Here is a 115,343-nt window from a genome sequence, read left to right as displayed (position 1 = left end):
GTTGCCGATTCTATATGATAGGCACATTGGATTTTTTATTTTAATCATTTTTATAAGGATTATATTATGTCAGACCGTTACGGTGATTTTGTTCAGTCTTCTCTTGGCAAAAAAGTGGCTAAAAATTTGGGTTTGCCATTACCAGTGACTCTTGATCGTTTCGAGAGTGGTGAGAATTTAGTACGCGGTAGTGTGTTGGTTGGTCGTGCTAAGGGCGATGATAAAAGTGTTAGCGCGTCAATCTCACGTATTTTGTCAGATGTACATGCTGATGTTTATGTAAATAGCAGCGATGACATCAAAGATGAATTGGCTGATGCGAGCATCGAAGCAAAAGCCAATACTGGTGGTGATGACAAATTCAAAGTTCTATTGTTTGATGCCAGTAATATCATCAATGCTGAGCAGCTCAAAGAAGTGTATGAATTCTTCCATGCTGTTGCGCGCCGTGTCGATAAGTCTGGTCGAGTCATTATTGTTGGTCGTACGCCAGAGAGTATCACTGATAATATCGAAGCAGCAATGGCTCAGCGTTCACTTGAAGGCTTTGTAAAGTCTGTTGGTAAAGAATTTAAGCGCGGTGTTACGGCGCAGCTTATTTATGTTGAAGAAGGCTCAGAGCAAAATCTAGATTCGACGTTACGCTTTTTCACCTCAGCTCGTTCAGCGTATGTCTCAGGGCAAGTTGTCCGCGTTAGCAAAGGTGAGTCAGTTGAAGTAGATTGGACGCAGCCTCTAGGTGGCAAAACCATGCTAGTGACTGGTGCAAGTCGCGGTATCGGCGAAGCAATCGCTCGTGTGTTGGCTCGTGAAGGCGCTCACGTTATTTGTCTTGATGTACCGCAGCAGCAAGCTGATCTGCAAAAAGTCGCCAGTGAAATCAGTGGTTCTGTCGTGACCGTTGACATCACTAGTGATGACGCAGGCAAAGAAATTGCAGAAGCAGCGCAAAAGCGTGGTGGTCTAGATTCTATTATCCATAATGCTGGTGTCACACGTGATAAGACATTGGCAAACATGGATGAGAAAAAATGGGACATGGTGATCGATATCAACCTAGGCAGCATTGCTAGACTGAATCGTTACTTACTAGACAATGACGTGCTAAAAGAAAATGCACGTATCGTCTGTGTATCATCTATCTCAGGTATTGCAGGCAATATGGGTCAAACCAACTATGCCACGTCGAAAGCAGGTGTTATCGGTCTGGTTGATGCGACTGCTAAGCAACTAGAAGACAATGCTAAAGGCATGACCATCAATGCAGTGGCACCAGGATTTATCGAAACTCAAATGACGGAAGCGATTCCATTTGCTATTCGTGAAGCAGGTCGTCGCATGAACTCAATGAGCCAAGGCGGCTTGCCAGTAGATGTTGCTGAAACCATCGCATGGTTTGCATCACCTGCTTCTGGTGGCTTGAACGGTAACGTGGTTCGTGTCTGTGGTCAGAGCTTACTAGGGGCATAACACCCATTTCTAAGTAGACATAAGTAATGATTAAGCCTATAGTAAATATATAATATAGCGCATCGTTTATTACTTGCATCACATATGCTTACGAAAAAATTGCTGATAAATCGTAATAAAGCTGCCCAAGGGTGGCTTTTTTATGATAAAAACACAGAAACCATCAGCCAAATTATTTTTCGTTATAATAAGTGCTTGTAACCTGTATTAAAAATCACGTAGATTATTTATACTTTGGATTGAGTATAGCGCTTAAGATACAGTTTACTGGTAAGCCTTAACGAACGACTTTATAGCATCTCTGTATGCACCAAGAAAATTTGCTCAAGCCCCACTTAGGATTTATTATGTCAGACAAGCATTATGATGCGCTGCCAAAAGCGCATACGACCTACGCCAATATCGTCAAAAGTTTATTACCTATCGTCAATAATGGTAAAGTTAGTAGAGATCAATTGCCGCAATCGACCTACTATGTGGACGATCTGCACATCGATCAGGGTAACTTAAACGATTATCGTAAAATTTGTGGCTTTGCTGATAACGGCAATATCCCGATTACGTACTTTTCGGTGCTGTCTCAAACGCTGCAAATGAACATGATGGTTAAAGAGCCGTTCCCATTTGCTATGCTAGGGCTGGTACACGTTGATAACAGTGTGACCCAGTATCGTCCAATTGGTGAGCGCGAAACGGTCGCTATGTCTGTCACCTTTGATAATTTGCGTGACCATGCTCAAGGTCAGCAATTTGACTTTGTGACAACGGTTAAATCAGAGGACAAGGTTATTTGGGAAGGGACATCGACTTATCTGTCACGTAGCAAACAACCAAGCCGTAGCAAAGACAAAAAAAGCACGCCGCGTCCAGTCGTGGTCAAGCCGTCAGTTAATCCAGAAGGCGTGCACAGTATCTTTGAAGTACCAGAAGATATCGGTCGTCGCTATGCCTTTGTATCTGGCGACTTTAATCTTATCCACTTACATCCATTATCTGCGCGTGCTTTTGGCTTCCCTAAAGCCATCGCTCATGGTATGTGGTCAAAGGCTAAGTGTCTTGCCATGATGGATGAGTTGCCAGACGCTTGTACCGTTGATGTGTCATTCAAATTGCCTATCTTTTTGCCAGCAGAAGTTGAGCTCATTGCTGATCCAGTGGCACAGCTTGAAAGCGCAGATGGTACTTGTGAATTTGGCTTGTATAGCTCTAAAAATGACAAGCCGCATTTGGCAGGTACGGTTAAATTACAGAGTGATAGTTAACAAAAGCTAGCATAACAGTCAGTAACATGACTGCCGTTTAACTAACAACTATTTCCATAGCAAACTTAACGAACAACTTTATACTTATGACTGCACATACGGAAGCAACAAGCCCAGAACAACTTGATAATTCAGCTGCCAATGACGATGTCGCGAATAATAACGTTGTTAACAATGGGGCTGAGACTGCCAGCGCTACGACTGACCAAGACACTCCTGATAATGGTGTCAATCTAGCTGCTATTTTTGAGCATTATTTTCGTCCTGATGATAACACCATTGTATGCGGTGCACTCGATGACGAAAAGGTGCTAGCTTTAGCGAAAGCGGGTGTCGAGCTAGTGATTAATTTGCAGCCTGATAACGAATTAAGCTTTGATGAATCATCAGCGGTTGAGCAGGCAGGTATGCACTATGAGCATCTGCCTATTAGCGGCGCGGCGGATTTAAAACAGCTGAAAATATTAGCGTTTGACAACATATTACGCCAAAATCATGGCAAAAAAATAGCCGTACATTGCGGAACTGGTAACAGAGTTGGCGCGGCAATTGCCTTGCGTGCAGGTTGGTTGCGTGGGCGTAAGATGGATACTGCTATGGAACGTGGGCGCAGTCATGGTTTGACTAAGCTTGCCGAAGAAGTTCATAATCGTCTATTGGTACCGCGTTAAAATATAAGCACGTTTGGCGAGTAAAAAGGCGACCGATAGGTGGCCTTTTTTTTGAGTAAATAAAAACAAGTCTGACACCGCTAATCGTATTTTTTGGGATTGGTATAATACTAAGCGCTAAGGTTTTTCATACTTAGCTATTTTATAAAACAGAGCAGGGCAACTATGACCGATAATAATAAAACCAATCATAATAATCAGATCAATACACAGCTTCAGCAGCACTTACAGCAACTGCTCACCGATTTACAGCTGGATGATGCGCCAGCAGGTGGTGCGGTGGCTGTCTATCAGGCTGGCAAGTGTATTGCTCAGGCAAGTACGGGGTTGGCACGTTTGGATATGTCATGGCAGCCTGACACTTTAGCGATAAACTTTTCGACAGGTAAAGGCATATTGGCGACGCTGGTACATGTACTGGTTTCGCAGCAGATGCTTGATTATGACACGCCTATTGCGCACTATTGGCCAGTATTTTCGGCACAGGATAAAGGTGAGATTACGCTACGCAATGTGATGTCACACCAAGCCAATTTATTTTCCATTCAAAGTATCGAGGTAGACAGTGAGGCGTTGCTTGATTGGGAATACATGCTCAAGACGGTTGCTGCCATGCCGATCACTGCACCAGACCATGCCGAGCTATATGACAGTGCTTATAGTGCTTTAGTCTATGGTTGGGTATTGGGCGGTGTGATAGAAGCCGTTACTGAACTGTCTTTGGCTGAGGCGCTGCACCATTATCTCACTGAGCCTTTAGGTATTGCTGATAGCTGTTACTTTGGCGTACCAGCAAGCAAAGTCAACCAAGTGGCAAAGCTGGCTAAAGATTTTGAGTCTTCAAATGAAGACAACTCACAACTGCGTAGTAAGCGTCAAAAACCAACCTTAAAGGTAGATTCACAAAGTGTGTTACGTGCTTACGAAAACCTGCCTAGTTATGCATGTTGGCAGCAGCAAGCCTTAGCGAATATGAAATCAGCAGATATTGGTCAAGCTGATGAGCGAACCAGCTTACCTGTGTTGGACACGGCTTATATTAATCGTTTGTACTTTGACACGAGCAAGCTCAATCTAAAAAACTATAAGGCAGCGCTCATACCAGTTGGAAAACAAGCGATCGATTATCATAGTCGTGAAACGCTACAGGCCGTGATTCCAGCCGCCAATGGTGTCGCCTCAGCTCAGGCATTGGCAACCATTTATGCTATGCTTGCCAGTGGCGGCGAGTGGCAAGGACAAACGCTTATTGATAGCAGAACCTTTGAACAGCTATCCACACCACAAGTCTCAGGACTAGATGCTGTCATGCCAGCAGCGATGCATTGGCGCTTGGGTTATCATCGCCGGTTTGATATTTGTCAAAACGAAGCTAGTGAAGGGGTGGATGTAAGCAAGCAAGGATTTGGACACATGGGCTACAACGGCTCAGTGGCTTGGTGTGACCCTGAGCGCCAGTTGTCATTTGCCTTTGTCCATAATTTTGATTCAACGATGCTCAATGATATTCGTCAGTTTGCGCTAACGGAATCTGTGTTGAGTATGATTGATGCAGCACTTTAAAAACCTTATTGATAATTTCAATGAGGCTTATTCGGTGTCATTTTAAGTAGCCTAGTTGCACTCAAGCCATGAATGAAGATTGAGGCTAGAATCACAATTGAGCAGACAATCCATAACTTGAGTGCATCTTCATCACCGAAGAACCCTTGGTTTAGCGCATAAGATAAATAATACAACGTACCAATACCACGGATGCCCAATGCTGAGATGGCGTATTTTTCAGTGCTAGGAAGATTCAACCCTGATAAAGCGATAAACCCACCAATGGGACGTATCAATAATAAGAAGGTGAAGCTGACGATGTAAACACGCCACGTCAGCTCAACACCTGACTGTAATCCTTGACCTAGAAAAATGCCAAACATAACCAGTACGAGCGACATAAGCAAGCCCTCTGATTGTTCTGCAAAATCATGGAGCTTATGATGGTAGCTGTGTTCATGCTCTGAACGCCGGAAGGCAAATGCCGCAATAAAGACAGCAATGAAACCATAACTATGTACAAACTCTGCTAATCCATATGCCACAAGTGTCAGGGCGATGACCACATAGCCTTGTGAGATAGTGGTATCTTGGGTATATTTTGAAAATACGAGCCTTGCCATAAGTTTGCCAACGATGATACCCACCACCAAACCTGCGCCAATCTTCCACAGTACATCATGGGTGAACCACGACCAAAGCATCTCACTGGTAAAGCGATTGCCCTCACTAAATGCTTCCGCTATTTTTATGGCCAAATAAACGAAGGGAAACGCCAGTCCGTCGTTAAGTCCTGCCTCTGAGGTGAGAGTAAAGCGCGGTGTGTCTTCGCCGCCTGTATTAGGCGGCCCTACCTGAATGCTAGATGCCAATACTGGATCAGTTGGAGCAAGTACAGCTCCTAGCAAAATAGCTGCTCCAAGGCTCAAACCAAATGCATAATATCCCAGCACGGCCATCGCAAAGATACCAATCGGCATGGTAATCAGTAATAGGCGTACTGTCGGCTTCCACAATCGCCAAGACAGCTTGGTATCAATCTTGATACCAGCGCCCACCAATGATACGAGTACCACAATTTCGGTTAGTTTTTCAATAATTAAACCGTTATCCATCGGGTCTAAAAACGATAAGGTCGTCCACCAGTAGCCCATGATTAGACCAAAGCTGACCTGTAGCATCGGTAGGGAGATGGGTGTGCGTTTAAACATAATAGGAAATAACGCTCCTAGTAAAAAAGCGACACCGCAAATTAATAAGAATAAATTATAGTTTTCGATCATAAGGGTTACGCACGCCGCGATGTTGTTAAAAGTCAGTCTGTGGGATTAAGGAGTAATATGTTTCATCATTATTTTTATTAAATTTATATTTATTGAATTCATATTAAGGATAACTCCAATAAGTGGCGCAGAGAATTACCATGCCAGCAACAGTTCTATCATGACGTTTAAAAATATTTTTTACCGCAAAAAATCGTTATTAAAACGTCTGCTGCGTTGTTTTTTGGTGAAAAAAAAGCCTGCATCGCGCAGGCTTCATTGATTGTGTAACTATAGCTGTGTTTTAAACATTAATAACAGATGCTTTCGGTTTAGCGTTCAACCTGACTGACATCACGTATCGCACCTGTATCGGCACTGGTCGTCATGGCAGCATAAGCACGTAGCGCAGGGGTCACGTAACGATCACGGCTCACAGGCTTCCATGCATCACGTCCGCGTGCTTCCATCGCTTCACGACGCGCGGCCAAGTCGGTATCGCTCACTTGCATGTTGATGGTACGATTTGGGATGTCGATATGGATGGTATCGCCTTCTTCAACCAGACCAATGGCGCCACCTTCAGCTGCTTCAGGGCTGGCATGACCGATTGATAGACCTGACGTACCACCAGAGAAACGACCATCGGTGAGTAGAGCACATTCTTTACCCAAGCCTTTTGATTTTAGGTAAGTCGTTGGGTAAAGCATTTCTTGCATACCAGGGCCACCTTTAGGGCCTTCGTAGCGGATGATGACAACATCACCAGCAACGATATCATCAGCCAATACTGCTGCGACAGCATCATCTTGCGACTCAAATAGGCGCGCGCGACCAGTAAAGACTAAGATGCTTTCGTCGACGCCTGCGGTTTTGACCACACAGCCACGCTCGGCGATGTTGCCATACAATACGGCCAAGCCGCCATCTGTAGAGTAGGCATGTTGGGCACTGCGAATACAACCTGACTCACGGTTGACGTCGAGGTTTGACCATTCTTTTGATTGTGAAAATGCCTCAGTGGTACGTACGCCACCAGGCGCTGCAAGGAAGCGTGCGCGTGCCTCAAGGTTATCAGCGTTCATGATATCCCACTTATCAATCGCAGCTTTCATCGTTGGACTATGGATGGTTGGTACGTCAGTGCTCAAGAGACCAGCACGATCAAGCTCAGCCAGTAAGGCAAAGACACCACCCGCACGATGCACATCTTCCATATGATATTTTTGTGAAGCAGGGGCAACTTTTGCAAGACAAGGCACACCGCGGCTTAGACGGTCGATATCTGACATTTTAAAGTCAACTTCGGCTTCGTTCGCTGCGGCTAACAGATGCAAAATAGTGTTGGTCGAGCCGCCCATGGCGATATCTAATGTCATTGCATTTTCAAACGCAGCTTTGCTAGCAATTGAGCGCGGTAATACTGAATCGTCATCTTGCTCATAGCGACGTTTGGCAAGCGAGACAATGGTGCGACCCGCTTCTAAGAATAGCTCACGGCGTAGTGAGTGAGTGGCCAATAGCGAGCCATTACCCGGTAGTGCCAAGCCTAAGGCTTCAGTTAAGCAGTTCATCGAGTTGGCCGTAAACATACCAGAGCATGAACCACAAGTCGGGCAGGCTGAGGCTTCGATAGCGGCCACATCTTCATCACTAATGCTGTCATCAGCGGCATCCATCATCGCATCAACAAGATCCAGCTTACGAACTGCGCTGCTGTCACTGCTATCAGTATTGTGGCTCTTACCAACCGTACTGGCTAAGATTTTGCCCGCTTCCATTGGGCCACCTGAAATAAATACCACTGGGATATTAAGGCGCATAGCGGCCATCAACATACCTGGTGTGATTTTATCGCAGTTAGAAATACACACTAGCGCATCCGCGCAGTGGGCATTGACCATATATTCCACAGAGTCAGCAATGAGGTCGCGGCTAGGTAGCGAGTACAACATACCGCTATGACCCATGGCAATACCGTCATCGACCGCAATAGTATTGAACTCTTTTGCAACACCGCCGGCTTGCTCAATCTCACGTGCGACCAGTTGTCCAAGATCTTTTAGATGCACGTGACCGGGTACAAACTGGGTAAATGAGTTGGCAATGGCAATAATTGGCTTGCCAAAGTCGCCATCAGTCATGCCAGTTGCACGCCATAATGCGCGAGCGCCTGCCATATTACGACCACCAGTAGAGGTTTTTGAGCGATAATCCATGTGATATTCCTTACAAATAGGCGAGGTTTATGAAAATGTTCAGCCTCAGCTGTGATATTGATAGTGTGCTTTTTATGATGCGTGAGGACTAGTGAATAATTCTAGGTTGTTACCATACCATTAGATATGAATACCTAAAAACAATTCGTTGCTTATGATAAATGATGGATCAAAAAAGCGCTATTCAAGACGCTCCAATATTGCTGTCTCAAACCACGGCAGCTCGACTTTATCTGCATCTAGTTTGGCGAGAGTCACTAACGCATGAGGCGATGGCAAAAGCTGATAGTCGCTACTCACCTCAATGTTTATGATCTGAGCGTTAGCGGGTGCTTGTTCGTCGATACTGACCAACGGCTGCTGAGTGTTCTTATAGAGCACATCCACTCGGCCAAAAAACTGCCAGTCTTTAAAAGCTGCGGTAATCGCGTCTGCGGCTTCCTTGGTATATATCTGCTGTGTTTCTTTGCCTGAGTTGGTCCAATGTAGACGTACTGCTAGTTGCAGGCTCTCACTAAAGACGACCAATGAGCCGATGACTTTGACATGCCACGGGCTAGTCAATAGCTCTTCACTAATACCAATGAGTTGAGCAGCTTCATGAGCTGTCATGGGTATATTGAATTTAGCCAGTAACGCAGGTGTGAGTGGATGTGTCTGTTTAATGGTATCGTCTAAACTGTCGTAATGATATAGAAAGGGCAGCGGAAGGTCTTGAGTGACTGTCTTTTTGCTGATTTTACAGTTATGAATCCGCCAAGCAATTGTTTTATCAGTTAATGCATCTGCCAAAATAATGGTGTTCGGCGCAAGGGTTTGCGCACTATTACTAGTGTTTGCTTGCTCCGCATCGTTCACAGACACTGTGTCATCAGATACAGAGATTGATGGCGTGTCATTGATTGTAGAATGAGCGTGATTGTCATCTGATTGAGTCGTCAAAGTAGGCGAGTCCATAAACATCATGTTATTAAAATAGAGGGTTAATATAACATTTTAAGGGTGTGGCCCGCTAATAAATTGGTGAGTGAGTATTGTTGAAATATGGCTTGATATTTTTCAAATACGATTGTGATAGCGACTTGTACTTAACTGGTATTTCGTCCACTATATGACAGACGCTTTTATCTATTTTAGATAACTATGAAGTAAGTAATTGACTAATAATAAAACTCTCAAAGGAAAAATAATGACTGAATTGAATCAACAAACTATTTATGATGACAACAACATTTTCGCCAAAATGCTAAACGGTGATATTCCATATCATAAAGTGTATGAAGATGACAAAACTCTTGCCTTTATGGATATCATGCCACAAGCTGAAGGCCATGTATTGGTCATACCAAAACAGAAGGCCGTTGATTTGGCCGATCTTGAGCCAGAGTATGCTGCGGCTGTTTTGATGACGTCTAAGAAAGTCATGCAAGCCCAGCGCCAAGTGTTCGAACGTGAAGGTATTATTCAAATGCAGTTAAACGGCGCACAAGCTGGTCAGACCGTTTTTCATTACCATGTACATTTGATTCCATCGAGCATTCATGAGCTGGGTCGTCACGCTGCTGCGATGGCTGATCAGGAGAAACTAGCAGCAATTGCCAGTCAACTTGCTACTGTGATTGATGCTGAATAAGTAAAACATAGTCAATTATCATCAGAGATTAGAAACATTGATCTAGAATCGAGTCATACTAATAAAAAGGCAGCTAACAAGCTGCCTTTTTTGTTTGCTTGGTAATAGTCATGTAACAATCTTTGAAGTAATGTTACGAATTCAGTGCTTACCTATGGTTTCTGCAAGGAGTGTGATAAAAATCATATCTATGTAAGTTCATTTGATTCACTTTTTGAGTATATTATTTTTTATGAGTAAATTACCTCGTTCGACTATTTTATTGCCAGTGTTTGTGCCAGCAGCCATTATTATGCTGTTATTAGTGGTTGGTACGGCTATCAACCCTGATGCTGCGGGCGCATTATTCAGTGACGTGCTGAATTTTACCACCGAAACGTTTGGTTGGTTTTATATGCTGGCAGTGGCATTGTTTTTATTGTTTATTATCGCATTGGCCTTTTCGCCTTATGGCGGGATTAAGCTTGGCCCCGATCATGCAGAGGCTGAATATAAGTTTCTTGAATGGTTTGCCATGCTGTTTTCGGCAGGCTACGGGATTGCGCTGCTCTTCTTTGGTGTGGCAGAGCCCGTCATGCATTTTGCCAGTCCGCCTATGTCTGCGCCAGAGACCATTGCCGCTGCAAAAGAAGCGATGCAAATTGCTTACTTTCATTGGGGTTTTCACATTTGGGCGATTTATGCCGTAGTTGGGCTATCGCTGGCATACTTCTCCTTTCGCCATGGCTTGCCGCTGTCGATGCGCTCCACGCTATATCCTTTGATTGGCGATAAGATACATGGCCCTATCGGTCATGCGGTCGATGTGTTTGCGATTGTCGGTACCATGTTTGGTATCGCAACCAGTTTGGGTCTATCGGTATCGCAAATCAACGCGGGTCTGAATTATCTCATGCCAGATTTGGTGCCTGTCAGTACGGGCGTTCAGGTCATTGCTATTGCAGTGATTACCGCTGCTGCACTGGTATCAGTGCTGGCAGGTATGGATAAAGGCGTAAAGCGACTGTCTATCTTAAATATGCTATTGGCAACCGCCTTAATGCTTTTTGTATTTATCGTGGGACCAACAATATTCATCCTCAATGCCTTTATGGAAAATACAGGTAGCTACTTGGGTAATATCGTTGAGCGTACCTTTAGTCTGCAAGCTTATGAGCATAATGACTGGATTGGTAACTGGACGCTATTTATCTTTGCATGGACGATTGCATGGGCACCATTTGTTGGCTTGTTTATCGCCAAGATTAGCCGTGGTCGTACGATTCGTGAGTTCGTGTTAGGGGTGATGTTAGTACCGACTTTCTTTACCTTTTTCTGGTTTGCTGTATTCGGTGATACCGCGCTGAACATGATTATGATTGATGGCTATACCTCATTAATCGGTGACGTGCAAAACAATCAAGCAATTGCTTTGTTTAAGCTATTAGAGAACCTGCCATTTACTCAGTTTGTCTCTTCACTAACGGTTCTATTGATTATTACCTTTTTTGTGACCTCATCGGATTCTGGCTCATTGGTCATTGATGCGCTAGCAGCTGGTGGCCGTAGTGATACACCATGGTGGCAGCGGACATTTTGGGTCGTGACAGAAGGTGCGGTCGCGTCAGCACTGCTACTGGCTGGTGGACTAGAAGCCTTGCAAACAGCCGCTATTGTGAGTGCGTTGCCGTTTGCCATTATTATGTTGATTGCGATGTTTGGGATGTGGCGTGCGTTACGTATCGAAGGCCATCGTAACCAAAGCTTGGACAACAACAGCAAGCTACCACCGCATCTGCTCAATTCATCCGCATGGCGCGATCGTATTGATTATATAACTGATCAGCCCACACGAGACAAAGTCTTAAGCTATATCAAAAATGTGGTCATGCCATCGATGACTGAGGTTTCAGAGAAATTCGCTGAAACAGGTTGGAAGCCCTCTGTGAATTATGATGCCGTTAATAATCGTGCGGTACTTGAGCTACAGCGCGGTGACGATGTCGAGTTCTGGTATGAGGTGCGCTTGTCAGAGCATGATGCCCCTGATTACTACACTGAAAAGATGGTTAGTGATTTGCCACAAGAGCATCATCACCGTGCAGAAGTATATCTGCGTCGCGGTGGTCAAACTTATGATTTGTACGGTTATAAATCAGACTCTGTCATCAACGATATCATCGATCAGTTCGAAAAATATCTGCACTTCTTAAACGTGTCTCCAGATAGCCTACCATGGCGTATGCAAGAGCACGATGAAGACATCACACTAGAGCAGGGTAGTGTGTTTGATAAATAATCGGCTTCATGATGAATGAGTGTTTATTGATGCAAGTTATTCACGTTAATAGCTTGCAATAAGTGTAGGATTCCTTAGAATAACGGCTTGTTTTCTCTGCAGATCAAGCCGTTTTTTTATGTCTATAGATTCTCCTGTTTTACCCTCGTCTTTGCCAGTGTCTGAGCATCCATTATTGCAGCCGTTAACTATCGGTGGTCTGACGATTGAAAATCGTCTGATGGTGGCTCCTATGGCGGGTGTGACAGACAATCCTTTTCGCCGCCTGTGTAAGTCATTTGGCGCAGGTCACGCAGTCAGCGAGATGATTATCGCTGATACTGCGCTTTATGCACGCAAAAAATCCTTATATCGTGCCAATTTCGATAATGAAATCGCGCCTATTTCTGCGCAGATAGCAGGGGCTGAACCGGATAAGCTGGCTGAAGCTGCTCGTTATCAAATTGATAATGGTGCGCAGATTATCGATATCAATATGGGCTGCCCTGCCAAAAAAGTCTGCCGTAAGCTGGCAGGGTCTGCGTTGCTGCAGGATGAAGATTTGGTTGCGCGCTTGCTAGATGCTGCTGTCAACGCGGTCGATGCCCCTGTGACATTAAAAACGCGACTGGGTTATGAAAATGGCCGTGAAAATATCTTGCGAGTGGCCAAGCGGGCAGAGCAAGCAGGCATTGCCGCGATTGCCATACACGGGCGTACGCGTGAGGATATGTATACGGGTGAGGCGCGTTACGAGCTGATACGTGAAGTCAAAGAAAGCATCAGTATTCCAGTCATCGCCAACGGTGATATCGATAGCGCACAAAAAGCCCAACGCGTGTATGAGCTGACAGGTTGTGATGCCGTGATGATAGGGCGTGCCGCCCAAGGTCAACCATGGATATTTCGTGATATTGGGCATTTCTTACGGACTGGTGAGACTTTAGAGGCACCTAGTGTCAGTGAAATCAAAGAGATCGTACTGGCGCACTTGCAAGAGTTATATGGCTTTTATGGTGAGTATTCTGGCTGCCGTATCGCGCGCAAGCATATCGCTTGGTATACAACGGGTATTCCAAACTCTAATGCTTTCAGGCAAGCGATGTATGGTGAAGAGAGTACTGCTGGACAGTTTCGCGTTGTAGAGAGTTTTTTAAAAGCCCATGAGTGATAAGTAGCGCAGGTGTTTACCGCTACAACCACATTAGGCTATTAAAGAAGCCTCAAGGCTGATCATGTGGTTCTGTCTTTGGTGTTTGTTTAGTCGCTGACGGTTCTTTTTGCCAAGGAAATCGGCCTTCTAATTCGACTTGTAGTGACAAACTCAGAAAGGTTCGAATAAGCACGATAAACCCCAATACTAAAACGCTGCGTAGCGTAGGCTCTGTGACGACAGTGGCCATAATATCGGCCGCAATCAGAACCTCTAGCCCTAACAGAATAGATTTGCCAACGGTCTGCCTGATTTCGACATAAGTATCATGATTGAAGCCGCCTGTTCGGCGAACGCCTCGATAAAAAGCAAAAAACAATCCGAAAAACATAATAAGTACGCCAATGATTTCTACTATCTTGGCAATCACATCAATGTAATGTGCTAGAGTTGCAATCAAAATATATTCCTCATGAATGTTCAGTGAAATCGCAAATGCGGTAATCACGCTATTATAAGTTTTTGAACTCCCAAAGTCGTCAAATTATCTGGATGCGATGGCTGTTTTATTCACTTTAGTCCATGCTTTCTTGCTATTCTATAATTGAGATGATCGTAGGCATAGGACAAACAAAAAGGACTTTTTATGGCCAATCCCTCGAAACAAGCGATAACCAAAGCAGTAACAGGTAAGAATATTATTATTACAGGGGCTTCAAGTGGTATTGGCGAACGTACTGCTTTTTTGCTTAGCGAATGCGGTGCTCATGTTATCCTATTAGCACGTACTGAAGACAAACTGAGAGCCGTGAAAGAAAGTATCGAAGAGCTGGGCGGCAAGGCCAATTATTACCCTTGTGATTTGACTGATATGGATGCTATTGAAAAAGTTAGTGAGCAAATTTTGATAGATTTTGGCCATGTTGATGTCTTGGTCAATAACGCTGGGCGCTCAATTCGTCGTTCAGTTCATGAATCGGTCGATCGTTTCCATGATTTTGAGCGTACGATGGATATTAATTACTTTGGCGCTGTCAAAATAGTTCTTGGATTTTTGCCGACGATGATTGAACGTCAGACGGGTCAAATTGTTAACATATCCTCGATTGGTGTACTGGCAAACAGTCCGCGCTTTGCCGCTTATGTCGCATCCAAGTCGGCATTAGATGCTTTTAGTCGCTGCTTAGCTGCTGAAGTAAAAGGGGACAATGTGACGATTACCAATATCTTTATGCCATTGGTTCGTACACCTATGATAGCCCCAACCAAGCTATACCGCTACATGCCTGCGTTGATGCCTGATGAAGCCGCGTTGATGGTCGCAAGAGCTATCGTCGATAAGCCAAATAGTATTGCCAGTAATATGGGCAAATTCGCGTCAGCTACTTACTCATTGGCACCAGCGATCAACGTCGGTATTCAATCGATAGGCTATCGTATTTTCCCAAGTACCCGCGCTGGACTGACTACCGATAAGAAGCTAAACCTTGCTCAGCGTGCTTTCGCCAGAATCCTTCCTGGTGAGTATCACTAAAATAGTAGATTTATTGGCTCTGATATAAGATTAAAGAGGATACTGCGGTATCCTTTTTTAGTACCTTAAGAGATATTAATACTTATATGAATGGGTAGAGTAGCGGTGCTTTTTAGCTATCTAGTGACTAGAACCACGAGACTATTAGATGCTTTAAGATTTTGTTTTTAGCACCTCAGCATAGATGCCTCGTTTACGATGCTAACCAAGGCGGTTGAGAGTATAGTAGAATAGATTTGCCATGATTTAATCATATCGACTTCTATGCTCAATGAGATTATTAATTAAGCTTTGTACATCCAAAAAATCCTAACAGCTACATAGATACACACTAAGCACTCATTCTCTGAGTGTTAAAAAATCCACATAAGATAATTTGAAGAGGTAAGAATGTTAGTTAAGTTGCTACGAGAAGGTCTAGGACGAATTATTGCTGGTATAAGTGTTATGACTCAAGGTAATGCTATGAAACGCACTGAAGAAGAACAAGCTCTCGTTAATAAGGCTGGTGCAGATCTATCGTTGTATCAATTTCAATCTTGTCCTTTTTGCGTAAAAGTACGTCGCCAAATTCATAAATTGAATGTGCCTATTGAGCTTCGAGATGCAAAAAACAATGAGCAATTTCGCAATGAGCTTGCTGAAAATGGTGGACGGATAAAAGTGCCTTGTTTACGTATTCAAGAAAACGATGATGTTCAATGGATGTATGAATCTAATGATATCAACGCTTACTTGCAACAGCGTTTTGGCTAGGGCGTATCCTCAATTCGAACAACAACTGTTAAACAGGCTAAAAACGGCTAAAGTATGGGCATTGAAAACATGGATATCGAAAGCGGAACCGAAACAGAAACCGCTAACCAAGCTAACCAAATAGAAATCATCTATGAAGATGAGCATTTAGTGGCGATTAACAAAGAAGCTGGTCTACTGGTGCATCGTAGCTGGCTGGATAAAGGCGAGACGCGCTTTGCCATGCAACTGACTCGTGATGCGGTCGGTTGCCATGTGTTTCCGGTGCACCGGTTAGACAAGCCTACATCAGGCGTATTGTTGTTTGCTAAGAGCCCAGCCGTGGCCCGTAGCCTGACCGAGGCGTTTACTGCACACAAGGTGACCAAGCAATATTTAGCTGTAGTGCGCGGCTTTATGTCAGAGCAGGGCAGCGTTGATTATGCGTTGAGCTTTAAGCCCGATGCGATTGCCGATAAGTTTGCCAATTTGGACAAACCTGCTCAAGAAGCAGTGACGCACTGGCAGAGTTTGGCACAAATTGAACTACCATTTGCGGTGTCAAAAAAGCACGCTACTAGCCGCTATAGTCTCATGCGCTTAACACCAGAGACTGGGCGCAAACATCAGCTGCGTCGACATATGAGACATTTATTCCATCACATCGTGGGTGATACGAGCCATGGTGATGGACGACATAATCGGTTTTTTCGTACTCAATATGATTGCGCACGTATGCTACTGCACGCCCAGACTTTAGCGCTTAGCCATCCGGTTACTGGTGAGCCGTTATTGCTAAAAGCGGGATTGGATGATCAATGGATGCGTATTATGGAAGAATTTGGTTGGATAAATAGTACTGAAGATTGAGCAGCGTAAAGTTGAGAGTTTATCACCAGTATGTTTAGTCTAATAATAGTCTTTTAGACTGAATCGGCTTATATCTGGATGTACTTCATGATTGGAGTAATTCACCGCTAACTATTTGAAATATGTTTCAGTGCTGGCAACCCAATAAAGGCTCATATCTTCTTTTTTCAATGGTACAGTCGCGAGTGTACGACCTTCATTGTCAGTGAATTCAATTTCATATACAGGAGGAGTCACATCAAAAATATGTACTACAGTACCCAAATGACCTGCTCTGATATTGTCTTGAATATCTTTTGATACCTTAATAACATCGTTTATATTCAACATATTGCTAATCCTTATTTGTCATAAAGTCTGTTGTAGGAATATGTTCGTTGCGCTATACAGAATCTACAGCTAAAAATTTTTGTACTTAGATTTTTCTTGCTTTCACTTATCTAAATTTTGCAGGTTATAGTTCAATATTTTCTCTGCTATCTGTCTAGTTCTTTGTTCATAAACTTTATTATTTACGATTTTGTTAAGATAAGTCGAAAAGTATACATTCAAATCATCGTTATTTTCATTATCAAGCCATTCAACAGCTAATTTGACCCAGTAAGGTATATCGTGTAAAAATCCTTCCTCAATAATTTCTTTTACTGGAAAACTATTAATTGCTTCAATATCGTTAGAATCTATCATTCCAATATAAAAGCTCTTTTTTTGTTCAAGAAAAGGAAAAAGAGACATTAATACTTCGAATATACCAACATCTAAGTCAAGATATTCATCTTGATATTTCAATTGCCAATTTTCCATATAAACTAACATTACGTCATTAAATATGGGTGAGGTTATTTTAGTCATGTAATATTCCTGAGTTCAAATCTATTCATTATTTAGGATTTTGAAGCCATATACTTGCATAGTCTCAACGAATATTTTTCTAATTTTTAGATTTTGGTTTTTATAAAAAGGCCTTTATTGCTCATTAGTTACAAAAGTCTCATCACTTGTTCTCTAGACTATACCTATGGCGAACCAATCAAGTGCTTGCATCGGTTTGGTTCCCTAGTGAGGACTTGAACAATAGGCTGTAGGTTAATGATATCAGCTGTCTCTCAGAATGTTGAGTTTCCGACAATTCTGGGGTGGTTACATTAAAACTAATATCACTTATTCAGAGATAACAGGCTGCCACCTAGATTTATCAATAGACATATTAATAGTCGTCCATTGCTTACCATCAACCATTATATGTTGATTTATCAGCGGGTTTTTGACAAAGCCAACTTGCTCATAGCATTTAATAGCCCCCACATTCCAATCATATACATTCAAATGCACGTATTCACACGCCATATCATTGAAAGCCTTGTTTAATAATAGCCGTATGATTTCTTTACCTAAACCTTTACCTCGCATATCAGGATGACCAATCAGCACTCTACATAGCTTAGAAGTCTTATTATCTTCACGGTAAATCTCTGCCATCCCTATAATTTGGGTGTTTAGTAACCCATTATCATGACTTTCTGTGAAAGTAACTTTAAATGAATACCTTCGGCTATCGTTTAAATATTCTTTTATTTGCTCTTTATCAATAGGGTGTTGAAAAATACCACCGCTAAATTGAATCAATTCATGTTCGTTACTAATCCAGCTATTTAAAAAATCATAGTCATCAGGTATAAATGGTTCCAAATATATCATCACTAATCCTTATTTTAATTAACGGCTCATCATATTAGCAGAACGCTAAAGTAAGGGTATACAACTAATAGTTTATTAAGATTTTTGACCAGACAGGGTGATAAAGATGTAATAGTAGAATTAGTAAAAGGGCTTGGGGTAAGATTGAGGCTAAAACGGATTCTGAAATTTTTTAATAATTGAGGAGCTTTACTTAAATGAATGACATAGGTATTGAAAGTTTTTTAAATGAACTATATATGAAAGGTCAGATTAACGATTTAAAATCTATCAATAAAATTGATAAGTACCTCAATATAACGCCAGATACAGGTAAGTTCTTAGGTTTGCTGGCTCAAATTACGTCAGCAGAAAGAATATTAGAAATAGATACTTCAAATGGTTATTCTTCTGCTTGGTTAGCATTATGCACTGATGAAGCCGTTCAGATCACCACAATAGAAAAAGATCCTAAGAAGGTTAGCGCTGCAAGGGAGAATTTTTTAAGTACAGGTTTAGTGGATAGGATTAAGATTATTGAGGGTGACGCCCCCATGATCTTATCAGAAATGACTGAAAGCTTTGACTTGGTTTTTGTTGATATGGATCGAAAATTGTATTTAGATATCTTGGAGGATGTAATACGGTTAACTAGGACAAAAGGCGTCATTGTGTTTGATAATGCAGTCTCTCATAAAGAGGAAATGACAGAAGTTTTTAATTATTTCAATGGTAATTCACAGTTTCACACCTACTTAGCTCCCATTGGTAAGGGTGAGTTCGTAGCGCTAAAAAAATGGTAGGTCGCTGCCAATTGGACTAAATTAAAATTTAAATATTTGGGATGTCGATAGCAAAAAATGCTCGCGGAACTACCAAAGTCGACATGCAAATTACACAACAATTCGTATTTAAGGATAAGTATAATGAAAATTGAAATACGTCATGCCGAGCCAGAAGATGCAGAAGCGTTGCAAGCCATTCATGCAGATGAGGCCTTATATGCAAATACTTTACAGTTGCCTATGCCATCCAAGACTCTATGGCGCAAACGACTGGCGGATATATCTGAAAATACGTATGTACTGGTGGCTGAAGTTGAGGGTGAAGTAATAGGGTGTCTAGGGCTTGAGACCATGATATCAAAACGTCGACGCCATGTAGCAAGTTTTGGGGTCAGCGTAAAATCCGCGTCACAAGGAAAGGGTGCGGGGCGAGCGCTTATAAACGCCGCGCTAGATTTGGCCGATAATTGGTTGGATATAAGACGTATTGAGATTACTGCTTACACTGATAATACCGGAGGCATTGGTTTATATAAAAGCTTAGGCTTTGTGATAGAAGGTGAGATGGTGGATTATGCTTATCGCAACGGCGAGTATATCAATGCCTATCAGATGGCAAGAATTCGAAAAGCTAAAAATGATAGTATCAACGGCTTTACTCATTGAAACAGTCGCAGTGTACTTAGTAGTGTACCTGCCATACACAGTCTATTTGTGATCGGTGCGCTATACAGGCATCGAGCTGCTAGTGTTAAATATGAGAACCTCTTTATATACCTATGAATATTAGTCGATTTTACTCGGGTTTCATTTAAAGAATGCACTTAACTCTGTATAATCCGAAGAGATGAGGCAAAAACTTACATATCGAGTATGAAGAGAAAGATTATTATGGAGTATAGGGTTTGATTAAATTAATAAGAGATAGAAAAGAAGCTTTGATTTTCTGTCTTGTATCTGCATTATCCTTTATATTAATGTCTGAAGCAGTAGAAAGTGTCGATCCTATTACTTCAACATTTATTACTTTTAGTATTTCTCTACTATTTTTCGCTTTATTGAATTTAAGGAAAATAGGTGAAATAGCTAATATTTTCATGTTGAGAAAAAAAGACTTTGCTGTAATAAATATCTCTACATTAGTCAATACATTAGCAGCATTTGTTGTGATGCAATATGTACCACCAATAACATACGTTATTGTATTTTTCTCTAGTATTCCTTTATTCACTAATATATTGAGTCTTAAACTCGATGAAATACTTATTAAGCAAACAGCTGTGGTTATTATATCATTGGGAATAGCAGCAATAGTGTCTCATAGTAATACAAATGCATTGTTGTTAGGTCTTTCATTAACATTGTTATCTTCAGCATTTGCAGCTATATATATGAAAAAAACCTCTGAGCTTCATCAAAAAACGGAAATCCAAACGTCTCAAGTGTTAGCTGCACGATTTATTCTAGTAGTGATAGTATGTGGCTGCTACAGTATATATAAGGGGACTTATACCCAGGTTTCATCAGATAATATGCTATTGTTCTTATACATAGCATTAACGAGTAGTATCATTCCATTGTTTTTATTACAGTCTTCGATTAAAAAAATTGGCTCAAGTAAAACCTCTAATTTTATGCCGTTAATACCAGTACTGTGTTTTGTGTTAATGGCATTATCTGATAGCTATATTGTGACTATTAAAGAACTTACACTTATTGTTATATTATCAATACTTTTATTACTCAGTAATGTAAGAGGTAAAATTTATAGATTTAAAAGAAGTAATATTGATTAATATGTTTAGGGCGTATTGAACGCTTACAAATAGTCGCTGCTGATAGCTATAATATTAAGCTGTCAGTTGAGGTATACCCCATAGAGTCCATCAAAACAGACCTCTTAATCAATTAATAGACCACTCAAAACAGACTATTACGATCAGCAGAGCTCTTTAGAACTTTAGCGTCATCTATGCAGATAATTAGGTTCACTAGCTGCCGCTAGTCATTATAAATGTTTATAAGAAAAATGACACAGTATGGTACTTTTACTTACCCAAACACTTGCCATAATATCCAAAACAGCCCTGCCATAACGACGGCAATAACTAGTAACCGTTTCATCCAATAAGGCAGTAGTGGTTTCTTATATCCTAAGTCATCAAGCTGACTCTCTACACCATCCTGCAGGTTCTTAAACGATTTACCTGTCTTATTGGCTTTAAGACGATTTTTGACCAATGTATCAGACTTATCCTCAGTCTCTTGCTCTCTATCGAAGCTAATAGCCTGATTGGGTATGCCTTGCTTGTTTGCGATAGTATTGAGCTTCTGCTGCTGTTTTACCTTTAGCTGTGTCTCATAAGCATCAATCCGTACCTTGGCTTCATCCATGCTGATATTTTCGTCAGCTGCCAATGTTTTGATGGCCATCACCAGATTGTTTTTTTCAATCATGATGATGATCGCTTTTGGCAGTTTTGTATTGACTGGTTTTGAGCTAGGGTCGGCGTTAAACATGGTTGTCCTTATTGCGACGTAAAAATATAAATATGGTGTTGCGTTTATTATAGCTGCTTTACAGACGTAATATTCAAGCAAAAAAATACCGCAATCATAATTATGACTGCGGTATTTTAATATCTATCTTTATCAGCATTTCTGCCAATCTTTGATAAATTATAAATCTTTCCAACGTTGGATAGATTTTTTGATCACTTCTTTGGCTTCTGCAACATCATCCCAAGACTCGACCACTGTGCTACCTGGTTTCTTCAGGTCTTTGTAATGGCTGAAGTGGTACTCTAACTGGTTGATTAGCTGCTTTGGTAAATCAGCTAGGGTGTTGTAAGCATTGCCTGTGTCACGGTCATCAGCAGGTACGACAACGATTTTGTCATCTACTTCGCCATCATCAACGAACTTCATGACACCGATTACTTTGGCTTTTAAGAAAATGCCTGTCGGTAATGGTTGCTCAGTAAGCAATAACACATCTAACTCATCGCCATCTTCGTCAAGCGTTTGAGGGATAAAGCCATAGTTACAAGGCTTGGCAAAAATCTGTGGATCAATACGATCAAGCTCAAATACTGCTAGCTCACGATTCCATTCGATTTTGTGACTGCTACCAGCTGGAATTTCTACTACTACGTTGATGATGCCGCCATCTACGTCGCCTGCGTCTAGAATTTTATTAAAATCAGCCATAAAATGCTCCAGTTCTATTTTGTTTTAAGTGCTTGAATAATTGCGTAATTCTCAAGGATTGAGCAGCGTTATTGTCATACAATCGCTACGCCCAGTTTGTATCGATTGCGATTATAGCAAGTTTGCTACAAATTTTCTCATATTGCTTAAGTCTAAGGGTGCAAGAGATTATGCAAAAAAAGATTATGCAAAAATGGACGCAAAACTCACTTGGGCGCGATTGCTCGTAACTCAATCAGTCCAGCATGACGCTTGGCAATATTATCAATCAGCTTCTGAGTTACTTGCTCATAGCTTAAAGCGTTGCTTATCTGTTGAGTATCTTGTGCACTTGGCGCTTTTTGCATGGTCACAAAATCAGACAGTCGCAGCATTTGCATGCCCGCATAACCGCAAGGATTAATAGCGTTAAATGCTGACAAATCACAATTTAAATTAACGGCAATACCATGATAGCTAAAGCCATGCTTAATCTTGAAGCCTAGAGAGGCCATCTTTCCAAGCATGATTTTATCATCATCAGGTGTGTCGTTGGTTTGCATATCGGTATTGCTATCTGGTTCAGGCATATCTGCATATAAGTAAACACCGGGTGCATCACGGCGTGCGTGGGCGCTGATATTATTACTAGAGGCCTCTGAATCCTGTAAGCATTCATTAATCACATCTTCGATAGCTTGTTCTGCATGTGATACCAAGTTGCGCACACTCCAGCCTAAGCTGTGCAAGTCGAATAGCCAATAAACAACCAGTTGTCCATGGCCGTGCCATGTGACTTGACCACCGCGATCAGTCTTGATAATTGGGGTGTCAGTGCGCTGTAATATGTGCTCTTCTTTGCCTGCTTGTCCAAGTGTGTAAACGTCATTGTGATCGACAATCCATAATTCATCAGGTGTGCGTATATCTTGCTCTTTTTTTAAGGCAATACGCTCAAGCGTACGCTCAAGCATTGCATCATGGGTTGGATTATAGTCGGCTGCTGATAGATATTTAGTGATCAGCGTTTCATTGAGCGGTTGCGTGATATTTTCCATGAGGGTAACAGTCTTATTGTTTCTGGTTTAAAAGTTTGAATTATTAATATTTTGGAGGTGTAGGTTCTTGATATGAAGTGTAGCAGTTTTTCAGATTGTCACCCAAAGTTATATTTTGCGCCTGTGTAAAAAGTGCTTGTGTAAACTGTATCTCTATAAATTGAGACTTTGTAAATTCTGCCTCTGTAAAACTCATGAAGATCAGCTGTGTACAGACGCAGTAGTCAACTGAATCTGCTGTTCATTGGCTATTGACTACGCTACATTAGAATGTAATGAATGGAAGCTCACGATTATTTGTCGTTTAGAGGTTGCCATTGCAGCAATCCCTTGACTAGAAATATAGAGTCTTTAACCCAATATAAAAGCTATAACCCAACATAGTATAGTGACGCTAATACATACAACAAGGAAGCTAAATGACAGATAATAACCAAAATACCAGTGAGCAGACTTCAATGGATGCCAGTCTAGTAGCGCAAGGAGCGCCTAAAATGCTTAGTACCGCCAATACTATCGATGAGATGTACGCACAGTTTACACATCTGCAAGCACTCAGCCGGACGAAGCCAATTAATGATTGGGCAACGCGTGAGACGCAACTCGACAACTTAGAGATCATGCTCAGCGATAATCAAGTCAGTTTTGCTAAGGCAATCAATGCAGATTTTGGTTATCGCAGTGAGTCAGAGACGCAGTTTGCCGAGCTGTTTCCGAGCTTTACGGGTATCAGCCATGCCAAAAAACACGGCAAAAAATGGATGAAAACTCAGCGAGCTTCTATTTCAGCCTTGTATATGCCTGCTCACAACGAAATCCAGCCGCAGCCATTAGGTGTCGTCGGTATCATGGTGCCTTGGAACTACCCGTTGTTTTTGGCAGTAGGGCCGTTGATTGATGCGTTGACGGCGGGCAATCGGGTGATGATTAAGATGAGTGAAGCAGCACCGCAATTTGCCCAAGCGTTTGCGGATGCGGTTGCGCGGTATTTTTCTCCAGACATGGTTTGTGTGGTACTAGGCGAGGTCGATATCGCTGCTGCATTTAGCTCGTTACCATTTGATCATCTGCTGTATACAGGGTCAACGGCAGTGGGCAAAAAAGTCATGGCAGCGGCGGCGCCTAATTTGACACCAGTCACGCTTGAGCTTGGTGGCAAGTCTCCCGTGGTTGTACTGGATGATGCCAATCTAGAGTCTGTGGTCAATCGTGTGATGATGGGCAAGACGTTAAATGCTGGTCAAACCTGTATTGCACCTGACTATGTGTTGATTCAGCGTCAACACCATGAGCAGTTCATCAGTTTGGCAAAAGCATGGATGGAAAAACACTATCCTAATATTGAAAACAATCCAGATTATTCTCGCATCATCAATGGTGACCAGTTTAAACGAGTCAAAGGCTATCTAGATTCGTTGTCAGGTAACGAGATATATCCGCTTACTGCTATTGAAGCCAATATCGAAACGCGTCTAATGCCGCCAGTGATTGTGAGTGAGCCTGCGGCTGATAGTGCGGTCATGCAAAATGAAATTTTTGCACCGATACTGCCATTGATGCATTATGAGACGCTTGATGATGCAATTGCGTTTGTAAATGCACGTCCACGACCATTAGCCTTATACATTTTTGGTGATAACTATGGTGGTATCGAAAAAGTGCGTAACAACACGGTCTCTGGTGGTCTATGTATTAATGAAGTTCTGATACATGTGGCTCAGCATGATTTGCCGTTTGGCGGTGTCGGTGAATCAGGTACTGGTGTTTACCATGGCAAGGCTGGATTTGAGCGTTTAAGCCATATGAAACCAGTGTTTGTACAATCTAAACTAAACGGTCTGAATCTATTACTACCACCTTATGGAGGCTTGTTCAAAAAAGCCATGGCACTGTTTTTGAAATAGTGTTTTTAAAGCAACAGTCTTGCAAGGGCTATTGGCTATCTATTAATGATAGTAAAAAAGCATCTACTTAAGTAGGTGCTATTTTTTTGTCAAAAATATAAGTCATTTGATAAGATTTAATTGCTATTCTTCGTACTATTAGCAGAGTGACAATGGAGCTGAATAACCAAAAAATAAGCATTTGTCATCAGTCTGATAAGTCGCTACACTTTGTTATAAGTCTAGACAGAAGTATCGTGTCATCTTAGTGCCGTATCAATTATTAATAGGACACCCCATGCGCCAATGGATTGCGTTAAGCTTACTCTGTATGAGCGTGCTGTTAGTGCCAGTGTCGGCGTCAGCAGCTTGCGAGTCGCCGATTAAATTTGGCGCGCTGACATGGGAGAGTGGTCAGTTTACCTCAGGGGTGCTCAAGTACATCGCTGAAGAGGGTTACGGTTGTAAAGTCGAAGAAGTACCAGGCGCGGGTCCTGCGCTTGATACTGCGCTGTCACAGAACGATATTCAAGTCATCGGGGAGCAGTGGGTTGGCCGCTCACCAATCATGGAGCAGGCCGTTGAGCAGAATAAGGTAGCAATCATTGGCGATACGCTTAAGGGCGGTGCAACCCAAGGTTGGTATGTTCCTAAATATGTATTAGAAGAAAACCCAGATTTACGCAGTTATCAGGATCTGCCTAAATATACTGAGCTGTTTAAAGATCCTGAAGATCCTAGTCAATCACGCTTTATGAACTGTCCAACTGGTTGGACGTGCGAGATATTCAATACACGATTGCTCAAAAATACAGGTTTAGACGGTGTTTTTAATAACGTTCACCCTGGCACAGGTGCTGCGCTTGATGCCGAGATTTCATCGGCTTTTGAGCAGCATAAGCCACTCTTATTTTACTACTGGCAGCCTACGGGCCTGATGGCAAAGTATGATTTTGCGCCATTAGGTTTTCCTGCCCATAACGATGCCTGTTGGCAGGATTTGTTACTAGCAGATGGCACTATGGATTGTGTCTCTGGATTCCCTGTATCGCCTTTAGGTATTGCAGTCTCTATGCCATTTATTGAGTCTAATCCAGAGCTGGCGGATGTCTTCAAAAAAATACAGTTTAGTTCTGATGAGCTCAACGGCGCTATATTAGAGATGAGTGAAAGCAAACGTAGCGGAGAGGAGCAAGCATTGCTGTTTTTGCGTGAAAACCCAAACGTTTGGCAAAAATGGTTATCTGACGAGGCTGCTACCAATCTTGCGGCGAAGTTAGGTATCAGCTTAACAGGCGATGCTATCGACAATACGGCTGTTAATAATAACTCTGCCAATGATAACTTTGCCAGTGAGAACCAGCTCGGCCTCGCATCAAGCTTCCCCTCATGGTCACTTGAGACACCGCTCAATAACACATTGGCAAGCGTTGTTCAAAATTACGGTGACGTATTTCGTAGCATCAGTACGATGGCATTAACCTATTTATTGCTACCCATTGAGCGCCTATTAACGGTCATTCCACCATGGCTGATTATTGCGCTTGTCACAGTGTTGGGCTGGTTTGGTGTGCGTAAGGTTTGGTTTGCGCTGGCATGTGGTGCAGGGTTGTTTTTGATTGGTGCATTTGGACTATGGGGTGCATTGATTGATACTTTTGCACTGCTCATCGTATCAGTACTGGTCACCGTGGTAATTGGTATTCCTATTGGCATTGCGATGGCAGGCAGTCAGCTGCTCCGCAAGGTTGTCACACCGATACTGGATGTCATGCAGACCATGCCCAGCTTTGTCTATCTTATACCAGTACTCATGTTGTTTGGTATTGGTAAAGTGCCTGCATTGTTTGCCACCATTATTTATGCACTGCCGCCATTGATTCGTTTGACGACATTAGGGATTACGCAAGTCAATCATGAGATGGTAGAGGCGGGGCGCTCATTTGGTAGCACACATTTGCAGCTACTCATCTGGATTAAGTTACCACAAGCATTGCCTAGTATCATGGCGGGCGTCAATCAAGCAGTGATGATGTCGCTATCTATGGTGGTGCTTGCTTCTATGATTGGCGCACCTGGTCTTGGCGAAGATGTTTTGCAATCTATTCAAACCCTTAATATCGGTCAAGGCTTACAAGCTGGTACGGCGATTGTCATCGTGGCTATTATTATTGATCGTATTACGCAGGCATTTGGTCAAGGTAAGCGTGCCCGTCAAAAAACGATTGACGCGAGCAGACAATCCATTGGTTAGTAGTCTGTCCAATCATATAGGTAATGACGATCAATATTTAAAGAGAAAATAATAAAAAATACCAATAGCGAGAACCACAATGAATCATATCCGGCTAGAAAATATCAGTAAGATTTATAATGCCAGCAGTACGCAAGCGACGTCTGTGATGGCATTATTGGCTGAAGGCATGGATAGTGCTGCGGTAAAGCAGCAAACGGGCTATTCGGTTGGGCTATATGATATTAATCTAAACGTTAAAGCGGGCGAGCTACATTGTATTATGGGGCTGTCAGGCTCTGGTAAATCAACATTGATACGACATATCAATCGCTTAATCGATCCAACCAGTGGCAAGATATGGGTCGATACGAGTATCGATGCGCAGACCACTATCACAGATGACGATGCACTTGCTGCTACTCAAAAACCATCTGCTGCTATCAATGTATTAGAGCTGAATGATAAGGAGCTGCAACATTATCGCCAGCAAACCGTCAGTATGGTCTTTCAGCACTTTGGCCTTGTGCCGCATATGACGGTTATGCAAAACGTCGCTTACGGTTTACGTGTGCGAAAAATGAGTACCAAAGAGCGCCACGAGGTTGCACGGTATTGGCTAAATGAGGTGGGATTACCTAACCTAGAGCATAGCTATCCGGATGAGCTGTCAGGCGGCATGCAGCAGCGTGTGGGTCTGGCGCGTGCTTTGGCAACTGATAATCCAATCTTACTGATGGATGAGGCGTTCTCTGCACTTGACCCACTTATTCGTGCTCAATTGCAAGACCAACTACTTGAGCTACAAGAGCGGCTACACAAGACTATTGTCTTTATCACTCATGACATAGATGAAGCGGTTAAAGTCGGTCAGCGTATCAGTATCTTAAATGGTGGACGCTTAGTGCAAACGGGCACGCCCGATGACTTACGCCACAACCCAGCGGATGACTATGTCGCACAGTTCATGCGTGCTAAAGCGTAAAGCATATTCAATATTTATTGATAGGTTTGTGCGATATTTAAATGAAAGATGTGAGTAATCGTAGTAATTCTGCTGCAATTAATCGCGAACTCTGAAATAAACGGCAAACTTCGTTATACTTGACGGCTTGTTAATGACTCTTCATCTATTATTATTCGCATATGATGTCGCTTTGAGTATTAGGTGGCGTTTATTTCTTATTTTTGTGTTTTTTAAGGCCATAGCATGACTGCTACCTATGCACCTATTATTACCTCGTTACTTGATAACGACTTGTATAAATTTACTATGTTACAAGCCATGCTGCATCAGTTTCCACAAACGCATGGTGTTTACCGCTTTCGCTGCCGTAATAATGAAGATACTGTCTATCCACTGGCTGATATTAAAGAACAACTAGAGAAACAGCTAGATAGTCTGTGTGAGCTGCGATTTTTAGAAGACGAGTTGGACTACTTGCGCAGTTTACGTTTTATGCGTTCAGATTTCGTTGATTATCTAGAGCTGTTTAAACTCAAACGTCGTTTTATCACTGTCAGTACCGATGCAGAAGGTCGCTTGTTTATCGATATTGAAGGGCCGATGATTCAAGCGATGTTTTTTGAAGTATTCGTCTTAGCCATTGTCAATGAACTATATTTTGATGCGTTATCAAGTGATACTGTCATTAAAGAAGGTCAGCGTAGACTAGATGAAAAAGTCGCACTGTTGCATCAATATGCAGTAGAGCAGACGAAAGAAAACGGTGATACGCCACCGTTTATTGTCGCAGATTTCGGTACTCGTAGACGTTTTAGCAAGGCGTGGCAAGCGCATGTGGTGCAGACGTTATATCACGCTGAACCAAAAATAGTCAGTGGCACATCCAACGTTTATCTGGCAAAGAAATTAGGTATGACGCCAATCGGTACCATGGCGCACGAGTTTATGCAGGCATTTCAGGCACTAGATGTGCGTTTACGTGATTCACAGAAAGCCGCGCTTGAAGCATGGGTGCATGAGTATCGTGGTGATTTGGGTATTGCATTGACCGATGTCGTTGGGATGGATGCATTCCTACGAGATTTTGATTTGTATTTTGCCAAGCTATTCGACGGCTTACGTCATGATAGCGGTGACCCCTATATCTGGGGTGATAAAGCGATTGCTCATTATGAGAAGTTAAAGATAGATCCAAAAACTAAAATACTCACCTTTAGTGATGGTTTGAATCTTGACAAGGCTTGGGAGCTGCATCAATACTTTAAGGATCGCATTAGAACCAGCTTTGGTATTGGCACCAATCTCACCAATGATATGGGTATCACACCGATTAATATTGTGCTCAAATTGGTTGAGTGTAACGGGCAACCAGTGGCTAAACTCTCTGATAGCCCAGGCAAGACCATGATCAATAATGACACGTATCTTGCCTATCTTCGCCAAGTCTTTGAGGTGGATGAACCGGAGTAAGTGTAACTTAGCTGTCTACTTCATCAGATTTAACGTCTTCAGCAAAGGCGGCATCTAGTGCTTGTTGTACCGCATTAATACGGGTTTCGCACACGCGATAAGCCGCAATCGACTCTTCAACTGTTGTCATCAAATTATCAATGTCAGGCTCGTCTTGCTGCTGTAATTCAGCTGCATTGGTTTTTAAAATATCATAAGCCGCCTTAAAGGTTTTTGGGGCGGCTTTTTTACGTCGACGAGTAGGGGTAGTCATAAAGTTTCCTAATTTTAAAGGTAAGATAAATAGATGGGTAATCGTTAGATATTATTATGTCGTTAAGTTGGAATGTCTGAGGTTTCCGACGCTTTTTGATTCGTATTGACATCAATAATCTGCGCTTTTGCTTTGCCGTCTTTTAGGATGATATGCACAGTTTGCTCAGGAGATAACTGGGTGCTACTGGTCAGTATCTGCTTTTCTTTTGTGTCAGTCAGCATGGTATAACCTTGCTTAAGCACACGAGATGGTCTATGCAGTAGCACAATGTCACGTAGAAGCTCACTGTCACGCTGTGCTTGTACGACTTGTTGCTGAGCACTCTGCATAACAGATTTCTGATGATTCTGACTATAAGTAGCAGCGGTTACTAACTGCTGATCGGCAGAGGTTTGTGTTTGTACATGCAGCTCGCTTGTCAGTCTGATGGCTTGCTTTACTTGGCGCTGTGCGCTTTGCTGAATATTGCGCCATGCATAATCACTGTCTTTTCTCAAGGACGTTAGCTGTCCAATCGTTTGTGACTGTATTTGGCTCAACTGTCGTGATGTTTGCTGCTCGGCAGTATTCAGTTGACGCTGAGCGGCTTGTTTGATTTGCGCTTGATACTGTAGTGTCTGAGAGACGAGTTGCGCCAAATGACTGCTAATCGCAGCGATGACTTTCGAGGGCGTGTCAAAGCTTGTGTGCGCGACTTCATCTAAGATGACTTTGTCACGTTCATGCCCAATACCCACCCATACAGGCATCGACTGCTCAGCGACTAAAGCGGCCAGTTCATAATCATTGAGATAGGCCAAATCACCAACGGCACCGCCGCCGCGAATAATGACTAATAAATCTGGTAGTCGCTGATATGTGTCATAGAATTGCTGTTGAGCACTAACGATGGCTTGACGAATCTCCGCAGGCGCATGATTGCCTTGAAAAGTGGCGTTATGGTAATGGAAGTGACAAGCACCCGTACTTGCTAAGCGATCAGCATCTGCTTGAAAATCTCCTAGCCCAGCGGCTTTTTCAGGCGCAATGACAAGGACATGCTCTATATCAAACGGGACAGGCAGTTGCTGATTGAGATGCAATAAGCCTTCGCCTGTTAGACGGTCGACCATCTCCGCATATTGTCGTGCCAGATCACCTAGAGTATAGCTAGGGTCGATGTCTTCAATAGTGAGTGAGAAGCCATATTGCGCATGGAAACCTGCTGATACTTTTAATAAAACCGTCAAATCACGATCGAGTGGCATACCCGTTGCGCGCTCAAACTTTGCTAAGACACGTGCCGCTTTAAATCGCCAAAGATTGCCACGGCAGCTGGCAATAACTTTACCGTCATCGTCTTTCTCTGCCAGTTCAAAGTAATAATGTCCGCCTTTGCTAGACAGGTTACGAATCTCTGCTTTTACCCATACGCGGTGATTAAAGGTCTGTTTGATCACCATATCAACCGCTGATAAGTAGTCGCTCAGACGCAATACGGTATCTTCTAAGTTGACCTCAAGGTTGTTTTCTTGCTCAGCCAGTTCGGCCTCTAAAGTCGCCAAATCTTTAGCAGGCGTTATCACTTTCGCTTGTTTGATACTTGAAAGATTGGGTTTGCGCATAAATAGTAGACCGAAGATGATGAAAGCTTAAAAGCAAGTTGTTTATTGATTTTTTATAGACAGATTGTTTATTAGATTGACTAGAAGCTGTTGTGTGTTAGTTAGGGTAGTTTACCCCAAAAGCGTACACACAAAAAGAGAAGCCAGTAATTCTGCGATAAGAATAATATATTAATCTTATCGCAGAATTACTGGCCAAATACTAAATAGTAATTATTTTTTGATGATGCTGACTTTATTGGCAGCGGAAATTAATCATATATTCGTAGTCGTCATCACGTGACAACTCTGGTGAGCCTGTGCCAAAAATTGACCCGACGACCGCACCCACTTGTCCAACCATACGGCCAGTACGTTCATCTAAAATGCCGTTATAAGTCACTGTATCATCGACAATAATGACTTGCTTGCTTTGGCAGGTTTTTTGCGCGCTGTCTATCGCATTTTGCTGTGCTTTTACTTTGGTCTCTGCGATGCCAGTGGTCTCATAAATAGAGTTGGCGCGCTGTATGACGGGTGACGAAGGTATACTTTGGCAAGCACTCAAGGCGAGTGCCGCAGCCATAGTCGCGGTCAAGGTAGCAGTTTTATTAGAAGTATTCATAAGTGGTTTTCAATCCCTGTCAGTCGAACATAAATATCAATGTTAAGCAGATATTGTGTGAGCAATATATCAACTAATGTTTTGCTCTATAACTCTTATGAATCTAACCTATTCGACTCTTGGCTGTCTAGGCGGTTCTTGTGTTCTATATTGCGGGGACATTTCATAACTACTTTCTCTATTTGGCTATAATCTATCTCGTTTTTATCACCACTTTTAAAATGAGCATACACCCTGATATTATGGATACAGCCAATGCTAGCCATGCATCATTCGTCAAAAATTTAAAAAAGCCGTCCTTGGTCACAGCAAATCACTTGAAATAAAAACCATATCTAGGATAATTGAGCCATTCACTCTTAATTAATAAGTAATTGTATGCAATTGATTCCTGCTCCTGCTGGCGTGCTAGAAGTTGACGCACTATGGCAACAAGATAACCCTAACGATCCAAACACCGATACCGTGGCATTACTTTGCCATCCAAATCCGCTATTTGACGGTACGATGAACAACAAAGTAGTCACGACCATGTATCGTTTTGCCCGTGACAATGGGATGCATGTCGTGCGTTTTAACTTTCGCGGCGTAGGGCAGTCAACTGGTGAGCATGATTATGCTGAAGGGGAAGTGGTGGATGCAATGACCGTGCTACAATGGATTGCTGAGCAGACCAATGCACGCAAGTTATGGCTTGGTGGTTTTTCTTTTGGTGGTTATGTGACAGCGCGTGTGGCTGAGCAAGTAATCGAGGCATCCCATATATGGGGGCTAAGTGACTTTGAAGTGTCAAACGTTGCGTTAATCGCACCGTCGGTTGAAAAAAACGACAGCAGTGACATTAGCTTGCCTGCTGATAAAACCTTTGAGATTTATGGCAATGCGGATGAAGTCATTGACCCTGATAATATGCAGGAATTTGCTGATCGACTGGGTATTCCTGTGAGCATTGTGGACGGGGCAGGTCACTTTTTTCACGGACGCTTGTCAGAATTAAAGGGCCTATTAGAAAAGCATACTTCTGATAGCAATACATAGCCATTATCAATTGATATGAAATCCGCTATTAATTCATGAGCTTTGGTCGCCCCATTTTGATGAGTTCACGCAGAACTAATTATTACCTTACTATTTATTTCCTCTAATGATGAGTCGTATTATGAGTTTATCTCCATTGCAACGTTACGAGCAAGCCGTCAGTACAGATGAGTTTACTCAAGATGAGCAACAATTCAAGGCCATGAGCTATCTTGATGAGATATATCATCAGCTCATCAATAGTGCGCCACAAAAGAAAAGCTTTTTTAGCTTTTTAAAAGCTAAGCCTGTAGCACCCACAGGCCTGTATATGTGGGGCGGCGTAGGTCGTGGTAAAACATGGATGATGGACATGTTTTACGATTCATTGACCATTGACCGCAAGATGCGCCTGCATTTTCATCACTTTATGCAACGTGTGCATCAAGAGCTACACAAGCTACAAGGCGAGAGTGACCCATTAGAGAAAGTGGCTGATATTATCTATGAAGAGGCAGTCATTATTTGTTTTGATGAATTCTTTGTATCCAACGTCTCTGATGCCATGATTTTGGGCGATTTGTTCACTATGCTATTCAACCGTGGTATCACGTTGGTCGCTACCTCGAATATTGAGCCGTCGGGACTGTATAAAGATGGTTTGCATCGTGACCGTTTTATGCCAGCTATTGCTGAAGTTGAACGCCATACCACAGTGATGAACATCGACTCTGGTATTGACTATCGTTTGCGCGTTTTACAACAGGCAGAGCTATATGAGTCGCCTATGACCAAAGCCAACCATCATTGGTTAGCCAACCGTTTTGCTAGCTTGTCTAATAATCAGAAAATCAGTAATGAGCCGATTACCATCAACGGACGCGAAATCAGAATCAATGCTCGCACCGAAGATATTCTATTTTGCGATTTCCGTCATTTGTGTATGGAGCCACGTTCGGCATCTGATTTTATTGAAATCGCTAAGCAGTTCAATACGGTATTGGTCAATGCCGTGCCAGCATTAGATGATGACTTACGTGATCCGACGCGCCGTTTTATCTACTTGGTCGATGAATTTTATGATCGCCGTGTAAAACTGTTGGTGCGAGCAGAACAGTCTATCTTGGATTTGTACCAAGGAGAAAAGCTAGCGTTCGAGATTGAGCGCACACGCTCGCGCTTGCTTGAGATGCAATCGGAAGATTACTTGCGCATGGAACATCGTGTAGAAGTTGCTGCCTAGCTGTACAGTTGAGGCCTTCTTATAGTCGTATCATCTAAGCAATAACATTTAAGCACTAGTATCTAAGCCATGACATTTAATATTTCCCAATCACACCACTCAATACTGGCTGACATGGATTCATTCGGTATTGAGCACTGCCTGACAGTATTAAGTACAAATAAAAGTATGAGTTTTCTGAACGAAAAATAATAATAAATAAGGAACGATAATGACGACATCTGACAACAATGATAAAAAACTGTCTATCAAAGACGTAACCACTGATAATATGCCAATTACTAGTGAAGAAATGATTGGTTGGATCAACTCACGACGTAGCATGGGGAATCTGGATGCACCAGCACCCACGCATGCGCAGGTCGAAACAGCGATTGAATGTGCGGCAACAGCACCAGATCATAAGAAGCTCCAACCATGGCGTTTCATCGTCACTGAAGGCGATGCTCGTCATGAGCTAGGTAACGCTTTAGCAGAAGCTACCCAAGCGAAAGCGGTGCAAGAAGGAGAAGAGCTGTCTAAAAAAGACCTTGAAAAAGCTCATAATATGCCTTTACGTGCGCCTATGATTATTACTGTCGTTACCAAAATACAAGCGCACAAAAAAGTTCCTCCTTTTGAGCAAATGCTAAGTGCTGGTGCGGCTGTTCAAAATCTTATTTTGGCGTTAAAAGCACAAGGGTTTAGTACGGTATGGCGTACTGGATTGTTGTGTAACGAACCAGCTGTCAAAGCCTACTTTGATGTCGGTCCAGATGATTATGTCACGGCTTTTGTTTATACTGGTACCAGTCCTAAAGACGAGGCACCACGTAAAGCCATTGATATTGAGTCGCTGGTTCGGTTTGAGTCATAGTGACTCTGAGCCTCATCCATATTAGCCAAAAAAACAAGATAGCCTCAGCACCCAAAATGCCTAAGTCATGATACGTTCTATTAATAATAAGTCAGTCAACATGGATAAAAGAATATGACCAGCCCCAATAATAGCCATAAAAAAACCAGTCACGAAAATAGCGAAACAGATAAGAATACGCCAGAAAAGCAAAACAGTCTGCTGGCAGGTATCATCGAGCGTGCAACCAAATCAGGTATTGGCCGTAAAAAGCTGAATCCTAGTGCGGTAGAGTCCGCAGTGGCAAAAAACATGGCGGATATTCACAGTAATCCTACCAAGCTGCGTTTGGCATTTTTAGGTGGGGGCAGTTTTGGTACGGCAATGGCAAATTTGGCGGCACGCAATGGCTGTGATACCACACTATGGGTACGTAATAAACGCACTGTAAAAGCGATGGCAAAGACCCAAACCAATAAAAAATACTTGCCAGGTTATAAGCTTGATGATCGTCTCAAATACAGCCATGATTTGGCGGCATCAGTCAAAGACAAAGATATTATTTTTATTGCTGTGCCAGGTTTGGCATTTCGTGAAACCTTAAAAAATATTGCGCCATTTATCAGTGGACAGTCTATTGTGTCATTGACCAAAGGGATGGAAAAAGACACCTTTGCAATGATGAGTGATATTATTAAAGAGGTTTTGCCAGAAGTGAATTTTGGCGTCATGTCAGGGCCAAACCTTGCAATAGAAATCATGAAGAATATGCCGTCTGCTACGGTGATTGCTAGTGAGTCTGAGCCATTACGCCATGCAGTACAAGCCGCGCTACACAGTGCATTCTTTCGGGTGTTTGCCAGTGATGATGTCAAAGGTGTTGAGCTAGGCGGTGCGCTCAAAAACATCTATGCGATTGCAATGGGTATGGCAGCGGCCTACGATGTCGGTGAAAACACCAAAGCGATGATATTGACTCGTGCCTTAGCAGAGATGAGTCGTTTTGGCGTGGAAGCGGGTGCGAATCCATTGACGTTTTTAGGATTGTCTGGCGTTGGTGATTTATACGCCACTTGTAGCTCAGAGTTGAGTCGCAATTACCGTATCGGCAATATGCTTGGCCGTGGTATGAGCATCGATGCAGCAGTGAAAAAACTTGGTCAGACGGCTGAAGGGGTCAACACCATTCAGCAAGTGCATGAGAAAGCCACCAAAGATGGTATTTACATGCCTATTACGCATGCGCTTTATGCAGTTATTTATGAAGATAAAGCAGCATTGGGTGTGGCATTGCATCTCATGGAAGCAGGGTTCCGCAGTGATGTCGAATTTGTTATGGCGCATGACCACAGCAATGCAGCGCTTACCGCGCAAATGAAGACATCAAGCGACAGCACTGATGATAAAAGTGGCGATACTGACAGTAAATAAAAACCCCAATGTTAAATGATGACGTTGTTTCAAGAGTGGTTATTCTAAAAACAACGTCATCATGACAATGCATAAAGGAAGGTTATGAAAATTATACTCGTTCGTCATGGTCAAGCAGAAGATGAATCGCGCCCAGACAGCGCGCGCCAGTTAACGAATTTTGGTCAACAGCAAGCCATACAAACGGCAGAGTATGTGACGACTCATTACAATCCCGATTACTTTGTCGTCAGCCCTTACGACAGAGCGCAGCAGACACTAGCTGAGTTTCAGTCGAGAGCACCTACAGTACCATCGGTCGTATTAAAAAACATTACTCCTTCTGATGATGCGCGTCAGGCTCTCATAGATTTGGCTAATATTGAAGCCGAGTGTTTGGTCGTTGTGTGTCATATGTCTATCGTTGCTTATATCGCTAGTCTACTCACAGGTGATTATCCTGAGTCGTTTTCTTTGGCAGAAGCCAGAGTGTTTGAGATGGAGTTTGTGATGATGGGGATGGCAACTGAGATCAATCGCTTTGTACCTGAGCAGCCTTACTAAGGCTCTTTATTCATTGGCTTTTTCAGGCTATTAATAAATCATTGGTGCCATGTTTCCCATTAGGCCGTATCATACGAAAGTTCAAAAAAACTCTGTTTATGCCAGTAGTTCATGATGAACATAAAACCGATACGCAAAGCAATATCCATCACAAACTCTTAAAAGAATTCAGAGCAAATAAGCCCACTCAAAGACAAACGTTCACTATTTTATACCAATATGTTCTATGAGCATGCGTTATATTCCAACAAGGTATTATGAATACATCGCTCTCAAATCACTGTTTATCATGAGACTCATTGAAAAGCAGCTCGTTTGCTACCATCAAATAGTGATTAGTTACTGTTAATTATGGAACTTTACTATGAATTATTCTCCTAATCACAATTCTGATGATCCTTTGCAAAAACAGACGAAAACAGCTGATAACAGTCATCATGAATCAGGTGGGGCTAGTTTTAATAATGAGCGGTCTAATTATAGTGTGTCTCAGCAACGACAAGATAATACGATGAGCGACAGTATGAATAACGACAAGCGCCGTTCTCTCACCACTTATAACCACATTACTTATTTTTTATACGTGATTAGCTATTTCACTGCTGGGTTATTGTGGATTGTGCCGATTGTGATGAACTATGCCAAGCGTCACGATGCAGATGGAACATGGCTGGCCACACATTTTGATTGGCAGATTAAGACTTTTTGGTACAGCATTGTTTTATTTGTCATTGGTATTATGATTATAACTTTTGCTTTGGGTGGCTTTGGTGTCAGCATGTTGGCTGATAGTGATCATATCGCTATTGGCTCGTTACTGTTAGCCGCATTTGGTTTTTTAATTATGATATTTACCTTTGTCTGGCATCTATACCGTATCGTACGTGGTTGGATAGCACTAACGGATGGTCGTCCTGTGCCTTGATAGTCCGTTAGTCGTTACTTATCTATTAGGCTGTGGTTTTAATATAGAAATTTACCGTATGAAACTTTGCTCTTATTTCTGTTAAGCTGATATAATCGCAGCGCCTGATTTCATTCGCACTTTTCATTCACTATTTCTTTTTAGCAGGGTCTGTCATTACTATGTCTTATGCCTTACTTCGTCCTTTTTTCTTTAAGATGGATCCCGAGCACGCCCACGAGATGACCTTGTCCTTATTGGATAAAGCTCATAAAGCGCGTGTGTTAGGTTTGGTGTACGGTCAGTCGATGCAGCCTACAGACTGTATGGGTTTACAGTTTTCTAATCCAGTAGGCTTAGCCGCAGGATTGGATAAAAACGGTGATTATATTGATGCCTTGGCTGAGTTAGGATTTGGTTTTATAGAAGTAGGAACGGTCACACCGAGGCCACAGATAGGTAATGATAAGCCAAGATTGTTTAGAATAAAGCAAGCAGATGCCATTATTAACCGTATGGGCTTTAATAACCAAGGCGTCGATTATCTAATCGAAAATGTCAAACGTTGCAAATACAAAGGCAATATTGGCATTAATATTGGTAAAAATGCCGATACGCCAGTAGAGCAGGCAGCAGATGATTACGTCTATTGTTTAGAGCGTGCTTACCCGCATGCCTCTTATATCACTGTTAATATCTCTTCGCCAAACACCAAAAACTTACGTGATTTGCAAAGTGGTGAAGCATTGACTCAGCTTTTAGATACCATCAAAAACCGTCATAGCCAATTGGCGACCGAATATGGTTTTTATGTGCCATTGGTACTGAAAGTTGCCCCTGATTTAGAGCCTCTACAAGTAGACTATATCTCACAGCAGCTGATAGATTTTGAGATTGATGGTTTGATTGCGACCAATACGACTCTTAGCCGTGTCGGCGTAGAAGACTTACGTGATGGTGATCAAATGGGTGGTCTATCTGGTCGTCCAGTGAGCCATATTAGTACTCAGATTTTACAACAGTTTTCTGATCAGTTGGATGGTAAGGTCGCGCTGATCGGTGTCGGTGGTATCGATAGCGGTGCTAAAGCCGTCAAGAAGATTCAGGCCGGCGCAGACATGGTACAGCTTTATACAGGGCTTATCTATCGTGGACCTGGATTGGTACAGTCTTGTATTCAGGCAATCGGTGGTTATTATGATGCCATGGAAAGCTAGACTGTCCATCAACCTATTATAAATTGAATGCTCAAAGATTAACCTTGTCATAAACACTTAAGTAAATACTTGATAAAAAACTATAGAGTATGAGGCACAGAAAATGAGTGGTCTGGATATTGTGATTGCTATCGTTGTCTTGGTTGGTTTATGGCGAGGCTTTCAAGTAGGACTGATTAAGACAGCCATTGGCTTAGTCGGTTGGTTGATTGCGCTGGTCGCTGCTACGCGTCTGGCAGGTGTTGTGTCGCCTCAATTAGCAGGTATCGTAGAAAATCCTGTCTTACAGATGGCAATGGCATTTCTATTAGTGGTGATTGTGATATTAGCCATCATGCATACAGTTGCGTTTGTATTTTCAGGGGTGCTCAAGACTTTACGTCTGGATATCGTTGATAAGATGGCAGGCGGCGTCCTTGGTGCGGCTAAAAATGTATTGATGGTCTTAGTCGTTCTGAGTGTCAGTGCGCCGCTATTAGTCCAGATGCCGCAATGGCAAACCTCAGTGCTCGCACCAGAGCTAATGCCTTATGCACCGATGGGTAAAGCATTGGTATCAGACGTGCTTGGCATGGCTTGGGATCAAGTCAATCAGTCATAATATAGTCGATTATATTTCTAAGACTTAACGTTATGATTTCTATCATGTCTTTTTTACCATTCAAGCTTTTATAGCATCAATAGCATCAATAGCATCAATAGCATCAATAGCATCAATAGCATCAATAGCATCGTATTCGACATTCATTCTTGAAAAAATAATTTTTGATAGCAGTTAAGGTTCATAAATCAGCATCAGTGAATTATGGATGCTTATTTTTGAAAACTGAAAAGATAAATGCTTGTTTAATGTTTCGTAAATATCATCAGGTCGACGGTGAGTGGCAGCACGCATTTTAGATAGCGTGCCGTCTAATTTTTTGCCGTTATTGTAGTACTAATGTATGGGTCAAAATAGGATATAGCTATTATGTGTGGAGTCATTGGAGTTGCAGCTCACGAACCAGTCAATCAGATACTTTATGACGGTTTGACGATGCTACAGCATCGCGGGCAAGATGCAGCAGGTATTGTCACTTTGCAAGATGGACGACTCTATCTACGTAAAGAAAATGGCATGGTACGTGACGTGTTTATGAATCGTCATATGATGAAATTGGTTGGTAAATTCGGTATCGGTCACGTTCGTTACCCAACAGCAGGCACGTCAAGCAGTGCCGAAGCTCAACCATTTTATGTCAACTCACCTTATGGTATTACCCTTGCGCACAATGGTAATTTGACCAATGCTGAGAGCTTGGCCAAGTCTTTGTACATCGAAGATCGCCGCCATCTTAATACCGATTCAGATTCTGAAGTACTCTTGAACGTACTGGCCCATGAAATGCAGAATTTGGGTAAAACCAAAGCAACGCCTGCTGATATCTTTGAAGCAGTCACGGCTGTATATGGCCGTGTCGAAGGCGCTTATGGTGTTGTCGCCCTTATTACTGGTCATGGCTTACTTGCCTTTCGTGACCCGAACGGTATCCGTCCGCTTATCTATGGTAAGCGTATGGCTCCAAATGGCGGCACCGAGTATATGGTCGCTTCAGAATCGGTCGCATTGACAGGATCTGGATTTACGATCATTCGTGATGTCAAACCAGGCGAAGCTATCTTTATTGACCTCGATCATAAAATACATACCCATCAGTGCGTAGAGCAAAAAGAATATACACCATGTATCTTTGAGTATGTTTATTTTGCCCGTCCAGATTCAATCATGGACAATATCTCAGTTTATAAAGCCCGCTTACGTATGGGTGAAAAACTGGCAGATAAGATCATGAATGAATGGGGCGAAGATCACGATATCGATGTGGTTATTCCTATTCCAGATACCTCGCGTACTTCAGCGATGGAGTTGGCGCTTAAGATGAATGTTAAGTACCGTGAAGGGTTTATGAAAAACCGCTATATCGGTCGTACCTTCATCATGCCAGGTCAGCAACAACGCAAAAAATCTGTTCGCCAGAAACTCAGCGCTGTGCCGTTAGAATTCAAAGGTAAAAACGTACTGTTGGTCGATGACTCGATTGTTCGTGGTACGACGTGTCATGAAATCATTCAAATGGCTCGAGACGCTGGTGCCAATAAAGTATTTTTTGCGAGTGCTGCGCCACCGGTTAAGTATCCAAACGTGTATGGTATCGATATGCCAGTACGTAGCGAGCTAATTGCTTCAGGTCATACGGTTGAAGAAGTGCGTGAAATCATCGGTGCTGATCGCTTGATTTTCCAAGACTTGGATGACTTGATTGATGCAGTAAAAGATACCAAGCATAGCAAAGTTGAAGGCTTTGATTGTGCCGTATTTAATGGTTGCTATATCACTGGTCAAATCAATGAAGCCTATCTTGATCATCTACAAGAGCAGCGTAATGACACGGCTAAGACAGGTAAAAAAGGCGTGCAAATAGTGGCTGATACCCCCGTCGATATGATGGGTGTTGAAGAGCTTTAAGAAGCAACCCTTCTTAGCTAGCTCTATACAGCACACTTAAAAAAAGGCTGGATTCTATTAAGAATCCAGCCTTTTTTATATTTAAAACATGACTTAACGCTGTTTTTTAGCGCTGAGTTTTTAGCCTAAAAAGTTAGTAAATACCCATAATAAGCCATTAATAGCGGCAATACCGACAATCATACTGACTAATAATTGACGGCTGATATGGTAGATAAGTAAGACTAAAAGTAGGGCACCAATTTGTGCCATCAATAGATGCAATTCGGCACTATCTAGAGCCGTGGTCGCAGACAGGTCTTGATAAGAGAGGCTGGTTACAATGAGCAATACCATAACGGATAGCGGTAAGCTCTCATTCAATCGATGCAACCAAGGTGTGTCTAACAGTTTTCTGGGTATTAAGGAAGGCAGAGCGCGCGTGATAAAGGTAACAGCGGCCATCGCAAAAGTCGCGAAAATAAGATAACTACTGGTCATCAGTTTCTCCTGCCATACCACTTTTTTCTTCCATGCCTCGCTGTACCCAAAATCCACGTGCTAAAATCAACAACATACAAATGGTAATCGCGACCAATAGTAACCAGTTACTCGTAAATAAAGAGGCTGCTGCTAGAGAGACTACAGCAATGCCAATTGGGAAGTAGCGTTTGATACTTTGAAACTGCTCATAAGCCAAAATCGCAAACAAGCAAACCAAGGCGAAATCCAAGTGAGGTACTAAATCACTGAGCGTACTACCAATCATGATGCCAATCGTACTGGCCAGTACCCACCAACTTTGGTTAAAGAGACTGACTGGTAGTATCAAGGACTGTCGCGACTCATTGGGCAAGCTGGTCATGACTGAAAACGTTTCGTCAGTCAGCGCAAACAGACAATAGGTTTTGGCAAGTTTGTTTTTTGGTAAATATTGCAATAATGGCATACCATAAAAGACATGGCGTAAATTGATAGCCGCAATATTCGTCGCGATATTACCAATCGGCAAACCAGCACTCAACATGGGTAAGCACGCATATTGTGCAGCGCCAGCATATAATACGATACTGAGCATGATGATAGCCCACACAGGGATACCAGCGACTTGCGCCAGTACACCAAAGGCAATCCCTGCAGGTAAGTAGCCCATTGCTACGGGCAAACTTCTTTTGAAGCCTTCAGCCCAGTCATAGCTCATTTTATATGGCTGATGCAATTCTTTTGAACGAGTAGTCACGGAATATCCTAATTGTCTTTGTGTTCAAATTATATTGAACCGACTATATTACAAACACTTCATAAAAATACGTTATTCAATAGCATATAGTTGAGAGTAGCATTAAGGTTCAGGCTGTAGCTTTTCGTAGCTGCCTGTTTGATGCGCGTGGTACAGAAAGCCACCTAAAATAATTAGCCTAAGCAATAATAAGCACCATACACTTAACCAAATACCAGTCATGCCCCACTGCTGATAGAGAAGCCAGCTGAGCGGAAAAAATATAACGGCAAGTATCAGAGCGGCATTACGGATCACATGACCAGCCGTTAAGCCAAAAAATATACCATCTAACCAATAGGCACCGACCCCGACAAGGGGCAGTAGTACGGCATAAAGATGGTAGTGATATGCCAGCGTGAAGACGGTCTCGATATTGGTCATAAATTCCAAATATGTCGGCATTGCAAGCCACCATATTGCACTTAAGGCAATGGCAAGTCCGTAGCTAACAATACCTGTGCGCTTGATAATAATACGAAAACGTGGCCAATCTCTGCGCCCAGCCGCTTGACCACTTAACGTCTCAGCAGATACCGCAACACCATCAAGGGCAAAGGCTGAGATACTCAGGACTTGGAGTAAGATAGCATTGGCCGCCAGTATGACATCACCGCTTTGAGCAGAGAGACGAGTAATCCAAGCAAAACTCAAAGTTAAAATAAGCGTACGAATGAAGATGTCTTTATTTAATGAAAATAGCCTAAGTATTCGCTCTTTAGTAAAGTATTGCTTATCAGCGGTAAACAAAGCCTGCCAAGATATTTGTAGATGATGACGACTTAACCACAATGCCAGTAATACACCAAACCAAAAGGCAATGGTCGTACCTAACGCCACACCGACCAACCCCATTTTCATCGTAAAAACAAAAAGCAAAGTCAGGACAATATTGAGTATGGCAATAAAACCTTGTTGATACAGCATATAGCGAGTTTTACCTTGCCCTGCAAACCAACCAATAAATGCAAAGTTCATCAGCTCAGCAATCACGCCCCAAAACCTAACATCTAAGTAAGTCTGTGCAGCACGTCCACTATCTGGATTGGCTGATAGCGCCTGTAAACCAAAATCTATCAACCAGGGTTTTGCCAATAGCAAGATAGCACCGATACCAAAAGCCAGAAGCAAAGCACGTTGCAAGATAGACAGTAGGGGTGAAGGTGCTGTATTAACTGACGTTACCGTACCGTTTGTAGCATTGTTGGTATGATTGGCCAGTTGTCCCATTGCTTGTGCTGACAGTCCGGACGATGCGTATTGTAAGAAGTTAAAACTGACGAGCAACAACGACAACAACTGTATCGCGAGTCCCATACCAGCAAGTTTAGCCGTATCATTCATATTACCGACGATCGCTGTATCGATAACGCTTTGCAGCGGCATGGCAAGATTGGCCAATAATACAGGTAAAGCTATGGCGATAATACGTGCGTAACGGGTATCGATGGGTGGCATTGGACTAGATATGGGGGTAGTCATTTTTGGCTCGTTTATACTTAAAACCCAACAAGGATTGAGCGTAGCATATTTGCTGTTTATGACAAACATAGCTACAAAGACAAAAGCACCTAGACTCATTATTCATGAGTCAGGTGCTTTGATTTAAACGTTACTACTGTTATTTATGACAATTTTTATAGCTAATATTATATAAATTAAATAAGGTGTCAGGCTTGCTCAGTCTACTATTAGTACTTTACGCGCCTGTCTGTATCTAATTTATGTTGGACTGACTATAACATTCTAGCTAGCGACCTACCATTGTGTTTGAATACCATTCAACATTTATTCAAACATTTTTGGATCGTTAAAAGTAACGATTTCTTCTTCAAACTCTGGTTTTACTTTTACGACAAAGTCATCACGAGATAGACCCATACGTAACGGAATCGAACTTGCGATATAAGTTGATGAGTAAGTACCAGCAATTAGACCAATGAAGAGTGCAACTGAGAACCAGTATAGACCATCACCACCTAAGAATAGCATGGCTAATACTACTAACAATACCGTTGAGATGGTCATAATCGTACGGCGCAGCGTCTCTGTCAAAGACAAGTCGATAGTCTGACGCGGCGTGATACCGCGGACGCGACGGAAATTCTCACGGATACGGTCATAAACAACAATGGTATCGTTCAACGAGTAACCAATCAATGCCAAAATAGCTGCCAACACAGTTAAGTCGAATGGAAAGCCAAATAGGGCAAACACACCAATAGTGACAACCGCATCATGAAATAGCGACATGACTGCACCAAGGGATAATTTGAATTGGAAACGTAAGGCAACATAACCAAGCATACAAGCTAGCGCTAGTGCTAACGACATCACTGAGTTTAAATAGACTTCGCTACCGACCTGACTACCGATAATATTGACGTTACTGATTTCAACGCTATTATCAGCCAAGGTCAATGCTTTGGTCAGACTGGTATTTAGCCCATCAACATTATCAGACTGAGGTGGTAGGCGAATCAGAAGCTCTTGTGATGTTCCTAAATACTGTACAACAGCATCATCGAAACCGTTATCGGCTAGGGCATTGACAACATCAACTTGTTCAACAGACTGCTCATAACGCACATCTGCTGAGACGCCGCCCGTAAAATCAAGCCCTAAGTTCAGACCGTTTACGGCGATAGCAATGATACTACCAATGACCATCAATAAAGATAAAATTGCCATCGGCTTTTCTATCTTCATAAAAGGAATGATACGCTGGTTGCCAATGGCTTTGATACCACCTTCAGCCTGTGCTGCCGCATCATCTGCCGCATCCCCTGTTGTTAGGTTAGGATCAGTTGCTTGAGTGGCCAGTGCTTGACTGTCTTTGCCAGCCCCTTTGCCACCGCGACGAGTTTTACTGTTACTCGGTTGCGCGGTGGTAGGGTTGTTGGTCTTAGTATTGCTACCTTTACCATCACGGCGTGGTTTGTTACGGCGGCGCGTGCTTGCTTTGTTTCCATCGCCATTTGAGCCGCCTGAACCATTTCGATCTGGACTATTCTGCTGTTCTAGAGGATTTTTATTCTCGATAGCCATAATGTTCTCCTAACCGATGCTCAGACGTTTGATGGATTTACGCTTGCCATAAGCAACTTGTACCAGCGCACGTGTGACCAGAATAGCCGTAAACAGCGAGCTGATAATACCAATAGCTAGCGTGATCGCAAAGCCTTTAATCGGACCAGTACCAATCGCAAATAAGATAAATGCGACCAATAAAGTTGTAATGTTGGCATCGAAAATACTACTAAAAGCTCGGTCAAAACCTGCCACGATAGCGGACTTCGGCCGTACTCCGTTTGCAATCTCTTCACGTATTCGCTCAAAGATCAGCACGTTTGCATCAACTGCCATACCAATGGTCAAGACAATACCAGCAATACCGGGTAGGGTAAGTGATGAGCCTAGGATTGACATGATAGAGATGATAATAATCACGTTGACTGCCAGTGCGACGTTAGCGATGACACCAAACAGACGATAGAAGATAATCATAAACGCAAAGACTAGTAGATAGCCGACTTGCGTAGAGAATAAACCTTTTTCAATGTTCTCTTGACCCAGTGATGGACCAATGGTGCGTTCTTCTACAAAGTACATCGGTGCCGCCAGTGCTCCTGAACGCAGTAACAGTGCAAGCTCAGCGGCTTCAGCACTACTATCTAGCCCAGTGATGCGGAAAGAGGAGCCTAGTACTGCTTGAATGTTGGCACGGTTAATGACCTTGGTTTCAGCGTAAGGCGTACGTATCTCTTCAGTCTCGCCAGTGACTGGGTCTTCTTCATAAGTGATTCTTTGCTTGTTTTCAATGAACAATACAGCCATCTGTTTACCAACAGCCGTACGAGTGGCATTCTGCATGAGCTTGCCGCCCGCAGTGTCCAACGTAATACTTACTTCAGGTAGACCGCTTTCATCCAAGCCAGTTTGAGCATTGGTTACTTTATCACCGCTGACAATCGCTTGACGTTCGAGCAATACAGGCGGGCCATCTAGTGTCTCAAACGGGAACGCTTCAGTACCCGCTGGAGGAATGCCACCTGTATAGTTGTCGGCATCTTCTGCCACCATACGGAATTCAAGGTTTGCAGTACGTCCAAGAACACGTTTTGCTTCTGCAGTATCCTGTACACCTGGCAACTCTACGACGATACGATTGGCACCCTGTGACTGAACTAAGGCTTCAGTAACACCAAGTTCAGCAATACGGTTACGTAGTGTCGTTAAGTTTTGGTTGACGGCATAGCTATTGATTTCGTCGAGTGTCGCATCGTTATATGCTAAGAGTAATGCAGGACCTTGATCATCAATAGAAGATTGCAAGCTAAACGTGGTGCCCATCGATCCTTGTAGGATGTTCTGTGCACGGTTACGAGTATCTGTATCAGCGAAATGTAGTACCACGCTTTGATCTTCGGTCTTGATACCTTTGACTGCAATGCTTTCAGCACGCAGCTCGCGACGCATGTCACTACTAGCACCTGTCAAACGCTGCTCAAGTGCCTTGTCCATATCGACTTCGAGCACAAAGCGCACACCACCACGTAAATCGAGACCAAGCTTCATCGGTTTTGCGCCGATGTCACGTAACCACTGCGGTGTTGTCTGTGCTAAGTTGAGAGCGACCACATAGTTTTCGCCCAAATTTTGACGTAGCACTTCTTGCGCCTTTAGCTGATCGACTGAATTGTCAAGACGAACCAGCGCACTATTGCCCTCAAATGTGCCATCATGGTTATTCAGACCGGCTTCTTCGAGTAAGCTTTGAGACTGCGTTAATATCTCTTCAGACAGCTGTGTACCTGCGGCAGCACTCGTAATCTGCACAGCGGGCTCGTCAGGATAGAGGTTAGGGGCAGCATATAGACCGGCAATGAGTATCACGACGGTAATAAGTAAGTATTTCCAAGCGGGATATTGCATAATCACTTCTTTAAGTTGATAAACAACTGGCGACGTAGGCCACAAGTTAGCAGATGGGAAGTTAGCGATAGCAATGGTTTAATGCGGCGTATAAAGCCATCATCATGTGCCATTGCGATCATCCGCGGTGATAGTAAAACAAAAAATAAAAACAACCTACTCAATAGAGTAAATGTAGACTATCTAGCAATCTACAATACTGCTTTGTCTCATTTCTTTATAGCGAAAAATGACCGTAAATAATGTACGGTCATTTTTAGTCATAACATCTACTGATGATACGACCATCATACAATCATTCATAAAAACGATTGATGATTAAATGCTTTCGATAGTGCCAGCAGGCAATACTGAGATAACAGAAGCACGTTGTACTTTGATATCAGTATTATTATTTAAGCTAACCACTGCGTAGTCGCCTTCTAGGTTTTTGATGCGACCCATTAAGCCACCAGCAAAAATGATTTCGCTACCAACGCTCAAAGCATTGACCATCGCACGATGCTCTTTGGTGCGCTTAGACTGTGGGCGAATAACTAAGAAGTAAAAAATCGCAAAAAAAGCAACAGGCAGTAGAATCTGACCAAATAGTGACGCAGCACCAGCAGTTTCGGCAGCATGGGCAGCTTGAATGAATAAGAACATAATTTCTCTCAGTAAGTCATGGATAATAATAAAATTAAACGCATAGTAACAAAAAATCCCAGACTTGGTAACTGTTAATCATAGCCTGAACACGTTTTTCTTAAGGTAATTGTCAAGCTAACAGTCATAACTTCTAGTGGCCGTATTGTTGATAACAGTATTTCTGATGATAGTATTTCTAATACAACACGTAAGTTATTTATACTGCAATGCGGTAAGTAATGAAAAAGTGCTGCGATTATAGCAAATTTCAGATATTTAGTGGATATTAGGCAATAGTAGCGTAATACAAGGTATCAAAAAGCAAAGACTTAAAAAAAGCGACTTATTGTGAAATATCAGCATCAGTGCTACTATCAAATGGCAATAATTGGCTGTATTTAGCCCACTATTTATTGGAATGTCATTAAGCCTACTATGCAGTATGAAGTTAGCTTTAAGTAGCTATCTAGAAAGTGTTAGCAGATACCACTATGTACTTTTAATTTGGTACTACTATCTGCTTTCTATATCTGCTGCTGTTTGCTTAAAATTCCTTTTTCTCTTTTCTGTTTAGGTTACCCAACTTGTTCACCACTTTTATGTTTGTACCTCGTTTATGTCGTCCGCGCGCTTATAAAGAAGCGTCAGCTAAACCTCCTCCGACGCTGCACTGTTTTGCACGTCTTAGAAGTGTGAAGCCTGTTTTTGGGCTATTAGCGTTACTCGCAATGCTACTACCTTACCCAGCATTTGCTGCTGATGCTTCAGCAGATCCTACAGCTATCAATATTTTATTATTGATATTCTTTGTGGTTGTTGCCATTGGTATCTCGTTTGTTTGTTCCTTGGCAGAATCCGCATTACTCAGCATGACACCCTCCTATATCGCTGACGTCCAAGAAACCAATCCAAAAAAAGCAAATATGCTTAGACGGTTAAAGGTTGATAATATCGACCAGTCGTTGGCAGCTATTTTGACATTGAATACAGTCGCTCATACATTGGGTTCTATCGGTGCTGGTGCTCAAGCGACGATTGTTTTTGGCAGCGCATGGTTTGGTCTGTTCTCTGCCATCATGACATTGGCTATTTTATTCTTATCTGAGATTATTCCAAAGACGTTAGGTACGGTATATTGGCGTCAGTTGAGTGGTATCGTCGCTTATTTTGTCCGCGGTATTATCTTGCTGTTATACCCACTCATTTGGGTCTCAGAGCGTTTGACAAAATTACTGGTGCGTGGCAAAGAACCTCAAGCGTTTAGCCGTCGTGAGTTTGCGGCACTTGCGAGTATTGGTGAAGAGTCAGGGCAAATTGATCCTTTAGAATCACGTATTATTCGTAACTTACTGGCATTTGGTGCCATTAAAGTTGAAGATATTATGACGCCGCGTTCGGTAATGCTCGCGTTTGAGGAAAATAAAACAGTCGCCGAATTATTGGTTGATCGCCCAAAGCTGACGTTCTCACGATTACCAATTTATGATGGTGACTTAGATAATGTCACTGGCTTTGTATTAAAAACAGATATGTTGTTAGCAAAAGTGAATCACGCTGTAGATAAGCCACTGACTCAGTTCAAACGTGAAATTACTTTTGTATTCTCTAAAATGAAACTGTTTGATTTATTAGAGCTCATGCTAAAGAACCGTATTCATATCGCGATTACTGTCGGTGAATATGGTGAAGTTAAAGGTCTGGTCACTTTAGAAGACGTGTTTGAGACCTTATTGGGTCTAGAGATTGTGGATGAGATAGATCGCGTTGAAGACATGCAGGCACTGGCTCGACAAATGATGGACAGAAGAGTAGAGCGTTTGGGTATGAAACTCAGTGATGATGAGCGTTATGATAATAATAGTACAGACACTAGGCTCTAAGTTAACGTTGTCAGATTAGTATCGATTGACAGGTAGCAGGTTAAAGCTGAAATGAAGACTGAAGCGTAGTTTGAAGAGTATGACTCAGTCTTCACTTCTGCCTACTTGCACACTTATTACAAAAGTGTAGAGTATGATGCTACCGGTATGCTAACGATGATCACTTTGCCTGTATTTATATTCGCAATAATTACACAGCGTGTCACATAGCTGTGAGAATTGAATGATAGTCTCACTCTATGATACAACAACGCTATCGCGACTATTAGAAATATCGTGATGATAAAAACAGTTATTGAAAGGTATTACTATCTAGCTAAAGATTATTACGATGTAAAAGTCTCGTTAGCTAAGAAGTATCATTATTTAAAAAATATCATTATCTAAAAAGTATCACTATCAAATCAAAGCATGAGAGCCAACAGCATTTGCTTAGTTTACTATTGCGTAGCTGAGCGATATGTTGAATCAAATGATAGAAACACGTTAGTCATCAATATATGACGACAACGGAAACTGTATTGCTAAGGATTATCATGAAACGATTATGGGGAAAAGGGCTTTTGGCGCTATTAATCAAAGGCGCAGGCGTGGCTACTGTGGTAGCTATTGCAAGTACCGTAAGTATCAGTGCGCAAGCAGCGACCATGACCGAAGCGTTGGTGCAAAATTACGCCTCAGCAATGAAGTCATCAGCAAATAGCCGAAATGTCAGTCAGGTTGCTCGTCTCGTCTCTGATGATGCGCTGATTTCGTTGTCTAGAAAGGGCAAGTCTACTAGCTTGGACAAAGATGCTTATTTGAAACTGCTACAAAACAGTTGGAATGACACCTCTAACTATCGTTATGACATCTCCGTAGACAACATTGTCATTACGGGTGAGCAAGCCAAAGCCAATGTTACTACCAGTGAAAGCTGGGTAAAAGATGGTCAAATGGTCTCATTCGTCACTACATCGAGAGTGACTTTGACGCTATCAACTGGCAATGCAGTACTGCTACGTGCGGTATCACAAATAACGATTAACTAGCCGGCTTATTAGGGTGTGTCCTCAATTCAATTGATGGTAATCTAAATGGGTTAAAAATGGTTAAATTTTGCCAAACGGTGTCAAATAGCTGAATAATATCTCGATATTATCTGCGCTGTTTTACTTGTTTGACTGCAATTTATCTCATTTTTATCACCGTTTCTAAAATGAGGACACGCCCTAGAGCGCATTCTAAAATTAAGAACATGCTCTAGCAATTGAGCATTGATTGCACGCTATATGAACCGTTTAGTCATTAACTTGATATTGAATCGGCTTATTCAAAAACTGACTTTATTCAAAAAGACAGTCATTATCTATTAAACAGTCACTATCTATTAAAAAGACAGTCATTGTCTATTGAGTCCTGCTAATATCTTATGATGTTAAATGTTTGCATGAACGAATAATTCATCGCCTTAGTAGAACAATGTAGATGTCGACTCAACTTATGACTATTATCTTTTTATATTAACTGGTCTTTGCTTTATATTGCATATTATACTATCAAGCAATTCTATCTCATCACTTCTTGTCGTTAGGAAACTCTCAATATCATGTCTACTGTGCTATCAACCTCTCGCTCATTTATCGCGTTGCCATTAACGCTTGCAGTCTCGACTTTGCTTATCAGTGCGTGTAGCAATACGTCGACGGTAAAAAACAATGGTGCGACTAATAGCTCATCGGTTATTACTAAGCCTGCTGCCAATCAAACTGCCGCCACGAGTACTGATTACTCAACTGCGTATCTAGATGCGGATAGTCTGGACGAGTTGGCAGATTTATTAGAAGCCTCTGACATGACAATGGTAGAGGGCAATCAGCTTGCTATTCAGCAATATGGTGATTTGTGGAATCGTCTGCGTGCTGGTTATCGTATGAATGGTGGCCAACCGACTTACAATCAGCGTATTGAAGGCCAAAAGAGCTGGTTTACCAGTAGACAGGATTATTTAAACCGTCTAACTGCGCGTGCCAGTCGTTATATTTATCATACGGTAAGAGAAGCTGAGCGCCGCAATATTCCAACTGAGCTTGCATTATTACCAGTAATTGAGAGCTCCTACGATCCAAGTGGTACCAGTAGTGCCGCCGCCGCAGGTTTGTGGCAGTTCATTCCAAGTACTGGTCGTATTTATGGTCTGAACCAAAGCAGTACATATGATGGTCGCCGTGATGTTATCGAATCGACTCGTGCTGCTTATGATTTCTTGACCGCGCTACATAACCAGTTTGGCAGTTGGGAATTGGCATTGGCCGCTTACAATGCTGGGCCTGGCCGTATTCAAAAAGCCATTGATGCCAATAGAGCTCAAGGTCTACCTACGGACTACTGGTCACTCAGACTGCCTACTGAAACAATGAACTATGTGCCACGATTCTTAGCAGTGGCCGAAATCGTCGCTAAGCCTGAACAGTATGGCGTATACCTACCAGCCATTGCTAACCGTCAGCATTTTCGTAGTGTGCCAGTGAATTATGGTGTCAGCTTATCTGAAGTAGCACAATTGACAGGTGTGACTTACGACGAGCTAGAAAAGTTGAATACAGCACTTACCTCTGGACGAGTTGATTCTTCAGGTCCGCAGCGCGTTATTATTCCTAATGATGTCAGCCTAACGACTGATGCCAAATTGAGCACATTAAGAGGTAACGGTACTGGTAATGTACTGGCAGCAGCAAACACGCCAATTACGACGACTACGCCAAGCTATAACAATAAGCCGTATAGTGGTTCTTCATTGCCATCTACAGGCAGTGCGTTGGCTGATTATGCGGCTAGCGCGAGTGTGCCACAGCAGACGACCAGTTATATCTCGCCGTCAGTCACACCAACCAGCAGTTCTTCATATGGTAATACGCCATCACGTACTGAGCCACCATTAAGCGCCGCAGAGACCAATAAAATCAATGCTGAGCTCAAGAGCAGTAATAGTCTACCAACGACCTCTGCGCAGATCACACAGAACAATACGATTGTCCAAGAGCCACCGCTAAGCAATGCAGAGCGTGATTTCATTGCCAATCAAATCCGTAGTAGTACATCGGAAACCAACGTCATCAATGCTGATGGTAATATCAATCTATCAGCAGTTCAAACGCAGCAATCGATTCTAGAAGCCAGTGGTACAGAGAAAAAGCTGAGTTTTGCACAGACGTCGGCAAGTAAACCAAAACCACAAGGCACACGTACCACTTATACCGTCAAACGTGGTGATACGTTATCTAACATTGCCAGTCGTGCAGGTGTAAGCTGGCGTGATATTGCAGAATGGAACCAAATAGATGCTAGTGCTAGTTTGCTATCGGGTAGCACTTTGTATCTATACAATGCAAAAAGTATCGAGCCAATAAGCAGTGCGAGTAGTACAGCAGACAGTCAACCAGAAAGTTATACCGTACAAAGTGGTGATACGCTGATTGGTACGGCCAATCGCTTTGGTTTATCAGTCACTCAGCTCGCAACCTATAATAATCTGAGCAGCCGTTCTGATCTACGTAGAGGTCAAAAACTATGGCTGATACCAGGTAAAGTGACTGCACCTGCAACCACATCTGCAGCGCCTTCTACCAAACCGTCCAAATCAAGCACTGCGACCAAAAACTACAAAGTAAAAGCAGGTGATGGCTTGATTGCATTGTCGCGTCAATTCAACGTGCCGACTGATACTTTGGCCAGTCTTAACGGTATGAGTACCACAAGCTCATTGTATGTTGGTCAAACGCTCAAAGTGCCAGCGAGCGTTGATTTTAGCTCAGCCTCTACTAGCACTAGCAGCAGCTCTAATAGCCAAAGTAGCTCAAGCTCAGTGGCGACTACTAACTATAAAGTTAAATCTGGTGAAACCTTAATCGGGATTGCTAATGACCTTGGCGTTAGTGCCGCAGATCTTGCTGCGGTAAACAGTAACTTCGATGCAAAAGCTCGCTTACAACGCGGCCAAACTATCAAAGTACCCGCTTCTAAAGAGTTGGTTGATCGTCAGCTAAATGATAAAGCTGTTAGCTATAAAGTAAAGTCAGGTGATACCTTGACAGGTGTAGCCAAGCGTTACAATATTGGTTTAAGTGATTTGGCCTCAGCGAATAATTTGAATACTAACTCTAATCTCATACTCGGTCGCACTATTACTATTCCTGCCAGTGGTAGTGTCGCCAGTGCGTCTAGTAGTCAAAGCAGTAGCACTACGAGTAGTAGCACTAGCACCGCGAGCAGCAGTGGCAAGACACTGAGTAATACAGAAAGCTATAAAGTAAAATCAGGTGATGGTCTGATTGCCTTGGCTCGTCAATTTGGTGTTTCGGTAGAGGACTTGGCTGCGACAAACAATATAGCGACCAATGCACAGTTACAGCGTGGACAGACACTCAAAGTACCAAAAGCTACAGTAAGCTACACGGTCGGGTCGGGAGACAGTTTGATTGGCCTAGCACGTAAATACGGCGTATCTACACAAGAGCTGGCAGATATGAATGATATCGCAGCAGATACTATGCTACAGCGTGGTCAGCGTTTGACAGTTCCTAATCGCTAAGCAATGGCTTATGGTTAAAAATAAGCACAAGCATCTTGAAAGTGTGTCGCTTGAAAGTAAGTTGTTTGAAAGTAGATTTTAAGCCACAAAAAAGCTGCTCTTATTATAAGAGCAGCTTTTTTATTGCAAGGTTTGTATGGTTGTCTAAGCGAGCAGAGATAACTAGACCGTTTGCGTCTTGATAGTCTCAAGGTAGCTTCTGATATTACTCACATAATGCATTGCTTGACCGTAGCGACTATTAGACGCTCTGTTTTCAGCAAGGTATGCATAGACATTGGCCCAACTTTTATCATTGATACCTTGCGCTTGTAAGGTGCGCTGAATGCTTTTTACCGCATTAGGTCCCATATTATAACCCGCCAGCGCGAACCAAATGCGATCAGATTTTGGTACATCGGCGAAGTCATCTTTCATTTGCTCTAGATAACGTGCACCGCCACCGATACTTTGGTATGGATCAACACGATCTGATACGCCCATTGCTTTAGCTGTGTTATTGGTCAGCATCATTAGACCACGTACACCAGTTGGCGACACTGCATCCGCATCCAGATGTGACTCTTGATAGCCCATGGCTACCAACAGTTCCCAATCGTGATTATAGTTGCGTGCCTGCTCTTCAAACGAAGACTGATAGTCTGGTAACTTTTCAGTTAGCGTCTTTTGGAAATGATCCTGACTATAGGCATCTTTTAGCAAGTTTTGATTATAGAACGCCGCGAGCTTTTGCGTATTCTGCAGCTTGATACTGTCACATAAAAAGTAACTGGCTTTTTCTGATAGCGGGTCATTAGACGAGTTAAACGTCCAACTGACCTTTGGATGTAAGCCATTTTTAGTCAAGCTGGCATCATAGCCACAGCTCACGTTAATCGATGACAGATTAAAGCTGCTCTTTAGCTTAGTACTGGCCGTTGTCAGCGCCATATCTGCTTCGCCTGATCTTAGCGCTTTTAGTGCCGCTTCTTCGTTGGCATAAGCTTTTAGATTGACATCGACGCCTAGCTCGTCAGCATAAGTACGTACCAAGTCAAAGCCGAAGCCATGTTGAAAGCCATCAGTTGCAAAATAAGTGCTGTCGCCTGGGACAGCAGCAATGGTTAAAGTGTTCTGTAGCATGACATTGTCATAGGCTGGCACTGGCGAACCCATGATAGTCAAACTCTCAGCAGGTAAAGAGAGAAGGGCAATACTAGACAGCTGCACCAATTTTTTTGTTTTGGCAAAACGCGCGGATGTCATTGGGGTAACGGATGAAACGATGTTACTTTTAGTGTTCAGTAGGCGTTTAGATGGACGCAGTAAATAAGAAATACGGCGTTTGGCCCCTTGCGCAGATACTTTTACACGATAAGTAATACGCTGCATGGATGTCTCCTGATTTTAGCCATCCTGCTTACCGTAAGATGTTCATGGGTGTATACCAATAATAGAGGCATACATCGATGTCACATTCAGATAATCTCACACTTCTTAATAGTATAAGCGTGAGGTTACCGGTTTAATAACAGTGCCTTTAGTAACAATACTGCCAATAGCTGCTTTATTAGCAGGAGCGGTATCGTCTTTTACTAGCTAATTATCTGTTAGCATATACGTTCGGAACTAAAATATTACTATTAACGCATCAATCTAAATCACAAAAACGCACAACACCGAGAAGGGTATAAATCAAATGATTCCTTCAACGGTGAACAGATAAGGCTAATACCAAAACAACTATATATTAAACATAGGTAAGGTCATGAAATAAGTTATTGAAACAAAAACGCAAAAATAGAAGGAGTACCAATAAATCTTAGTATCCAACTTTTTTACGTTAAATCAGTCGCTATCTACTCTTTAAATGGTTTGTAGTAGAGTAAATAACAGCTCAAATATTTTGTTCAGCAGTAAAGGTCAGCGGATAATTCTGTTTGATAGTGAATAGAATATCTATCAACATAAGCTATCAATCAGGTATCGCTAAAGCATTATTGCAACACTAAAATTCAGGAGTAGTCAGCCATAAAAATGTATTTTGGCTGAGCCATATCTGCTCATTTATGATATAGAACAATGAGGTTTTAGATATTTACCATCATTTAAGCGCCATAACCGGAAGCTGTAATAAATGGGAAGTCTCATGACAAGACGTTCTTTCTTCAAGTAAGAATATGCGGATATTTATCCAATTATTCAAGTATGGTTAAGAAATTAGCGATAAAACTTAACAATAGGGCTACAGACGGTCAGAAAAGGCATCCTTTTTGGTGCATTAATTAAGGTAAAAACATTGATTGTGAGAATTGAAATAATCGCTTCACCTTTCAATTCCTACAAATAACTATGAATTTATAGATAATAACTTATGTTTCAATAGGTTTCAAACTGAGGTTTTAAGCAGGGTTGTCGATATCGATAAAGGTCACAGGCACGCCAAACTCTTGAAATACTATCTTACCCAATGCTTGAATGCCGCCACGTTCTGTTGCGTGATGTCCGCAGGCAAAGTAATCAATTCCAAGCTCACGTGCGATGTGGGTAGTGCGCTCAGAGATTTCACCAGATATAAAGGCATCACAGCCCATCAACGCGGCCTGTTCGATCATATCTTGTGCGCCACCTGTGCAGATACCGACACGTTCTATCAGCCTATTACTTGTTTTAGAAGATGAGTCTTTATGATACTCAGCTGCGATATGTAGTGGCGTGCGTCCTAACGCTTGAGTAATCTTTGTGATGAGATCATCGGCGCTTTGCGGTATACAAGTGGTAATATTGCCAACTGGGTGAGATTCAGCAGGATAGAGTGGCCCAGTGATGGTCAGATCTAGTATCTCAGCGAGCATGGTATTATTGCCAACGACAGGATGGGCATCTAGCGGTAAGTGATAGCCAATCATAGAGATGCTATGTTGCATCAATTTGCGAATACGTCGACCTTTCATACCTGTGATGGTGGCAGGTTCGCCTTTCCAGAAGTAACCATGATGTACCATAATGGCATTGGCATTATCAGCGATAGCAGCATCAATCAACGCTTCACAAGCAGTCACACCCGTGACGATGCGCTGGATAGGTCGTCCACCATCTACTTGTAAGCCATTGGGTGCATAGTCTTTAAATGCGTTGGCTGACAAATAGTCGTCACAAAACTGCGTTAGTGCCTCTACGGTTATGGGAGTGTTGGTTGATTCTGTCGAAGTGTCGATAGCCGTCATGGTATGCCCTTATCGTTGTCACAATCTGTCAAGTGATTGCAAATAATCCATAGTTTTTTATAATGACCATTTTAACATGGCGTTGTAAAAGAGTAGACAAAGCTACTAACTGAAATGGTACACGATACGTTACCATTTGGTATGGTTGGCGGTTATAATTTGTAGGCGTGAGCTGTACTGATTGATAGCGTCTCATTAGAGCGTGGCATCAAGACTGGTTTTAGTATTAAATAAGAAGAATCAAACCAGCGGCAGCGGTCATTCATTATTTATCATCATTTTTTGTATTAAATTTATAGAGGTTGTATATGTCGTCATCCCGGAACACCAATAACAAGACTTCTTTATTAAAATGGTTACCTTGGGTCTTATTACTGCTAGTGCTGGCAGCGTTTATCTGGTTGTTTACGAGTATGAAATCGACGTCAGAGGCTAAGTGGGAGCCGCCGAGAACCACCCCTGCCGAGCAGCAAGCGTCAGAACCTGTTGCAGATACGCCAGCACCTATCTCCTCTTACCATAATGCGGTCGCTCGTGCCTCACAGTCGGTCGTCAATATCTATACCACACAGACCGTAGCAGAGCATCCTTATATGGATGACCCTGTGCTGCGCCGGTTTTTTGAGTATCATGGTGGCCAATCAGCAGAGCAAGGCAATACCAACTTAGGCTCTGGTGTGATTGTGTCAGAAGATGGCTATATCGTGACCAATGCCCATGTCGTCGAAAAAGCCGATGAGATTACGGTTGCCTTTAATGATGGTCGTAAGAGCCGCGCTAGAGTGGTGGGTACCGATCCAGACAGTGATTTGGCCGTGATTAAAGTCGATATGACAGGATTGACGCCGTTAGGATTCCGCGAAGATCCTATTCGTGTGGGTGATTTAGCCTTAGCGATTGGTAATCCGTTCGGTGTGGGTCAGACTGTGACCCAAGGTATCATCTCAGCGACAGGTCGTACCGGATTGGGTGTGAATAAGTTTGAAGACTTTATTCAGACGGATGCTGCGATCAATCCTGGTAACTCAGGTGGTGCGCTGGTAGATGCTCGCGGTGAGTTGGTCGGTATCAATACTGTGATTTTTTCACAATCTGGTGGCTCTCTCGGTATCGGCTTTGCTATTCCTACCTCTATCGTAGAGCAGGTTATGAATGCCTTGATTAAAGATGGTAAGGTCAGTCGAGGTTGGTTGGGTATCGAGATACAATCACAGTTACGTGATCCAACGCAGTTAGAAACGTCGACTGGCGTAGAAGTGCTAAACGTCATTGACAACAGCCCAGCTGCAAAGAGTGGTCTACGCGTGGGTGATATTATCTTGACCATTGATGGTATTGAGATGACGGATGCCAACACGTTGATTCAATATGTCGCTCGCAAGTCTCCTGATACACAGCTTGATGCACAGATATTGCGTAATGGTAGTAATAAGCAAGTCACCATCTCGCTAGAAGTACGTCCAGAGCAAGAGGCTGTTGCGCTTCCTGCTTCTGTGCAAGCTGAGAGCTTTGCTCAACCTGATCTCCAAAGCGAACAGCAAAACGTTCCAATGATGTCAGAAGCAGAGCGCGACCGTATGCGTGAAGAGCTGCTAAAACTGTTTGAAAATGATGGGGCTCCTCAGTAGTTGCCTTTCACATCTCTCGTCACCTCGCATAGCAATGAGGTATTAGTATAAAAAAAGCGCGCTATCTACGTAAGATAGCGCGCTTTTTATTTGTTTTTCTTTACTTTACGATAGGCTCATGATTGATATGGATAACGCCTTGCACACGGCAACAGCAGGGCAATATCTCATCCTCGTCAATCATGGCGAGTGGCGCAAATGGATAGTCGACCGTATGTGAGCTGGCGATACGTTTGACTCGGCAACTCCCACAATAGCCCTCGCGGCATTGATAATTAACCTCATGTCCGGTGCGCAGCAGTCCATCGAGCAGACTCTCATCGTCATGCAAGTAGAACTGCTGCTTACTGGTCATTACCCACGTCATAATTCATCCTATTTGGATTTGAATATCTTGCTGCTATATCCTACCGCCATCGAAATGTAAAACACTGTTAACGCCTAAAGTAATGTTGACGCCTAAAGTACTATTAAAGCGTAAAACTATTACAGTTCAAAGTCATCAAAGTCGCTGTCTGATAAGTCTGAGTCAATCTGACCAACCAAGTAAGAGCTGATCTCTGTCTCTTGCGGGGCCACTTGCACATTGTCAGACGACAACCAAGTATTGATCCATGGAATCGGGTTTGATTTCGAGTTCGGGAACACGGCTGGCAAGCCAACCGCTTCCATACGCAAGTTGGTGATGAATTCGATATATTGGCACAGAATGTCTTTATTCAGACCAATCATCGAGCCATCTTTGAACAGGTAACCTGCCCATTCTTTTTCTTGCTCGGCAGCCTTGCGGAAGATTTCGATGCTTTCTTCATAACACTCTGCAGCAATCTCGACCATTTCAGGATCGTCACGACCATTGCGCATGAGATTAAGCATATGCTGCGTACCAGTCAAATGCAGTGCTTCATCACGAGCGATGAGCTTGATGATTTTGGCATTACCTTCCATCAGCTTACGCTCGGCAAAGGCAAACGAGCAGGCAAATGATACATAGAAGCGAATGGCTTCTAAGACGTTGACTGCGACGATACACAGATACATCTGCTTTTTCAGTGATCGCAAATCGACAGTCACTTCCTCGCCGTTGACGTTGTGCGTACCAGCGCCGTACAAGCTATATAGCTGCGAGTTGCGGTACAGGTCATCGTAATACTGAGCAATGTCAGAGGCGCGCTCTAAGATGTGCTCGTTTTGCATGATGTCATCAAAGATAATATTTGGATCATTGACGATATTACGAATGATATGAGTATAACTGCGTGAGTGAATGGTCTCAGAGAATGACCATGTCTCAATCCACGTCTCAAGCTCAGGAATCGAAACCAATGGCAATAGCACCACGTTTGGGCTACGACCTTGGATAGAATCGAGTAGGGTCTGGTATTTGAGGTTACTCAAAAATATATGCTGCTCATGCGAAGACAGGTTGCCAAAGTCCATACGGTCTTTTGACACATCGACTTCTTCTGGACGCCAAAAGAACGACAGTTGCTTTTCGATTAATTGCTCAAAGATGGGATGCTTTTGTTGGTCATAGCGTGCTACGTTGACTGGATTACCAAAGAACATCGGCTCTTTTAGCGCATTGTTTGGTGTCTGTGAAAAAATCGAGTAGGTCATGAGACTGCCTTTATAATTGATACGGTTATTGATTTATATAGTTGTGACTGGCTTTCATTTGATTGTATTACAAGTTTTCTAACGATATCTGTGACGACTCTTGTCCATCGTTCATATAGGCTTTGAATATTTCGCTCAGCTCACTATCATCGAGTGCTTCTAATTCATCAAGTGCGCTTTTGCGTAGGGTGCTCACATCATCTTCCGCTGCTGTTTTCAAGTCTTTTTTAGCCGGTCTTGATGCTGGTTTTTTGGCTGCTTTTGCCAAGGTTTTTTTGGTGACGGCTGCCTTTTGTGCGACGTTTACACCTAACTGCTGACGCACCTCTGCAATATCAACCTCGACTTGTACGATATGCGAGCCACCATCGTTTAGGTCTGAAAATACGTTTGGGATAAACAAACCACCGTCTTTGATGATTGCGGTATATTGCACATGACCTCCGTTGTTTTTATTGTTTGTGTGTTTCAATGATATGCCCTAAATTAAATGGACCATTTGATGCCTATTAGGGGATTTTCTTCAGCTTTTTGTTGCCAATACATCATCTTCTCGTTATTTACTTCCATGCCTTCAGAGCTCAAATTTTTATAATGCTTTGCTAGCCTATGAATGGCCAAGCGACTGCCTTGGTTAGCCAGCGCTTCAATCTTAGGTAGCATGTTTTTGACACAATCAGCATCTGAGCTGTCAAAGTCCTCATCAATCATCATAGCTTCTGTGTCGATTGACCCTGCTTTTATGAGTAAATTAAATACCTGAGTCGGATCGTCATTTCCCCAAAGCGGATTGGCTTTGCTGATCCCGCCATTCAAGGACATAGCCACACCTAGTATCAGCTCGTCAACATACTCTGGGCGGTCTTGTTTATAATACTCAACTAGCTTTTCTAAGTAAGCGATGGCCTGATAGTCATCCTTTGGCACGTATTCGCCTAAGTAATAATAGCCAAATAAGCTTATTAATTCTTTTACAGCAGTGCTTTGCGATATAATGTCACCCATTGATAAAGCTTGTAGCATTTGGTTATTATCTTCAAAACTATAGTCACCACCCGTCGGTCTGAAGTCACCGATATCAGCATTCATAATATATTCATCAGCGAACCGATGTTTGAGTTGAATGTAGTCAGCAGCTTCTTTATCTATAGTCACGGCAGCATCACGTTTAATAACAGGATGGCTCAGTGCCTCTCTGTAATAGTAGCCACATTGGTCACGTGTATTTACTTCTACATCTTCCTTACTTGTAGTTTCAGCATAACTGCTAGTCGCTAACAATAGCGCTGATAGCAGTACTGAGATATTAAAAATTTTCATGGAATTTATCCTTGATAATGTGCTCAGCATTTCTAAAATGAGGATACGCACTAGGAGAACCTATTATATTTACTTGCTATGCTTTTTTCTCTATGTCTCGTTTTAATAAATACGTATAACCCTTGGTGGTTACCCAAATTCCCAAAAAGGCCACCAGTGAAACGATGCCTATACTGACAAAAGCGGTGGGTAAGACTTTTGGGTGAAAGAGAGATATGAATAGCGCTTGTTTGTCCTCATCCAGATAAAAGAAGTAAATGAGGACTAACGGTACCCAAGAAAAAGTAATAATGTTACATATGCTTTTTCGAGCAAATACAAGCTGTTCATGTGCTGTCATCAATCGGTTTTGTTGCATGTAAAATAAGTGAGAGATCAATAGCGCTATACCGATAGAAATAATGCCTACCAGCCCTCCTGATATACCAAATACATATAACACAGTGATGGTTGTCCAGAATAGGGCGCAAAGCATCAGTGAGTATTGTTCTAAAGAAGGCTTCATTCTAGGCATAATATATTCTTGTATAAATTTCAGTATTGGTTTGCTATTGGCGTTATGGCTGGCGCGTTACGATCTCCAACCCACCTTAACCTAGGCTTGATTAGCATTGCTATTTTCAATCTCTAGGAACAGCAAATGTGTTCGCTATTTTAAATTTACTCTGTTGTACTGTGATATCTTCTAATGATTTATATTCATAGAAAATATCAGTATTGTCATAATCATCTGCTGCGGGACAGTCTTCATGACACTTAATATTGGCAACGTAGGCTTTCAGGTTGTCGTCAAAAGTATAATTGTATTGTTTGATATCTCTACTATCAAATGATCTACCCGCTAAGTTGTAGTACAGTGTCTTTGGAAATGGCTTGATATCTGATATCTCTTTATAAAATTCTGCATTTTCACTCGTAGCTCTTGGTAAGGGTCGCTTTGTTGTAGTTCCTTGATCAAAAGTCAATTCATCGTCACCAATAATCGCTTTCATGACTTCTCTACGTGCCAATTTATTGAATTCTAAGACATAGAGATCATTAAGTTCTTCATCATTATCAAAAGTGTAAATATCTATGGCTTCATCATCATTATTCTCATAATCAGAGTTATAAGCTAGTGATAGTGCTCTAGGTATGTGAGGAATTTTTGCATCATAAGGATATTGGTTATCTATGTGCAAAATAGGCATTAAAATAGGCGTATCTTGAGATATTTCGCCATACCGAATGAGTGTTGACTCACTAAATCCACTACCTTTAAATCTTATCTTAGTTTTATCTTTCAATTCGGTGTTATGACGACCAAAGACGTAAAATGGGTACTCAGTACGATGAGGTATCAGGTGTAAATACTTGCCTTTTACTATTCTCCAATCACCGACCAATACGACGCCGAATCCAACTATGACATATCTTTGATTATCGAGCAGCGCCAAACTCGCTCCTCCTTCTGGAGAATAGTTTCCAAAAGACATTGAATACTGTCCGACGATACTTTTAGCTATTTCTTTATACTGTTTTTGATTGTTGTAGATAGGGTCAGACAGTTTCGGCTCTGGATGTTGTAAAAAATCATCTACTGTTTTAGCAAAGTTGCCACAAGACTCTACGCGTTCATACATCAAGTCATTATATGTTTGATAAGCCTCTTCTTGTTTTAAAAGACTGTTATTTTCTGATTGAATGCATTGATCAAACTTCATATTAAAATCTATGAAGTTATCAATATAGTCAATATTCTTAACGCAGTCGCACGCTTCAACGACGTTCTTTTCGACTAATTTTTTAATACTATCTTCAGTTTGAGCGTTCACTGGTGTTGATAGCACAGAGGTGATGAGTAGACAAGAGAATAGCGACATATTACTTATTTTCATAGTTGTATTCTCTCGTCATTAGCGTAAATATTAGATTGTTATCTTATTGGTGCGCTGGGCGCACTCTACAACTAAGATAATCGTTAATCACACCACCTTCATAAACATTAGCCATCATAAATCTATATTTAATTTTGAAAAGGTGAAGAGGCGCATAATACGTTTCATAGACATCATTTCGTACAAGGTAAAGCTCGTTGCCTATCAAATAGTAAGAATCGCCTTGAATATCACAAATTTTATGTTTCTCATTCTTCTTTAAAAATGCTTTTGGACTAAATATTTTGATATTGCGACGAATTCTATCAAAAACTGTCTCTAAGTAATTAGACTTCATAAAGCAAGTGAACAGTAAGCTTTCTAAGCGATCGTAGTAAAGAAGGTCTTTTTTTTGATCGTAGTAAACGTATATTTTTCCAGTCTTGTTATCTATGCATAGAAGTTCATCGGCAAAGTCTGTTCCAATATATACAGTACTTAAAGGTATTCTATCCGTATAAAAGAGTTCATCATCTAAATAATAGTCTTTAAACTGCTTAAAAGTAAAATCACTAAATCCGTTGATTAGAAGTGTCTTACAGTTACCATATTTAATTAAAAATTGTCGATGATTTTCTCTTAGAGGGATATTTCTTGAATTAACAAGTTCATCTAATTCATTAGCATCTACTGGTTCATTGTCCGAGATGAGTTTTGACATCTCTTGAATGAGAAAAGGAATAAGCATCTGCATTTTTATCCAACCTATCTAACAGGCGTAGGGTGTGCCTCGCACACTTTTAAACACAATTTGCATATCATCGATGCGTTGGGCGCACCCTACAACTATTTATTATCCTTATAGATGATTAAATCCATGAAAGAAACATTTCTATTAACTGTATTTACTCTATTTTCGTTATTCGCATTCGTAGTACCAGTTCTAGGATAAGAATTAGTTGTAGGCATGCTATTTTTATCAGTCTTAGCGGGTTTACTAACATTACTAGTAGGAGGGTTAGGGTTTTTCTTTGTCATACTATATTCCTATTATTTTTAATGTAATTAGACATATTAATGAAGAAGATAAGAATACAATAAAAAATTTAATATTTTTTGATATTACTTTGATGTGCTCTTGTTTAGCGCTAACAGTTTTGTCCATGGCATTAATAGATTGCTGATAACAGCTAATCAAAAGGTGTTTGTACTGTGCTGAATTGTCAGATCCAGCATCATTAAGAAGCTCTAAAATATCAGGCATTTTCTGTAGCTCAACTAAGTTGAAGCAATTCAGTATTGCTCTCAATATTAAGTTTCCGTACCATATTCCAATTATAAAAGTTATCATAAATGCTATAGTTAATTGAAAAGCGACTAATGAATTTAAATAATTGAACTCTAAGCTTTCTATTGCTGAACTAGATAGGATAACGAATAGTCCAGTGGTTATAATAGAGATAACTAGCAAGTACTTGTTAGCTTTTTCATCAACATTTCTAATTCTAGATATGCATTGTAAGTACTCTTCTTTTAATACAGAGATACTTACATCATACTTAGATTCCCAGTCATCGCTATCGTCTAGGCTTTCGTCGTTTTTGAGTGTGCTTTCATTAGATGAACAGTTTTTTTTGCAATTACTTAATCGATTAAAACTGTTATTAAACATAATTTATGATGCCTATCTTTTTTGCATAAGAATACCAAGCAGAAAATAGCAGGCTCAACTCACAAGCCAAGCCTGCTATTCATCAATCTAGATTTTGCATGCACCGCCAGCACAATCATCTTCCATATCCGCTTGGGCATCGTTCGCACCATCACGAGTGTTATGGTAGTACAACGTCTTCACGCCCATTTTATAAGCGTTGAGCAAGTCTTTTAGCAGTATCTTCATTGGTACACGGCCACCTGCATAACGGACTGGATCGTAGTTGGTGTTGGCAGAGATGCTTTGATCGACGAACTTCTGCATGACAGCGACCAGCTTTAGGTAACCGTCATTGTTTGGCATTTGCCATAGTAGCTCGTACTGATCTTTTAGCGTCGTAATCTCAGGCACGACTTGCTTTAAGATACCGTCTTTTGACGCTTTGATAGAGACCAGACCACGTGGTGGCTCGATACCGTTGGTCGCGTTGGCGATCTGACTAGAGGTCTCAGACGGCATCAATGCGGTTAGGGTAGAGTTGCGTAGACCGTACTCTGTGATCTCGCCACGTAGCGTTTCCCAATCGAGATGTAGCGGCTCTTGGCAGATTTTATCCAAGTCGGCTTTGTACGTATCAATCGGCAAGATACCTTGTGAGTACGTCGTCTCATTGAACGCAGGGCATGCGCCTTGCTCTTTTGCCAATTTGTTTGACGCTTTCAAGAGATAGAATTGCAATGCTTCAAACGTTTGATGCGTGAGACCAAGCGCGCTGTCGTCTGAATAGCGTACGCCATTCTTGGCAAGGTAATAAGCATAGTTAATCACGCCTACACCGAGCGTACGGCGACGCATACTGCCGTTTTGAGCCGCTTTTACTGGGTAGTCTTGATAATCGAGCAGGGCATCAAGCGCACGGACGATTAGCTCGGCAGGCTCTTCGATGTCGCTGACGTTTTCGACTTTACCCAAGTTGACTGCTGATAACGTACAAAGGGCGATTTCGCCTTCTTCGTCATTGATGTTATCAAGTGGCTTGGTCGGTAGCGCGATTTCCATACATAGGTTTGACTGGCGAATCGGCGCAACCGTCGCGTCAAATGGGCTATGCGTGTTGCAATGATCGACGTTTTGGATATAGATACGACCCGTACTGGCGCGCTCTTGCATCATTAGGCTGAACAAGTCTGCGGCTGGGATTTGACGGCTACGAATAGCAGGGTCGTTCTCGTACTTGGTGTATAACTCTTCGAACTTGTCTTGATCTTCAAAGAACGCATCATACAAGCCTGGCGTATCACCTGGTGAGAATAGAGAGATGTCTTGTCCTTTGATGAGGCGCGTGTACATTGTTTTGTTTAACTGTACGCCGTAGTCCATATGACGGACACGGTTGTCTTCGACGCCGCGGTTGTTTTTGAGTACCAGTAATGACTCAACTTCTAAATGCCACAATGGGTAAAATAGAGTCGCTGCACCGCCACGGACGCCACCTTGTGAGCAGCATTTAACAGCCGTTTGGAACAATTTATAGAATGGGATACAGCCAGTGTGCTGTGCTTCGCCGCCACGGATAGGGCTACCAAGGGCGCGGATACGACCAGCGTTGATGCCGATACCAGCACGCTGTGACACATAGCGTACGATGGCGCTAGTGGTCGCGTTGATAGAGTCTAGGCTATCACCACATTCGATCAATACGCACGAGCTAAACTGACGCGATGGGGTACGCACACCAGACATGATAGGCGTCGGTAGTGAGATTTTGAATTGTGAGGTCGCATCATAGAAGCGCTTCACATAGTTCATACGCTCTGACTTCTCATAACGGCTGAACAAGCACATACCAACCAGCATGTACAAGAACTGAGGGCTTTCAAATACAGTCTTGCTCACGCGATCTTGAACAAGGTATTTGCCTGCCATTTGCTCAACAGCGGCATAGGCAAGATTCATATCGCGCCAGTGATCAAGGTATTCTTCTAACTCATCAAACTCTGCACGGCTGTAGTCAGCTAAGATATGCTCATCATATTTGCCAGCATCAGTCAGGGTTTTGACATGGTCATACAGATGCGGAGGCGTGAACTTGTTATAAGCAATCTTACGTAGATGGAAAATAGCCAAACGCGCCGCTAGATACTGATAATCAGGCGTGGTTTCAGAGATAAGATCAGCAGCAGACTTGATGATCGTCTCATGGATGTCACGAGTTTTGATGCCTTCATAAAACTGGATGTGCGATTTTAGCTCAACTTGTGATACCGACACATTATCCAAATTGTGAGCTGCCCACTCGATTACCTTATGAATTTTATCTAAATCAATAAGTTCTAATCGTCCGTCACGTTTGGTCACTTTGATTTTGTCGATATGTGTCATGCTGGCCTCTATTTTGGTTGCTTATATTATTCGTCAAACGGTAAAACCCGCTCAACGTTTTTTATCGTACTACTTATTTAAAAACGCTATCTAAACACGGTAACTGCTGGCGTTGGCTGCTCTTTTTTTAAGGCAAAAAATACCCGATACTCGTAGTGACGGTTAAAATCACTGAGTACTACATATAGCGTGTTTATTAATTGGTAGGCACAATATAGCGGGAAAATTTTGAAAATACTATATTGATTTTAGAATAAAACTATGTTGCTACGAGGTTGTAGACAGTCCAAATTTTGGCAAAGGACGATGGGATAAGGGTTAGACGCAAATGCGCTCATTATAAATTTTTTGTAAAAATATCGTGACGGTTTGATTTTTATTTAATCGGTTATTGTCGACTGATAATAGTGATCGTACTGGCAATAATGCGGGCGCAGATTGTACACCAAACCACAAAAAATCGCCACCCATATGAGTGACGATTTGGACGGAAAAGGGGTTGTTTTTTTCTAAACACCCATTACCGGTTTATACAACCATGCGAACTGTTTTGGCATTGTCCAATGACGCGTAAAGTGTATTCACTTGATCGGCGTCTGTGAGGTATAAATTGACGCGCGCTGAATGGAAGCGCCCCGTTTTAGATGGTTTGACTTCTATAGAGGCCAAATCAAAATCAGGGAACTGGCTACCGAGGATCAGCTTCACTTCATTAAGCAAGCCTTCATGCTCGCCTTCATGACCAATGATGCTCAATGGGTAGTTCATGGGAAAATCCCAAAGATCTGGATTTTGGATGTCGGTTCTTTTACCTTTTAAGACGCCTTCATTGGGTGTCATGTCCGTCATGGTGACGTCTTTGGCGTTTTGATTAGTGTTTTGATTATCAGTGTCTTTTGAATCATCACTCATGATGTGTGCCTCGCTTTTATTAAAATGTGAGCTATAGTCAATCTTTTATTAAACTGAATCAACTATATTAAGTTAAGAGCTTTATTGCCCATTTATAGTGGCACTCAGCCTATTATTCAAGTCTGTACTGGCGATGAGCATATAGCCATATATTTAACGCGTTATAAATGTGCTGTCAGATCATTAGTCTAGGGCGTGTCTTCGTTTCAAAAATGGTGATAAAAATGAGATAAATTGACGTCAAACAAGAAAAGTAGCGCAGATAATATCGGGATATTTACCAGCTATTTGACGATGTTTGGCAAGATTTAGTCATTTTTAGCCCATTTAGATGAGTATCTAGATGATTATCGAGTGAATTGAAGACATGCCCTAATAACTTTTGGGGAGTAAGCCAAATGCTTATGGCAAGTAGCTTTTGATAGGCGCGATATCAGGCGGCAGATCAGTCTCGCCCAGTGCATCCAACAAATTTATTTCGATCGTGCGTGATAGCGCAGTCAGGGGTAACTGATTCGCCGCTAAGCCAAAAGGCTCTTCCAATTCTTCACTGAGGGTATCTAGACCAAAAAAGGTATAAGCGATTACCGCACAGAGTAAAGGGGTCACCCAGCCTAGTGAGGCTACCAAACCAAACGGCAGCATGATGCAATATAGATAAGTCGTGCGATGTACTAGCAACATATAGGCGAAAGGTAGTGGCGTGTTATGGATACGCTCGCAGGCGGCCAAAACAATGGTCATCGAGGTCAGACGTTCATCCATGTTCTGTATCATTTGCTCCGATGTTAAGCGCTGACGTCGGCAGTCTCCGAGTGTCTTACCCATTAGGCGCATCAGATAGTCAGGCAGATTGTGTGCTTGGCGCATCGCTACATGGTGCGCCGAGTCTACAAACGGCTCGACGTCTTGCCAAGGAGACGTGCCACGTAATCTATGACGTATCGCGTGAGTAAAGGCAATGTTTAAGTGAATCAGGGTGCGTTGAATATCACGCCCAGTCTCGCTGTCGTCATCTATAAATGAGAGCACTTGGCGGGTAAAGCTACGAGAGTCATAGACCAATTGACCCCATAGTCCGCGCGCTTCCCACCAGCGTTGATAGCTGGCATTGTTACGAAATCCTAGAAACAAGGATAAGGCAACCCCGAGCAGGGTAAAAGGAGCTGTACCGTAGGAAGGAAAAGCATTGGGTGCGCCATGTTGAATCACTGTAACGACAATACTAAGTAGAGTAACCAGCAGAATTTGCGGAAAGATTTTCGGAACGATGGAGCCACGGAGGGTAAAAAATATCTTAAAAGTATTTAGTTTCTGCCGGACAATCATCTTGGCTCCCTAGCGACGAGGTATAGTCGGTTCAATATAATGTCGATACAAGGAAACCGAGTGCAAGTTATACATTAGTATGCTTAGCGAGGATGACGATGTAGCGAATTTATATGGACTTGACTATATGCTGTTAAGTATTGAAGCCGTGCATTATACAATAGCGTTATAAAAATTTAAGGCTTTTTGCTATTGATTACCTATCGGATATCATTTGAAAAAGTGATACACATCGCTAAATGCTATGAAATACAAGGTTGCTCATATGATTAGGGCGTGTTGAGTATTCAACACGCCCTAATTGATTTTTTATTGTGGCTAGATTCTTTAGGATCTATTAAATATTCAAATATTTAGCTTTTTAAAAAGGCTTCAATTTTGGGTTTGATGGTCATGGACATAATGACCATTAGTGTCAATCCTACTGGTAAGGCGACTAAAAACCCTTGTAGCCAACCATTCAAAAAGGCAGCTTGATCGGCAAAACCAATCGTTTTCGCCGCAGTGCTAAAAGCCAACATGGACTCCATGATACAAGCCATCAATACGCCCGTGATGAGATTGCGTTTGTATGCTTTGGTATTAGGCAGCATCTGATTAATGGTTGTTGTGATTAGACCCATTAATAAGAAACCAATAGGCATTATCGCAAACGCGGCTAGTAACGCTCTAGACCAATCGTGAAAAAACGTATTGGAATATCCGACATTCATGTAGGTCATTACACCTGTGAGTAGACCACCTATGACCGTCATCATGGTCAGTATTAATAGTAATTTATAGAACAACGGTGTCTTTTTGACGCTCTCAATAAGCCGATTCTCAGTATTTGTAGCCATAGTATTTGCAACCATAGTTATTTTCCTATCATCATAAAGAGCAGTTGGTTAGTCTGCGTTTTTCTCTGCTTGTCGATCGCTCACAGATTGGTCTTCAGCTATGCCTGCTTTCCAGTAGGAAAAAGCATATAGCTCATCCTTTGACCACTGTTGCTCGACTTTTAAATAATGACGAAGGGCTTTAACCGATGAAAACTCGCTAGCGATATAAGCGAAACGGCTCTGGTCCGCATTTGGTAACGTAAGAGATTTAACCGTGTCGACTAACTGACTGCCTTGCATAGGATGCGGGTTGTGTAGCCATGTCATGGTGATGTTGGCTAGAGTAGGCAGCTCTTGCTGGTCTTCTGCACCATGCACTTCGATGATGCATTGACCGGTCGCACTGGCAGGCAAGCTTTCTAATATCGAGCCAAGTACGGGTATGGCAGTGGCATCGCCAATCAGTAGAAAATTATCTGCCTCGGGGCAAAGCGCTTTATTTTTTGGTTTCATTAAGATACCAATTTCGTCGCCAACTTCAGCATGAGTTGCCCAACCTGAGGCAGGGGCTTCGTCACCGTGAGCGACAAAATCAATCCATATCTGTTGTTTTTCGATATCGGCACCGCGATGCGTGTAAGTACGGATAATGAAAGTAGATTTGTCCTCTAAGTCGATAGGCTGCGTCTTGTCTCTAGGGATGAATACTTTATTGTTGGCACCGACTGTCATGGTGGCAATATTGGCAATCGTCTCTGTCTGACCTGTTAGGTATATACGAATATAGTGCGGTGTAATCATTTGCTTATGGGCAACGGTCATGATTTCTCGTACGGGTTTTTGATTTATTATATTGCTCATATCATTTCACCTTTGCTTATTTATCAGTAATCTTATTATTGTTGACGTTGTCTATCATGGTGCGACTAACGCGAAAGAACAGGGCAAGATCGACAGGGCTCAAATCTTGAGTCAGTTGCCCTTTGGCCCATTCCTCTGCCACATCAAGCTTTGCCATAATTGCCTCGCCTTTGGGCGTCAGCTGTAGTAATTGGCTACGACCGTCCAGTGGGTTGTCCGTCTTAAGAATTAGCTCAGCCGCTAACAGGTCATTTAAGGCACGAGTGATTTGCGCTTTGTCTCGTTGCATGTGCTTAGAGATGGACAGTGCCGTGCTCTTTGGGTTATAACAAACCCCCTTTAGCGTTCGGATGTTTGTCACGGACAAATCCACACCTTGCTGCCGGATACCTTCTAATAATAGATTGGTATAGGTATGCATTAATTGATGTAGCGTTTCGCTCAATGAATTATCCGACATAAGAGAACCTTTAATATAGTTGATAGAAGCAACTATATAGAATAAGGTTGATAGTGTCAACTATAAAGTGATTTTTGAAGTTAGTACTTTATCTATGATTAGATATTTTTAGATAAGAAAGCGGCGTGGTAGGTATGCATGATAAGGAGTACAGAAAAGAGGGATAGAGGCTTTTGTGATTAAGGGGCTCTATAATTAACAAACTTTATGATTAACAAAGTCAGTAATTAATGAACAGGCACAAAAAAGCCGAGATATACTCGGCTTTTTTATTTTTCTAACTATTTAGAACCTATGAGCTAGGCTCAGTATTTTCTTAAAAATTTAGTCATTTTCAAGGAAAGAACGTAGGTGCTCAGAGCGTGATGGATGACGCAATTTACGTAGCGCTTTTGCCTCAATCTGACGAATACGCTCACGCGTCACATCGAACTGCTTACCGACTTCTTCAAGAGTATGGTCAGTAGGCATATCGATACCGAAACGCATTTTTAGGACACGTGCTTCACGCTCAGTCAGGTTGCCGAGTACATCACGAGTGGCTTCTTGTAGACCAGCAGCCGTCGCATCATCGACAGGGCTTGAGATCGTACCATCTTCGATGAAATCACCTAGGTGTGAATCTTCATCATCACCGATAGGGGTTTCCATAGAGATAGGCTCTTTGGCAATCTTAAGCACTTTACGGACTTTGACTTCGTCCATTTCTAAGCGTTCGCCTAATTCCTCAGGCGTTGGCTCGCGGCCCATTTCTTGTAGCAACTGACGTGAGACACGGTTTATCTTGTTGATCGTCTCAATCATATGCACAGGAATACGGATGGTACGCGCTTGGTCAGCGATAGAGCGGGTAATCGCCTGACGAATCCACCAGGTGGCATAGGTCGAGAACTTATAACCACGGCGATATTCAAACTTATCAACGGCTTTCATCAGACCGATGTTACCTTCTTGAATCAGATCCAAGAACTGTAGACCACGGTTGGTATACTTTTTGGCGATTGAGATAACCAGACGTAGGTTGGCTTCGACCATCTCTTTCTTAGCACGGCGAGCTTTCGCTTCACCGACAGCCATACGACGCGCAACATCTTTCATGTCGTGAATTTTCATATCGAGCTGTTGCTCGTAATCACGAATCTTGCGTTGTAATAAGATCACGTCATCAGTAACTTTTTCTAACGTACCAGCAAATGCAGGCTTACCAGTGATACGCTCAATGAGCCAATCAACATTGGTTTCATTGCTAGGGAACGTTTTACGGAACTCTTCACGCGGCATGCGACCACGGCGAATCACCAAACGCATGATTTGACGCTCTTGCTTACGCACATCATCATAGACATCATGCATGATGGCCATGACTTGATCTGACAAGCGATTGTTCAGCTTCAACATCATAAAGCGTTCTGCAAGTAGGGCATAAGCAGTATCTGCTTGAACACTACCACGGCCATAATCAATTAGGGCTTGCTTGGCTTTGATGAATAGATTTTCGATCTCTTCTAGACGTAAGCGTACTTCTTCTGGATCGATGCCGCTGGTTTCTTCTTCGGCCTCTTCCTCTTCACCTTCGTCTTCATCATCGTCATCATCAAGTGCTGCTTTTGCACTGGCTTTTGGCTTGATTGGTGGTGGGTTTTCTTTTTCTTCTTTGATACGCTCTCTTTCTTCTTTCGCTGCTTCTTTTGCTTCTTGAGCAGCGATTTTGTCTTCTTCGGTTTCAGGATCTAGGAAACCAGTGATGACATCAGAGAGTTTTTTGTCGCCATCTTGTACTTTTTGATACTCATCAAGGACGAACTGTACCGTACCAGGCCAGTAAGACATGGCATGCTGTACGTCACGAATACCTTCTTCGATACGTTTAGCAATGGCAATCTCGCCTTCGCGGGTTAATAGATCAACCGTACCCATTTCACGCATGTACATACGCACTGGGTCAGTGGTGCGACCAGGCTCAGTCTCAACAGAGGCTAATACTGCCGCTGCCTCATCTGCTGCCATGTCATCATCACTTGAATCATCGTTCATCAAGATATCATCGGCATCAGGGGCAGACTCAAAGATTTTAATACCAACGTCGGTTAGCATTTGCACAATATCTTCGATCTGATCGCTTTCGGTAATAGAGTCGGGCAGTTGGTCATTCACCTCAGCATAGGTTAGATAACCTTGCTCTTTACCCATTTGGATTAAGGTGGCCAGTTGAGATGTGGACTTAGAAACTGACTTATCGTTCATAAATACTCGCTTACTTGCATCGGACATTTTTATATTGTGACGCGCTATCGCTGGCTGGGTGCGTTGATCTTATCAGTCGATTGATCAAAATATGGCGTAGAGGTTGTCAATAATATCAAAAATGAGTGGATATGAATAAAGGCTCAAAACACTACAATAACAATGCTGAAAAACAGCTAAACATTAAAAAAGACTTTAAAATAGCATTCATTTAAAACTGCTACTCAAAAACAATACCTAAAATTTGTGCCTGACGATGCATGCTTATGATAGTTCGCTAAGCAATGCTGCAAATATACAGCCGCATAGTTTAACACAGACCACAGTAATCAAGCACGAGACAGTGATATCTACCGACCGTTTTTTACTGATTATTTTTTATCAGTTGAATGTTTAACATTCTTTTAGATTCGGTTTTGACTACTCGGCATAATCATTAGTAGTGGGGGCAGCCACTGTATTTTTAAAGGGTTGATATTTTATTCATCAAAAATGACGGTCAATGTCAAGATTTAACCGTGGTCATTTGTGCTGACTGCTCGGCTTGCTGTGCACGTAGCCAGTCATTTAATAACTGTGATTGCTTGCGAACAATCGCCAACTTAATGTGATCAGGGTTTTTGATCAGATCCTGCATCTTTTTTTGCAAGTGTAGCTTGAGCAATTGCATGACTAAGTTTTCGACCAACTCATCAAGGCTTAAAATATTTCTTGCCGTCAAGGTTTTATAAAACCCACTCCAGCTACGGCTGAGTGTCTCTTGCGTCACCGGCTGTACATTAGACAATATAAAGTGCGCTGCTGCGTTAGCGTCTGTTGGTAGATATCTTAGACAACGCTTAATCGTACTGACGATATCCAGCAGGTCGGTGTCTTGCAGATCTTCCCAAGCAAGCGGGCGCAAGGTATCACTCGCAGCTTTTTGTTTGATATGTGCAGGCAGTTGTAAGTCACTGATACCTGCCTGTTGCCAAATCGACTCAATAGGGTCTTCAAGTAGTGCGCGTGGTTGGAACAAAAAGCACAGCTGCAACTGCTGACTGATGGTCATGTCACCATCAAAATCTAGCAGGGCGTCCTTGGCCTCGACATTCTGACTGCGTTTACCGCCCAGCTTTTGATAAACATCATTGTTAAGCAAATACTTAAAACTACTGCCTTTGGGCAATGCCATGGTTAATGCGCGTACTTGGGACATAAGCTTGGCTTTACCTTCTACCAAGGTTAGATCGTAACGCTCACTTAAATACGCAAAAATATACTGCGACAAAGGCATGGCATTGGTGATTTGCGCACGCATGGCATCACCGCCCTGACTTTTGATGAATGTATCAGGGTCATGATTGTTTGGCAAAGTTAAAAACCGCAGTTCTTTGTCATCGGCCAGCACAGGTAGCGCAACTTCTAGCGTGCGCCAAGCGGCTTTTTGTCCTGCACTATCCCCATCGAAGCTCAAGGTTAGAGTAGGGTTTAGTGTCAATAACCGTGATATTTGGCTCTCATTAATCGCCGTGCCCATAGAGGCAACAGCACCATAGATACCTGCCTGATAAAGGGCGATGACATCCATATAGCCTTCGACCACTAGCCAGTCGTTGGCGCGCTGCTGGCGAGATTCATAATAGCCATATAGCACATGCTGCTTGTGAAAAACGGGCGAGTCGGATGAGTTGATATATTTAGGCTTTACTTCGTCGTCTAATGCTCGACCACCGAAGCCAATAGTACGGCCCTGATTGTCTCGAATCGGGAAAATAACTCGATCACGTAGTAGATCATAATCGCGTCCAGATTCTGATTGGCGCACTAAGCCTAACGCTTTGAGTCCTTCAATATCCTGCGGAAACTGATGTTCAAGATGCTGCCAACCAAACGGTGCATAACCCAAACCAAACGTCTCAAAGGTATCTTCAGTGATACCACGCGATAAAAAGTAATGTTTGGCATGAGGGTGGGTAGTTAGACTGTGCTGATAAAATTGCTGAATTTGCTCTAACAGATCGTATAGATTGCCATCTGCATCGGCACTATTATCCATACCGTGTAGGTTGATTGTCTCATCACTATCGCTTAGCCAAGCAGGCGGATAGCTCGTATCATCTGGATACTCTGAATCATAACCATCGGTTGGGTAAGGTGCTGAGTCGTAAGCCTCTAGCGGTGGATAGTCATCGTAGCTATGAGCATCATCATAACTGGCCTGCACCACATGGCCTTGAACCACACTGCTATGGTCTGTACCGTTTTGACTTAAGTTGCTCTGATCGACAGCTGGGCTAGGCATAGATGGCGGTGCGCTTGATTTAGACGCAGTAGTTTTAGGCTTGGTAGTTTTAGAAAAAGCAGGTTTGGGTGCGCTACGTTGATAGCTGACATTTTGCTGCTCTTCTTTTGGTACTTCGATACCCGTTTGCTTTGATAGCTCATTGACCGCTTCAATGAATGTCAGGCTTTCATAGTCACGAAAAAAACTGATGGCATTGCCGCTGGCACCACAGCCAAAGCAATGGTACATGTTTTTTTGTGGATTGACATAAAATGAAGGAGATTTTTCACCATGAAAAGGACAACAGCCTTTAAACTCACCACCCGCACGTTTAAGCGTAGTATGACGCCCAATAATGCTGACTAAGTCAGCTTGGCTATTTAGTTGCTCAAGGATATGGTTAGGAATGCTCATACAAAAAACAGTTTACCATAGGTCAATTATGTTGGAACACAAAGCGTGTTATAGAAACAGAAAAATAAGGCCAACATGAGCGTTGGCCTTATTTCTTATGAGACAGCTTCTAAGTCATTCATTATTCACATTGAGAGAATGTGGTTGAAAAGACTATGGATTGAAACACTATGGAACGATAGTAGTATCTAGGTTTGATTGGGTGTTGCCGCGTGGTGGCTGACCGTTTTGCATATTGCCATTTGTACCACGTCCAGGCGCACCATTGGAAGGTGGTGCACCTGCAGAAGCTGCATCTGCGCTAGGCAGTCTTAGCTGACTGGCATTACGAATTATCTGTGTTTTAGTCGCACCATTGTAATTGCCTGTCGCGACTGACTCATCGTCTACGCTTGAACGACCGAGCTTGCCAAAGGTGATTTTGTTCAGCCAAGTGCTGTCACGTTTGGTCTCTAGTTTCACGCTACCATCACTGGTCAACCAGCTTGGATAATTAATCTGCAACAGTGTTTTGTACTCATTTGCCAAATCCGTTAGACCTAACTTTTCATTGCTGTAAGCTAGCGTGGCAAGGGCTTTTGGAATGGAGTCACTGAGCGGATAGTACTGGAATACCCATTTGGCACGGTTGGCAGCAGCGACATAAGCTTCACGCTCGATGTACCAATTGGCAGCGCTCATTTCGCTTTCAGCAAACTGATTGTAAATGAAAGTCATGCGCTGTGCAGCATCTGGTGTATAAGGGCTGTTTGGATATTTATTAACGAGCTCTTGAAAATTGGCAAAAGCAATACGCAAATAAGCGGTATCACGCTCGGCTTGGTTCAATTTGAACAGTTTTAAGCCTTCTGATGATCCTTGCATGTTCGCCACACCGCGTACATAGTAGGCGTAGCTCACTTGTGGATTAGAAGGGTATAGACGAATGAACTGTTCAGCGCTTGCCGCTGCCATTTCATATTTGCCACCTTCATATTGTGCGTACATCATATCGAGTAATGCTTGTTCAGCATACTGCCCAGTAGGGTAGAAAGTACGTAGGTTGGTCAATTCTTCGATAGCTTGTGTGTGGTGGCTCTTATCAAGCTGTTCGATGGCATCGTTATAATAACTTTGCTCTGATTTTTGAGCAGTTTCTACCGTATCGACGTCTGCGCCGCCGGTCAGGTTTTTAAAAGTCTGACAACCGACTAGGCTTACACTTAGCGTAAGTAAGGTGATTGAGGACAGTTTGATAAACGTATTGCCAACAGCTTGCATACTTCTTCTCCGACACGAGGCGCATAATAACAGCAGCGCTATTATGCTACATAAAAGGTTAATAATAAAAAACGATGCTTGGAGCATCCGCTAACTGTCTAGTATCAAGCATACTCATCTTCGAGCAGCCTCACCATCAACATGGTTTTTATTGAATGCAGTTTATTGTAATGGTGTATGGTCTTAACAGACCCTAATAAAACCGTTATTTTTTAAATTCAGTGCCATAGCATACAGCAAAATATAGTCATACTTTATAGAATAACGTTTACTTCGTCTATTTTTTTGATATATGCAGTCCAGTGTATGAGGCACTCGACCATGACAGTAGCAGAGATTTTTTACAATATCTGGGTCAGACCATGGTTAGAGAGCTTCAGTGCCTAACCAGTACCTACAATACCAGTACCTATGATATGGCTAGCAAAAAGCCACATAATATCTGATTTCAGTTCGGCATTTTAGCATGAGCGGCTATCACGAGCGATATAGAATGTCGCTGATACCGATAAATATACAGTAAATTACAGCAATGTCATATTTTAGAGAGTTAACCGACGATACTGAGTATGTATCAGTTATCATCAAAAATGACAGATAACGAGCAGCTTCTATAGGGCTTAAGCACTCGGCATGGTACACTATCGCGATATCGCTGCCGATTTTTTTGACGATGATTGCTATTATGATAAGCAATAAATACGTGACCGGCAGTCTAATTTTTTGTAAAATTTTTAAAAAACTGCCTGACAGAATGAGGTTAGGCGCTTTGCTATATATCAATTTATTATGAATAATAATGCTACAACCACCCATTTACCACCGAATCAATCGTTAGATACTGATTCATCAGCACAAGAGTCACCGATGACAAATGACGTTTTAAAAAATAGTGAGTTACTTGACGATAATCAGCCAGCACTTGATGAGCAATTGCATGATGATGCGAGTTCAGAAGAAGTGCTGCTACCAGATGGTGATGCAGATGACATCGATGATGGTGATATTGATGATAGCGATGATGATGAACCTTCAGTTTCGGGTCCAGCAGTCCCAGTAGCGATAGAGCTTACCCATACTGTCACAGAAGATCAGTCAGGTCTGCGTATCGATAAGGTTGCCTCACTCGCATTCAAAGACTTCTCGCGTGTACAGATACAAGGCTGGATAACTGACGGTAGCTTACTCTATAACGGCAGTGTGCAAAAACCAAAGGTTCGTGTCAAAGCTGATGATGTGTTGCATCTATCGACGACGTTAGAGCAGCATAGTGAAGACCAACCAGAAAATATAGACATCGATGTCGTCTATGAAGATGACGACGTACTGGTTATTAATAAGCCTGTCGGCATGGTCGTGCATCCTGGTGCTGGAAATCAGACAGGTACTTTGGTCAATGCGTTACTATATCACTATCCGCAGCAGCACCATTTGCCACGTGCAGGTCTGGTGCATCGGATTGATAAAGACACCTCTGGACTGTTGCTTATCGGCAAAACCAAACCTGCGCAGATGGCACTGATGGAGCAACTAAAAGACAAGTCAGTCTATCGTCACTATCAATGTGTGGTGGCAGGTGATAAAGCAAGTTTAACGCGCCATCGTCATATTGATGCACCAATTGGCCGTCACCGCAATCAACGCACCAAAATGACTGTGATGACAGCAGGACGTGAGGCAATTACTCATCTATTAAAGGTGACGCCGCTTAATGGTAACTACTGTCTATTAGATGTAGGACTGGAGACGGGTCGTACTCACCAGATTCGTGTGCATTTAAGCCATATTACCTATCCGATAGTGGGTGACCGCGTTTATGGTGGTCGTCGTCAATTGCGAGCCGGTCTCACAGAAGTGCAGCGTCAAACGATTAATAATTTCCCGCGCCAAGCCTTGCATGCTTATACGCTAGGTTTTGTCCATCCAACGACAGGTGAAGATATGGAAGTCACCACGCCGTTGCCTGAAGATATGCAACAACTCATAGCCGTACTTAGTGATGGTTATGATGCTGAGTAAGTCGTTTTTTAGAGCAGTTGTGTAAAATATAGTGTGTTCAATATGGTTTAGAATTCAGAAGAGGCTAGACAGGCGAGTGAAAGTACTACAAACAGTAGACGACACTAGCCTGACATAAATTTGACTCTTTATTATCTACGCTATATAAGCTATAGAACTAACTATAAAACCAAGTATTGAAATATTGTCAGCCACATATACATGATTCATTGAGATGGTAGATCCAGTCATGATTAATAAGCTTCCTATGACATTGCTAGCACAAATTGATGATATTGCTGTTTTTCAAACGGCGGCTTTTTTGACTGATGTTGTCAATGATTCTGAGTTAAACACTCAGACAATAGGACAGCAAAATCCGGCAGATTACGGTGATCTAAATTTAGGCTTGCATGTCAATGATGACGCGGCAAAGGTATTGCACAATCGTATGTGTCTACTGTCTGGCATCAATGAAAGCTTTTCAACATCAACATCAGCATCAAAGCAATTTCAATACGTGCCGATTAAACGCTTGCACTGGGTCAGTCAAGTCCATGGTAATAACGTTCACGATGTCGATGCCACCGCGCTCAGTATGACACCCATGGCGGCTGATGCGATGGTTAGTAAGCAACAAGGTATCGGACTGGCCATAATGACGGCTGATTGTGTGCCTATCGTCTTGTACCAACCGGCGACAGGACAGATAGCCGCGATTCATGCAGGCTGGCAAGGCTTGGCTTGCGGCGTTATCAAAACGACAGTAAATAGGTTTGATAACACGATGCCGATTAAAGCTTGGATAGGTGTCTGTATTAGTCAGGCCAATTATGAGGTGAATACAGACGTCCGTGACAAGCTGTTAGCAGGATGCAAAGAGAACCAAGCATTATCAGAGAAACAACTTGATAGTTTCGTAGCACTATTTTCTATACCATCTCACGATGACAAGATTAAGTTGGATCTACCGAAGCTTGCTGCCATGCAATTAGAGGCTGCTGGCATGACAATCATTACTGACTTGCCAGTTGACTGTAGTTATGCTGACAGCCATTATTACTCGTATCGCCGCCAGACACATCTGCAGCAGCCAGCCACGGGACGTATGGCATTAGTGATTGCCCGTAGTGCACAGAGTCGTGATGGCTAGAAAAGTAGTGATAGTAAAATGAGTGTTGTCTGATTAACACAATATGCTTTATATAACAAAAAACAGCAGGTTAATTTTAACCTGCTGTTTTTTTATTTGAGCACTAGTAAGTCTACACATAGTTGATTCAGTTTAAAAGAGAGTCAAGGCAATTGAGTGTAGATGTAACTGTGATACTTCAAGCGATATTAACGCTGTTACTCTTTTATAGAGAATTGACTATATCAACAGACTGAGTCGCTAGACTTTGGCACTGACAAGCCAAATAAAGGACGTAAATATAGTGCTAAGAACGTGCCAGCCATGGCAAGTATGCCCCAGATATAGCCATGTAAGCTAAAAGAGGCGATACCACCAAAATAAGCACCGATATTACAGCCAAATGCTAGACGTGCGCCATAGCCCATCATCAAACCACCAATCACGGACGCCGCAAAGTTACCCTTAGTAATGGTCGTAAATTTGAATAAGCCGCCAGCCGCTGAGGCAATGAAAGCGCCAATGATGATACCGATGTTTAGTACCGTTGTTGAATCAGCAAATATAGACGCATTTAGCGCTGCTGCGTTTGCGCCTTGCCAATAGCCCCAACTCGCGACATCAAACCCAAAAGCGCTCGCAATTTTAGATCCCCATAATGAAAATGCGGACGTGATACCCCAAGGCTGACCACGCGTTGCTAGCGTTAATGCATTCAGTACGCCCAGTACAATCGCGGCTGCAAATAACGGCCAAGAACCACGAAAAATACGTTTCCAACCTTTTTCAGAAGGCACAGGCGCCATTTTAGGGGCTTTGGTTCTTTTTTCAACGACCAAGGTTATCCATGCGATTATAGCAAAAAGTGCCAAAGACACCATCCAAGCACCGCTGTAACCAAGACCTGTAGAGGTAGCCAAAGAAAACGGCTCAAAGCTCGGTAGCTCTTCTGTCCAAAATGGTAGATGGTAAGCGCCAATAGTGGCACCAACGATAAAGAAGATAAAAGTAATGAACATCACTGAACGACCGCCACCGACTGCATAGAGAGTACCAGAGGCGCAGCCGCCACCAAGCTGCATGCCAATACCAAAGACGAATGCACCAACGAAGAGACTGACACCGATTGGCGCGACATAACCTGCGACTGGTCCACCAAAAATAGTTGTACCAAAGGCTAAAATAGGGGCAAACAGTGTCACGGCAATGGCCAGCATCAGCATGTGTGAGCGCATCGCTTGCCCATTACCGACCGACATCAACCGTCTAAATGCAGAGGTAAAACCGAAGCGGGCATGAAAAAGGGTATAGCCTAATAATAAGCCAATGCCAAGCAGTAGTGACTGCGAAATATGTTGCGTATCTAGCAAATAGACCAGCATGAGAAAGCTCACAATGGCGCCGCCTGCTACCAGTATCTTTTGTGGATCATTTAAGCGAAGGCTGTCTCTTACGATTGGATCTCGTACCTCGTTTACGGGTTGAACTCTTAACGTTGTCACAGTAGTGGTCTCCTCTGCTTATAGGTTTGATTACGATTTTTTTATAGCCTTCTTATGATTTTTTTAATTTATTAATAGTATTTATGAGCAACTTAGGAATAAGCGCTACATCATAATCCTATTACGGTAAAAATAGAAACAAGCTGGAAAGAAAAGCTGGAATTAACATATGCGTATATGGAATAAATGAACGTAATTATTAATGATTATTTTTTCTTATTTAATAAGCACATGCTGTAGTACATAACATTCGACAAAGTTGCGATTTACATAAGTGAGTTGATAATTCGCTGAATATTGCTACTCTATGACAGTCTGTTAATAGGTAGTGTGATTATCCTTGCATCTGACGATAGCGTCATTAACGACAGCTATCCGCTACTAACAATATAATTACAGGCTATAATGGCTGTACTTACTTAGACAATTCTAAATATTATTATTTAGCCGTTCATTATTCATCAATTCATTCATTACTAGAGCCCGTATGACTACACCTATATCGTCTGCTTCAACTGTCACTAATCCATCCAATAATCTATCTATTGCGGTTATTTATCATAGTAATTATGGTCATACCAAGCGTGTGGCTGAGGCCATAGTGACAGGTGCCCGTCAGCAGTTGCCAGAATCGCAAGCCAAGGCAGTAGATGTCCATGAAGTGGATTGGGCGTTTTTAGATCAAGCAGATCTACTGGTATTCGGTAGTGCCGTATATATGGGTAGTGTCACCGCTGAATTTAAGACTTTTATGGATGAAACCTCAAAGCGTTGGTATCAGCGTAAGTGGGAGGGGAAGTGGGCAGCAGCTTTTGCTAACTCTGGTGGCCTAAGCGGTGACAAACTCGCGGTGTTACAGCAGATTTCTCTGTATGCCATGCAGCATGGGATGAATTGGATTGGACTACCACTGATGCCAACAGGTCATGAAACCCATGATCTAAATCGTCTGTCCAGCTTTTTGGGTTTAATGACGCAGTCGCTTGACGGCCCACCTGAAGAAACGCCAGGATCTGGAGATATCGACACCGCTATTTGGTTTGGTGATCATCTGGCTAAAACCATTATCAAGCATCAGCCAGCCAATACACAGAGTTAAAGCGACTTTATAGTCTGCTTTTTTTGTGTCTCTCAGTTCTGTTACTGGTCATTCGATTGAGTCAAATTTGATGTGACAGGAATCGGACTATCAACAAACTGGAACGACTGACAACCCGTCAATAGTGTTACTGCTGTAATCAGGCTGGTAAGAATGAGGGACTTCATAGTAGTGTCTCGGTAGGGTTCGAGTATATAAGAATTAAGAATACTTACGTTAAATAAGAATGTTTAGTCCAATGGTTGGTTGATTTTTATATTATCGAGTTATAAGTTTGATTTTTAGCTCATTCTATCATTTGATACCATGCTCCATGCTCCATGCTCCATGCTCCATGGTACAAAAAAAGCGCCCGATAATATTATCGAGTGCTTTTTTAGTTACGGACTTATCAAGCCATAAAATTACTGGAGAATAACCGTTATTTTGGACTGGCTGACCATACTGGCGAGCGAATAGTACCTTGCCCAGACTTGCCAAACGTCTCACCACCGTTTAGTGATTTTATAGTAATAACGCCTGTATTATCTTGTTTTGATGCATACACCACACGCTTACCGTTAGGCGAAAAGCTCGGTGCTTCATCAATGCCCGTATTACCTAAATTAGCCGTTACTGCGCCATTACTATTCATAATAGCGGCTGATGAACCGTTTAAGAAGGCGATCTGTGAACCATCACTACTGAATTGCGGGCTAGTCGCATAACCGCTATTTGACAGCTTAGTGGTACGTCCTGAGCCAAACTCATAACGATAGATTTGCGGCTTATTGAAACCTGCGCGGTCACTGACGAATACAAAAGATTGACCATCAGGCGCGTAGCTTGGCTGTACTTCGCTGCTTGGCCAGTTGGTAAGCTTTTTAGGTTGACCGCCACTGGCACTTATCTCGTAAATATCGGCACTGCCTTCAAAGCTGCTAGAGAATAATATTTTGCTACCATCAGGTGAGAATGATGGACTCAGGTTGCTACCAGAGAAGGGCGTTAATGCAGTTGCACCGCCACCATCAATGTTCTGTACGTAGATGACTTGATACGATTGGTCACGTTGTACAGAGTAAGCAATGCGTTTGCCGTCTGGTGACCAAGCGGGTGAAAAGATAGACCCTTTGACTTCAGCAAGTGTCCTCGCATTCTCACCATCAGCATCCATGATTTTGAGACTTGAGACTTTGTCTTTACCGCTTAACTTCTCTTCAATATAAGCAATACGTCCTGAAAAATCACCTGGCGTCCCAGTAATCAGCTCATATACTTTATCTGCGATGACGTGTCCAGCATAACGCATGCTTTCCTTGTTATCTTTAACCGTTAAGCTTTGTTTGCCTGCCAGTATTCGACCAGATTTCACTTCAATGACTTCATATTCAGTGGTGACTTTACCGCGATTGGTGCTGCTGTTACCAACGACTAGATAAGGAATACCAATACTTTGCCATACTGGTAGTGTGCCCGCTAACTCGCTGCTACTGCGCGGCTGCTGTGGCAAATTTTCGCTGGTCACTTTTAGCTCAGTCTTGCTTAAGTCATTTGAGATAATAGGAGACATAACAGTGTCACCAGCGAAGGGAATAAAAGCGACTTGGTTTTGTTGAATAGGAATATCGTAATCTAGTTCCAGAACGACAGGAGCTGCAAATATACTTGGAGCGACCAGCAAAGTTGAGGCACTCGCAAGTAAAGATGTGAGTAGTTTTTTATGAGTACGCATGAGTAATTGGGGCTCCTGAAAAAATATAGTTATCATTTTTATAAGTAATCAATCATAAAGATACGGAAGTATCTTCAACAGTATGAAATTATTAAGGTAACGTTATCAATAATGTGAGAGATGAGCAACTTATTAGTTACTGCCTTTAAACTGTATATCAAAAGTAGGATATTTGGGATCGCTAGTATCTATTGGGAAGCTATCCGCATCCCAAGCTGCTTGTTTGGCTGCCTCATTGACCTTACTATCAGGTCCTGAAACTGAGACATTGGTCACCTTGCCACTAGCATTTACAGTAATTGTTAGCGTAGCGCGTTGAGTCGCACCTTTCGCTCCTGTCGGCGGATTATAGTTACGTTTGATTAGGTTGATAATTTCACTATTGCTAGCACCACGACTGCCACTTGCTGCTGAACGACTGCTTTCTTTTGCGTTACTTGTTACTGTATCGCCAGATATAGACTCGCCTTTTGCCAAACTATAATTCTGAGGTGCGCTATCAGAATCATTACTTTCGAATTCTACATTGGTGCTTTTATTATCAGGACGTATAATTTTAGGAGCGTTATTTGGCTTATTGCGATACTCTTGAAGCCTTTGTTGATCTTCTATCTGCTCATCTCTCTTGTCTCGCTCAATCACATCGTGCTTTTCTGCCACTGATTCGTCTAATTCTTCTGCCCACTCAGCCATGCGCTGCTCATACTCACGATTCTGTTCAAGCAAGCGTTGATGATGCTCTGCGCTCATCAGTAAGGGTCGGCCAGCAGTATTATCGGGACGGCTATAAGTCGGTACTTGCTGTGAGCTTGATTGGGCACTGTTTTGACTGGCATCGTTACTATCAAACGCATTTTCTTGTGTGACTGCCGTTGCACTGCTATTCGCGCTGGCTGCTTGCGCGGCCGCACGATTGGCTAGTATCTGACCTTGCATATCAGCCAGTTGCTCAGGTGAGACCATGACCGTTTCGATACTACCAGTCATGTCTACTTCAGTGTTTTGATAGTTATAAACGAGTAGGCCAATCACAAGGCCATGTGCGAGTAAACTGAGTAGTGTAGGCAGGGTTAGCCCATTGCCTTCGGGTTGGGTAGGCACATAGACGGCAGGACCATTATGCATAATATTTATACTCATGAACGTGGTTCATTGGGTTGGCTACGATTCTATTGCAAGCTTAATTGGGTGTTGTACTTGTCAATGTGCTTATTACAATGAAGGTGTGGGTAGAGGTGCACCAGTCAATAGACCTACTTTTTGGATACCTGCTTGTTGTAATGTGGCCATTAGCGTCATGATGGCGCCATATTGATTATTTTGGTCGGCATTTATCATCACTTGTACTGGCGACGCTCCGGCATCACTGTTTTGGGTCTGCAAATTAGATAAGGTATTAATCAGTTCAGACTCGCTCACTGGCAAGTCGACATTACTTTCATAACTGATAAAAATCTCTCCACTACCGGTTAAAGAAACAATCACTGGTAGCTGGCTTTGGCTCATGGTGTTGGTTTGCTCTTTTGGCAGATCGACATCAACACCCGTAATCAACATCGGCGCAGTCACCATAAATATGACCAGCAACACCAGCATCACGTCAATGTAAGGAACGACATTCATCTCCGCATTTAGCGCTTTTTTTTCACGGCGATAGGGACTTTGCTTCATGGCTTCATTGTCCTTATGCTTGACTGGTGGTAGATTGCGTTTCTCGGCTGATAGGGTTTGCTGCACTGGTCTCACGTTGGAGCATGCCAGTCATTTCGTCACAGAACAGCGCCCGCGAGTCATATAAGCGGCTGGATTTTGCCGTAAAGTGATTGTAAGCCAGTACAGCAGGAATCGCTGCAAACAGGCCCATGGCAGTGGCGATTAAGGCCTCGGCGATACCAGGTGCAACAGAGGCTAGGGTGGCCTGTTCTGTCTGCGATAATCCTAAAAAGGCATTCATAATACCCCAGACCGTACCAAACAATCCTATATAAGGCGCTACTGATCCAATGCTGGCTAGCGTTGTTAGCCCTGACTCGAGTAGTTGCTGTTGACGTCCTAGCCCGACTCTTAGCTTACGCTCAACACCATCGATAATGTCATCTTTAGGCTGGCGCTTTTTATGCATTCTTAGGTATTCTGAAAACCCAACATAAAAAATCTGCTCCAATCCTTGGCGTTCAGGCGAGCCTTGCACACCTTGATATAGTTTGGCTAAATCTTCACCTGACCAAAACCAAGTTTCAAACTGTTGATCGAAACTTTGAGCTGTACCAAGCCGCGCACTCATACGAAAAATAATGACCCAACTGAATAAAGACGCTAATAATAATAGTGCCATCACAATCTGCACCAATAGACTGGCTTGGGTAATAAGATCAATAATATTTAATGACTCAGGCATGTAATGAACTCACGGATAATTGACAACAGTGGGATGAAAATAATGACATCCTAACCAGATGAACCTCAAAAAACTTACGCGTTACCAGTATTAATGCTTAGCATAGCTACTTTGTCAAAAATCAAAGCCTTGTATAGCAAAAGGCTATTTGATAATAAAAACAATCAGTAAGCAATCGACACAATAGCCCCCTAGTTTACTTCTAAATGAAGCAAAGGTCATTATTAATGTGATAAACCGCCATAAAGGATGATATAGCCAATATCAATTGCTCTAATATTATGACAGAAAGCATAGATTCTATAAGGGCTAACCCTAGGTGAATTTGTCTAGGATGTTGTACGGATAGGTGTATTTGTATAGACATTTGACTGTCATACTCATGTCATGTTGAATTGTATTTTTATACGAATCAGGCATTATCAGCGATTGAGTTTGTAAGATAACTCGTCTAATATGTTACGCTTTGTTGCTACATTATTATTGTTTTAACAGGAATTTTTTTGTTGGAATGATATTTGATTTTGAATATAGTGGTGACTTTTTATTAGCCAGTCGGGGGCGACACTTATGAATGCAATTGAACGCTATTTTGGGATTAATGGTGAAAATACCACGATCAGAACAGAAATCATCGCTGGTATAACCACGTTCTTGACGATGGCTTATATTATCTTTGTTAACCCTAATGTCTTAGCAGACGCAGGTATGGACAAAGGCGCAGTATTTGTTGCGACTTGTCTCGCGGCAGCGGTAGGGTGTTTTATCATGGGTATATATGCCCGACTACCAGTGGCGTTAGCACCAGGAATGGGGCTTAACGCCTTTTTTACCTATGGCGTCGTTTTAGGTATGGGCTACGCTTGGCAGACCGCGCTCGGTGCGGTGTTTTTATCGGGTTGTATCTTTGTACTACTGAGTCTATTTAAGATTCGTGAAGCAATCATTAATGCCATTCCAGCCTCTCTTAAACATGGCGTGGTCGCTGGTATTGGTGCGTTTTTGGCGTTTATTGCGTTACAAAGTGCTGGTATCATCGTCAACCATGAAGCCACGTTGGTCGGTCTGGGTGACATGACCTCGTTTGGTCCTGTCATGGCTTCATTAGGTTTTGTCGTTATTATTGGCTTATCTTATAAAAGAGTTCCAGGTGCGGTCACCATTGGTATTCTGCTTGTTGCTTTGATTAGCTTACTTATGGGCTATACACAGTTTACTGGTATCGTATCAGCACCACCTTCAATTGCACCGACGCTTATGCAACTTGATATTGCTGGCGCGTTCGATGTTGGTATGATCAGTGTGATTTTTGCCTTCTTATTTGTGGATTTGTTTGATACCGCGGGTACGTTGATTGCGACCACTAGCCAAGCAAAGCTGACAGACAAAGATGGTAATATCCCTAATATGGGCAAGGCGCTATTGGCAGATTCAACAGCGACGGTCGCGGGTTCATTGCTTGGTACGTCATCGACAACCAGTTATATCGAAAGTATCTCTGGGATCGCTTCCGGTGGTCGTACAGGATTGATGGCAGTGACTGTTGGTGTACTGTTCTTATTCAGTATCTTTTTCTCTCCATTAGCAGGTATGATTCCAGCGTATGCAACTGCTGGCGCTATCTTTTACGTTGCTGTTCTGATGATGGGTACGTTAAAAGACATCAATTGGAGCGACTTAACAGAAGCGGCACCTGTCGTAGTGGTATTGTTGTTCACACCGCTCACATACTCTATCGCTGATGGTATTGCGCTAGGCTTTATTACCTTTACTGCGGTAAAAGCTATCGCAGGTAAGTTTGCTGATATCAGCATTGCTGTCTGGATTTTAACTATCATACTATTGGTTAAGATTATATTCTTATAGAATACTAGCAACCGTCTCGATTTACTCAGCAGTGTCTGAATGCTGAAGTAGCAAATAAAAACCCCCTTTGTCATTGATTGATAAAGGGGGTTTTTATTTGTTGCTTTAGCGACTTCTAGTAAAGATACAGACAAAGCACTTGTAAGATAGCAGGGTACTAAGCCCATTCATACGGCGACGTAGTACCAGCCCCACATAATGACTTCAGACTAGCGCTAAACAGCCTTGTGCTCTCTTCAAATGGTATCAACTGTAGGTGTTTGATGTCTACTGTGGCAACTTCTGTTTTGGCATTAAAGCTGAGTACTGGTATTACAATCTATCGGCAATAGTAAACAAAAAAACGTAACCAAAGCGTCATAGCTGAAAAATTATATATAAGTTATTGTTATTTAAAGGCTTATTTATTGATAAAAATGAGAAAAATCGTTAGTTTGAATTTTTTTTTCATGATATTATAGCCGAGTTAAGCGCATCACCTCAATCAACGCCGTAGAGGTTTTTCTTACAGTGAATTAGCGTCACCTAAGATGATAGATTTGTGCTTATTAAAGCGACTTATGTCGTTTCGATAAACTGGTATCTGACCATCATACTCCTTTCACTACTGACAAGAAGAAGGCACTAATGCCGCTTAGCTTTTCATTGTTGCCTTTGTATTGTTAACGTAGCCCGTTTAACAGTCGAACGACCTACTTAACCGTCTCCAGCCTATGCTGGATTTTTAGTTTTGTGATGGCGCCGTTTGGTCTTTTGATTATTGCTGTGAGTATCCGTTAATAACCACTATTTATTGAATAGCGGTTGTGAGCAGTTATACAGGACGATCAGACTTCCTAAAGCACCATTTATTATGGTTTTTAAACGATAGTTATGGAGTTATTATGAACCCAGTAGATCAGTTTACCCCGCAAGAGCCTATCTTGTTTGCCGCTGTTGATTTACTCTCACCAGAGTACCTTACCCAGTCAGCAGAAGCGCTACATACACGTATTTCGCCGCTGTATAGTGTGGACGAGGTGCGTTGGTTGTCTGAGTTGTTACCACTTGCCAAACCTAGTGATGAAGAACGTGATGCTGCTGCTGAGCAAACGCGTAAACTGGTTGAGCATGTGCGTAATGATGGCAAAGCTGTCAAAATGGTTGATTCATTGTTGCTTGAATACAGCCTTGATACCCAAGAAGGTATCTTGCTGATGAGCTTGGCAGAAGCCTTGATCCGAGTACCAGACAACTATACAGCTGATGCGCTGATTCATGACAAAATGAGTGTGGCTGATTGGAAAAAGCACATCAAAAATGACAATGGCTTTATGGTCAATGCCTCCACTTGGGGCATGATGATGACGGGTCGCGTCGTGAGCATCGATAGCAGTACGACAGCGTCAGGCTTCTTAGATCGTATGACCAAAAAGATGGGCGAGCCTGTCATTCGTAGTGCAATGCAAAAAGCCATGCGTATTATGGGCCATCAGTTCGTATTGGGCGAGACCATCGAAGACGCCAATAAGAACAGCCAACCATATCGCAATAGAGGTTATACCTATTCATTCGATATGCTAGGTGAGGCGGCCATCACGCACAAAGATGCTGAAAAATACTTCAACGACTATCTGCATGCCATCAGAGCCACGGCCAGTATCAAAGTAAAAGAAGGCATGCCGAAGCCATCCGTATCTATCAAGCTATCAGCACTGCATCCTCGCTACGAAGCCACGCAAGAAACGCAAGTCATGGGACTGCTGCGTCAACGCTGCATGTTGCTCATTGAAGCGGCACGTGAGGTCAATGTTGATCTCAGTATTGATGCTGAAGAAGCGGATCGTCTTGAGATTTCTCTAAAACTGTTTGAGTCTTTGTACCGTGATAACTTGACGGCTGGCTGGGATGGTTTGGGTATCGTTGTACAGGGTTACTCTAAGCGCGCTATCGCAGTCCTCGCTTGGCTGGCTCGTCTCTCAAGTGAAGTAGGCGATCGCATCCCAGTACGCTTGGTAAAAGGCGCTTATTGGGATACAGAGATCAAACTGGCGCAGCAAAAAGGTCTATCAGGTTATCCTGTGTGGACTCGTAAAGAAGGCACGGATACCGCTTATCTTGCTTGCGCGCGTTTCTTATTATCGGATCATTTGCGCGGGCTAATCTGGCCACAGTTTGCGACGCATAATGCTCATACGCTAGCGTCAATCATTACGATGAGTGCGCACAGAGACTTTGAGTTCCAGCGTTTGCATGGCATGGGTGATGCGCTTTATGATCATATTTTAGATGCTTATCAGATTCCAGTACGTATCTATGCACCAGTAGGCGCGCACAAAGACTTGCTACCATACTTGGTACGTCGTTTGCTAGAAAACGGCGCAAACAGCTCGTTTGTCCATCAGTTATTAGACAAGTCTTATCCAATCGATAAGCTGACTGTACATCCATATGACAAGCTGCTGGCCAATGCCACATTGAACAACCCAGATATCCCATTGCCATCGGAAATCTACGGTGAGCGACGTGCGAGCTTTGGTCCTAATATTTTTATTGATTCGCAGTGGGCTCCGTTTACAGCAGCTATCGATAGCTACTTAGATAAGGCTTGGACAGCGACACCTATCATCAATGGCAAAGCCGTTAATGATTACGAAGTAGATGGCACAACGCATCAATTGGATGCTCAGACAGTACATGCACCTTGGAACCATGAAGTTAGCGCTGGTGAAGTCAAATATGCTAACGCTCAATTGGCTCGCCAAGCCATTGATGCTGCTGTTGCCGGTCAAAATGAGTGGCAAAATGTATCAGCTGCGAAGCGTGCTGAGATATTGCGTAAGATTGCAGATTTGTACGAAGAGAACTATGCTGAATTGATGGCATTGTGCCAAGTCGAAGCGGGTAAGACTCTGCAAGATGGTATTGATGAGATCAAAGAAGCCGTTGATTTCTGTCGTTTTTATGCAGACGAAGCTGAGCGTTTAGAGGCGACTGCTTATGAGTTTACTGATTTATCTGGTAAACAAGCACGTCAAGTCTATAAAGCACGTGGTACTTTTGTGTGTATCAGTCCATGGAACTTCCCATTAGCGATCTACACAGGTCAAATCGTGGCGGCACTAGCTGCAGGTAATACGGTAGTGGCCAAACCTGCTGAACAAACCAGTTTGATCGCTCATTTTGGTGCACAATTAATGTATCAAGCGGGTATTCCAGCATCAGCCCTGCAATTCGTCACTGGTGCAGGTGACGTAGGCGGTGCATTGACGGCAGCTGACAACATCGCAGGTGTGATCTTTACTGGTTCTACTCAAACCGCGCAGCGTATCAATCAAAGCCTAAACGACCATGCCCAAACCAGCGGTGAGCTACCAGTATTTATCGCAGAAACTGGTGGTCAGAACGCGATGATCGTTGATTCAACGGCATTGCCAGAGCAGGTCGTTAGAGACGCCGTATTATCAGCGTTTGGTTCAGCGGGTCAACGTTGTTCAGCTTGCCGTATCTTGTGTGTGCAAGAAGAGATGGCAGATGATTTGATTGAGCTACTACAAGGTAACATGGCAGAATTGTCTGTTGGTAATCCTCTTTATGCTGCCACCGATGTGGGCCCAGTGATTGATGCGGATGCCAAGCAAGGTCTAGAGGCACATATCGAGCGTATGGCAGCAGAGCCAACCGCGACGATTTTGGCACAAACGCCAATGAGCTCAACCTCAGTCGTTAGCCAAGATGAGTCTACGTTTGTACTACCAACGGCGATTGAAGTCAAAAGCATCGATGTCATCGGTGGTGAGCATTTTGGCCCAATCTTGCATGTATTGCGTTACCAAGCTCGTGATTTGAACAAGCTGATTGATTCGATTAATGCGACAGGTTTTGGTTTGACTTTGGGTATCCACAGTCGTATCGAGACCACCACTGAGAACATCGAGCGTCGCGCGTTCGTCGGTAATACCTATATCAACCGTAACCAGATTGGTGCCGTGGTCAACGTCCAGCCATTTGGTGGCTGTGGTCTTTCTGGTACTGGTCCTAAAGCGGGTGGTCCACACTATGTTGCGCGTCTGATGCAGCTAGTCTCAGAGCCGGCGACTGATATCGAGGCTAGCAATAGCCAAGCCCAAACCACCACTCAAACAGAACTTGCATAAGGAGTAGCATCATGGCGACTGAATTTAAAAAAAATCATGCACAGGTCTGCGAGTCTTGGAGATTACTGGGCGCAGTAAACCGTGCAACCTATCTACAGGCAGCCATTCCAAAGCTGGCGCTGCTAACTGGCGATGCCAACAAAGCCAAGCGCTTATTCAATCATCTATTGAGTGCAGCACCTAGCTTGGATGAGATGCATCGTATGGTTGGTGCCACTGGCGAGTCAAACGACTTGTACGTCACTGGCCGTGGTAAGACGATGGTTGTGGGCGGTGAGTCTGCCCGTGCAATGGCCGTACTAGGGCAGCTGGTTGCAGCACTATTGACAGGCAATGAAGTCATACTGCATTGCCCAAGCCAAGATGAGATGTGCGTCGAGGCGGCAAAAGTGCTTTATGAAACGGGCATTAGCGAAGATGTATTGAGCGTTGCTAACGATTCGCAGACCATTACCTTGTTACATATCGATCGTCTTGCACAAGTGGCAGTGTCTGGTAGCCGAGCTGATGCACAGACAATCAGCCAAGAGCTGGCTAATACTGATGGTATTTTGACTCAAGTCATTAGCGTAACTGATATGGAAGGCTTGTCAGAGATGTTAACGCCTGATTATCTGCATCGTTTTGTCACTGAGCGTGTTAAAACAATCAATACCACCGCTATCGGTGGTAATGCGAGCTTACTTGAGCTTGGTACATAAGACGAATGAAATGTGTTAGGTAGCAAGACGCTACTTAGCATCGTTTTAATAACGGTTAATGTTTATTTTTAAGGGCCTAAAAGCTCTTGGAAATAGGCATTAACCGTTTTTTTGTGACTGCTTTTCAAGTATTTCATATTTCAGATGATGACTACTTAAAATCTTATAATCAATATTTTAGCGCTTGTCGGCAAACAACAGTAGTGCTATTATCATAAAACCTGACCAAATGGTCATCTTTCAAAGTGATGTTATTACCAACATCAAATTGTTTAGACCAAAATTATTAACGAGGGCCGACACCTGCTACTAGGGACTGTTAGTAAACTTAAAAATATATGAATCAAGGAAGGTTGATAGTGCCTAACTCTGTAGAGTCTCAGAAAAACAGTGAGTTGATGTATCAGCTCAATGACAATCCTAGCTTTTGGCCAGCAAGCTTCGCGGCTTTACAACATCTATTGGCCAGTATCGTTGCTATTGTTACACCTACTTTGATTGTCGCTGGGACTTTAGGATTGGGTGAGTATGTCCCTTATTTGATTAGCTGTGCTCTCATATCCTCTGGCATTGGCACTTATATTCAATGTAAAAAAATAGGCCCTGTAGGTGCGGGTATGTTAAGTTTGCAAGGGACCAGCTTTGCTTTTTTGACAGCGATTATCTCTGCTGGCTTGATTGTAAAAGGGCGTGGTGGTTCACCAGAAGATATTTTGGCCACTATCTTTGGGGTTAGTTTTTGCGCCGCCTTTGTCGAAGTTGTACTAAGTCGTTTTATTCATAAATTAAAAAGAATATTTACGCCTGTTGTCACTGGTACTATTATTATTCTTATTGGTGTTCCATTGATCGAAGTAGCCATGACTGATATTGCAGGTGGCTTTGGTGCCGAAGATTTTGGTAGCTTACAGAACCTGTTTTTGGGTATGGTTGTACTGGTATCAGTGATTGCCTTTAACCGCTCAAAAAATCCCTTGTTAAGACTTTCCTCGATTGTCATTGCTTTAGTACTAGGTATGTTAGCTGCCTTTTTTATGGGCAGGTTGGATTTTTCTTCATTGAGCAATGTTGGGTTAGTGACGGTTCCTATTCCCTTTAGATTTGGTTTTCAATTTGATATTGCTGCCTTTATTCCATTAGCTATTTTGTACTGTGTAAGCGCTCTTGAGACGACAGGCGATCTAACGGCGAATGCAGTAGTGTCCAAAGAGCCTGTCACAGGACCTGTCTACCTCAATCGTATTCAGGGTGGGGTATTGGCAGATGGTGTGAACTCTATGATTGCTGCGACTTTAAACAGTATGCCATCGACGACCTTTAGCCAAAATAATGGCGTTATAGCACTTACCGGAGTCGCCAGCCGTCATGTCGGGATTTATATTGCGGCTCTTATGATTATTATTGGGATGTTCCCGATCTTTGGCGCGCTATTGCAAACCATGCCTCAGCCAGTACTAGGCGGTGCAACGCTAGTAATGTTTGGCACAGTAGCAGTGGCAGGTATCAAGGTATTGTCGACTGCCAAGCTCGACCGCCGTGATATGTTGATTGTCGCGACCTCTGTCGGAATGGGTATTGGTGTGTCTATGGTGCCTGAGGTGTTATCACACGTGCCCGAATTGATACGTAACGTGCTGATATCACCTGTAGCAATCGGTGCTATCACAGCCATTACATTGAGTTTGTTTTTACCAGTGGATACTCAAGACGCTGATATATAATAAAAATATAGTCAATCCATTATAAAAGAGCTACAGCGTTAACCTCGCTTGAAGTAACACAGTTACATCTGTACTCAGTTGCCTTGACTCTCTTTTAAAATGAATCAACTATATAGCCAAAAAGCATTATTAGATGTCATTATTGTTTATTAAATATAGATTGATTATTTTGAGCAATTTAGTAGATATTTATGTTGGTGGCTTATCTGAGCTGCCTAATTTTATAAAGCCCAATTTATTAGCCGAGTATTGCTATGATTAGTTTCTATCTGAACGGAAAGCACCATGAGATAACCCACCTCAATCCAAATACCACGGTACTTGAGTATTTACGCTTGCACGAACGACAGACCGATACCAAAGAGGGCTGTGGTAGTGGTGACTGCGGTGCCTGTACCATCATGGCGCAACGATTGGCTATAGATGATAGCGAACGTTCTAATACGCCTTTTTATACTCTAAACTCCTGCATTACTTTGCTGTCACTGATGGATGGTCATCATCTAATGACAGCGGCTTATCTCGCGGACAATCCTGAGCATCATCCAGACCGCGCCTCATTGCACCCAGCACAACAAGCGATGGTTGACTGTCATGGTTCGCAGTGTGGCTTTTGTACGCCTGGTTTTGTGATGTCGCTTGCCAGCGTTTATGAAAACCATCGTCTGCAAAAAGTGCAGGATGCGACGATAGATGAGCTAAGCTATGATGATATTGTCGCTTCAATATCGGGAAATCTGTGTCGCTGTACGGGTTATCGTCCAATTATCGAAGCTGGTCTGGCCATGGGTAATATTGGTCAGCAGCGCGACGAAGCGCAGACAGCAGCGAAAGATCTCACGATAGCGCTAGCTACCGATGCAATGGCAACTAGCAAAGCGTCTGTTCCAACGAAGGATAATGCTATCGAACCTGCATTGACGCAAGACTCGCGGCAATTATTTATGCCCCAGTCAATTGATGCGCTGAATCAAGTACTAGCGGCCAATCCGAAGGCGACTATTTGGGCAGGCGGTACTGATCTAGGTCTAAGTGTGACGCAGCATTTGGTTGATCATGAAGTGATTGTGCAGCTCTCTGCGATTGATGAGCTAAAGACTTGGTCAGTGGCTGATGCCAATGCGCTATCAGATGATAAGCAAAATGTAGCGTCAGCATCTACAAAATCACTGATACTTGGCGCTGGTATGAGCTATAAGAAAATGCTGCCTGTGCTTGAGCAGTATTTTCCTACATTTGCTGCGCTATTTGAACGTATTGCTTCACCACAAATTCGGAATATGGGTACTATCGGTGGCAATATTGCTAATGCCTCACCGATTGGCGATTTACCACCGATTCTGTTGGCATTAGATGCGCAGGTTCATTTACGTCATTGTGATATGGCTAATCGTGCTGACGAGTATCAGGCATCTTACACTGATGAAACGATACCTTTATCAGCATTCTTTTTAGATTATAAAAAAACCAAGCTACGAGCAGGTAGCTATGTGGTCGCTATTCACATACCACTTCTGCAAGACAATCAATATCTATACATTTATAAAATTAGTAAGCGTTATGAAGATGATATTTCTGCCTGTCTGCTTGCAGCGAGACTGGACGTCTCAGCAGATGGTATGACCATTGAAGATGCCAAATTTGGGCTGGGTGGTATGGCGGCCATCCCTCTGTTAGCGACAAAATCTCAGCAAGCACTGATCGGACAACCTTTGACGGTAGCTAGTTTTGAGACGGCGGCACAGATGCTACCAATGGATGTATCACCAATGACAGATGTGAGAGCCAGTCGAGAGTATCGTATGCATGTGGTGCAACGACTGCTCACTAAGTGCGGTAAGCAATTAATAGCAGAGCTGCAAACGATAAGCGCTTGATAGAGACAGTGACTATCTAAAGTGGCTAAAGTGGCTCTAAACTTCCTTTGCCCCAAATATAGATATTTATAACCGTTGTGATTTTGCGACAGTGCTTTTGACAATAATATTATTAAGTTTAGCGTCTGACTTAACTTTCAATAGAGCCGTTCGTAACATAGCTTTTATCATACCGTCAAAACGCTAGAAGCCGAACATACAGGTTTGACCAAAAATATAAGAGAGTCCCATCATGAGCCATCATTCTTCATTATTTGACAGCTACAGTATTCGTCGTGTACGTCCACCTAAAAACAAAATCGGTACTGGCGCAAAGCATGATAGTGCGATCAGTCATGTGATGGGCACTGCCACTTATGTCGATGATATGCTAAAGCCTCAAGGCACTTTGCATTTAGCCATCGGCAAAAGCACTCATGCACATGCACGCATATTGAGCATGGATCTGGACATGGTGAAAGCAGCCGATGGGGTGATAGATGTGATTACCTTTGAGGACATACCGGCTAAAACTGATATCGGGCCTGTCTTTGATGGTGATCCACTGATGGTGGATAAAGTCACAGAATATGTGGGTCAGACACTGTTTGTCGTCGTTGCTACCAGTCATCGGGCGGCCAAAAAAGCCACGCTCAAAGCAATTATAGAATACGAGCCATTACCAGCAATATTGACTATTGAAGACGCATTAAATCAAGAGCAGTTTGTGCGTCCTAGCCATTTCATGACGCGCGGGGATGCTCAAGTAGCACTTGAATCTGCGTCTACTCGTATTGCAGGCCATATTCATATGCTTGGGCAAGAGCATTTTTATCTCGAAGGTCAGGTGTCATATGTGGTGCCTTGTGATGATGGTGGTCTGGAGGTTTACACTTCCTCGCAGCATCCTAGCGAAGTACAGCAGCTCGTCGCTGAAGTAGTCGATCTGCCTTTTCATGCAGTGACTACCGTCGTACGTCGAATGGGTGGTGGTTTTGGTGGTAAAGAAACGCAAGCCGCTGCTTGGGCTTGTCTGTGCGGTATCGTGGCCAAACGCCATAATGTGCCAGTGAGTATGCGTCTAGACCGTCAGGATGACATGGTCGTAACAGGTAAGCGCCACGAGTTTGCCAACCGATATGATGTTGGTGTCAATGATGCAGGACAAATAATTGGCGTAGATATGCAATTATCAGGACTGTGTGGTTATTCGCCTGATTTGTCTGATGCTATCGTCGATCGTGCGATGTTCCATTGTGATAATGCCTACTACTATCCAGCGGCACAGATAGCAGGTCATCGCTGTAAGACACACACCGTATCTAACACGGCATATCGAGGTTTTGGTGGTCCGCAAGGGTTATTAACGGCTGAGTATATGATGGATCATATCGCCTATACTTTAGGGAAAGATCCGCTACAAGTACGATTAACGAACTTATATAAAGATGGTCAGAGCACCCATTATGGACAGCCGATTGAGCATTTTGATTTGGCCGTGATTATGAAATCACTGGCTGATGACAACGGGTACGATAAACGTCGTCAGCAGGTTACAGAGGTCAATCAAAAAGCAGAAGCAGAGGGCAGTGATAAGCGCTTAGGTCTTGCATTGACGCCTGTCAAATTCGGTATCTCGTTTACCGTACAGCATTTGAATCAAGCAGGAGCATTGGTACATATCTATACCGACGGTACTATCCAGATCAATCATGGTGGTACTGAGATGGGGCAAGGGTTATATGTAAAGATTGCCCAAATTGTTGCCAATGAATTCGATGTAGATTTAGATACTGTAAAAGTAACGGCGACACGTACGGATAAAGTGCCGAACACCTCACCAACAGCAGCTTCATCGGGTACAGATATCAACGGTAAAGCGGCACAAAATGCTTGTATTACCATTAAAGAGCGCTTGGTTGAGTTTGCTGCTGAGCATTTCAAAGTCGTTGCAGAGGACATTAGGTTTGAGAATAATCATGTCTATATTGCCGATAAAGCCACGCTTACTTTTGCTGAATTAACATTGTTGGCTTACCAGCATCGTATTAGTTTGTCTTCGACTGGCTATTATAAAACGCCAAAGATTTTTTATGATCGCTCAAAAGCATGGGGTCGTCCATTCTTCTACTTTGCCTTGGGTGCATCGTGTTCAGAAGTTGAGATTGATATCTTAACGGGTGAGTATAAAGTACTGCGCTGCGATATCTTGCATGATGTTGGTCAATCCATTAATCCAGATATTGATATTGGTCAGATCGAAGGTGGCTTCGTTCAAGGGATGGGCTGGCTGACGGCGGAAGAGTTGATTTGGGATAAGACTGGTAAACTCGCCTCCAACAGCGCGGCGAATTATAAAATTCCAACGGCTCATGACTTACCCAAGCAGTGGAGTGTAAAACTGTTCGATCGCAAGAATGAAGAGCAGACTATTTATAATTCTAAAGCGGTGGGTGAGCCACCATTTATGTTGGCTGCCAGCGTTTGGTGTGCGATTAACAATGCAGTCGCAAGCTTAGGAGATTATAAGAAAAATCCAGAGCTGACCATGCCAGCCACGCCAGAAGCCGTACTAAAATCTGTGATGCGCATGCAAGGCCAAGCATGGGAGGTTGCTGATAAAGCAGATACAGACACTATTGAGAGCTTAACATCAGCTGTTGATAATCACGGTATCGATGATGATCGAGTACAGCCGCAGCAAGTATCTCATGGCAAAAATATCAATCCGACAGAGACTGAAGGTCAGCTATTCGACGATCAGCCCGAGGCGATAAAAGATCCAAATGTATCAACGGCTAGAGGTCCTGCGCACGGTGAGTAATACATTAGTGTCACAGACGTCATCGCTATCATCAATGCAACCTTCTATACCAACATCCATGCGTTGGTATGATGGGCTGGCAAAATATCAGCAGCGGGGTGTCGCGCATGTTTTGGCCACTGTCGTTGCTGTCAATGGTTCAGCACCTCGAGAGTTGCAATCTAAAATGATTGTCACGCTTGATGATTGCTGTGACACGTTGGGCGGCGGTAGTCTCGAGCATGATGTGACGATAACCGCTAGGAAGCTACTCAAAGGTGAGTTAGATACAGATGACTCAAAAAGCTCCAAACCGTTAAGAGAAGGTAAGTCTGAAAAAGCCCAAACAGTACGCCGTGACGCTGTTTATACCAAGCATTACCCATTGGGCGCCAAGTTAGCGCAATGCTGCGGTGGTAGTGTCACGGTTATGTTTGAATGCTTTAATGTGACACCGCCCATGTCGTTATTGGTTTTTGGGGCAGGGCATGTCGCAGCGGCATTAATGACCATACTTGCCGATTTACCTTGTCAGGTGGATTGGGTGGATAGCCGTGCTGAAATGTTCGAGCGTTATGTGACGCAGGATGCTGATGCTATAGATGACCAAGTTACTTATCAATTGCCTGCGCATATTCGTCCACATATCGAGGAAGACCCTGTGGACTTTGTACGCCCATTCATTGCAAACAGCCGCCGGAATGCAGCAGCCAACAAAGGGTCTCAGTACTTTATATTAGTCATGACTCATGATCATAGTCTTGATTTTGACTTGGTGCGTGCTGCATTGGATGCTTCTATAGATATAAATGCCGATGCTGATGCAGTCAATACCGACGATAGCGAATTACAATCTATGCCTTATCTTGGTTGTATCAGCTCAAAAACCAAAGAAAATCGTTTTAGAACTCGTTTGCTTCAGCGCGGCTATAGTGAGCAAGCAATTGCCAAGCTAACCATGCCAATAGGACTTGAGATTGGTGGCAAAGAGCCTATGGCCGTTGCGGTATCTATCGCTGCTCAAGTTTTGCAGCTTTATCATCGTGCATAAATGTTATAGGTCATAACTGATATTGACCCAAAAAATTTGCATTATTGTTCAACTTTCTATTATTCAGACATTACTTCCGTCTTTTATCTTTGTACGCCATAACGATATATAGGCTGCACTCAGTCACTTTGTGTTCAAAATATGCTCGTCATGTTTGAGTGTTTAACACGGCCTAATCTTGTGCCAAAGTGCTGATCCATTAATGTGAGATTTTTTATGGCCATACATATTTATCAAGCTCAATTACTGCATTATCTTACCGAAGATGACCTTGCTATCCGATCAAAAGAATTGGAGGCTGCGGCAAAAGATTCAGACAATGTCCAGTATCTAAATACCATAGAGCTGGATAGCAGTATCTCATTATTACCTGTCATCGCAGGCGTGAACGTCTATCCTGAGTATATTGCAGACGGTGCACTCGTGGTCGATGATGCAACAGGTCTAGTTGTGGATTACGGTAATTGTGCATCAATGATGTTGAAGTATGGCAACGAGAGCGAGCATGAAAGTAAAGCACCAGTACAGGTTCATAATTGTAAGCACAATCTCATCATGCCAGGTTTTATCGATACTCATGTGCATTACCCGCAGATAGACATGATTGCTGCTTTTGGAGAGCAGTTGCTTGATTGGCTCAATAATTATACTTTTGTCACCGAGGCAAATTTTGGTAATCCAAAAGTTGCCCATGATACCGCGCGATTCTTTTTAAACCAGTTGTTGGCCAACGGTACGACGAGTGCATTGGTGTTTTCGACCAGTCATCCGCAATCGGTAGAGGCTTTCTTTACTGAAAGTATTCGACTGAACACACGCATGATTACTGGTAATGTTCTCATGGACCAAAATGCGCCTGAAAACCTGTGTGTGCCTACTGAGCAGGGCATCCGAGATACACAAAATATCATTGATAAATGGCATGAGCGTGGACGTCAACATGTGGCCATCACTCCAAGGTTTGCAATTACATCGACGCCAAAACAATTGCAAATGACGGGTGAGCTATACCGTAGCTACGATAGTGTTTATTTGCAAACGCATCTGGCCGAAAACCTTGATGAAGTGGCTTTTGTACGTGAGCTTTATCCCAATCACAAAGGCTATCTAGATGTTTATCATGATATGGGTTTACTGGGCAGACGAACCACACTGGCACATGGTATTTACCTCGAAACCTCAGAGTACGAAGTCTTACGTGATACGGGAACTCAAATAGCGCACTGTCCAACTTCTAACTTGTTTTTGGGTAGTGGTCTGTTCGATTTGTCCAAAACCTTGAGTTATACCGGCGTGAGTATCGCGACTGATGTGGGGGCAGGTACTAGCTTATCGATGCTGACTACTTTATCAGAAGCTTATAAGGTTCAGCAATTACAGAAGAAATCACTATCAGCCCATCAAGGGTTGTACCAGATTACGTTGGGTAATGCGCAGTCGCTATTGTTGGATGACAAGATTGGTAATTTCATGCCAAACAAAGAAGCGGATTTTGTCGTGATAAATATGGGCGGTACGGAGTTGCTTGAGCGGCGCATGACGCAGACCAAGTCACTTGAAGAGCAGTTGTTCGTGTTGATGATGCTAGGCGATGATAGAGTGATTGAGCAGACCGTTATCGCTGGCGTGAGTCGCTATAAAAGATCTACTATTTTATAGGATAAGGGTTTGTAGAATAAGTGATGAAAATATGGTGTTGTTTAACACAGTATAGCGCTTCAAACGACAGCGTTTAAATGCTCATATTTGAATGGCACCCAGTGTCTATTTTACTAAAGTTACTCTGTAAATAGACACTGAGCATGTTTCGCTATGAAGCCTGTTTAATATTTAGTCCGCTACTATAGTCAATCCTCTATAAAAGAGTGACAGCGTTAACCTCACTTGAGGTATCACATATACATCTGCGCTCGGTTGCCTTGACTCTCTTTTAAACTGAATCAACTATATCGCTAGCACATTATTCAGGATAATCAATCCAAACCCAGCCATTTTCTAACCATTCACTCAATTCATCTGGATCAATATCCGCGACATCTTGACTTGTTAAATGCTCGCCACTGGCCAAGCGTATCAATACCGCTGCTGCTGCATCATCCAGACCATCAATACGTTGACCATTCGCATATAGCAGGACGCCATCATTAGTGTGGCTGTAGATCAAGCGGTTGTTATAGTCTGCTTGCAGTGTTGCGCCTTCAGCCAAAGCTTGCATCAGCTCGTCTGTATCCAAAGTTTCTTCTGGTACGAGTGCATCATACTGACGCTTGCTAACCACTTCAGATACTGCTTGGCGAATCATGTCATCACCACGATCAGATTGTAGCATTTGCAACAGTTGGTTTTTGATCGCTTGGATACTGTCAGCTTGTAGCTCACCTGATGCTTGTAGCGCTTGTGGCAGTAGCATCGGTATAAATAAATCGCTGTCGTTGGTTGCGATATCAGCCATATTATCGATGATTTGCATCAAGTTTGGGCGACGACAGCCAAAAGAAAACGTCAAACAGTCATCTTGTGCAACGCCAAAGTGCGATAATTTAGGTGGTACGTACAGTACATCGCCAGCTTCTAATATCTCATCAAATATAATCTCGCCCATATCGTCAAAAATTCTGATTGGCTCATCGGCGACGAACTCTGTGCTTTTATCACAGAATTTGCCTAGCTGCCAACGGCGATGACCGTAACCTTGTGCCAAAAATACATCATAATCATCATAGTGTTTGCCCACTGAACCGCCTTTTGGCGCATACGAGACCATAATATCATCGCGCTGCCACTGAGGTATAAAGTCAAAAGCTTGCCACAGTTGACCAAGCTCAGGTGACCATTGCTCTAAATTCTGTACGAGCGCCGTCCATTGCTCAGGCAAGTTATCAAAATCAGCTTCAGTCAGCGGGCTTTTTTTGAGTTGCCACTGTGCTTGGCCTTCGGTCTTGGTTGCAGACTGAGTCAGTAGGCGCGCTGATGCCTCTTCTTCTAGGGCTAAGCCTAGCATGTCATCAGGTTCAAACATACCGACCAGTTGCGGCAAGCCTTGTTTGATAAGTAGTGGTTTTTTTTGCCAGTATTCTGCTAGGAATTGCTCAGCAGTGATAGAAGCTGGTAAACATAAAGGTATAGAAGTCATTGGTGAATCCGTGTCTTTAGATAAGTATAAGAATAATTAAGTATAAGAATAATAGTGATGATTGCTTTATAGGAAGGGTTTAATAGTTTATGATTATCACCTATCTGATGGCTAATAATGATTAACTATCAGAGCATACAATCAATGGTAGAAAATTTATGAAAAAGTTACATTTTATTGTCATTATCGCCAGTGTTTTCTTACTGCAAGGCTGTATACACAAGCTTGTGACAGTACCTGCAAAAATCGCTTATAAAACCACTAAAGGCGTAGTAAAAGGTACAGTTGCAGTGGGTAAAGCCGTCATACCGGGCGATAGTGACGACGACAAAGACGACTAATTTATTGTTCGGCTGTTGTTTCCGGCTACTTGATCACGTTGATCGCATTGATAACAGCGCTATCGTGACGAGTTTGAAATAGAGTAATCACCGCAGCAATTAGCCCACCGAGTAGTGCTAATGCCATGTCTTTGTGGGCATCCCAAACATCACCTTGCTGACCATTATAAGCTTCTGCTGCTTCTGGCGATAAGGTGGTTGCAATTCCCCATTCTAATAGCTCATATAGCAGACTTGACGACATATTAATCATGAGCGCAATCGCTATCAAAAGTTTGATGGATGATATCTTAAAGATAAATTTTGAGCTCTCAACCATCGCACTGAATAGCAAAAGCCCATAGCTAAAATGTACGAGCCTGTCATACATATTCCGCTGCCAACCAAACAAATCGTTTAAGCTGACGCCAAATACAAGCTGTGTCCAATCATCATAGGGCACATATGAGTATAGATAACGTGCACCGATAATATGAATGAACAGAAATAGTGAAGCGAGAATATAGGAGCGTGAGCTAATATGCCAATAGCGGTAGGCTAGTAGCATCAACCCTAAAAAAATCAAGGTACCCAACTGATGTAGTAGGTAGCTTGACCATTCTAGAGGCTCAATACTTGCTAGCACCATTACGATGAATACCGCAATGGTACTGACGAGCACAGATTTAAAATTTCGCTGCATTTTGCCCGCTTATTTTTTGCTAGCTATTAATAGCAGCCAATTAAAGCTTGGCAATCCAATCTTTAATGGTAAGGGCTTGCTCAGTGGCATTACCAATATAAGTCGCTGGTGTCATGTCACGTAGGCGTGCTTTATCAGCATCGCTCACGGCAGACAATTCATCACTTTCAACAAACGTTAGCATGGCTTCGCGAGTCATGGCGTTACCACGGGTCAATGCTTTAAGCTTCTCATATGGGTTTTCCACGCGGTAGCGACGCATGACGGTTTGAATCGGCTCAGCCAATACTTCTTGTGCATTGTTCAAATCATCATTCAAACGCTGCGCATTCAATTCAAGTTTACCAACGCCTTTTAAGCAAGCGTCAAAAGCAATCATGCTTTGTGCCAAGCCAACACCGATATTACGCAATACGGTAGAATCTGACAAATCACGCTGCATACGTGAGATAGGCAGTTTTTCGCCCAAATGTGCCAGCATCGCATTCGCAACGCCCAAGTTACCTTCTGAGTTTTCAAAGTCGATTGGGTTGACTTTATGCGGCATAGTAGAAGAACCAACTTCGCCGTCTTTTAGACGCTGTTTGAAATAGCCTAAGCTAATATATTGCCAAATATCACGGTTAAAATCGATCAAGATAGTATTGAAGCGTTTGACAGCATCAAATAGCTCAGCGATATAATCATGTGGCTCAATCTGAGTGGTGTAAGGGTTAAACGTTAGCTCAAGACGCTCATTGATGAAGGTTTCGGCATGTGATTGCCAATCTACATCAGGATAGGCTGAAAAATGAGCGTTATAGTTACCAACTGCGCCATTGATTTTACCCAATAGTTCAACTTGACCAATTTGTTTGATTTGGCGGGCTAGGCGATAGGCCACGTTTGCCATTTCTTTACCAAGGGTCGTTGGGCTGGCTGTCTGACCATGTGTACGCGACAACATAGGTTGCTCAGCATGAGTAATGGCCAAATCAACGATGCTATCGGTCACTTGCTGCATTTTAGCAACCACAATCTCGCGGCTGTCTTTGAGCATCAAAGCATAAGATAAGTTGTTGATGTCTTCGCTGGTACAAGCAAAGTGGATGAATTCTAGTGAATCAATGAGTGCGTCCTGACCACGGAATTTGTCTTTGATAAAGTATTCAACGGCTTTTACATCGTGATTGGTTGTGGCTTCGATGTCTTTGATGGCTTGTGCATCTGCTTCACTAAAGTCATCAACGATAGCATTTAAAAAAGCATTCGTTGCCTCATCAAATGCTGCCAACTCGCCGATAGCACTATTATCAGCCAATGACTGCAACCAACGAATCTCAACGGTGACGCGAGCTTTGATTAGACCGAATTCAGATAAATAAGGACGTAAACTGTCGGCTTTAGACGCGTAGCGACCATCGATTGGAGAAAGGGCTGTCAAGGCAGAAAAAGAGGTGGTCATAATGATCCTTTAGTGGTTATTGGAAGTAAATATTATTAAAACAACGTAAAATTTGGCGAAGTGATATTATTAAGTAAAGTAGATTTTATCAATCAGATTGTGTTGTACCATACTTGGTATTAAAGTAAAAATCATATGTGGATTTTGCTGCTAAAGTCAGAGCATTGGTTTTAACCAAACCGTTATCACCAATGGCAACACTATCAGCTGAGTAGTCGCTAGAATTGTGCAAGGGCGCTGCCAGTTTCGATGTTACGGTAGCGCTGCTTACCCCTTTTTCCTGTAAAATATCTTGAACAACTAAGTTGCTAACAGCAATATTGGCACGGTTGGTCGCTGTAATTTTATAAGCAATACATTGACCTGCCTCTACATCTTGTGCAGACGCCATACTAAAGCCTTGGGTAGGCGATTGTGTGTCGCTAGTAGAGATGGCGGTGTAGTCAAGACTTTCATCACATGTATGAACGTATTGATATTTTTTAAGGGTTAAAGCGACGTTATCACTGCTCACTCTACCAAAATTATTATTATCGTAAGTGTAAGTCCCTGCTACCAACGCCACCGTTTTTATATTGGTTGTCGTGCGGACAGGGTAAGTACTCTCACTATTCGTCTCTATTAAGCAGACATTGCTATTACCACTAAGACTGGTGATAGGGATGCGGAGTTGGTATTTTCCAGTATCGGTCACAGCTATATTTTCGGTAGTATATACCGTACTTGTATTATTACAGTCAACCAACTTGACGGTACTGCCCGTGATGCCAGTTTCAGACGCTGTGTCAAACACACCATTGAAGTATCCAGCATTACTTGTTTGCGGACTGGTATTACCGCCATTGTCATTAAAGACGGTACCTGAAAACAGATAATAATAAGGGGTGCTTTCTACGCCAAAGCTCAGCCATTCTGTAAAGGTCTCACCCACAACATCCACATTGACACCTGAATTGCCATTCATGATGCCTTCGTAGGCGAGCGTGACCGTTTTGGCGTTTTCGACCGCAACGACGTAATCACTATTGGCATTGGTAATACCAAAGCTAACGTAACTGCCACCATTACTGATGACTGTGTTTTCACTCAGTGCCGTATAAGTGCTTTGGTTGCTAGGATCATTTGAGGTTGATTTTAAGATGTTTTCAAAAGTAGGTTTCGCAGGCAATGTGCCATATTTATCTGCGGTCGATTTAAAAGACACGTATTTGGTGTCTGTCGTACGTGTCAGCGTGTGAGGATTGGTTGTACCAGCGCCTTTGAGCTTGGTTATATTATAGTAATATAAGCTGCTTCCCGTCGTTGCGGTACTATCAGTACGTAGCTGCGGTGCAGAAACATCGATATTCGAATTAAAGGTAGCGGTATCGCCAGTGCCGTTTTTGCTGCCCATAAAATAGTCGCCCATTGCTCCATAATAATAGGCCACGCTAGGGTTGGATCGTACAGTTGCTTTAGCAGAGGAGGTGATATCAGTATTTGGCGTATATTGTAACGTTTGGCGTGCAATCTCTGAGTTGCCACCGGTAGAGTAGCTGGCTTGCGCGATTTTAAGGGTATGAATAGAGGTAAGGTCTGTGGGCGTCAGGGATATCGTATAGGTGAATTTGTCTTTATCATCAGCCGTTGTACCTTGCTTAGTATTATTTCTAATCATAATTCCATTAGAACCAGATTCGAATTGCATACTATTATAACCATTGCTCTCACTACGAGTGATGGCAAATGTACCTGTCGCGCCAGTAGTACCATCAGATTTAGCAGCAGTATAAGTACCAGAAGCGGATCCTGATCCTGTATTTTGCGTGGTTATATTGAATGTGCCCATATTACTAGGAATGGCTTGAGCACTAAAAGGAATAGTGATAATGCTAGCCAAAAGCGCACGTCGTGCCCATAGATGTTGTGTGTTTGATGTACACGATACGAACGCTAATTCACTCGGCATGAACTGTCCTAAAATAAATTAAAAAACGACATTAAAGTTTACTAAATCGTTATTAGAGTATACCGCATGGCGCATCAATCGTGGCAATCACGCCGCCGCCTAGACACACTTCATTGATATAAAAAACGGCTGACTGACCCGGAGTGACTGCACGTTGTGGCTCGTCAAACACCACGCGAACATCGTTTCCGTCAGCACTTGTTGCAAATACACGACACGCTTGGTCTGGCTGACGATAGCGAGACTTTGCCATACAGAGTAGACCCTCTGTCGTAAACACTTCTGCAGGTGGTAGGCCGTTGACCCAATCCATTTTATAAGCCGTCAGCTCATTACTGAGCATCATTGGATGTTCGTGTCCTTGACCGACGATCAAACGGTTCTTGTCCAGATCTTTTGCTAGTACAAACCAAGGCTCTTCAGGACGGTCTTTGACACCGCCAATACCGATGCCACCACGTTGTCCTAAGGTGTAATACATCAGGCCATCATGAGTGCCGATAGTATACCCATCGTCGGTCACGATATCGCCTTTTTGGGCAGGCAAGTACTGTTGTAAAAAATCCTTAAAACGGCGTTCACCAATAAAGCAAATACCAGTAGAGTCTTTCTTCTTAGCCGTCGCTAAATCATGCTCTTCCGCAATCTGACGCACGACAGGTTTTTCGAGCTCGCCGACTGGGAATAATGTCTTGGCAATTTTGTCACCACCGACGGCGTGTAAGAAGTAGCTTTGATCTTTGTTATTATCCAGACCACGTAAGAGCTGAGCAACTTCATCGCCATTGGCGTTGGTATAGTTCACACTGCGCCGCGTATAGTGACCAGTAGCGATGTAATCAGCGCCCAGGGTCAAGGCATAGTCTAAAAATGCCTTAAATTTAATTTCTTTATTGCATAAAATATCAGGGTTTGGGGTGCGTCCCGCTTTATATTCGGCCAAGAAATGCTCAAAAACACGATCCCAGTATTCCATCGCAAAATTGGCTGTGTGCAGCTTCATACCGATTTTGTCACATACGGCTTGCGCGTCTGCCAAATCATCCATAGCTGTACAGTATTCCGTACCGTCATCTTCTTCCCAGTTCTTCATAAACAGGCCTTCTACCTTAAACCCTGCTTGCTGGAGTAGGACGGCAGACACAGAAGAATCAACACCACCTGACATACCGACAATCACATGCTTGGTGCTAGGATTGTCGATATCGGCAAGCGTTAATGTACGCTGGGTGCTGAAAGAATCAGAAATGGGTGTGCTTGATGTATTTGGGGTGGCTGACATAAGACGGCTCAACTATTTATACCTTAATTCAAAATTTGACATGACCATATAAGAGGGTGTCGCTCACTAAAGTCAATAGATTTAGTAAGTTAACCAAATTGACAATGTCATCTCATCTTTCAGATTCGGTATTATGATAAAATAAGCATTATATTATATCAGTTAATTGAAACTGGTGGCGACCTATGGCATCTTACTGCTCGTAAAACTGCTTTGAAAATTCAGATAGTAGTTTTGAATTATTTTAATCGCCTTTATTTTATTTGGAATACTAATGATAAAAATTGGACAAGGTATCGATGTTCATGCTTTCCATAATAATGGTCAGCAGCAGCAATATGTCATATTAGCAGGCGTGCCCATTGAGCATACTCACATTTTGCTTGCACATTCTGACGGTGATGTAGTGTTACATGCGCTTGCTGATGCACTGCTTGGCGCACTGGCGCTTGGTGATATCGGTCAGCATTTCCCTGATACCGATGCGGCACATGCGGGTTTAGATTCGCGAGTCTTGCTACGCTACGTCTATGGCAAAGTACAAGAAGCAGGGTATCGGTTAGGCAATGCGGATATTACTGTGATGTGCGAACGTCCAAAGCTGGCGCCGCACAGTCAGGCAATGCGCGATAATATCGCCAGTGATTTGCAAACGGATATTAGCAATATCAGTGTGAAAGCCACCACCACTGAAAAGTTAGGGTTTACAGGTCGTCAAGAGGGCATCATGGCCAATGCCGTGGTATTATTAGTGCCTCATAGAGTTGATGTTTAACCGATATATAATCATACTTGTAATATCGTGTTGATTGCCCCATGTATCAGCCGTCTCTTTACTCAATTATTTTGTAATATTAATTACTGTTTTCAATGAACCGCTTTATCAATAGGAGCTTTTATGACTGAGCAAACCCCAAACACTGCTGCAAACGACGTTGAACAATTGATCCGTGATCAAATCCGTGACAATAAAGTTATTATTTATATGAAAGGCACACCGCAGTTTCCACAGTGTGGCTTTTCTGCTAAATCGATTGAAGTTCTTACTCAGATCGGTCGCCCATTTGCCTTTGTAAATATTTTAGAAAATCCAGAAATTCGTGCGACTTTACCAAAAGTGGCGAACTGGCCAACGTTCCCACAATTATGGATCGACGGTGAGTTGATGGGTGGATCAGACATCATCTTGCAGATGTATCAATCAGGCGAGCTAAAGCCATTGGTTGAAGCAAACAGCCCAGCTGCATAATGCTAAAAACACTTATCTAAGCTTTTTTATTATAGCCATTCCACTATAAAAGTATGACAGCGTTAACCTCGCTTGAAGTATCACATATACATCTACACTTGGTTGCCTTGTACTACTTTTAAATTGAATCGACTATATCAAGCTGATAAGTTTTAACGATAAAAGCTCGAGTCAGTCCTTAATTGGTCGCTCGGGCTTTTATTGTTTTTGTCAGTCTTGACCCCATATATGGCTCAACAGCAAATATTATAAAAACATAAATAGTGAGAGAATATTATGAGTAATCAACCAACAGAACAACAATTGGCCGAACCGGCATCTGCTGAGCAAGCAGCAATCGAAAAACGTCGCGAGCATTTAAAAAATGAATCCACGCGCATCATCGAGATTGCTAGTAGTGAGTCAAACTCAGCACTGAAATGCATCCATCAGCTTAGTGTGGCAGGCGGCGCAACAGAAGCGACGTATATTGCTATCGAACAGCGCATTGTCGCCGATCAAGATACGGCAGGTGCTTATCATTTGGCATTACTGGCACAAAACACACCAGATCTACCAATTGACGCGCGCCAACTGATTGAGTTAGTGGCCAACAAAGGCGATAACCAACAACGCTTGGCATTGCTTAAAAACTTACTATTACCGCCTGTCGAACTGATTAAAGCGCAGATCTTAGCGAGCGATGATGGTGATGCGATTGGTCAAATGAATGCGTATCTACAGATCAATCCAGAAGGCTATGGTAGTCATCATATGCTGTCTAGTGGTCAGTTCGATCAGATTGTACCGTTGAGCCCGGGTAACTAGTTATTAAATTCGATGATGCTTAACACTTAATGTGAATAGTTTTTGCTGTGACGTTTTTTAAGCATCAAAAAATTGTTATAATGATGGGTTATCTAGGGCGTGTCCTCAATCTGAACGAGAGCACCTAAACAGGCTGCAATTTATCTCATTTTTATCATCATTTTTAAAATGAGAACACACCCTAACCAACTACGAACGACTTATCTGAGTCGTTGTCTTTTTTTATAAATTCGACTGACGTTTATTTGCTGATTACCACACTGTTTGATAATAGAATAGGGCAATCGGCAGCGTTATGAGTCAAGTGAGGCATATATGCAATACCCAAAACATTACGACGTGATAGTAATCGGTGGCGGTCATGCTGGCACAGAAGCTGCTCTGGCAGCCGCACGTATGGGCGCGCAGACCTTGCTGTTGACGCATAACATTGAGACGCTCGGGCAGATGAGTTGTAACCCTGCGATTGGCGGTATCGGTAAATCGCATCTGGTGCGTGAGATTGATGCACTTGGTGGAACCATGGCGCTAGCAACGGACAAAGCAGGTATCCAGTTCCGCGTGTTGAATAGCCGTAAAGGTGCTGCCGTTCGTGCCACACGTGCGCAAGCGGATCGTATTCTTTACAAAGCCGCTATCCGCCATACGCTAGAAAACCAGCCAAACCTTGATTTATTCCAGCAAGCCGCTGATGATATCTTGGTCGAAAACGGCCGCGCGACGGCAGTGGTCACCTCGACAGGTATTATCTTTAAGACTGAAACAGTGGTACTGACTTCAGGGACTTTCTTGGGTGGTGTGATTCATATCGGCCTAGAGAATTCTAAAGGTGGACGTGCAGGGGATCAGCCGTCTATCAAGTTGGCAGATCGTTTGCGTGAGCTTAAGCTGCCAGTCGGTCGTTTAAAGACAGGTACGCCAGCGCGTATTGATGCGCGTAGCGT

At 42.8% G+C, this 115,343-nt stretch carries 95 protein-coding genes (1 of these 95 only partly in view); 46 read left to right on the top strand and 49 right to left on the bottom strand.

Annotated elements, in window-relative coordinates; genetic code table 11:
- Positions 1–66 precede the first annotated feature (66 nt).
- The 4 genes from I6E61_RS09440 to I6E61_RS09425 all read left to right on the top strand — a co-directional run bounded on the left by I6E61_RS09440 (position 67) and on the right by I6E61_RS09425 (position 4,966).
- The gene (locus I6E61_RS09440) at positions 67–1,470 is read left to right on the top strand and encodes a 3-oxoacyl-ACP reductase (RefSeq protein ID WP_197133670.1); all 1,404 of its coding nucleotides are present in this window, start codon (positions 67–69) and stop codon (positions 1,468–1,470) included.
- A gap of 347 nt (positions 1,471–1,817) precedes the next feature.
- The gene (locus I6E61_RS09435) at positions 1,818–2,732 is read left to right on the top strand and encodes a MaoC family dehydratase (RefSeq protein WP_197133668.1); all 915 of its coding nucleotides are present in this window, start codon (positions 1,818–1,820) and stop codon (positions 2,730–2,732) included.
- An 86-nt stretch (positions 2,733–2,818) separates the two neighbouring features.
- On the top strand, positions 2,819–3,403 hold the full coding sequence (locus I6E61_RS09430; protein ID WP_197133665.1) for a sulfur transferase domain-containing protein: 585 nt from the start codon (positions 2,819–2,821) through the stop codon (positions 3,401–3,403).
- 165 nt (positions 3,404–3,568) lie between these two features.
- Positions 3,569–4,966, top strand: coding sequence for a serine hydrolase (locus I6E61_RS09425; protein ID WP_197133662.1), 1,398 nt, complete (start codon positions 3,569–3,571; stop codon positions 4,964–4,966).
- 17 nt (positions 4,967–4,983) lie between these two features.
- Here I6E61_RS09425 and I6E61_RS09420 read toward each other — a convergent pair whose 3' ends face one another.
- From I6E61_RS09420 to I6E61_RS09410, 3 genes are all read right to left on the bottom strand, one after another.
- Positions 4,984–6,231 (bottom strand): sodium:proton antiporter, encoded by a 1,248-nt coding sequence (locus I6E61_RS09420; protein ID WP_197133659.1) that lies wholly within the window; start codon positions 6,229–6,231, stop codon positions 4,984–4,986.
- A 311-nt stretch (positions 6,232–6,542) separates the two neighbouring features.
- Complete coding sequence (gene ilvD / locus I6E61_RS09415; protein WP_197133656.1) at positions 6,543–8,429, bottom strand: dihydroxy-acid dehydratase; 1,887 nt, start codon at positions 8,427–8,429, stop codon at positions 6,543–6,545.
- 180 nt (positions 8,430–8,609) lie between these two features.
- A complete protein-coding gene (locus I6E61_RS09410; RefSeq protein WP_227685752.1) occupies positions 8,610–9,386 on the bottom strand; it encodes a hypothetical protein in 777 nt (258 codons plus the stop codon).
- A gap of 232 nt (positions 9,387–9,618) precedes the next feature.
- On the opposite strand from I6E61_RS09410, the gene I6E61_RS09405 reads away from it, so the two are divergent.
- The 3 genes from I6E61_RS09405 (at position 9,619) to dusB (ending at position 13,490) form a co-directional block, all read left to right on the top strand.
- Complete coding sequence (locus I6E61_RS09405) at positions 9,619–10,062, top strand: HIT family protein (protein ID WP_197133653.1); 444 nt, start codon at positions 9,619–9,621, stop codon at positions 10,060–10,062.
- 232 nt (positions 10,063–10,294) lie between these two features.
- Positions 10,295–12,340: a BCCT family transporter gene (locus I6E61_RS09400; RefSeq protein WP_197133650.1), complete on the top strand. Its 2,046-nt coding sequence runs from the start codon at positions 10,295–10,297 to the stop codon at positions 12,338–12,340.
- Between the two features lie 118 nt (positions 12,341–12,458).
- Positions 12,459–13,490: a tRNA dihydrouridine synthase DusB gene (gene dusB / locus I6E61_RS09395; RefSeq protein ID WP_194197455.1), complete on the top strand. Its 1,032-nt coding sequence runs from the start codon at positions 12,459–12,461 to the stop codon at positions 13,488–13,490.
- Between the two features lie 52 nt (positions 13,491–13,542).
- Here dusB and I6E61_RS09390 read toward each other — a convergent pair whose 3' ends face one another.
- A complete protein-coding gene (locus I6E61_RS09390; protein WP_197133648.1) occupies positions 13,543–13,932 on the bottom strand; it encodes a DUF1622 domain-containing protein in 390 nt (129 codons plus the stop codon).
- Positions 13,933–14,118: 186 nt separating this feature from the next.
- On the opposite strand from I6E61_RS09390, the gene I6E61_RS09385 reads away from it, so the two are divergent.
- The 3 genes from I6E61_RS09385 to truC all read left to right on the top strand — a co-directional run bounded on the left by I6E61_RS09385 (position 14,119) and on the right by truC (position 16,611).
- Positions 14,119–15,006: an SDR family NAD(P)-dependent oxidoreductase gene (locus I6E61_RS09385; RefSeq protein ID WP_197133646.1), complete on the top strand. Its 888-nt coding sequence runs from the start codon at positions 14,119–14,121 to the stop codon at positions 15,004–15,006.
- Positions 15,007–15,396: 390 nt separating this feature from the next.
- The gene (locus tag I6E61_RS09380) at positions 15,397–15,762 is read left to right on the top strand and encodes a glutaredoxin domain-containing protein (protein ID WP_194197457.1); all 366 of its coding nucleotides are present in this window, start codon (positions 15,397–15,399) and stop codon (positions 15,760–15,762) included.
- 54 nt (positions 15,763–15,816) lie between these two features.
- The gene (gene truC, locus I6E61_RS09375) at positions 15,817–16,611 is read left to right on the top strand and encodes a tRNA pseudouridine(65) synthase TruC (RefSeq protein ID WP_265091292.1); all 795 of its coding nucleotides are present in this window, start codon (positions 15,817–15,819) and stop codon (positions 16,609–16,611) included.
- A 111-nt stretch (positions 16,612–16,722) separates the two neighbouring features.
- Here the strand turns inward: truC and I6E61_RS09370 are convergent, their stop codons facing one another.
- From I6E61_RS09370 to I6E61_RS09360, 3 genes are all read right to left on the bottom strand, one after another.
- A complete protein-coding gene (locus tag I6E61_RS09370; protein WP_197133644.1) occupies positions 16,723–16,941 on the bottom strand; it encodes a DUF4926 domain-containing protein in 219 nt (72 codons plus the stop codon).
- A 102-nt stretch (positions 16,942–17,043) separates the two neighbouring features.
- Complete coding sequence (locus I6E61_RS09365; RefSeq protein ID WP_197133642.1) at positions 17,044–17,463, bottom strand: hypothetical protein; 420 nt, start codon at positions 17,461–17,463, stop codon at positions 17,044–17,046.
- A gap of 309 nt (positions 17,464–17,772) precedes the next feature.
- Entirely contained in the window at positions 17,773–18,309 is a 537-nt protein-coding gene (locus tag I6E61_RS09360) for a GNAT family N-acetyltransferase (RefSeq protein ID WP_197133640.1), read from the bottom strand.
- Between the two features lie 197 nt (positions 18,310–18,506).
- Between I6E61_RS09360 and I6E61_RS09355 the strand changes: the two genes are divergently transcribed.
- The 3 genes from I6E61_RS09355 (at position 18,507) to I6E61_RS09345 (ending at position 20,869) form a co-directional block, all read left to right on the top strand.
- Positions 18,507–19,091, top strand: a complete 585-nt coding sequence (locus I6E61_RS09355) for an O-methyltransferase (protein WP_197133638.1) — start codon at positions 18,507–18,509, stop codon at positions 19,089–19,091.
- A gap of 123 nt (positions 19,092–19,214) precedes the next feature.
- Entirely contained in the window at positions 19,215–19,739 is a 525-nt protein-coding gene (locus I6E61_RS09350; protein WP_197133636.1) for a GNAT family N-acetyltransferase, read from the top strand.
- Between the two features lie 239 nt (positions 19,740–19,978).
- Positions 19,979–20,869, top strand: a complete 891-nt coding sequence (locus I6E61_RS09345) for a DMT family transporter (RefSeq protein ID WP_197133634.1) — start codon at positions 19,979–19,981, stop codon at positions 20,867–20,869.
- 256 nt (positions 20,870–21,125) lie between these two features.
- On the opposite strand, the gene I6E61_RS09340 is transcribed toward I6E61_RS09345, so the two are convergent.
- The 3 genes from I6E61_RS09340 to lipB form a co-directional block, all read right to left on the bottom strand.
- The gene (locus I6E61_RS09340) at positions 21,126–21,593 is read right to left on the bottom strand and encodes a hypothetical protein (protein ID WP_197133631.1); all 468 of its coding nucleotides are present in this window, start codon (positions 21,591–21,593) and stop codon (positions 21,126–21,128) included.
- A gap of 159 nt (positions 21,594–21,752) precedes the next feature.
- Positions 21,753–22,283, bottom strand: a complete 531-nt coding sequence (locus I6E61_RS09335) for an inorganic diphosphatase (protein WP_197133628.1) — start codon at positions 22,281–22,283, stop codon at positions 21,753–21,755.
- A 206-nt stretch (positions 22,284–22,489) separates the two neighbouring features.
- Positions 22,490–23,320, bottom strand: coding sequence for a lipoyl(octanoyl) transferase LipB (gene lipB, locus I6E61_RS09330; RefSeq protein WP_197133625.1), 831 nt, complete (start codon positions 23,318–23,320; stop codon positions 22,490–22,492).
- Positions 23,321–23,778: 458 nt separating this feature from the next.
- On the opposite strand from lipB, the gene I6E61_RS09325 reads away from it, so the two are divergent.
- The 4 genes from I6E61_RS09325 to pncB all read left to right on the top strand — a co-directional run bounded on the left by I6E61_RS09325 (position 23,779) and on the right by pncB (position 29,873).
- Positions 23,779–25,224: a coniferyl aldehyde dehydrogenase gene (locus I6E61_RS09325; protein WP_227685776.1), complete on the top strand. Its 1,446-nt coding sequence runs from the start codon at positions 23,779–23,781 to the stop codon at positions 25,222–25,224.
- A gap of 277 nt (positions 25,225–25,501) precedes the next feature.
- Positions 25,502–27,457: a glycine betaine ABC transporter substrate-binding protein gene (locus tag I6E61_RS09320; protein ID WP_197133620.1), complete on the top strand. Its 1,956-nt coding sequence runs from the start codon at positions 25,502–25,504 to the stop codon at positions 27,455–27,457.
- A 79-nt stretch (positions 27,458–27,536) separates the two neighbouring features.
- Positions 27,537–28,421 (top strand): ATP-binding cassette domain-containing protein, encoded by an 885-nt coding sequence (locus I6E61_RS09315; protein WP_197133617.1) that lies wholly within the window; start codon positions 27,537–27,539, stop codon positions 28,419–28,421.
- 225 nt (positions 28,422–28,646) lie between these two features.
- On the top strand, positions 28,647–29,873 hold the full coding sequence (pncB, locus tag I6E61_RS09310; protein ID WP_197133613.1) for a nicotinate phosphoribosyltransferase: 1,227 nt from the start codon (positions 28,647–28,649) through the stop codon (positions 29,871–29,873).
- A gap of 7 nt (positions 29,874–29,880) precedes the next feature.
- On the opposite strand, the gene xseB is transcribed toward pncB, so the two are convergent.
- From xseB to I6E61_RS09295, 3 genes are all read right to left on the bottom strand, one after another.
- The gene (xseB, locus tag I6E61_RS09305; RefSeq protein ID WP_110923007.1) at positions 29,881–30,126 is read right to left on the bottom strand and encodes an exodeoxyribonuclease VII small subunit; all 246 of its coding nucleotides are present in this window, start codon (positions 30,124–30,126) and stop codon (positions 29,881–29,883) included.
- A 62-nt stretch (positions 30,127–30,188) separates the two neighbouring features.
- On the bottom strand, positions 30,189–31,733 hold the full coding sequence (xseA, locus tag I6E61_RS09300; protein WP_197133610.1) for an exodeoxyribonuclease VII large subunit: 1,545 nt from the start codon (positions 31,731–31,733) through the stop codon (positions 30,189–30,191).
- A gap of 235 nt (positions 31,734–31,968) precedes the next feature.
- Positions 31,969–32,337: a hypothetical protein gene (locus I6E61_RS09295; protein ID WP_197133608.1), complete on the bottom strand. Its 369-nt coding sequence runs from the start codon at positions 32,335–32,337 to the stop codon at positions 31,969–31,971.
- Positions 32,338–32,715: 378 nt separating this feature from the next.
- On the opposite strand from I6E61_RS09295, the gene I6E61_RS09290 reads away from it, so the two are divergent.
- From I6E61_RS09290 to purF, 9 genes are all read left to right on the top strand, one after another.
- Positions 32,716–33,375 (top strand): alpha/beta hydrolase, encoded by a 660-nt coding sequence (locus I6E61_RS09290; protein ID WP_197133604.1) that lies wholly within the window; start codon positions 32,716–32,718, stop codon positions 33,373–33,375.
- Between the two features lie 121 nt (positions 33,376–33,496).
- Positions 33,497–34,597 (top strand): cell division protein ZapE, encoded by a 1,101-nt coding sequence (zapE, locus tag I6E61_RS09285; RefSeq protein WP_197133602.1) that lies wholly within the window; start codon positions 33,497–33,499, stop codon positions 34,595–34,597.
- A gap of 211 nt (positions 34,598–34,808) precedes the next feature.
- Positions 34,809–35,453 (top strand): nitroreductase, encoded by a 645-nt coding sequence (locus I6E61_RS09280; RefSeq protein WP_197133600.1) that lies wholly within the window; start codon positions 34,809–34,811, stop codon positions 35,451–35,453.
- A gap of 114 nt (positions 35,454–35,567) precedes the next feature.
- Complete coding sequence (locus tag I6E61_RS09275; protein ID WP_197133598.1) at positions 35,568–36,863, top strand: NAD(P)H-dependent glycerol-3-phosphate dehydrogenase; 1,296 nt, start codon at positions 35,568–35,570, stop codon at positions 36,861–36,863.
- 84 nt (positions 36,864–36,947) lie between these two features.
- Positions 36,948–37,406: a histidine phosphatase family protein gene (locus I6E61_RS09270; protein ID WP_197133597.1), complete on the top strand. Its 459-nt coding sequence runs from the start codon at positions 36,948–36,950 to the stop codon at positions 37,404–37,406.
- Positions 37,407–37,770: 364 nt separating this feature from the next.
- Positions 37,771–38,331, top strand: coding sequence for a hypothetical protein (locus I6E61_RS09265; RefSeq protein ID WP_227685751.1), 561 nt, complete (start codon positions 37,771–37,773; stop codon positions 38,329–38,331).
- Between the two features lie 161 nt (positions 38,332–38,492).
- Entirely contained in the window at positions 38,493–39,527 is a 1,035-nt protein-coding gene (locus tag I6E61_RS09260) for a quinone-dependent dihydroorotate dehydrogenase (protein ID WP_197133595.1), read from the top strand.
- A 103-nt stretch (positions 39,528–39,630) separates the two neighbouring features.
- Positions 39,631–40,128 (top strand): CvpA family protein, encoded by a 498-nt coding sequence (locus tag I6E61_RS09255; RefSeq protein ID WP_110922998.1) that lies wholly within the window; start codon positions 39,631–39,633, stop codon positions 40,126–40,128.
- Positions 40,129–40,497: 369 nt separating this feature from the next.
- Positions 40,498–42,033 (top strand): amidophosphoribosyltransferase, encoded by a 1,536-nt coding sequence (gene purF, locus I6E61_RS09250; RefSeq protein WP_197133593.1) that lies wholly within the window; start codon positions 40,498–40,500, stop codon positions 42,031–42,033.
- A 120-nt stretch (positions 42,034–42,153) separates the two neighbouring features.
- Here purF and I6E61_RS09245 read toward each other — a convergent pair whose 3' ends face one another.
- From I6E61_RS09245 to yajC, 6 genes are all read right to left on the bottom strand, one after another.
- On the bottom strand, positions 42,154–42,513 hold the full coding sequence (locus I6E61_RS09245) for an AzlD domain-containing protein (RefSeq protein ID WP_197133591.1): 360 nt from the start codon (positions 42,511–42,513) through the stop codon (positions 42,154–42,156).
- Positions 42,503–43,165: an AzlC family ABC transporter permease gene (locus I6E61_RS09240; RefSeq protein ID WP_265091296.1), complete on the bottom strand. Its 663-nt coding sequence runs from the start codon at positions 43,163–43,165 to the stop codon at positions 42,503–42,505. Before I6E61_RS09240 ends, I6E61_RS09245 begins: the two co-directional genes overlap by 11 nt.
- 189 nt (positions 43,166–43,354) lie before the next feature.
- Entirely contained in the window at positions 43,355–44,773 is a 1,419-nt protein-coding gene (locus I6E61_RS09235) for an MATE family efflux transporter (protein WP_197133589.1), read from the bottom strand.
- 306 nt (positions 44,774–45,079) lie between these two features.
- Positions 45,080–46,339, bottom strand: coding sequence for a protein translocase subunit SecF (gene secF / locus I6E61_RS09230; RefSeq protein WP_197133587.1), 1,260 nt, complete (start codon positions 46,337–46,339; stop codon positions 45,080–45,082).
- 9 nt (positions 46,340–46,348) lie between these two features.
- The gene (gene secD, locus I6E61_RS09225; RefSeq protein WP_197133585.1) at positions 46,349–48,226 is read right to left on the bottom strand and encodes a protein translocase subunit SecD; all 1,878 of its coding nucleotides are present in this window, start codon (positions 48,224–48,226) and stop codon (positions 46,349–46,351) included.
- Between the two features lie 318 nt (positions 48,227–48,544).
- Positions 48,545–48,871 (bottom strand): preprotein translocase subunit YajC, encoded by a 327-nt coding sequence (gene yajC, locus I6E61_RS09220; protein ID WP_110922992.1) that lies wholly within the window; start codon positions 48,869–48,871, stop codon positions 48,545–48,547.
- A 581-nt stretch (positions 48,872–49,452) separates the two neighbouring features.
- Between yajC and I6E61_RS09215 the strand changes: the two genes are divergently transcribed.
- From I6E61_RS09215 to I6E61_RS09205, 3 genes are all read left to right on the top strand, one after another.
- A complete protein-coding gene (locus tag I6E61_RS09215; protein WP_197133954.1) occupies positions 49,453–50,733 on the top strand; it encodes a hemolysin family protein in 1,281 nt (426 codons plus the stop codon).
- A gap of 536 nt (positions 50,734–51,269) precedes the next feature.
- Positions 51,270–51,764 (top strand): hypothetical protein, encoded by a 495-nt coding sequence (locus I6E61_RS09210; RefSeq protein WP_197133583.1) that lies wholly within the window; start codon positions 51,270–51,272, stop codon positions 51,762–51,764.
- Positions 51,765–52,321: 557 nt separating this feature from the next.
- On the top strand, positions 52,322–55,303 hold the full coding sequence (locus I6E61_RS09205; RefSeq protein WP_197133581.1) for a LysM peptidoglycan-binding domain-containing protein: 2,982 nt from the start codon (positions 52,322–52,324) through the stop codon (positions 55,301–55,303).
- A gap of 162 nt (positions 55,304–55,465) precedes the next feature.
- Here I6E61_RS09205 and I6E61_RS09200 read toward each other — a convergent pair whose 3' ends face one another.
- Together I6E61_RS09200 and I6E61_RS09195 are read right to left on the bottom strand one after the other, a co-directional pair.
- Positions 55,466–56,674: a transglycosylase SLT domain-containing protein gene (locus I6E61_RS09200; protein ID WP_197133579.1), complete on the bottom strand. Its 1,209-nt coding sequence runs from the start codon at positions 56,672–56,674 to the stop codon at positions 55,466–55,468.
- 1,010 nt (positions 56,675–57,684) lie between these two features.
- The gene (locus I6E61_RS09195; RefSeq protein ID WP_197133570.1) at positions 57,685–58,509 is read right to left on the bottom strand and encodes a Nif3-like dinuclear metal center hexameric protein; all 825 of its coding nucleotides are present in this window, start codon (positions 58,507–58,509) and stop codon (positions 57,685–57,687) included.
- Positions 58,510–58,817: 308 nt separating this feature from the next.
- Here I6E61_RS09195 and I6E61_RS09190 point away from each other — a divergent pair, with 308 nt between their 5' ends.
- A complete protein-coding gene (locus I6E61_RS09190; protein ID WP_197133553.1) occupies positions 58,818–60,137 on the top strand; it encodes a S1C family serine protease in 1,320 nt (439 codons plus the stop codon).
- 100 nt (positions 60,138–60,237) lie between these two features.
- On the opposite strand, the gene yfaE is transcribed toward I6E61_RS09190, so the two are convergent.
- The 18 genes from yfaE to I6E61_RS09100 form a co-directional block, all read right to left on the bottom strand.
- A complete protein-coding gene (yfaE, locus tag I6E61_RS09185) occupies positions 60,238–60,504 on the bottom strand; it encodes a class I ribonucleotide reductase maintenance protein YfaE (protein WP_197133550.1) in 267 nt (88 codons plus the stop codon).
- 119 nt (positions 60,505–60,623) lie between these two features.
- Positions 60,624–61,757 (bottom strand): class Ia ribonucleoside-diphosphate reductase subunit beta, encoded by a 1,134-nt coding sequence (gene nrdB / locus I6E61_RS09180; RefSeq protein ID WP_110922984.1) that lies wholly within the window; start codon positions 61,755–61,757, stop codon positions 60,624–60,626.
- A gap of 67 nt (positions 61,758–61,824) precedes the next feature.
- Complete coding sequence (locus I6E61_RS09175; RefSeq protein ID WP_197133547.1) at positions 61,825–62,193, bottom strand: hypothetical protein; 369 nt, start codon at positions 62,191–62,193, stop codon at positions 61,825–61,827.
- Between the two features lie 50 nt (positions 62,194–62,243).
- Positions 62,244–63,077 (bottom strand): hypothetical protein, encoded by an 834-nt coding sequence (locus I6E61_RS09170; RefSeq protein ID WP_197133544.1) that lies wholly within the window; start codon positions 63,075–63,077, stop codon positions 62,244–62,246.
- Positions 63,078–63,153: 76 nt separating this feature from the next.
- Positions 63,154–63,591, bottom strand: coding sequence for a hypothetical protein (locus I6E61_RS09165; protein ID WP_197133541.1), 438 nt, complete (start codon positions 63,589–63,591; stop codon positions 63,154–63,156).
- A 106-nt stretch (positions 63,592–63,697) separates the two neighbouring features.
- The gene (locus I6E61_RS09160) at positions 63,698–64,954 is read right to left on the bottom strand and encodes a hypothetical protein (RefSeq protein ID WP_197133538.1); all 1,257 of its coding nucleotides are present in this window, start codon (positions 64,952–64,954) and stop codon (positions 63,698–63,700) included.
- 43 nt (positions 64,955–64,997) lie between these two features.
- Entirely contained in the window at positions 64,998–65,687 is a 690-nt protein-coding gene (locus I6E61_RS09155) for a hypothetical protein (protein ID WP_197133536.1), read from the bottom strand.
- A gap of 92 nt (positions 65,688–65,779) precedes the next feature.
- Entirely contained in the window at positions 65,780–65,971 is a 192-nt protein-coding gene (locus tag I6E61_RS09150) for a hypothetical protein (protein ID WP_197133535.1), read from the bottom strand.
- 1 nt (position 65,972) lies between these two features.
- Positions 65,973–66,605, bottom strand: a complete 633-nt coding sequence (locus I6E61_RS09145) for a hypothetical protein (RefSeq protein WP_197133533.1) — start codon at positions 66,603–66,605, stop codon at positions 65,973–65,975.
- Between the two features lie 87 nt (positions 66,606–66,692).
- Complete coding sequence (gene nrdA / locus I6E61_RS09140) at positions 66,693–68,969, bottom strand: class 1a ribonucleoside-diphosphate reductase subunit alpha (RefSeq protein WP_197133531.1); 2,277 nt, start codon at positions 68,967–68,969, stop codon at positions 66,693–66,695.
- Between the two features lie 528 nt (positions 68,970–69,497).
- Positions 69,498–69,818 (bottom strand): YbeD family protein, encoded by a 321-nt coding sequence (locus tag I6E61_RS09135; protein WP_194197613.1) that lies wholly within the window; start codon positions 69,816–69,818, stop codon positions 69,498–69,500.
- A 465-nt stretch (positions 69,819–70,283) separates the two neighbouring features.
- The gene (locus I6E61_RS09130) at positions 70,284–71,210 is read right to left on the bottom strand and encodes a bestrophin family protein (RefSeq protein ID WP_197133529.1); all 927 of its coding nucleotides are present in this window, start codon (positions 71,208–71,210) and stop codon (positions 70,284–70,286) included.
- A 353-nt stretch (positions 71,211–71,563) separates the two neighbouring features.
- Positions 71,564–72,064: a DUF2798 domain-containing protein gene (locus tag I6E61_RS09125; RefSeq protein ID WP_197133527.1), complete on the bottom strand. Its 501-nt coding sequence runs from the start codon at positions 72,062–72,064 to the stop codon at positions 71,564–71,566.
- A 33-nt stretch (positions 72,065–72,097) separates the two neighbouring features.
- Complete coding sequence (locus I6E61_RS09120) at positions 72,098–72,892, bottom strand: siderophore-interacting protein (RefSeq protein WP_197133525.1); 795 nt, start codon at positions 72,890–72,892, stop codon at positions 72,098–72,100.
- Positions 72,893–72,908: 16 nt separating this feature from the next.
- Entirely contained in the window at positions 72,909–73,352 is a 444-nt protein-coding gene (locus tag I6E61_RS09115; RefSeq protein WP_197133523.1) for a MarR family winged helix-turn-helix transcriptional regulator, read from the bottom strand.
- A 324-nt stretch (positions 73,353–73,676) separates the two neighbouring features.
- A complete protein-coding gene (rpoD, locus tag I6E61_RS09110) occupies positions 73,677–75,596 on the bottom strand; it encodes an RNA polymerase sigma factor RpoD (RefSeq protein ID WP_197133519.1) in 1,920 nt (639 codons plus the stop codon).
- Between the two features lie 505 nt (positions 75,597–76,101).
- Positions 76,102–78,276: a DNA primase gene (locus I6E61_RS09105; RefSeq protein WP_197133516.1), complete on the bottom strand. Its 2,175-nt coding sequence runs from the start codon at positions 78,274–78,276 to the stop codon at positions 76,102–76,104.
- 168 nt (positions 78,277–78,444) lie between these two features.
- Positions 78,445–79,536: an outer membrane protein assembly factor BamD gene (locus tag I6E61_RS09100; RefSeq protein WP_197133513.1), complete on the bottom strand. Its 1,092-nt coding sequence runs from the start codon at positions 79,534–79,536 to the stop codon at positions 78,445–78,447.
- A 789-nt stretch (positions 79,537–80,325) separates the two neighbouring features.
- Between I6E61_RS09100 and I6E61_RS09095 the strand changes: the two genes are divergently transcribed.
- Together I6E61_RS09095 and I6E61_RS09090 are read left to right on the top strand one after the other, a co-directional pair.
- A complete protein-coding gene (locus tag I6E61_RS09095) occupies positions 80,326–81,555 on the top strand; it encodes an RluA family pseudouridine synthase (protein ID WP_227685750.1) in 1,230 nt (409 codons plus the stop codon).
- Between the two features lie 229 nt (positions 81,556–81,784).
- On the top strand, positions 81,785–82,687 hold the full coding sequence (locus I6E61_RS09090) for a polyphenol oxidase family protein (protein WP_197133510.1): 903 nt from the start codon (positions 81,785–81,787) through the stop codon (positions 82,685–82,687).
- Between the two features lie 224 nt (positions 82,688–82,911).
- Here I6E61_RS09090 and I6E61_RS09085 read toward each other — a convergent pair whose 3' ends face one another.
- Positions 82,912–84,168, bottom strand: coding sequence for a YeeE/YedE family protein (locus I6E61_RS09085; protein WP_197133507.1), 1,257 nt, complete (start codon positions 84,166–84,168; stop codon positions 82,912–82,914).
- A gap of 487 nt (positions 84,169–84,655) precedes the next feature.
- On the opposite strand from I6E61_RS09085, the gene I6E61_RS09080 reads away from it, so the two are divergent.
- Positions 84,656–85,267: a flavodoxin family protein gene (locus I6E61_RS09080; protein WP_197133503.1), complete on the top strand. Its 612-nt coding sequence runs from the start codon at positions 84,656–84,658 to the stop codon at positions 85,265–85,267.
- 421 nt (positions 85,268–85,688) lie between these two features.
- Here the strand turns inward: I6E61_RS09080 and I6E61_RS09075 are convergent, their stop codons facing one another.
- From I6E61_RS09075 to tolQ, 4 genes are all read right to left on the bottom strand, one after another.
- On the bottom strand, positions 85,689–86,981 hold the full coding sequence (locus I6E61_RS09075; RefSeq protein WP_197133500.1) for a PD40 domain-containing protein: 1,293 nt from the start codon (positions 86,979–86,981) through the stop codon (positions 85,689–85,691).
- 132 nt (positions 86,982–87,113) lie between these two features.
- On the bottom strand, positions 87,114–88,121 hold the full coding sequence (locus I6E61_RS09070; protein WP_227685749.1) for a cell envelope integrity protein TolA: 1,008 nt from the start codon (positions 88,119–88,121) through the stop codon (positions 87,114–87,116).
- A gap of 72 nt (positions 88,122–88,193) precedes the next feature.
- Entirely contained in the window at positions 88,194–88,652 is a 459-nt protein-coding gene (tolR, locus tag I6E61_RS09065) for a protein TolR (protein WP_197133497.1), read from the bottom strand.
- Positions 88,653–88,665: 13 nt separating this feature from the next.
- Positions 88,666–89,379, bottom strand: coding sequence for a protein TolQ (gene tolQ / locus I6E61_RS09060; protein WP_194197500.1), 714 nt, complete (start codon positions 89,377–89,379; stop codon positions 88,666–88,668).
- Positions 89,380–89,949: 570 nt separating this feature from the next.
- Between tolQ and I6E61_RS09055 the strand changes: the two genes are divergently transcribed.
- The 8 genes from I6E61_RS09055 to guaD all read left to right on the top strand — a co-directional run bounded on the left by I6E61_RS09055 (position 89,950) and on the right by guaD (position 105,172).
- Positions 89,950–91,245 carry an NCS2 family permease gene (locus I6E61_RS09055; RefSeq protein WP_197133494.1) on the top strand — a complete coding sequence of 432 codons (1,296 nt, stop codon included), beginning with the start codon at positions 89,950–89,952 and terminating at the stop codon, positions 91,243–91,245.
- Positions 91,246–92,129: 884 nt separating this feature from the next.
- Entirely contained in the window at positions 92,130–95,381 is a 3,252-nt protein-coding gene (gene putA, locus I6E61_RS09050) for a bifunctional proline dehydrogenase/L-glutamate gamma-semialdehyde dehydrogenase PutA (RefSeq protein ID WP_197133491.1), read from the top strand.
- 11 nt (positions 95,382–95,392) lie between these two features.
- The gene (locus tag I6E61_RS09045) at positions 95,393–96,082 is read left to right on the top strand and encodes a 1-pyrroline-5-carboxylate dehydrogenase (RefSeq protein ID WP_197133488.1); all 690 of its coding nucleotides are present in this window, start codon (positions 95,393–95,395) and stop codon (positions 96,080–96,082) included.
- A 359-nt stretch (positions 96,083–96,441) separates the two neighbouring features.
- Complete coding sequence (locus I6E61_RS09040) at positions 96,442–97,803, top strand: nucleobase:cation symporter-2 family protein (protein ID WP_320158583.1); 1,362 nt, start codon at positions 96,442–96,444, stop codon at positions 97,801–97,803.
- Positions 97,804–98,057: 254 nt separating this feature from the next.
- Positions 98,058–99,680, top strand: coding sequence for a xanthine dehydrogenase small subunit (gene xdhA / locus I6E61_RS09035; protein ID WP_197133482.1), 1,623 nt, complete (start codon positions 98,058–98,060; stop codon positions 99,678–99,680).
- Positions 99,681–99,912: 232 nt separating this feature from the next.
- A complete protein-coding gene (gene xdhB / locus I6E61_RS09030; RefSeq protein WP_197133479.1) occupies positions 99,913–102,483 on the top strand; it encodes a xanthine dehydrogenase molybdopterin binding subunit in 2,571 nt (856 codons plus the stop codon).
- Positions 102,476–103,513 carry a xanthine dehydrogenase accessory protein XdhC gene (gene xdhC, locus I6E61_RS09025; RefSeq protein WP_320158582.1) on the top strand — a complete coding sequence of 346 codons (1,038 nt, stop codon included), beginning with the start codon at positions 102,476–102,478 and terminating at the stop codon, positions 103,511–103,513. The genes xdhB and xdhC overlap by 8 nt, the downstream gene beginning before the upstream one ends.
- A 216-nt stretch (positions 103,514–103,729) precedes the next feature.
- Positions 103,730–105,172, top strand: coding sequence for a guanine deaminase (gene guaD, locus I6E61_RS09020; RefSeq protein WP_197133476.1), 1,443 nt, complete (start codon positions 103,730–103,732; stop codon positions 105,170–105,172).
- Between the two features lie 301 nt (positions 105,173–105,473).
- Here guaD and I6E61_RS09015 read toward each other — a convergent pair whose 3' ends face one another.
- Positions 105,474–106,646: a cupin domain-containing protein gene (locus tag I6E61_RS09015; RefSeq protein ID WP_197133474.1), complete on the bottom strand. Its 1,173-nt coding sequence runs from the start codon at positions 106,644–106,646 to the stop codon at positions 105,474–105,476.
- 158 nt (positions 106,647–106,804) lie between these two features.
- Between I6E61_RS09015 and I6E61_RS09010 the strand changes: the two genes are divergently transcribed.
- Positions 106,805–106,987 carry an NF038104 family lipoprotein gene (locus I6E61_RS09010; protein ID WP_197133471.1) on the top strand — a complete coding sequence of 61 codons (183 nt, stop codon included), beginning with the start codon at positions 106,805–106,807 and terminating at the stop codon, positions 106,985–106,987.
- A gap of 25 nt (positions 106,988–107,012) precedes the next feature.
- Here I6E61_RS09010 and I6E61_RS09005 read toward each other — a convergent pair whose 3' ends face one another.
- The 4 genes from I6E61_RS09005 to mnmA form a co-directional block, all read right to left on the bottom strand.
- Positions 107,013–107,669, bottom strand: a complete 657-nt coding sequence (locus I6E61_RS09005) for a DUF2238 domain-containing protein (protein WP_197133469.1) — start codon at positions 107,667–107,669, stop codon at positions 107,013–107,015.
- Positions 107,670–107,709: 40 nt separating this feature from the next.
- Entirely contained in the window at positions 107,710–109,113 is a 1,404-nt protein-coding gene (gene purB / locus I6E61_RS09000) for an adenylosuccinate lyase (protein WP_197133466.1), read from the bottom strand.
- A gap of 88 nt (positions 109,114–109,201) precedes the next feature.
- Complete coding sequence (locus I6E61_RS08995) at positions 109,202–111,061, bottom strand: hypothetical protein (RefSeq protein ID WP_197133464.1); 1,860 nt, start codon at positions 111,059–111,061, stop codon at positions 109,202–109,204.
- 52 nt (positions 111,062–111,113) lie between these two features.
- On the bottom strand, positions 111,114–112,343 hold the full coding sequence (gene mnmA / locus I6E61_RS08990; RefSeq protein WP_197133462.1) for a tRNA 2-thiouridine(34) synthase MnmA: 1,230 nt from the start codon (positions 112,341–112,343) through the stop codon (positions 111,114–111,116).
- Positions 112,344–112,617: 274 nt separating this feature from the next.
- Between mnmA and ispF the strand changes: the two genes are divergently transcribed.
- From ispF to mnmG, 4 genes are all read left to right on the top strand, one after another.
- Positions 112,618–113,118, top strand: a complete 501-nt coding sequence (ispF, locus tag I6E61_RS08985) for a 2-C-methyl-D-erythritol 2,4-cyclodiphosphate synthase (RefSeq protein ID WP_197133460.1) — start codon at positions 112,618–112,620, stop codon at positions 113,116–113,118.
- Between the two features lie 123 nt (positions 113,119–113,241).
- A complete protein-coding gene (grxD, locus tag I6E61_RS08980) occupies positions 113,242–113,592 on the top strand; it encodes a Grx4 family monothiol glutaredoxin (RefSeq protein WP_110922946.1) in 351 nt (116 codons plus the stop codon).
- Between the two features lie 276 nt (positions 113,593–113,868).
- Positions 113,869–114,399, top strand: coding sequence for a hypothetical protein (locus I6E61_RS08975; protein WP_197133458.1), 531 nt, complete (start codon positions 113,869–113,871; stop codon positions 114,397–114,399).
- 315 nt (positions 114,400–114,714) lie between these two features.
- Positions 114,715–115,343, top strand: the 5' portion of a protein-coding gene (gene mnmG, locus I6E61_RS08970; RefSeq protein ID WP_197133456.1) for a tRNA uridine-5-carboxymethylaminomethyl(34) synthesis enzyme MnmG. It continues 1,267 nt past the right edge of the window; only the first 629 of its 1,896 coding nucleotides appear in the window; it begins with the start codon at positions 114,715–114,717; its stop codon lies beyond the right edge, outside the window.

It is taken from the genome of Psychrobacter sp. NZS113, assembly GCF_015864825.1.
Classification (GTDB): domain Bacteria; phylum Pseudomonadota; class Gammaproteobacteria; order Pseudomonadales; family Moraxellaceae; genus Psychrobacter.
This window is presented reverse-complemented; position numbering and strand designations above follow the sequence as displayed.

Coding starts and splice junctions, on each gene's coding strand:
- I6E61_RS09275 (WP_197133598.1), top strand. CDS start 35,568: ATGACCAGCCCCAATAATAGCCATAAAAAAACCAGTCACGAAAATAGC.
- ispF (WP_197133460.1), top strand. CDS start 112,618: ATGATAAAAATTGGACAAGGTATCGATGTTCATGCTTTCCATAATAAT.
- I6E61_RS09425 (WP_197133662.1), top strand. CDS start 3,569: ATGACCGATAATAATAAAACCAATCATAATAATCAGATCAATACACAG.
- I6E61_RS09095 (WP_227685750.1), top strand. CDS start 80,326: ATGAATAATAATGCTACAACCACCCATTTACCACCGAATCAATCGTTA.
- I6E61_RS09165 (WP_197133541.1), bottom strand. CDS start 63,591: ATGCCTAGAATGAAGCCTTCTTTAGAACAATACTCACTGATGCTTTGC.
- I6E61_RS09010 (WP_197133471.1), top strand. CDS start 106,805: ATGAAAAAGTTACATTTTATTGTCATTATCGCCAGTGTTTTCTTACTG.
- I6E61_RS08995 (WP_197133464.1), bottom strand. CDS start 111,061: ATGCCGAGTGAATTAGCGTTCGTATCGTGTACATCAAACACACAACAT.
- I6E61_RS09435 (WP_197133668.1), top strand. CDS start 1,818: ATGTCAGACAAGCATTATGATGCGCTGCCAAAAGCGCATACGACCTAC.
- I6E61_RS09320 (WP_197133620.1), top strand. CDS start 25,502: ATGCGCCAATGGATTGCGTTAAGCTTACTCTGTATGAGCGTGCTGTTA.
- I6E61_RS09080 (WP_197133503.1), top strand. CDS start 84,656: ATGACTACACCTATATCGTCTGCTTCAACTGTCACTAATCCATCCAAT.
- tolR (WP_197133497.1), bottom strand. CDS start 88,652: ATGAAGCAAAGTCCCTATCGCCGTGAAAAAAAAGCGCTAAATGCGGAG.
- I6E61_RS09205 (WP_197133581.1), top strand. CDS start 52,322: ATGTCTACTGTGCTATCAACCTCTCGCTCATTTATCGCGTTGCCATTA.
- yfaE (WP_197133550.1), bottom strand. CDS start 60,504: ATGACGTGGGTAATGACCAGTAAGCAGCAGTTCTACTTGCATGACGAT.
- I6E61_RS09265 (WP_227685751.1), top strand. CDS start 37,771: ATGAATTATTCTCCTAATCACAATTCTGATGATCCTTTGCAAAAACAG.
- I6E61_RS09055 (WP_197133494.1), top strand. CDS start 89,950: ATGAATGCAATTGAACGCTATTTTGGGATTAATGGTGAAAATACCACG.
- I6E61_RS09255 (WP_110922998.1), top strand. CDS start 39,631: ATGAGTGGTCTGGATATTGTGATTGCTATCGTTGTCTTGGTTGGTTTA.
- I6E61_RS09150 (WP_197133535.1), bottom strand. CDS start 65,971: ATGACAAAGAAAAACCCTAACCCTCCTACTAGTAATGTTAGTAAACCC.
- I6E61_RS09360 (WP_197133640.1), bottom strand. CDS start 18,309: ATGATATATTTGGAACCATTTATACCTGATGACTATGATTTTTTAAAT.
- ilvD (WP_197133656.1), bottom strand. CDS start 8,429: ATGGATTATCGCTCAAAAACCTCTACTGGTGGTCGTAATATGGCAGGC.
- I6E61_RS09245 (WP_197133591.1), bottom strand. CDS start 42,513: ATGACCAGTAGTTATCTTATTTTCGCGACTTTTGCGATGGCCGCTGTT.
- I6E61_RS09260 (WP_197133595.1), top strand. CDS start 38,493: ATGTCTTATGCCTTACTTCGTCCTTTTTTCTTTAAGATGGATCCCGAG.
- zapE (WP_197133602.1), top strand. CDS start 33,497: ATGAGTTTATCTCCATTGCAACGTTACGAGCAAGCCGTCAGTACAGAT.
- dusB (WP_194197455.1), top strand. CDS start 12,459: ATGTCTATAGATTCTCCTGTTTTACCCTCGTCTTTGCCAGTGTCTGAG.
- I6E61_RS09075 (WP_197133500.1), bottom strand. CDS start 86,981: ATGCGTACTCATAAAAAACTACTCACATCTTTACTTGCGAGTGCCTCA.
- I6E61_RS09430 (WP_197133665.1), top strand. CDS start 2,819: ATGACTGCACATACGGAAGCAACAAGCCCAGAACAACTTGATAATTCA.
- I6E61_RS09240 (WP_265091296.1), bottom strand. CDS start 43,165: ATGGGCTACTTACCTGCAGGGATTGCCTTTGGTGTACTGGCGCAAGTC.
- I6E61_RS09190 (WP_197133553.1), top strand. CDS start 58,818: ATGTCGTCATCCCGGAACACCAATAACAAGACTTCTTTATTAAAATGG.
- I6E61_RS09340 (WP_197133631.1), bottom strand. CDS start 21,593: ATGTTTAACGCCGACCCTAGCTCAAAACCAGTCAATACAAAACTGCCA.
- secF (WP_197133587.1), bottom strand. CDS start 46,339: ATGGCTATCGAGAATAAAAATCCTCTAGAACAGCAGAATAGTCCAGAT.
- I6E61_RS09135 (WP_194197613.1), bottom strand. CDS start 69,818: ATGACGGACATGACACCCAATGAAGGCGTCTTAAAAGGTAAAAGAACC.
- xdhB (WP_197133479.1), top strand. CDS start 99,913: ATGAGCCATCATTCTTCATTATTTGACAGCTACAGTATTCGTCGTGTA.
- nrdB (WP_110922984.1), bottom strand. CDS start 61,757: ATGACCTACTCGATTTTTTCACAGACACCAAACAATGCGCTAAAAGAG.
- purF (WP_197133593.1), top strand. CDS start 40,498: ATGTGTGGAGTCATTGGAGTTGCAGCTCACGAACCAGTCAATCAGATA.
- I6E61_RS09380 (WP_194197457.1), top strand. CDS start 15,397: ATGTTAGTTAAGTTGCTACGAGAAGGTCTAGGACGAATTATTGCTGGT.
- I6E61_RS09115 (WP_197133523.1), bottom strand. CDS start 73,352: ATGTCGGATAATTCATTGAGCGAAACGCTACATCAATTAATGCATACC.
- I6E61_RS09325 (WP_227685776.1), top strand. CDS start 23,779: ATGGATGCCAGTCTAGTAGCGCAAGGAGCGCCTAAAATGCTTAGTACC.
- pncB (WP_197133613.1), top strand. CDS start 28,647: ATGACTGCTACCTATGCACCTATTATTACCTCGTTACTTGATAACGAC.
- I6E61_RS09100 (WP_197133513.1), bottom strand. CDS start 79,536: ATGCAAGCTGTTGGCAATACGTTTATCAAACTGTCCTCAATCACCTTA.
- yajC (WP_110922992.1), bottom strand. CDS start 48,871: ATGTTCTTATTCATTCAAGCTGCCCATGCTGCCGAAACTGCTGGTGCT.
- secD (WP_197133585.1), bottom strand. CDS start 48,226: ATGCAATATCCCGCTTGGAAATACTTACTTATTACCGTCGTGATACTC.
- I6E61_RS09440 (WP_197133670.1), top strand. CDS start 67: ATGTCAGACCGTTACGGTGATTTTGTTCAGTCTTCTCTTGGCAAAAAA.
- mnmA (WP_197133462.1), bottom strand. CDS start 112,343: ATGTCAGCCACCCCAAATACATCAAGCACACCCATTTCTGATTCTTTC.
- I6E61_RS09235 (WP_197133589.1), bottom strand. CDS start 44,773: ATGACTACCCCCATATCTAGTCCAATGCCACCCATCGATACCCGTTAC.
- nrdA (WP_197133531.1), bottom strand. CDS start 68,969: ATGACACATATCGACAAAATCAAAGTGACCAAACGTGACGGACGATTA.
- I6E61_RS09365 (WP_197133642.1), bottom strand. CDS start 17,463: ATGACTAAAATAACCTCACCCATATTTAATGACGTAATGTTAGTTTAT.
- I6E61_RS09195 (WP_197133570.1), bottom strand. CDS start 58,509: ATGACGGCTATCGACACTTCGACAGAATCAACCAACACTCCCATAACC.
- xdhA (WP_197133482.1), top strand. CDS start 98,058: ATGATTAGTTTCTATCTGAACGGAAAGCACCATGAGATAACCCACCTC.
- I6E61_RS09270 (WP_197133597.1), top strand. CDS start 36,948: ATGAAAATTATACTCGTTCGTCATGGTCAAGCAGAAGATGAATCGCGC.
- tolQ (WP_194197500.1), bottom strand. CDS start 89,379: ATGCCTGAGTCATTAAATATTATTGATCTTATTACCCAAGCCAGTCTA.
- I6E61_RS09410 (WP_227685752.1), bottom strand. CDS start 9,386: ATGGACTCGCCTACTTTGACGACTCAATCAGATGACAATCACGCTCAT.
- I6E61_RS08975 (WP_197133458.1), top strand. CDS start 113,869: ATGAGTAATCAACCAACAGAACAACAATTGGCCGAACCGGCATCTGCT.
- I6E61_RS09295 (WP_197133608.1), bottom strand. CDS start 32,337: ATGAATACTTCTAATAAAACTGCTACCTTGACCGCGACTATGGCTGCG.
- I6E61_RS09400 (WP_197133650.1), top strand. CDS start 10,295: ATGAGTAAATTACCTCGTTCGACTATTTTATTGCCAGTGTTTGTGCCA.
- I6E61_RS09120 (WP_197133525.1), bottom strand. CDS start 72,892: ATGAGCAATATAATAAATCAAAAACCCGTACGAGAAATCATGACCGTT.
- I6E61_RS09385 (WP_197133646.1), top strand. CDS start 14,119: ATGGCCAATCCCTCGAAACAAGCGATAACCAAAGCAGTAACAGGTAAG.
- I6E61_RS09315 (WP_197133617.1), top strand. CDS start 27,537: ATGAATCATATCCGGCTAGAAAATATCAGTAAGATTTATAATGCCAGC.
- I6E61_RS09405 (WP_197133653.1), top strand. CDS start 9,619: ATGACTGAATTGAATCAACAAACTATTTATGATGACAACAACATTTTC.
- I6E61_RS09210 (WP_197133583.1), top strand. CDS start 51,270: ATGAAACGATTATGGGGAAAAGGGCTTTTGGCGCTATTAATCAAAGGC.
- I6E61_RS09420 (WP_197133659.1), bottom strand. CDS start 6,231: ATGATCGAAAACTATAATTTATTCTTATTAATTTGCGGTGTCGCTTTT.
- I6E61_RS09015 (WP_197133474.1), bottom strand. CDS start 106,646: ATGACTTCTATACCTTTATGTTTACCAGCTTCTATCACTGCTGAGCAA.
- I6E61_RS09170 (WP_197133544.1), bottom strand. CDS start 63,077: ATGAAAATTTTTAATATCTCAGTACTGCTATCAGCGCTATTGTTAGCG.
- xseB (WP_110923007.1), bottom strand. CDS start 30,126: ATGACTACCCCTACTCGTCGACGTAAAAAAGCCGCCCCAAAAACCTTT.
- I6E61_RS09350 (WP_197133636.1), top strand. CDS start 19,215: ATGAAAATTGAAATACGTCATGCCGAGCCAGAAGATGCAGAAGCGTTG.
- I6E61_RS09280 (WP_197133600.1), top strand. CDS start 34,809: ATGACGACATCTGACAACAATGATAAAAAACTGTCTATCAAAGACGTA.
- I6E61_RS09370 (WP_197133644.1), bottom strand. CDS start 16,941: ATGTTGAATATAAACGATGTTATTAAGGTATCAAAAGATATTCAAGAC.
- purB (WP_197133466.1), bottom strand. CDS start 109,113: ATGACCACCTCTTTTTCTGCCTTGACAGCCCTTTCTCCAATCGATGGT.
- I6E61_RS09090 (WP_197133510.1), top strand. CDS start 81,785: ATGATTAATAAGCTTCCTATGACATTGCTAGCACAAATTGATGATATT.
- I6E61_RS09335 (WP_197133628.1), bottom strand. CDS start 22,283: ATGGCTGATTTTAATAAAATTCTAGACGCAGGCGACGTAGATGGCGGC.
- I6E61_RS09290 (WP_197133604.1), top strand. CDS start 32,716: ATGCAATTGATTCCTGCTCCTGCTGGCGTGCTAGAAGTTGACGCACTA.
- lipB (WP_197133625.1), bottom strand. CDS start 23,320: ATGGAAAATATCACGCAACCGCTCAATGAAACGCTGATCACTAAATAT.
- grxD (WP_110922946.1), top strand. CDS start 113,242: ATGACTGAGCAAACCCCAAACACTGCTGCAAACGACGTTGAACAATTG.
- I6E61_RS09355 (WP_197133638.1), top strand. CDS start 18,507: ATGAATGACATAGGTATTGAAAGTTTTTTAAATGAACTATATATGAAA.
- I6E61_RS09105 (WP_197133516.1), bottom strand. CDS start 78,276: ATGAGCATTCCTAACCATATCCTTGAGCAACTAAATAGCCAAGCTGAC.
- rpoD (WP_197133519.1), bottom strand. CDS start 75,596: ATGAACGATAAGTCAGTTTCTAAGTCCACATCTCAACTGGCCACCTTA.
- I6E61_RS09215 (WP_197133954.1), top strand. CDS start 49,453: ATGTTTGTACCTCGTTTATGTCGTCCGCGCGCTTATAAAGAAGCGTCA.
- truC (WP_265091292.1), top strand. CDS start 15,817: ATGGGCATTGAAAACATGGATATCGAAAGCGGAACCGAAACAGAAACC.
- putA (WP_197133491.1), top strand. CDS start 92,130: ATGAACCCAGTAGATCAGTTTACCCCGCAAGAGCCTATCTTGTTTGCC.
- I6E61_RS09005 (WP_197133469.1), bottom strand. CDS start 107,669: ATGCAGCGAAATTTTAAATCTGTGCTCGTCAGTACCATTGCGGTATTC.
- I6E61_RS09125 (WP_197133527.1), bottom strand. CDS start 72,064: ATGGTTGCAAATACTATGGCTACAAATACTGAGAATCGGCTTATTGAG.
- guaD (WP_197133476.1), top strand. CDS start 103,730: ATGGCCATACATATTTATCAAGCTCAATTACTGCATTATCTTACCGAA.
- I6E61_RS09045 (WP_197133488.1), top strand. CDS start 95,393: ATGGCGACTGAATTTAAAAAAAATCATGCACAGGTCTGCGAGTCTTGG.
- I6E61_RS09070 (WP_227685749.1), bottom strand. CDS start 88,121: ATGAGTATAAATATTATGCATAATGGTCCTGCCGTCTATGTGCCTACC.
- I6E61_RS09130 (WP_197133529.1), bottom strand. CDS start 71,210: ATGATTGTCCGGCAGAAACTAAATACTTTTAAGATATTTTTTACCCTC.
- I6E61_RS09145 (WP_197133533.1), bottom strand. CDS start 66,605: ATGTTTAATAACAGTTTTAATCGATTAAGTAATTGCAAAAAAAACTGT.
- I6E61_RS09160 (WP_197133538.1), bottom strand. CDS start 64,954: ATGAAAATAAGTAATATGTCGCTATTCTCTTGTCTACTCATCACCTCT.
- I6E61_RS09200 (WP_197133579.1), bottom strand. CDS start 56,674: ATGCAGCGTATTACTTATCGTGTAAAAGTATCTGCGCAAGGGGCCAAA.
- xseA (WP_197133610.1), bottom strand. CDS start 31,733: ATGCGCAAACCCAATCTTTCAAGTATCAAACAAGCGAAAGTGATAACG.
- I6E61_RS09155 (WP_197133536.1), bottom strand. CDS start 65,687: ATGCAGATGCTTATTCCTTTTCTCATTCAAGAGATGTCAAAACTCATC.